Source organism: Klebsiella quasivariicola (assembly GCF_002269255.1).
Taxonomy (GTDB): domain Bacteria; phylum Pseudomonadota; class Gammaproteobacteria; order Enterobacterales; family Enterobacteriaceae; genus Klebsiella; species Klebsiella quasivariicola.
In genome coordinates, this window is record NZ_CP022823.1 from 2741070 (window position 1) to 2854027 (window position 112958).

Here is a 112958-nt window from a genome sequence, read left to right on the forward strand (position 1 = left end):
GAATGCCACGCCAGACCATTGAACGACCGCTGTATGCCCGCTAACACCCAGTTCTTCGACATACAAAGGCAGAAAGGGCAGCATCAGGGTCATTGCAAAGACGGTTGAGAACGAGCCAATGAAGCAAACAATCAGGTTTCGCCGCCAGAAGCTGTTATAGAATTGGGTCATAGAACACTCTTTCTTGGTATACCAAATTGGGATACCATATAGATTGCGCATCTTACTGTCAATTTGCGGGAGAACATTGTCGTTATGAGCCAGGCATCAGAAGTTGAAAACCAATTAAGAAAACTGATACTTAACATGGAGCTGGGGCCGGGAGAACGGTTAACGGAGCGCTGGGCCGAAGCAACGTTTAACGCGTCACGTACGCCTGTGCGTGCCGCATTACAAAAGCTGGAGTCAGAAGGGCTGGTCTGTCGTGATGGGCTACGCTGGTTAGTGGCACCGATCGATGTCAGTGAAGTTGAACAGCTGTGTATTTACCGGGAAGTACTGGAAGTGGCGGCATTAAAACTCTCTGCCAGCCAGATGACAGAAGAACAACTTAACGGTCTGGAAAACCTGCTAAAAACGAATACTGTGGATGCGTCAGAAGATGTGATGGACGATGTTGGCACACAATTCCATCTCCAGTTGGCCGGTCTTTGTCAGAATGCGTTTATTTTCCAGGGGATAAGCGATGCCCTGCGCCGGCTTTCACGGGCACGATGGCTCGACAAAGCACCGTCAAATCCCGCGTGGGATGATCATCGAGAAATAATTGCTGCGCTTCGGTCGCGGGATACTGATAAGGCAGCAGAATTACTCGCCATTCATCTGTGCGAAAGCCGCCTCCGCCTTCTTGAGGCAATCAATTCAAGCAGACGTAGCCTGAGGGCGAGGGGGATTGCGATATCCTGATATAAGTCGCCAGTTTTGATGACAGAACGACAAAAATCCGCTTTTCGCTCACAGCGGATCTTCACCTTCGTTAGCTCGTCCGCTCCTCGCTGCCCTTTACGGCAGACTAGTGCCAGAAGCGGATGTTGCTTGCCCACAGGAGCGCGATGGAAATATAGCAGTACAACTTATCCCTACCGTCAAAAAATGGCACTAACTGAAAGATGTCAATCTGCTTCCTCATATATATCTACATTCTCCCCTAATCATTAATAAAGGATGGATGAAGATGCTGAGAGGTAAAAGAGCTGTAATTACCGGTGGTGGCACGGGATTTGGTCAGGCGCTGAGCGTATGGTTAGCGCGAGAAGGCGTCGAGGTGGATTTTTGCGCGAGGCGCGCTGATGATATTCAAAAAACCTGCAGTATCATCACGGCTGAAGGCGGAATGGCGAAAGGGCATCTCTGTGATTTAACCCTACCTGAATCCCTTTCTCAGTTTTCTTCACAGTTGTTAACTTTTGACAAGCATTGTATTCGTTATCAATTCTGGTGAGGTACATGCCAAGCGCCTGGAGGCGAGTCGAAGGAGGTCATTGGAATCAGCATTTAAGTGTCATGCGTGACGTATTGGACATATTAGAGAGGATTCTCCGACATTTTACCTCTTCCATTCCGAATGACTATTGTTACCAAATATTGATTTCACCGGTAACGTCCATGCTTCTGATCCAGATTATCGTTAACTCGCAGGTCAGCCAGTACAATATCAATGAATACCTTATCACAAGCGGAGTCTTCTGCTGACCAGGAAGCGATGTATCGGTAACAGGTGGAAGATATTTTTGGTCCTTCAATAAGACGGAGTCTTGGTTCATGCTGAAGATCATTTATAACACTAAAAATCTGGTCACGTATTTTCTTATAATCCGCGTCGAAGGCGAAAATCACGAGGTAGAGACTGGGCGGGAAAAGAAATTCTTGATTTAGAAACGACGAATACTTGATAAAAACCTGATGAAAACCATTTTGGATGCTTTGTTTTATGTTGTTCTTATCACTCTGGCTACGTATCAATTTTGATTCAATGATGGCAACCCGGGATGACTTATAAAATATTGAGATATCAGTTCGTCCATTGCCAATACTCTCTTCGCTTCTTGCTTCCAGGTCATGCCCTGTAAAACGAGCATTTAACCAATTCTTCAGAGCCGCGCTAAGGTTATTTTCTTGAAAAAGTGTTTTTGCATCGATACGGTAAAGATTAGCGTCTTCTCGGATACATCGGATGCCTGTTAAAATGGTTGAGGGCAGTTCATAAATCATATTTGATTGATCAAAATAAAAACACAGTGCATCTCCAAGATCATTTAGCTCTTTTTCTATAAGTTCTGAATCTCGATAAAAATAATATGAGGTTGTGTTCGCCACCTTATGCGAAAGGATTTTCATAGCGCTGTTTATAGCTATGAAGTCACGCTTCTTTACGCTCAGCGTATAATAGTTATGAAAATAACCTTCAACTTTATTTTGTGTATGGTAGAGCCATGAATTCAACTCAGTGATAAGTTTTTTAAATTCGGGCTCAATATTTTTTTTTGATTTGAGTATTCTTTCGCACTTATATATGATCTGTTGGAAGCTTGACCTGAAACCGCAGCGACTATCCATCCATTTTTTCCACTTCCCATCTTTTACAGTGACTATTTTAACAGGAAGGTACCGGATAAATAAATTAGATAGTACGTCGCTGTTTACGTCATCATTAATAATGATGACACATCTACGAATTGCTGTGCTCGCTTCTTTTATTTCCTCATAGAGTTTACCTAAGTTATCACATACATAAAAATTTATCCTTCTATCTAAAAATGCATAACCAAAGCTGCGTTTATGAGCATTGCAGAACATTGAGCTGTGTGAAGCATCCGAAAGATCCCCATTGGATGCATCGATTTCTGCAGTGATGTTATCGATTACAACATCCACTACATTTATGTATGGTGATTTAATATTCAGTTTTTTTCGTAATATTTCAATAAAATCCATCAACCGCATAACGTATTCTGAGTATTGTGATTTATAAAAAATATGATTTAGATGTCTAATATCATTATTTCTCAGAAATATCAGCAATTTTACCCGTTCGTATTTTGTATCGTTATAAATAGAAATGAGATGATTTAAGCGCTGACAGTAGAATGCAAATGAGAAACACACATTAGCATCTTGGGTGATCAAAGCGTTATCCAGTTTTTCTTCTTCACTATAATCGCGTATGAAAAGTTCCAACTTTTCATCTGGCGCCTCACTAGCGTTACAAAAATCAAAATAGTATGCCATATATTCCTTAAATGCCATTTATTTTTTTGTGACAATAATAGTATCATAACAGACTACATACAAACACCCCATTAAATAATAAAAAACACCCCCATAAAAATACTTTGACAACACACGTCTCAATTTAAGTTACAGAGGTTGACTACGTACTTGGCATTTTACTGAGTTGCAACCGCGCCTTTGCTATGATTATACACTCACTGCCCGTTCGGGAACGGGATTCATGACCATCCAAAGTTCGACGGTGTCTGAGGCAAGCCACTCTTCGACTTCTTCGTCAGAGCCACCAGCAGTATGACGTCGATACACCGATGCAGACGCTTAACGTCGCGCAGCAGGCCGGGCAACAAAGTGGACGTCACGGAGGAGAAACTGGCCAGGCGAATGCGTCCGCGAGTTACGTTCCGGCCCTGGTTAGTCAGTTCGTGAATGGCATTCAACTGTGAAAGCATGTTTCTGATATGTTTAACTATCTGGTCACCCAGAGCGATAATACCGTTGAGTCGATGCTCACGGGTAAATACCCGAAATCCCAGGAAGGACTCCAACTGGGCAATGGCCTGTCTGGTGGCGCCGGGCGTGGTCTTTCATATCTCCTCGGTAGCGCACAAGATTTTACCATCATCCGCCACGACCATCAGCAGGCGCCAGTGTAAAAAGTCCCCCGCCGACCAGTGCCCGCGGGGGTGCGAATGATTATTCCCAACGTTTCAGCAGCAGGCTGGCGTTAACGCCGCCAAAGCCAAAACCGTTCGACAGCGCATAGCGCATCTTCTGTGGACGAGCTTCCAGCGCCACCAGGTTCATGCCTGCCGCCTCTTCATCGGGGTGGTGCAGGTTCAGCGTCGGCGGCACTACCTGGTCACGCAGCGCCTGAATGGTGAAGATGGCCTCGATCCCGCCGGCTGCGCCTAACAGATGGCCGGTGGCGGATTTCGTCGAGGTAATGGCGACGGGATGGGCGCCAAACAGATTTTTAATCGCCGCCAGCTCACCCTTGTCACCGACCTGCGTTGAGGTGGCGTGGGCGTTGATATGGTCAATCTCTGCGGCGGTCACCCCGGCCTGGCGAAGGGCGGTTTCCATGGCCCGACGCGCGCCGTTACCATCTTCCGGGCCCGCGGTCAGGTGATAAGCATCTGCGCTGGTGCCGTAGCCGACCAGCTCGGCCAGCGGCGTGGCACCGCGCGCCAGCGCGTGCTCCAGCGACTCAATTACGATAAGCCCCGCGCCTTCTCCCATCACAAAACCATCGCGGTCACGGTCAAAGGGGCGGGATGCGCTTTCCGGCTGGTCGCTGTAGGCGCTGGACAGCGCCCTTGCGGCGGCAAACCCGGCAAGGCTAACGCGATGAATCGCCGCTTCCGCGCCACCGCAGAGGGCGATATTCGCCTCGCCGCTGCGGATCATCCGCGCTGCATCGCCAATGGCCTGGGCGCCTGCCGCACAGGCGGTGACCGGCGCGCCGATGGGGCCCCGGAAGCCGTGGGCGATAGAGACATGCCCGGCGGCCAGGTTGGCCAGAAAAGAGGGGATGGTGAACGGCGAGAGGCGACGCGGCCCGCGTCGGTGGTATGTACCGCATTGGCGATCTCGCTGAACCCGCCGATCCCGGTGGCGATCACCGTGGCGGTGCGTTCCTGTTCGGCCGCGGATGCCGGCGCCCAACCGGCCTGGGTCAGCGCTTCGCGGGCGGCGACCAGCGCAAACTCAATAAAGCGATCCATCTTTTTGCGCTCTTTCGCCGGGATGGTCGCCAGCGGGTCGAAGCCGTGCAGCGGATCGCTGTCAATGGACGGCACCTGGCCGGCCACTTTGCAGGGAATATCCGCGACCAGCTGCTCGCTGAGTCGGGTGATCCCTGACTTTCCTGCCAGCAGCGACTGCCAGACGTGCTGTACGCCGCAGCCCAGCGGGCTGACAATCCCCATCCCGGTGACGACAATGCGTTTAACGGAAACGCCCATAGTTAACTCTCCTGTAGTATCAGTGTGCCGGCGGCTTTTTCATCAAGGGAACCAGCAGCGCGGCAAGTAAAAAACCCATCATGATGAGGTAGAACGCATCGGAAAATGCCTGGGTTCGCGCCTCCCGTAGCGCCAGCGCGGAAAGATTTTTCAGCGCCGCCGTCTGCGCGGCATCCGGCGAGATCCCCTGGACGGTGAAGTTTGCCGCGCTGCGCTGAACAAAATCGCTCATTGCCAGGTTGGCGTTATTCAGATGGTCCGCCAGGCGGCTATAGTGCAGATTGGTTCTGTCGTTAAGCACCGTGCCGCACAGGGCGATGCCGATGGCGCCCCCGAGGTTGCGCATCAGATTAAACAGCCCGGAGGCCAGCTTCAGGCGCGCGGGCGGCAGGCTGCCCAGCGTCAGGGTCACCGTTGGCGCGACGGCAAACTGCTGCGCCAGTCCGCGAAAGGCCTGCGGGAGCAGCAACTGGTCCGCCCCCCAGTCGTGAGTGATCGGAACAAAGCTGTACATTGACACCGCAAAGCCGATCAGCCCGGCCATCAGCAGCCAGCGCAGATCGACGCGGTTGGCGAGCCACGAATAAAACGGAATAGACATGACCTGGAACAGACCGGTGGAAAATACCGCCAGGCCGATCTCCAGCGCACTGAAACCGCGCACACTCCCCAGATACAGCGGGGTTAAATAGATGGTGGCGAAGATGCCGACGCCGGCCATAAACGAGAAATAGCAGCCGAGGCTGAAGGTTCGATCCTGCAGGGCGCGGAGATCCATCACCGGCTGCGGATGGCGCAGGGTGCGGATAACAAAGGCCACGCCGCAGAGCAGGGCGACCCAGGCGGTGGTCGTCAGGGTCGCGTCATCAAACCAGCCCCAGCGCGGACCTTCTTCGAGGGTATATTCCAGGCAGCCGAGGGACAAGGCCAGCAGCAGAATACTGAGATAGTCGGCGCCGCGCAGCAGAGTGGGGTCGGCGCTGTCTACTTTTACCAGCAGCGGCACTGCCACCGCGATGTAAATCCCCGGAACAACGTTGATAAAGAACAGCCAGTGCCAGTTGTAGTTTTCGGTGATCCAGCCGCCCACCGTTGGACCCAGCGTAGGGGCGAGGGAGGCCAGGCCGCCGATCGTCGCCGCGGCGATGACCCGCTGTTTGCCCTGAAAAAAGGCGAAAGCGGTGGTGAACACCAGGGGGATCATCGACCCGCCCGCCAGTCCCTGCAGGGCGCGGAAGGCGATCATACTCTGGATGTTCCACGCCCAGCCGCACAGCAGGCTCATCAGCGTGAAGCCCGCCGCGGAAGCGGCAAACAGCCAGCGGGTCGACATGACCCGGGCCAGCCAGCCGGAAAGCGGGATAATAATGATCTCGGCGATCAGGTAGCTGGTTTGTACCCAGACGGTTTCATCGTCGCCCGCCGACAGGCCGCCGCCAATATCCCGCAGCGAGGCGGAGACGATCTGGATGTCGATAAGGGCAATAAACATCCCCACGCACATGCTGGCGAAGGCGAAGATCTTCTTCGCCGTCGGCATCGACAGACCCTGCGGGACGGACAGCGCCTGAACGGTGCTCATCGAGGGCTCTTTTCGTTCACGGTGACGATCACCGACAGTCCCGGGCGCAGGACGTCAAGCTTTGCCCCGTCACCTTCCAGCGCGATGCGGACCGGCACGCGCTGCACGATTTTAGTGAAATTACCCGTCGCGTTCTCCGCCGGCAGAATGCTGAAGCGTGAGCCGGTCGCCGGCGCCAGGCTGGCGACATGGCCCTTAAAGGTATGGTTCGGCAGCACATCGGCGACGATGGTCACCGGCTGGCCGGCACGCATATGCGCCAGCTGGTTTTCCTTGAAATTAGCGTCAATCCACAGGCCGTGCGCAGGCACCAGGGAGAGCAGCTGCGTACCGCTGCTGACAAACGAGCCGGACCACGCGCGGCGGTTGCCAATCACCCCATCGAACGGCGCGCGAATGTCGGTATAGCTGAGGTTCAGCCTGGCCATCTCGAGGTTAGCCTGAGCCTGCGCCAGGGCGGCCAGGGTTTGTTGCTGGCGAGCATCCAGTATCGCCAGCTGACGTTCGGCCACGGTTTTATCCGCTTTGGCTTTCTCCTGCTCGGCGTGTGCCCGGCGGTAATCGGCGGAGGCGTTATCACGGATCTGTGCGGAAATCGCGCTCGATGCGGCGAGAGCGTTATAGCGTCGGTTGTCGTTCGCCAGTTTTTCGGTTGCCGCCGTGGCGGCCAGTAACGAGGCCGCAGACCCGGCAATGGTCGCCTGCTGCAGCTGGCGGGTGGCCTGGATATCGGCCAGCGCGGCCTGCTGCGCCGCCACTTCTCCGGCGGCTTTCGCGAGGGCGGCGCGATAATCGCGGTCGTCAATACGGATCAACAGATCGCCTTTTTTCACTGCCATATTGTCCTGCACCGCCAGCTGCTGGATATAGCCAGAGACTTTGCTGGAGATGGCGCTAATGTCGCCGCCGACATAGGCGTCATCGGTGGTCTGCATAAAGCGCCCGCTATGCCACCAGTATGCGCCGTAGCTCGCTGCCGCGAGGGCGGCGACGCCAAGCGCCGTCAGGGTGAGGAGGCTTTTCTTACTGGTCGGATTCATTGCTGGCATCTCTGTAAGGTTCCGGCTGGAATTTTTGCCCGCTGTCGCCTTCGCGTTTGCGCAGCAGATATTCATGACGATATTTCATCAGCGGCGAGGCGGCGGGTCCCGGCACCATGGCGTATTTACCCGGGATAATCTCTTCCCCGGTCGCTTTATCCACCATGACTGGATCCACACGGCGCTGGGTGGCGGTTTCCACCAGCTGCATCTGACGCCCTTCGGGGGCGAAGTGGCGATTACCCCATTCCGCCAGCGCCAGCAGCACCATGCGGAAATCGCGGCCGCGTTCCGTGAGGTGGTATTCGTAGCGCGGCGGGGTGCTGCTGTAGCACACCTTCTCCAGCAGTCCGTCATCCACCAGCTCCTTCAGACGGCGTGACAGAATATTAGGCGCGACGTTGCTGCTTTTCTGAAACTCGTCAAAGCGGGTAAAGCCCGCGAAGGCGTCGCGCAGGATCATGATGCTCCAGCTGTCGCCGATGCGGCCAAGGCTGCGGGCGATGGGGCAGGGAGCGTGGCAAAGCGGTTCGTTTTTCATGAGTAGACCTGGATGAGTCGGTGGCGTCGTGAGCAAATTGACATAGTCACTATCAAAATGCAAGTTACTCTTCGCCGCGCTCTGGACGTGAGCCGATCCCATTTCTCAAGGCCGTTTCTTTCTGCGAATGAGTATCCGCCGTCTTTAACCGCCAATGACGTTTTTTTACCGGGATAAGAGATAAAAATCGCTGATGGTGGATGAAACATTTTAATAATGACAGAAATCGATGTGGTGGCTGATGACCTTTATTGGGGGATGCGATATAAAGTATTGCGAAATGCAAATTAACATTCTCATAACTTATAAAGGTTAAATAAATGAAGCAGGTGGGTATTGTCGGCTGGCGAGGAATGGTAGGCTCTGTATTACTGCAAAGAATGATTGAAGAAAATGATTTTGACGATATTACGGCGCATTTTTTTAGTACCTCCAGTGCGGGTGGCGCGGGTCCTGTTATTAAGGGTAAAAGCGACATTCTTAAAGATGCCAGTTCCCTCAGTGCCCTCGCCGAAATGGATATCATCATTACCTGTCAGGGCGGAGATTATACCAAAGCCATTTATCCTGCTTTAATTAACCATGGCTGGCAAGGTTACTGGATTGACGCGGCGTCGGCGCTGCGGATGGATGAAAAAGCGTGCATTATTCTCGACCCGGTCAACCGCGATAATATTGATCGTGCTGTGCAAGCAGGAATTAAACTGTTTGTCGGTGGCAACTGCTCCATTACGCTGAGCCTGATGGGTCTGGCAGGATTAATAAAAGCCGAGCTGATCGAATGGATGAGCGTGATGACCTATCAGTCTGCCTCCGGGGCGGGCGCCAAACAGGTGCGGGAATTAATCGCGCAAAGCGCTTATATCAGTCAGCATTTATCTGCGGATGAACTGACGTCATCAGGTTCCGTGCTGCCATTGGTGAATAAAGTGAGTGCGCTGATTAACAGCGCGGGCATGCCGGTAGAGCATTTTGGCGTGCCATTAATGGGCAGTATCATTCCGTGGATCGACAGCGATTTAGGCGATGGAAATAGCCGCGAAGAGTGGAAGGGCGAGGCGGAAACCAATAAAATCCTTGGCCTTGCGCCGGGTACCATCCCGGTCAATGGTTTATGCATTCGCGTCGGGGTGATCCGCTGCCACAGCGCGGCGATTACACTGAAACTGAAACGTGAGGTCAGCGAAGCAGAATTTGCTGAGTTAGTCACCCATTCCCATCCGTGGGTAAACTATGTCCGCAATAATAAGCAGGAGAGTGTCAGTCAATTGACCCCGGCGGCTATTAGCGGTTCGCTGCAGGTTGGAATTGGCCGCTATAAGAAAATGGCGCTAAATAATGAACCCGTCTACTCGGTGTTAACGGTGGGCGATCAGCTATTGTGGGGCGCGGCGGAACCCCTGCGCCGCATGTTAAATATCCTGCTGGGCAAAATATAATTACAGTTATCCGGGGTAAGCCCTCGCGCGCTGGCGGTTAAGACAACGGTTTAACGAAGCGCTTGCGGACCTCCTTGTAGCCGTTACTTTCATAAAATTGATGCGCTCTGATTCTTTTTTCACTGCTTGAAAGCTCGATCTGAGCGCATTGTTTATCGCGGGCGAGACGCTCAGCGGCATGGAGAAGCTGGCGGCCTATTCCTGAACCACGTGACGCTTCCTCAATGACCAGCGCGGAAATTAATGCCCATAACCTGTTTTCATGTACTGGTAAAATAAAATTGATAACGATGACGCCACACACGGCGTTTTCTGCTTCAGCCACCAGCACACTTAGCGTACTTTGCGGTGCAGAGATGCGTTGTTCTAAGATCGCCGTCTCCGTCTGATAGCCCAGCTGCAGAAATAGCGTTTGCAGCGAGGGGATATCTTTTGATTCCGCTGTTCTGATTAACACCATGATCATCGACTCCAAACAGAGTATTACCGGACCGGAGACTTTATTCCCCCGGTCCGCTCCAGTGTACGCCACTCAGTCCATCAGACTGACCTGGGCGGCAACAATCCGCCAGCCGTAGGGGAAGCGCACCCACGTTTGTTGCTGGCGGCCCAGGCGGGCGCTGCCCTCGCGGGTGAACTCGGTGCTGCACACGGCCATATCCGCGCCAAAGGTGGTGATGGTGGTCTGGTGCAGGTCGCGGGCCAGACCGGCGGCGGGGCGGGCGGCGCGAAAAGCGCGGATCGCCTCGATACCATACAGATTCTCGCCGGCCCCCAGCCGCACGGTGCGCGGGTCATGCCAGAACAGCGCATCCAGCGCCTCGATGTTATTACTGACCAGCGCCTCTTCATACTGATAAAACGCCGCCGTTACCTCGGCGAGGATCGCCGGGCGGTCTACATTGTCCAGGTTGATCATGCTGCACTCTCCGCCACTCGGGCATCGGTAATGCCCATCGCTTCCAGCGCCCGCGCGGCGCGAAGACAGGCTTGTTCGTTGAACGGCGCGGCAATCAGCTGCAGGCCAATCGGCGTGCCGCTGGCGGTACGCAGGGGCACGGTCACTACCGGCAGCCCGAGGAAGGAGATCGGCTGCGTCAGCATTCCCATGCTGGCGCGCACCGGCAGCGGCTGGCCGTTAATCACCATCTCCTCCGCGCCTATCGGCGTGGCGCTGCATGGGGTGGCCGGGGCGATCAGCACGTCGGCTTGGCTGAACAGGGATTTCATCGCCTGGCGGGCATGACGGCGAAAACGCTGGGCCTGCAGGTACCATGCGGAGGGGATCATCGCCCCGGCCAGCAGCCGCTCGCGGGAGTGAGGTTCAAAACGCTCGGGCGAGTGGCGCAGATCCGCCAGGTACTGATTGCCGCCTTCGCTGGCGCTGATGATAAAAGCTGCCGAGCGGGCCAGCGCGGCATCCGCGAACTGCAGTTCGCTGTCGGCACCCAGCGCGTGGGCGACCCGATCCACGGCCGCCCGGGCGTCGTCATCGCACCAGGTGGTGAAATAGCCGCCCAGCCGCGCGCAGCGCAGCCCCTCCAGCCCCCGCTCCAGCAGATTGCCGGTGCGCTCGCTGGCTTTATCAGCCTGAAAGTCATCGGCCGGGTCGCGCCCCTGCAGGGCGTCATACACCGCGGCGAGGTCGGCCACCCGGCGGGCAAAAGGACCAATATGATCCAGACTGGCGACAAACGGATGGCTGCCGGAACGGGAGAGGCGGCCGAAAGTGGGTTTCAGGCCAAAGATCCCGCACAGCGACGCGGGGACGCGGATCGAGCCGTTGGTGTCGCTGCCGAGGCTGAAATGGACCAGCCCGGCCGCCACCGCCGCGGCCGAACCGCCGGAAGACCCGCCGGCGATCCGCGACAGATCGTGCGGGTTGCGCGTCGCGCCATAGTGGCTGTTTTCGGTGGTAAAGCCGTAGGCGTAGGCGTCCATGTTGAGCATCCCGCTGAGCAGGGCGCCGGCGCTGTGCAGCTGGCGCACCGCCCAGCTGTCGCTGGCCGCTGGCGGCCGATCGCTCAGCAGTTCCGCCCCGGCGAGGGTGGTATGTCCGGCGACGTCAAACAGATTTTTCACCGCATAGGGAATGCCAGCCAGCGGCGGCAGGGGACGCTTTTCCCGGCGCAGGGCGTCAATGCTGTCGGCCTCCGCCAGCATGCGCTGGGCGGTGACCTCGGTCCAGGCGTTGATCTGCGGATTCACGCGGGCGATAGCGTCCAGCGTCTGGCGGGCGATCTCCCGGGCGCTCAGTTCGCCCTCGTGCAGCGCCCGCTGAAGCTCGGCGATGGTGAAGTGATGAAGTGTCATGCTTTATACACCCCCGCAATCTCCTCGCGCGGCCCGAGGGGATAGTCCATCAGCGGCTGCGCCATGGCGGCGATACGGGCAAACTGGCGCGCCAGCTCCTCACGGCGCGGCGCATCCAGCTCCATATCCAACAGGTGAGTCATCTGCGTCAGATACTCGCTCCAGTCTGGCTGTGTGGTCATAGTCTGCTCCTTAGTATCCGGCGGCGGCGCCGTTGCTGCGTGGATCGGTCGCCCCTTCAAGCAGGCCGTTGGCATGGCGGACAATGGCGCCGGCGTGTCCCATCGCTTCGCTGAAATCGGCCAGCACGTCGACTTCGTGCCCCAGCTCGCGCAGGCGCGCGATACAGGCGGGGGCAAAGCGTCCCTCCAGCTTCAGGGAGTCGGAGGACTGGCCCCAGGTGCGCCCCAGCAGCCAGCGCGGGCGGGAGATGCTCTCCTGCAGCGGCACCCCCTGCAGGATATAGCGGGTAAATAGCGCCGCCTGAGTTTGCGGCTGACCGTCGCCGCCCATTGAGCCATAGACCATCACCCGGCCATCGTTCAGGCGCGCGGCGGCAGGGTTGAGGGTATGGAACGGCTGTTTGCCAGGGGCCAGCGCCAGGAGATGCTGCGGGTCGAGGCTGAAGGCCGCCCCGCGGTTTTGCCAGACGATCCCGGTGTCCGGGATCACCACGCCGCTGCCGAACTCGTGATAGATACTCTGAATAAACGACACCGCCAGCCCGCTGTTATCCACGACGCCCATCCAGACGGTATCGCCCGGGCCTTTGCCGCCGCCCCAGGGCGAAGCGCAGGCGTCGTCGATGCTGTCGGCCAGCGGCTGCAGGGCTTCCGGAGTGAGCAACTGCTGAACATCGACATCCAGATGGCGTGGATCGGTGATATGCGCATCGCGCAGGGCAAATGCCCGCTTGGTGGCTTCAACGATACGGTGCACCGTTTGCGCGTCATCGGCATCGGCCATGTTCAGGCGGTCGGTGATGCCAAGGATCGCCAGCGACACCAGCCCCTGTGTCGGCGGCGCAAGATTCCACAGCGTGCCCTGCTGGTGCTGGAGCGTCAGCGGCGTCGGACGCCGGGCGCGGTGGGCCTGCAGGTCGCCGAGGGTGACCGGCATCCCCAGCGCGGCCATGCCCTGCGCGAGACGCTCGGCCAGCGGCCCGCGATAAAAGCTGTCGAGGCCGTCGCTGGCCAGCAGGCGCAGGGTACCGGCGAGGGCGGGCTGGCGAAAGCGGCTGCCGGGCCGCGGGGCCTCGCCCGCTACCAGCCAGGTTTCGCTGAATCCCGGCTGATGGCGCAGCTCTTCCAGTTTGCTGGCGGTGGCGTGGGCCTGCGAGGCGGTGACCGGAATGCCGTCTTCGGCATAGCCGATCGCATCGGCCAGCAGGCGTGCCACCGGCAGCGCGCGGCCGGTTAAGTCCCGTGAAATACGCAGCGCCTCGTCCCAGCCGCTGACGGTGCCGGCGACGGTCAGCGCGGCCTGCGCTCCCCGGTGGGGAATATGCCGCTGTCCGGCGTAGGCCTCGAGGGTGGCCATTGACCCGGCGGCCCCGCTGGCGTCAATGGCGATGGGCTCTCCCTCCGGCGGTACAATCAGCCAGAAGCCATCCCCGCCGAGACCGTTCATATGGGGATAGACGACGGCGATGGCGGCGGCGGCAGCCACCATCGCTTCAATGGCGCTGCCGCCCTCGCGCAGGATCGCCAGCGCGCTCTGGCTGGCGAGGTGGTGGGGAGCGACCGCCATGCCGTGGGTCGAAACGTTGCTACTGTGCATAAATTATCCTTTCTGAACGAATCACCCGCAGAACATTGCAAAAGCTGTTCCACCTCTGAACGTTTCGTTTCATTGATAAAAACAATGACCGTCATTTTCCCACTGGCACGCTATGTGTAAGGCATAGCAGATACAGTATGATGAGGGATAGCTGATGAAACAAAAGTTACAGGGGCGCTATGCAACAACTCGATGAACGACTGAAAGGGCAATACGCCTCGCTGTCGCCGCAGGAGCAGCGGGTGGCGGATTTCATCTTCGACCATTTTGATGACCTGATAAGTTACAACAGCGCCGAGCTGGCGCAGCTGAGCGGCGTGTCGAAAGCCACCGTCAGCCGCCTGTTTAAGCGCCTCGGTTATGACAAATATAAGGACATGCGCGATGAACTGCGCACCCTGCGCCAGAGCGGGATGCCGCTCACTGACCAGCGCGACGCGGTGCAGGGTAACACGCTGCTGGCGCGCCATTATAAGCAGGAGATGGCGAACCTTACCCAATGGGTCAACGCCCTCGACGCGGGGCAGTTCGCCGAGGCGCTGACGGCGATGGTGGCCGCGCGCCGCATTGTGGTGATAGGCATGCGTAACGCCTATCCGGCGGCGCTGCACCTGCGCCAGCAGCTGCTGCAGGCCCGCGGCCAGGTGCTGGTGCTGCCCCAGCCGGGCCAGAGCCTTAGCGAAGAGCTGGTCGATCTGACCGCTGATGATCTGGTGGTGATGATGGCGTTTCGCCGCCGGCCGCGAATAGTCCGCCCGCTGCTGCAGCAGCTGCAGCGCGATGGGGTACCGGTCCTGTTACTGTGCGAGCCGCAGGCCCACAGCCTGTTTCCGCTCTCCCGCTGGCAGCTTTGCGCGCCACTGGACAGCGTCTCGGCTTACGACAGCTATGCCTCGGTCAACAGCCTGATCAATCTGCTGGCTAATGCCTTTCTCCATGAAACGCTCGACAGCGGGCGTCCGCGGATCCACGACATCGCCACGCTTTATCAGCAGATGGATGAGCTGGAACAACGCTGATGGGGCGCCAGCGTGGTGCTATGCATTATTTTGGTGCGTAAAATTCCACGTTTGGCGCTCTCTTTATCGATCCTCTGCGCGCTGAATGCCCGTCTTATCTCGCTTTTAACCTTATCCCCCTCTAAAACCACGCATCGTCCGTGTCTGGCACATTAGTTGCAGAAACAGGTTCAAAGAATCTTTTGTTTCATGCTAACGTAACGGGTAAACACCATGAAAAAACTGTTGATCGCGCTGGCCGGGGCCGCTTGTCTCCTTTCGTCTGTTTCTGCCGCGCGGGCGGACCAGCTCCAGGATATTGAAAAACGCGGCGTCATTCGCATTGCCGTACCGCAGGATTTTCCGCCGTTCGGCTCGGTGGGCACCGACCTGCAGCCGCAGGGGTATGACATCGATATGGCGCGCTACCTGGCGAAATCGATGAAGCTCAAGCTGCAGCTGGTCCCGGTGACCAGCGCCAACCGCGTGCCGTATCTGCAGACCGATAAGGTGGACCTGGTGATCTCCAGCCTCGGCAAGAACGCCGAGCGCGAGAAAGTGATCGACTTCAGCCGCGCCTATGCGCCGTTCTTCCTCGGCGTGTTTGGCCCGAAAGGGGCGGAGCTGAAGGACGCGGCCGCGCTGAGTGGTAAAAGCATCGGTGTAACCCGCGGGGCGGTGGAAGATATGGTGCTGACCAGCGTGGCGCCGCAGGCAGCGCAGATTAAGCGCTACGAGGATAATAACACCACGCTGTCGGCTTACCTGTCCGGTCAGGTGCAGTATGTCGCGACCGGCAATCTGGTGGTGGCGGCCATCTCCCGGCAGAACGCCGACAAAGCGCCGGTGCCGAGCTTTATGCTGAAGGACTCGCCATGCTTTATCGGTCTGAAAAAGAACGAACCGGCGCTGAAGGCGAAAGTGGATACCCTGATCGAGGAGGGCATTAAGGACGGCACCCTCAACGGTCTGTCCGAGAAGTGGCTGAAAGCGCCGCTGCCTGCCAGCCTCGGCGCGTAAGGTCTGTTAATGACGGAGCAACTTCATTTCTCTGAGCTCTGGCCGCACTGGCCGGAGCTGCTGGCCGGCCTGTGGGTGACGGTGCAGTTGACGGTGCTGGCGACGATCGGCGGCCTGGCGATCGGCATCCTCGGGGCGGCGATCCGCAGCGGGCGCCCGGGCGTCCTCAGCCGGGTATGGGGCGGATATGTGGAAATTATCCGTAACACGCCGTTTGTGGTGCAGCTCTTCTTTATCGTCTTTGGTTTACCGAACCTGGGACTGAAGATGACCGCCGGTGAAGCGGCGCTGCTGGCGATGGTTGTTAACCTCGGCGCCTACAGCACCGAGATCGTCCGCGCCGGCATTCAGGTGACGCCGAAGGGCCAGTGGGAAGCCGGTCGCGTGCTCGGGCTTAGCCGGACGCAAACCTTCGTTCGCGTCGTATTGCCCCCGGCGCTGCAGCGGATTTACCCGGCGCTGGTCAGCCAGTGCATCATCGTGATGCTCGGCTCGTCAGTGGTGTCGCAGGTCTCCTATGAGGAGCTGACCTTCGCCGCCAACCTGATTCAGTCGCGGACTTTTTTGAGCTTTGAGGTCTATCTGGTGACCACCGGGATCTACTTAGCGTTATCGATAGCGATGCGCCAGCTGCTGATGGCGGCGGGGCGTAAATGGCTGGGGGTGCAGGCCTGATGACCACTTTTACTGACTGGGACATTATCCGCAACCTGCTGCTGGCCGGTCGCTGGACGGTGCTGCTGTCGCTGGTCGCGTTCACCGGCGGGGCGCTGGTGACCTTACCGTTACTGCTGCTGCGCCTCACCGGCGGACGCCAGGTGAAACGGCTGATCCGCGGCTACATCGAGCTGTTTCAGGGGACGCCGCTGCTGATGCAGCTGTTTCTGGCATTCTTTGGCGTGGCGCTGTTCGGCGTCGACGTCTCGGCGTGGACCGCCGCCTCGGTCGCTCTGACGCTCTATACCAGCGCCTTTCTGCTGGATATCTGGTTCGGCAGCATTCGCGCGCTGCCGAAAGGCCAGTGGGAGGCCTCGCGCTGTCTCGGGCTGAGCTTCGGCCAGACCCTGTACCGGGTGGTGGCGCCGCAGGCGCTGCGCATTGCCATCGCGCCGACCGTCGGGTTTGCTGTACAGGTGATCAAAGGGACGGCGCTGGCATCGATTATTGGCTTTGTGGAGCTGACCAAGGCGGGGACGATGCTGACCAACGTCACCTACCAGCCGTTTAAAGTGTTTGCCCTGGTGGCGCTGGGCTATTTCATTCTGTGCTATCCGCTGTCCCGCTACAGCCGCTATCTGGAGAACAAATTCAATGCCTCTCATCACCATTAATCAGATGCAGAAGTACTACGGCGACAACCATGTGCTGAAGGGCGTCGATCTGGATATCGACATGGGGGAAGTGATCTCGATCATCGGCCGCAGCGGCTCGGGTAAAAGCACGCTGTTGCGCTGCATCAATGGTCTGGAGGGCTACCAGGAGGGGAGCATCAAGCTCGGGGGCATGACCATCACCGACCGCGATTCCCAGGCCCGGGAGATCAGCCGCTCCATCGGCATGGTGTTCCAGAACTTTAACCTGTTCCCGCACATGACGGCGCTGGAGAACGTCATGCTGGCCCCGCGGCGGGTGCTGAAGAAGTCTCAGGCCGAATGCCGGGAGCTGGCGCAGCGGATGCTGGAGAAGGTCGGTCTTGGCGATCGTCTGGATTACTATCCGGCCAACCTCTCCGGCGGCCAGCAGCAGCGCGTGGCCATTGCCCGGGCGCTGGCCATGTCGCCGAAAGTTTTACTCTGTGACGAAATCACCTCGGCACTCGACCCGGAGCTGGTGGGGGAAGTGCTGAAGGTGCTGGAGCAACTGGCGGCGGAAGGTATGACGCTGATCCTCGTCACCCATGAAATGAATTTTGCCCGCGAAGTGGGCGACCGCGTGGTGTTTATGCATCAGGGGCGCGTCTGGGAGCAGGGCGACAGCAAAACGCTGTTCGCCAGCCCGCAGACCAGCGAACTGAAACAGTTTATCTCCTCGGTGCGCGGTCTTAACTAACGTAAGGAATGGCAGATGGATATCACTCAGTTTTCGCAAATTAACCCGCCGCAGCGCCTGCTGATGGGGCCGGGGCCGATCAATGCCGACCCGCGCGTGCTGCGCGCCATGGCGAGCCAGCTGGTTGGCCAGTACGATCCGGCGATGACCCACTATATGAATGAAGTCATGGCGCTTTACCGCGGCGTGTTTCGCACCGAAAACCGCTGGACGATGCTGGTCGACGGCACTTCGCGCGCCGGGATCGAAGCGATTCTGGTGTCGGCTATCCGTCCGGGTGACAAAGTACTGGTGCCGGTGTTCGGCCGGTTTGGTCATCTGCTGTGCGAGATCGCGCGTCGCTGCCGGGCAGAGGTGCACACCATCGAGGTGCCGTGGGGCGAGGTCTTTACGCCGGATCAGGTTGAGGACGCGATCAAGCGCGTGCGCCCGCGCCTGCTGCTCACCGTGCAGGGCGATACTTCCACCACCATGCTGCAGCCGCTGGCAGAGCTGGGGGAGATTTGCCGTCGTCACGATGTGCTGTTCTATACCGACGCCACCGCGTCGCTCGGCGGCAACCCGCTGGAAACCGATGCCTGGCAGCTGGATGCCGTGTCCGCCGGGATGCAGAAGTGCCTGGGCGGTCCTTCCGGCACCTCGCCCATCACCCTCAGCCCGCGGATGGAAGAGGTCATCCGCCGCCGCCGCTGCATTGAGCAGGGGATCCGCACCGATGCGCATCACGACGGGGTCGACGAGATGATCTACTCCAACTATTTCGATCTCGGCATGGTGATGGATTACTGGGGGCCGGAGCGCCTCAACCACCATACCGAAGCGACCTCGGCGCTGTTCGCCGCCCGGGAATGTGCGCGACTGATCCTCCAGGAGGGACTCGACAACGGCATCGCCCGCCACAAACTGCACGGCGATGCGCTGCTGAAGGGCGTCCAGGCGATGGGGCTCGAGACCTTTGGCGACCTGCGGCACAAAATGAATAACGTGCTGGGGGTGGTGATCCCCAACGGGGTCAACGGCGATCAGGTACGCAAGCTGATGCTGGACGATTTCGGCATTGAAATTGGCACCTCGTTTGGCCCGCTGCACGGTAAAGTCTGGCGCATTGGCACCATGGGCTATAACGCGCGTAAAGACTGCGTGATGCAAACGCTCAGCGCGCTGGAAGCGGTCCTGAACTACCTCAGGTTCTCTACCACTCAGGGCGCGGCGATGCAGGCGGCCTGGGATCACTACCGCACCGAGGCCACCCTATGAGTGACACAGTCCGCCAGCAGGCGGAGAGAGAAGCGGCGGCCAGCCGGGTGATGGCCCGCGCCGATCGGCTGGCCACCCTCAGCGAAACCGCTGATGCCCTGACCCGGGTCTATCTGTCACCCGAGCATCTGCAGGCCAACCAGCTGGTGGGCCAGTGGATGCAGGCTGCCGGCATGATGGTGTGGCAGGACAGCGTCGGCAATATCTGCGGACGCTATGAAGGGCAACAGGAGGGGGCGCCGGCGGTGCTGCTGGGTTCTCATCTTGATACCGTGCGCAACGCCGGACGCTACGACGGCATGCTCGGCGTGCTGGCGGCGATTGAGGTGGTCCAGCGTCTGCACCAGCAGGGGCGACGGCTGGCAAAGGCAATCGAGATCGTCGGCTTTGGCGATGAAGAGGGTACCCGCTTTGGCATCACCCTGCTCGGCAGCCGCGGCGTCACCGGCACCTGGCCTGAAAGCTGGCTGTCACAGTGCGATGCTGATGGAGTGAGCGTCGCCCAGGCGCTGGTGAATGCCGGACTCGATCCGGCGCGGATCGGCCACGCCGCCCGTCACCCGCGGGATATCGCCGCCTATCTGGAGCTGCATATCGAGCAGGGGCCGTGCCTGGAGCAGGCGGGGCTGGCGCTCGGTGTGGTGGAGGCAATTAACGGCGCCCGACGGCTGAACTGCCGCTTTACCGGCGAAGCTGGCCATGCCGGCACGGTGCCGATGCTCCATCGCAAGGACGCCCTCGCCGCGGCGGCGGAATGGATGGTGCAGGTGGAGAACCTGACCCGGCAGCGCGGCGGTAACCTGGTGGCGACGGTCGGCACCCTGCGCTGTGCGCCGGGCGCGGTAAACGTGATACCGGGCGAGGTGCAGCTGACGCTGGATATTCGCGGCCCGCAGGATGCGCCGCTGACGGCGCTGCTGGATGAGCTACTGGCGCAGGCGCAGGCCATTGCCGGGCGTCGCCAGCTGCGTTTCGCCGCCGAGGAGTATTATCGCATCGCCGCCACCGCCTGCGACAGTCACCTGCAGGCGGTGCTGGGCGAGGCGGTAGCGGCGGTGCAGGGGCGTTCGCTGACGCTGCCGAGCGGCGCAGGGCATGACGCCATCGCCATCGCCGAGCGCTGGCCATCGGCCATGCTGTTTGTGCGCTGCCTGGGGGGCGTCAGCCATCACCCGGCGGAGTCGGTCACCGCCGCCGACGTCGGGCTGGCTATCGACGCGTTCTCCCGGGCGGTAGAGAAGGTGGCCGACGCCTGATCGCGCCGGCTGGCGGCTTCACACCGCCAGCTGGTTGACCACTTCGGCGACGGAGGCGATGGTACGGATGTTGCCGATCCCCGCGCCCACCGAGATATACCCCTCATCGGTATTTCCCTCCAGCATGCCCAGCCGCATCCCGCGCAGGCCGCCCATCGCCTGGGCCAGCTCGGCGTTTGAGGCGCCGGCACGATCCATGGCCACCAGTTTGTCGCTCAGTTTGCCGGGCAGGGCGCGATAGTAGTCCGGCAGGGTGCGGAACAGGCGCAGATCCAGACCGTTGGCGGCCACAATTTTCGCTTTCACCGAGTCGGGAACCCGGCTTTCGATGGTGCTGATAAATACCGAGCCGGCGAAGACCCCTTCCGCACCGAGGGCGTGGACGGCGCGCGCGCCCCGGGCGTCGGTGATCCCTCCGGCGGCCATCACCGGAACCCGCTGTACCGCGTCAACGATCAGCGGGACGATGGTGAAGGTTCCGAGGGCAGTGGCCGGCAGCGTACCACCTTCGTCAAAGCCGGTGGCGACGATAATGTCCGCTCCGGCCTGCTCCGCACGGCGGCTGTTCTCCGGCGTTGGGTTGATATCGCGATAGATGATGGTGATCCCGGCGGCTTTCAGCTCATCAAACAGCGCCGGTTTTAATGAACCATCGCCGTAGCCGGTGTAGACCACCACCTTAACCCCTTCCTCTTTGATCACCGGCAGGATCGCCGGCGTCCAGATGTCGTTTTCCGCCGTCGGGATCAGGTTGACGCCAAAGGGTTTCTCGGTCAGCTGTTTGGTTTTGCGGATCTCTTCGCGCATTTTCTCTGCGGTGGCCTCCGGAGTGGAAACGGCGGTTGCCGCCGTCAGCCCGGCGTTTGGACCCAGCACGCCAAGCCCACCGGCGTTGCCGACAGCCGCCACCAGACGCGCATCGGTCAGCCAGGAGAGCGGCCCCTGGACCACCGGTTTTTCAATACCCAGAATGCGGGCGACGCGGTTAGATTGCATGATATTTTTCCTTGTATGTTAATAAGTTATAAATTTCTTCGCCCCAGCGATGCGGCAATGAGGGCAGTGTAGGCGTCTTTATTGTTTTAAAAAATGAGCAAAAACTTTCATCACTATTATTAAATTAGTAATAATGTGCACTGATGAAGAGGTGGGAGGCGGGCCATCATGCAAATGAATCTGTTTGAAAATATTAAAATTTTTATTGAAATCGTCGATGCCGGCAGCTTTGCCCAGGCGGCGGAAAATTTGCAGATCCACCGACCGGCGGTGACCAAAGCGCTGCAGCAACTGGAGCAGGAGAGCGGGGTCCGGCTGCTGCAGCGCACCACCCGGCGTCTGTATCTCACGCCGGAGGGGGAAGAGTTTTATCGCCGCAGCAAACCATTGCTCTCCCAGGCCGACGATCTGCTGGAGTCGTTCGCGCCGGACCGGCCGATCCGCGGTCAGCTGCGCGTTGATATGCCGATCGCCTTTGCCCGGCTGCTGGTGATCCCGCATCTGCCGGAGTTTTATCAGACCCATCCGGAGGTGGAGATTGTCCTCAGCAGCTCCGACGTACGCCGGGATATGCTGCGCGATGGTCTGGATTGCCTGCTGCGGGTGGGGGATCTTGAGGATGGCGACTATGTGGCGCGTTCGCTGGGGGAGGTGGCGTTAACCACCTGCGCCAGTCCGGGCTATCTGGCGCGCTATGGAGCGCCCGCGACGCTGGAGGACCTGCAGTCGCATCTGGCGGTGAACTGGGTGAACAGCAGCAGCCGGCAGATTATGCCCTGGCGATTCCAGACCGCGGAGGGCATCAGGCAGATCGCCATCCCCGGTAAACTGGTGCTGGACAACTCTGAAGTCTTTACTGCCGCCGGGCTGGCGGGGCTGGGGATGCTGCAGGGGATGCGTTTCTTTTTGCAACCTTATATCGACAGTGGACAGCTGGTGGAAATTCTGCCCGATTTCCCGGCGCCGCGGCGACCGTTGTCGCTGCTCTATCCGCACCGGCATCTGTCGCATAAGGTGCGGGTCTTTGCCGACTGGCTGCAGGGGCTGGTAGCGACGCTGGATCGATCGGTGTCGGCTTGACTCTGCCGACTGAGCGATTATATATAAAATGTGAATGCTATTAAGGCAATGAATCACAAAGCTGGATAACGACTTAACCTGTAAGGGAATGCTGATGAAACTCTGGAATAAAACACTGCTTGCTTCCGCCCTGTGTCTGACCCTGTTTGGCTGCGACGATGCGTCGAAAGTGGATAACAAACTGGATAAGGCCAAAGATAATGCGGAGCAGATGAAGGATGCCGCGGCGGACAAAGCGCAGGCGATTAAACAGGATGCGGATAAGCAAATCGATACGCTGAAAAGCCAGGCTGACGCCGAGGCCGACCGCCTGAAGGATCAGGCCAGCGCCATCAAGGCGGAGGCGGACAAGAAAGCGGATGCCATCGCCCAGCAGGCGAAAGCCCAGGCCGATGCCGTGAAGCAGAACGCAAAGCAGGAAAGTGACCGCATAGTCAAAGAGGCGGGTCAGATCAAAGACAACGCCATCGGCGACGCCAATCAGCTCTCGGCGGAGGCGGCGAGTAAAACCAAGGCTATCCAGGACAGTATCGCGGCGGACAAACAGAACACCACGCCACCGCCCGCCCAGCAGTAACTCGCGGTGTTTTCCGGGCTGCCGCCCGGAAATATAGGGGGCGGAGCCGGATAGATTGCCCGGCGGCGCTGCGCTTGCACAGGCCTACGCAGGGGGCCGATTGGCTGCGCAATGACCGGGTATCATCCTTTTGTAGGCCGGGCAAGGCGCCGCCGCCCGGCACATGGACCGCAATAACATCCTGCTCAGGGGTATCTTACGATACCCCTTTTTTATGCTCGCCGGGGATCAGCGGTTCGGGACCAGGGTGCCTTTCAGGCCGTGCGGCTCCGATCGCAGGTACTGCGACGGCACGCGCACCTGGGCGCCAAGGCTGGCCGCAGCGTGCCACGGCCAGTGCGGATCGTAGAGTACCGCGCGGGCGAGGGCGATCAGGTCGGCATCGCCTTCTTCCAGCGCCATTTCCGCCTGCTGCGCGTCGGTGATCAGCCCCACGCCAATCACCGGGATAGCTACCTGCTCGCGAATATCGCGGGCGAAAGGCAACTGATACCCCGGTCCGACGGCGATCGCCTGCTGGGGCGACAAACCGCCGCTGGAGACGTGAATATAGTCGCTGCCCAGCGCTTCCAGCTGCTGGCTAAACTGAATGGACTGTTCGCAGTCCCAGCCGTCTTCGACCCAGTCGGTCGCCGACAACCTGACCCCCACCGCCATGGCGCTGCCTACCGCGTCGCGGATCGCTTTAAAGACTTCCAGCGGATAGCGCATCCGGTTTTCCAGCGAACCGCCGTACTCGTCGCGGCGCTGATTACTGAGCGGGGAGAGAAACTGGTGCAGCAGATAGCCGTGGGCGGCGTGCAGTTCAATCAGCTCAAAGCCCAGCCGCTGGGCGCGCAGCGCGCTGGCAACGAAAGCCGCTTTGATGCGCGCCAGGTCGGCATGGCTCAGTTCAGCGGGGGCGCGATCGCCATCGTGAAACGCCACGGCGGACGGGGCGACGGTTTGCCAGCCACCTGCGTTGAGCGCCAGCTGATGCCCTCCCTGCCACGGGGCCGCGCAGGAGGCTTTGCGTCCGGCGTGCCCCAGCTGGATCCCGAGGCGGACAGGCGACCAGGCCCGGATATCCTCTACCACCGCGCGCAGAGCGTTTTCGGTTTCATCATCCCACAGCCCCAGATCCCCCGGGGAAATACGCCCCGCAGGCTCTACCGCCGTGGCTTCCAGAATTAACAGGCCTGCGCCGGAGAAGGCCAGCTGTCCGAGATGGATCCGATGCCAGGAGGTGGCTTTTCCCTCATCGGCAGAGTACTGACACATCGGGGCAATAACGATGCGATTATCCAGCGTCAGCTGACCAATACGCGTCGCGCTAAAAAGATGACTCATGTGTACCTCGTAAATGTTAGGCGTGGTCTTGCAGAGGGGCAGACAGTCACTGTTTATAGCATGCCTGCCTGCGACCCCCGTATTCGGTTATTGCGCTTAAGCGCTCCGTCATTCAATAAACCAGAGGCGACGCCGACGGCCGGTTGCCTGTTGCGACACGGCGCGGGCCATTGCGCTGCCAATCTCGGCGCTGGCCGTCAGCCCCTGCACAAACGGGCGATCGTGCATCAGCCAGGGAAGAGCGCCGAAGGCGACCCGACTGCGCAGCGTCTCAGGGGCCTGCAGGGTGTAGTCATCACCGACATCCGGTATGTCGTCGCCGCAGGCCAGCAGCTGCTGGCGCAGTGAAGGGAAGGGCAGATCCCGGGTTTTTAGCGCTTTTTGTCCGCGGGCATCGATAAAGACATCAAATTCGCTGCGCTGTTGGTGATGAACAATGACGGTTCGGCTGGCCTCACGCTGCAAATCATAATCCTCGCCGAGCGCCACAATACGCAGAATACCCGCCTGATGCAGGGCCAGCAGCCGGCGAATGGATTCCGGCGGAATGGCGGCGTAGTTATCGATAAACACCCGGGCGAGGCCCTGGCGGAAGCGACGGCTGTCCTCGTCGTTGAGCTGCGGCACCACGGTTTCGATCGCTTCATGCAGACGAAGTATGGTGTAGCGCCAGGGCACAGTATGGTGGTCGCGTTTATTACGCTCCACCTCCTGCAGATTGCGCTGCGCCCACTGGAATGGATCGTGGCTGTGCCGGTCGGCAAACCAGACGTCGGCGATGGTGTCAGGCGTTAGCTGACGGAGCCCCGTCGCCGCGCACCAGTCCGGCGCGGTATATTCCAGCTCCTTGACGATCAGCCCGAACACGCGATCCAGCAGACCGTCGCTGCCCTGAGCAACGGCCGCTTCGAGGGCGGCGGGAGTGGCAATCTCCAGCGGCTCCCACGGGATCGGGCAGTAAAAATCGGCTTCCGGGAGCACGCCGTTGCGCGACATCAGGGTTATCTCCAGCGCCTCGCTGCCGGGATGGAGGACAAAATGGGTCGTTTTGTCGTTTTCGGTATGGAAAACACCGTGGCGGGCTACCACCGCAACGGCGGCATCAATCGCGCTTAATGACGTCCCGAGGATCCCCACCCGGCAGGGGGCGATCCGGGCCTCCATCAGGCCGGTCCACGGGCTGGGGAAGTACTGTCGGCTGGCGCGCTCTTCTTCTGGCCACAGATGGCCGGTGGCAATCGCCACCAGGTCGACCATCACCGGCTCTGCGGCGCTATCGGTATAGATAGCGATCCCGGCGGGCTGGACGGCAATATCCGTGACTTCACAGGATTCACAGACCCGAATCACAAAGCCGGCGTCCCGGGCCCGCTCAACGAGATACAGAAAGCGGTCGCGATAGTACTCGCCGAGGATCACCCGCGGCAGAAACTGGCGCTCATGCAGCGTGTGCCGCTCCAGGCCGCGCGCCGTCAGCCAGCCGTCGCTGTGCTGCTGCAGCCATTGCAGATAGGTCAGGTCGATGGGGGGGATCTCAATGCTGGCAATGTTGGCCAGCATCTGTGCCGCGGTATTATCGTCACTGTAGGGCATACCCACCCCGGCCTGCGCCTCTTTTTCAAACAGCGTGATGGCCAGCAGCTCACCACGCTTCACCAGTTCATACAAGGTGTAAATCCCCGTCGGCCCGGCGCCGACGATGGCAATACTCTTCATGATTCTCTCCCTTCCTGTGGGCGGATACGGCATGTACGGCGATTCACTTAACTCTGCCTGTCCTTAATTCTGGTCGAAAATTGCCGAACCGGTGGAGCGTTGCACGCAATTTGAAACAAATTAGCAGGCTAATAAACTTGCCGACTGCCGATAAAGAGGTGTAATTAACAAAAGAGCAACTTTCTATACAAACAATTTACAAAGCGGTGACACCAGCGTGCTCTGCCGGACGCCGCGCAAGCTCCCGGCAATGCCGTCGGGATAGGGATGACAAGATGCATGGCTGGACTTCACGACAGCGCAACGCGGCGATTGCCAGTTTTTTAAGCTGGACGCTCGATGCTTTCGATTTCTTTCTGTTGGTCTTTTTACTGAGCGATATCGCCCACTCGTTTCACGTCGACCTTGAAGAGGTCACCCTGGCGATTCTCCTGACCCTGGCCGTTCGGCCGGTGGGCGCGCTGATTTTCGGCAGGGCGGCGGAAAAATATGGCCGCAAACCGATCCTGATGCTGAATATCGTCTTCTTCTCAGCCTTTGAGTTGCTCTCTGCCGCCGCGCCATCATTAATGCTGTTTTTCCTGCTGCGGGTGCTGTATGGCGTGGCGATGGGCGGGATCTGGGGCGTGGCCTCGTCGCTGGCGATGGAGACGATCCCCGATCGCTCGCGCGGGCTGATGTCCGGCCTGTTTCAGGCGGGATACCCCTTCGGCTATCTGCTGGCGGCAGTGGCTTATGGGCTGCTGTTTGAGCAGCTCGGCTGGCGCGGGATGTTTGTGATTGGAGCAGCTCCGGTTCTGCTGCTGCCATTTATCTATTTCTGCGTCGAGGAGTCACCGGTTTGGCTGGCGGCCCGGCAGAATAAAGCGAGTACGGCCCTGCTGCCGGTGCTGCGCAGTCACTGGAAGCTGTGCCTGTATCTGGTGGTGCTGATGGCGGCCTTTAACTTTTTCTCTCACGGGACGCAGGATCTGTACCCGGTCTTTTTGAAAGTTCAGCATGGTTTTGAGCCTAAAACGGTCAGCATCATCGCGGTCTGCTACAACATCGCCTCGATCATCGGCGGGGTGTTTTTCGGTTCGCTGTCGGAGAAGATTGGCCGGCGCAAAGCGATTATGATTGCCGCTCTGCTGGCGCTGCCGGTTATCCCGCTGTGGGCCTTCGCCAGCGGCTCGCTGGCGCTGGGGGCTGGGGCATTTCTGATGCAATTTATGGTGCAAGGCGCCTGGGGGGTGATCCCGACCTGGCTCAACGAACTGGTGCCGGCCAACACCCGGGCGGTACTGCCTGGCTTCGTCTATCAACTGGGCAATCTGCTGGCTTCGGTGAACGCCACGCTGCAGGCCTCCATTGCTCAACATCACGGGCATAACTATGGTCTGGCAATGGCCCTGGTGGCCGGGACGGTGGCGATCGTCATTACCGTACTGACCTTCTTCGGCCGTGAGGGACGGGTGATCCACCCTGCAGGGGAGGTGCATCCCCAGCCGCTCTCCACCAGTCGTTAACCTCTGTGACCGGGTGTCGACAGGCGCCCGGCCGCTGCCAGGCGTTTTTCCAGGGAGCAAATGACGATCCCCAGCATGATAAACAGGGCGCTGAACAGATGCCAGGCATGCGGCTGGGTATGCAGGAAGAGGATGCTAAACACCCCGCCGGAGAGCGGGATGATATGGGTGTAAATTTCTCCCCGGGTGGCGCCAATCGCGGCGATACCTTTGTTCCAGAACAGATAGGCCAGCCACGACGGGAAAATCACCAGATACGCCAGGCCGCTGAGGAAAAACGGCTCGCGCCAGGCGGCCCAGTCCTGCGCCGGGTGGCGCATCAGCCAGAAGATGACGATGGGCAGCAGGATCAGCGCGCCGAGCAGCGAGCTGACGGCGACAAAGCCATTCGCCGGGATCCGGCGGTCCTTCAGACGTAATAGCGAGCAGTAGAGCGCCCAGCTCAGCGCCGATCCCATCGCCCACAGATCGCCGATGGCAAAGCTATGCAGCGAGGCGGCGTGCAGTGGGTTTCCCTGGAATAACAGGATCATTACGCCGAGGGTGCTGAAGATGACCCCCAGCCAGTTACGCACCGATACCGGGTCGCGGAAAATCAGCCGGTTAATCAACAGCACCATGCTCGGCGTGGCAGACATATAGATGGCGGCGTTAAGGGCAGAGGTGGTTTGCAGGCCAATATAGAGCGTAAGCGGGAAGCTGACCTGGCCACAGAGGGTGAGCACCAGCACCGCCGGGGCGTTTTCCCGCAGCAGGTGGCGGCTGGCGGCGATCTGCCGGTGATAGAGCAGGCCCAGCAGCAGCGCCGTTAACGCCCATCGCGCTTCGGTCATCAGGATCGGATCCACGCCCTGCACCAGCACGTGCCCGACAACATAATTCCCGCCCCAAAACAGAGCTGCCAGCGTCAGTAACAGATAGGGCATGCTTATTCCTTGCGTCGCTTATCACTATACCGGATGGTAACTTTATCAATTTTATAATATCAATATTTTTTTAGTGGTTTTTGTGTAATATGTTATAAGTCTTTTATTTACAATAACATATAAGATGTTATTGAATTTTCATTGCCGCTTTTTAAACGGTACTATACCGTATAGTCGCCATGTATTTCACAGGGATAAATCATGCGTAATACTGATAATGGGGTGATTGGAAGCGACCAGACCGCGGTGATGGCCAGGCTGGCGCTGGATGAATTAATCGACCAGCTTGTTCACAGCAACGCGCTGTCGCTGAAGCTGACGGCTAACCCACTGGTGTCCGACAGGGCCTGGCATCTAACCGAGAATACCTGTATTCGCGCCTTCTCCGCTGACGACCCGCAGGCTAAAAAGCGGGCGCACCACGCGCTGTTCATTCTCTACCAGTCCTGGCTTGCCGACCCGCTCTCGCCAGCGGCAGCCAATCAGTTTCATCCGCTGCTTTCCGGGATCAGAAATTACATTGAGTCTGAGTGGCTGCGCGCGGAAAGCAAACGTTTCCACTGCCAGAGACCGATGCTGAACGCCGGCAATATCGTCGACGAACTGCGCGCCTTATGCCAGCAACACCCGGCGTCTCATCATCCGCTGTTCGATTTCCTTGCCACCAAGGCCTCTGTGGCGCAAATCGACTATTTCTTCAAAAGCGACAGCGCGCTGAATCTGCTGTTCTTCGATCTCGTGGCGATGGGGCTGGTCGGTTCGCTGCCGGAAACTCGCGCCGAGATTGCGCAAAATCTGTGGGATGAGATAGGCCAGGGCAGCACTGAGATCACCCACGTCAATTTGTACAAGGATTTACTGAAGCGGCGGAATATCGCTTTGCCGGACAATCATTTTGCCCATTTGTACGAGTGGCAGGGGCTGGCCGGGTATAACGCCTTTATGCTGGGCGGCGTTAACCGTCAGCATTATTACAAATCACTGGGCGTGATGGCCATGACCGAGCTGCTCGACCCGCCGCAGTATGAAAAACTGGTAACGGGCTGTCGGCGGATTGGGCTTTCCGATCGCGACGTGCATTACTATGCCGAACATATCACCGTCGATATCGGCCATGCGGACGGCTGGCTGAACAATGTGATTGTGCCGATTGGCAAAAAACATCCGGCGGCGATGGAGGAGGTCTACTTTGGCGCCGCGCTGCGCCTGCAAACCTGTAACGATTACTATGATGGTCTGCTGGCGGCGCTGCAATCACTGGACGGCAGCGTTGCGGCTCAGAGCGTGCCGCCTTCTGAGTAGATAAGCGCTTTGGCCGCGCTCCAGGCGGCCATCCCCGGCGGGATCTCCCGACATTCCACGGACTCGGCCTGCTGGGCGGCGATAGCGCCATCGATGAGCATCACCATCATCATGGCGACCCGCTCGGCAGGCTCTGGTTTTAACACCAGCAGGAGAATATCGCGGAAGAACTGCCAGAGGAGCGACTTGAAGCGGGAACACTGCTCCCGGATCGCCGGCGATGACGCGCCATATTCAAACAGCGCGCGGGTAAACATGCAGCCGTGGAACGTTTCGCAGGTAAACCAGCGATGGTAATAGTCGAACACGGCAAACAGCTTCTCCCGCGCGCTGGCTTTATCCGCCGTGATCTGCGCCAGATCCTGCATAAATTTGCTCTCTTTCTGCCTGAGAATAGCCAGAATGAGCGCCTCTTTATCGGCGTAATAGCGGTAGAAAGTCATTTTGGAGATGCCGGCATGTTCAGCAATCCGCTCGATGCTGGGCGACTGATATCCTTCGCGATTAAACAGCGCGCTGGCGTGGCGGAGAATGTCCGCTTGTTTTGGCTTCATGCGTTTTCCTGTCGAATGGTTCGCTGTCACGACCGTTGGTAACACGGCTGTCATGTGACAGCGGTGCATTATGCCGGATCTTGCCGCCAGACGGGTAAAAAGTAAATCAGCCGCGGTTTATGCGGTGTCGGTTCCCTCAATAAAACAAGATTGCGTAGACATGCACAAGTCATGTCCTTATGTCTCCGAACCAGCGTATTATTTGGACCTTTATACACATAAGCTTTGAATGATGTGCTTTCTGATAGCCATTATTTCTGAAGTCTGAAACGTTTACAGCACGACAGGCATCGAATGAGGGTATTACAGACATCATTACCAGGATGATCCGATAACTATGATGAATCTTATTAAAAGGTTGCTGCGAAGAATATTCAGATCGTTAATTTCATATTATGGCCCTGCTGTATTGACAATCCTCTTCGCCATGGCACAAGGGCTCTTTTTTCCAGAGATGCCTCTCTGGCTTGTTCCCCTGTTTTTCGTATTTGTAATTATAATGTTTTATCGATTTGTAAAATTTTGACATTGAAAACTTAACTTTATATTAAATTTATAAGGGAATAATATGTCTACACCCGCACATTTATGGCTGGAAGATGAAAATGGTTCCCCAATTCTCGGCAGTTGTTTGATGCCACTGCGCCTGGGTTCTATCGAGTTAAAATCCTTTTCTCATGGGGTAACTATTCCGGTAGATCCAAACTGGGGAAAACTAACCGGTACGCGGATCCATCAACCTGTAACGATCGTAAAGGAGTTCGACCAAACAACACCGCTCTTGTACAGAGCCGTCTGCGAAGGCCGAACCATGAAGAAGGCGACAATCAAGATGTACCGCATTCTGGAAACAGGTATCGAAGCCGAATATTTCAATATCATTCTGGAAAACGTCAAATTTACCACGGTTGCACCATTTCTTTCTCCGGGTGGGATGAGTAGTACCCATCTCGAAACACTCGAATTGCGTTATGAGGCGATCACCTGGAAGTATACCGAAGGGAATATTATCTATCGTGACTCATGGAATGACCGGTGTTGCGCCTGAACTCCCAGCTAACCGATTACGAGGAGATCTTCGCCTACGGCGATACGCCGGAAGATTTCGCCATGCTGGCGCTGGCCGCCACTAAAATCTATCGCTGGGATGAGGCTCCGCCATGAGCCTGGCAGCGTCAGGCTGCGCAGGTTAAGATGGCCCCGCCATTGCCCGTCTCATTGAGAAGAAGAGAAGAGATGAAATTACCCCTGACCACGCCCCGGCTGCTGCTGCGCCGGTTCAGAACGGAAGATCTGCCGTCTTTCAGCCATTATCGCAACTTACCGGAAGTAGCCCGCTATCAGAGCTGGACCCACTACGATATGGCACAGGCGACAGCCTTCTATGAACAACAGCGTTCGCTGGCCTTTGCTGAGGATGAGAGCTGGTTCCAGCTTGCCGTAGAGATCCAGGCCAACGGTGCGCTGGCGGGAGATGTGGGGATCCACTTTTTCGATCAAGGCAGACAGGCTGAGCTGGGGATGACCTTTTCCCCGGCGTATCAGCATCAGGGGTATGCCCGGGAAGCCGTGCGGGCGGTGATGGCCTTACTCTTTGAGCAATTAGCCCATCACCGGCTGATGGCGGTGGTTGATACCCGCAACACCGGCGCGATCAAACTCCTGGAAGGGCTGGGCTTTCGTCGCGAGGCGCATTACCGGCAGAATATCTTTTTTAAAGGTGAGTGGGGCGATGAGTACCTGTACGCGCTGCTGCGCAGCGAATATCAGTGAAGTGACGGGCGAGCCGTCACTTCTGTCAGGACTGCAGTTAGCTGTGCTGGCGGATAAAGCGCGCGCGCCACGGTTTTAGCACCCACAGCGCGAGGACGGCGGTGACAAAATCAAGGCCAATCGCGCAGCTGAAGACCACATGCCAGCCGTGGGTGTACTGATAGAGCAGTGCTGCCAGCGGGCCGCCGAAGATTGACCCGATGCCCTGCGAAATATACAACCAGCCATAGTTGGTGGCGGCATGCTCGCTGCCGAACGTATCGGTGAGCGTCGACGGGAAGAGAGAGAAAATCTCCCCCCAGCCAAAGAACACCACCCCGGAGAGCAGGACAAACAGCAGCGGATCTTCCCGGCACGCCAGCCAGAGCATCATCGCCACGCCCTCCAGCGCAAAGGCGATAAACATGGTTTGCTCGCGGCCGAAGCGGTCGGAAATAAAACCAAACAGCGGCCGGGTTAAGCCGTTGGTAAAGCGGTCTATCGTTAACGCCAGCGGCAGCGCCGCCATGCCAAACACCACCGCCTGGCTAATGCCGAAATCCTCGGCGAACACCGCCATCTGCGAAGTGACCATCAGCCCGGAAGTCGACATCATCGCCATCATGGCGAACATCAGCCAGAACAGCGGCTGGCGCAGCATTTCCCGGGAAGTAAACGATCTGCTGCTTTGCGCCACCGTCTGACTGACGGGCTGGGAGACCGCGGGTGGCGGCAGCTTCAGCCCCTGGCTGGCGAGGAAGCCGACGAGGGCGAAAAGGATGCCGAAAGTCGTCATGGTATGTTCAAGGCCGTTGGTGGTCAGCGACAGGGAGATAGGAAAGGTGGTTATAATCGCCCCCATCCCATAGCCCGCCGCCACTGCGCCGGCGGCAAATCCCCGCTGCTGCGGGAACCATTTGACCATCAGGCCGACAACGCCGATATAAACGATGCCGGTCCCGAGGCCGCCCATGCAGCCATATACCAGCCAGAGCGTCGCCAGACCGTTTACCTGCGCGGAAAGCACCCAGCTCATTCCCGCCATCACCGTGCCGATAGCGATCAGCCGTCGTGGGCCAAATTTTTCCACTAACCGCCCCTGAAAAGGCGAAAAGAAGGTCTGCAGGATGATCAGCAGCGAGAAGGTGACCTGCAGTTCTGGCAGACCCACGCCAAGCCTGGCGGCCAGGGGTTTTGTCAGCAGCGTCCAGACATATTGCGGGCTGGAAATGGCGGCCATACAGATCAAGCCCAGCACCAGCTGGCGCCATTTGCCATATCTCGGGGTAACCAACGGTTCGCTGAGTGTCGTCATGTTGTTCTCCGTTTTCAGTTAGCAGGCTTCCGTGAAGCGCATCAGAACGAGAAGTACTGCGACCGCAGACTGGCGAGCTGTTGTGGCCATACGGCATACGTTCTTGTCCACATCGCGGTATACAAGCGAAATAGCATTAAACGTGCCATATGAAATAGTCTTTTGTATTCAACACGTTAATGTACCAGGGGCATGTCTGACGAGGTTCGGCATGGTGAATGTGCGGCACCAGGGCGGTGCACATGGGTTATCGCGGTGCGCTTCGTGTACTAACTGGCGTAAGACATAGCGTGTATCCTGGACTGGCGCGAGACAGACTTCTGCGCAAAACCGTCCAGGCGGGTCGAGGCTATGGAAATCACCGCCTGGGGCGGCTGGCAAGGTAAACGGCAAATAAGGATGGCGGTTTACCCGCTTAGTACCGAATAAACGCTCTGTCCCGACTGTTTTTGTGCTTTGTGACCAGGGTATTTATCGTATGGACTCTGGTAGGGAGAAATGCTTCCTGTAGAAATACTAACTATCACATTAGATATGGGAAGCCGCCCGCTGGCACCTTATCGCTCCTCAGCACGCTACAGACTGCAGTTACGTCGCGGTACTGGCCCGAACTTTGAGTACTGACGGGATTTCAATGTACTTTTCACACGGCTTATCGTTAAGCAGGTCGAGCAGGGCTTTACCCGCCTTCACCCCAATGTCATGCCAGGGAAACTCAACGGTTGTCAGGGCAGGGGAACAGACTGTCGATAACACCCCGCCGCCTAAACTCGCAATGGATACGGTATTGGGCACTTTTATGCCGGCACTGTGGCAGGCCATCATGCATCCGCAGGCCATTTCATCCGAGGTGCAAATTAACGCATCGAGATCGCCCCAGGTAATCATCATATCCTTAAATATATTGACGCCTGTGGCGATGGTGGAAGGCAAATGCGTGGTCACCACCCGATGCGGAGAACGGTTCAGGGAGAGCATCGCCGTATTCCAGCCGCTGAGCAGCTGGCGAAACATCGTGTTGTTGGCCGGTGTACAGAGCAATGCGATGTTTTTTAATGAGGCGTCGGCCAGGTGGGTCACGATCTGTTTTACGGCTTTACCGTAATCCACGCCGATGCACATGCCCACGGGGTGGGTATTTAACGCGCCAATTTCCAGAATAGGGACATCCACATTGGCCAGCAGCTGGGTGCAGCTCTCAATGGTGTCGATATTGAACTGAATAATGGCTGCCGGGTTATAAGCGAGCATTTTTTCAAACGTCTTTTGTTCACTTTGCCCGTCATGGCCGGATTCCATAAACATCATGGTATACCCGCGTTCGGTCAGTATCTTTTGCAGCGCTTCAGAGACCGGCAAAAAACCCGGCGAAGAGAAGGTGGGGACGACGGCGAGAATGAGATCGGAATGGACCGACGCCAGATTGCGAGCCTGAAGATTGGGAACATAGCCGAGTTGACTGACGGCCGCGTCAATGCGATCGCGAAGCTCAGGGTTCACTTTTTCAGGCATTCTCAGCGCACGCGAGACGGTCATGGCGCTCACGCCGACAAACTCAGCCACTTCGGTCAGGGTTATCTTACCAGTACCCTTACGACGTTTTTCTTTCGGGCTACCGTCCGCGTCTAAACTCTTCACCAAAATCACCAACCGTTTGAAAAATAAAATATATCGAAAGTATATCTGCGAGTTGCATTATAACTTACCACAGCGAAGGGGAAAGCACATTATAACCAGTGTTAGCGGTAACGCACTTTTTAACATTTTTGCTTGTTAGCGCTAACTTTGGGAGGTGCATCACAGTTGCATTTTATTTAGCTGTTTATAGTGCAGCACATGGACCCCCTCGGGAGAGCATATGATCAGCGACTGGTTAACACCGGATAAAATTAATGTCATTAACACTATTGATACCTGGGAAAATGCCATTCGACTTGCAGCCGAACCCTTGCTGGCGCAAGAGTATGTGACGCAAGAATATATTACGGCGATTTTAAAAAGCCATGAAGAAATAGGGCCTTATTATGTCCTGGCCCCAGGTTTAGCGATGCCACATGCTCGCCCTGAAGAGGGTGTGTTAAGAAATGGACTATCGCTTCTTCATATTACAGAAGGGGTGGCATTCGGCTCGACAGAGAACGATCCGGTGTACGTGGTTATCATACTTTGTGCACGCTCCGGGGATGAACATATCACGATGATCGGCGAGCTGGCAGAAATCTTTAGCGATCAGCAAAAGTTAACCCGATTATTAAATGCCGCTAACATCAAAGCCATTCAGGCTGTCATTGACTGAGAGGAAGAGGGAATGAAAAAAGTACTCATTGTGTGCGGCAATGGTTTAGGCAGTAGTTTTATCGTTGAAATGAATGTCAAAAAAATCCTTGCCGAACTGAATAAAGAAGCGGAAGTCGCCCATACCGACCTGACGTCGGCGAAAAGCGAAACTGCCGATCTTATTCTCAGTGCCAAAGACATTGCAGAACATCTTAGCAATCACTCTGCCCGGGTGATTGGGTTAAGTAATCTACTTGATAACAATAAAATTAAAGAAATTTTAGCAGAACATATTTAAGCAACGGCTATCTGATTCGTGGAGTTTAACATGCTTCATTTCATTATTTATGATGTGCTAGGGACACCGGCGATTCTGGTTGGTTTATTTTCACTGATCGGTCTGCTGTTGCAAAAAAAAGGAATTTCAGACGTTATTTCAGGCACGCTGAAAACCATTATGGGGTTTGTCATTTTAACCGCGGGCGCTGGTATTATTGCCTATACGTTAACGATTTTTAGTCAGTTATTTGAGCATTCTTTCCATATCCAGGGCGTGGTACCCAACACTGATGCCATGGCGGCTCTGGCACAGAAGAATTATGGCACGGAAACCGCCACCATAATGGTGCTGGGTATGCTGATCAATATCGCGCTGGCACGCCTCACGCCATTAAAGTACATCTTTCTGACCGGGCACCATACGCTGTATATGGCAGCGATGCTGGCGGTCATTTTGTCAGTCGGGGGGTTATCAGGAATTTGGGTTGTGACTATTGGCGCGATTATTCTCGGCGCCATGATGGTGATCTCCCCGGCCATCCTGCAGCCGTTTACCCGCAAAATCACCAATACCGACGATTTGGCCCTCGGCCATTTTGGCTCTACTGGTTATTTGCTTTCCGCGCTGGTGGGCAAAGTCGTCGGTAAGGGAAGCCCCTCGATTGAAGAGATTAAAGTGCCTAAGTCACTCAATTTCCTTCGCGACTCGTCGGTGGCCATCTCTCTTACCATGATGATTCTGTTCATCGTGCTGGTGGTCGTTGCGGGCAAATCTTATGTCGAGGAGACGCTGAGCGCAGGCCAGAACTTTATTATTTTCGCCATTATTCAGTCCCTTACATTTGCTGCGGGGGTCTATATCATCCTCGCCGGGGTGCGGATGGTGATTGCCGAGATCGTCCCGGCGTTTAAAGGGATTGCGGACAAACTGGTCAAAGATGCGAAGCCGGCGCTGGACTGTCCGACGGTCTTTCCCTTTGCTCCGAATGCCGTCATCGTCGGCTTTCTCTCAAGCTTTATGGCTGGGCTGGTCAGTATGTTCCTCTGCCCGCTGTTCGGCTTAAGTGTCATCGTCCCGGGCCTGGTTCCCCACTTTTTCTGCGGGGCCACGGCAGGGGTTTACGGCAACATTACCGGCGGACGTCGCGGGGCGGTGGTAGGGGCATTTGCCCACGGTCTGCTGATTTCGTTCCTGCCAGCCATTCTTTTGCCCATGATGGGGAATATGGGCCTTGGCTCCACGACGTTTGGGGACGCCGACTTTGGCGTTGTCGGGATCGTGCTGGGTCATATCATCGCAATTTTTAACTAACTATTGACTCCCGGAGGTGGTTTATGAGCGCCAAATTTTCACCCTCATTAATGTGCATGGATTTAACACAGTTCAAAGAACAGATCACGGCAATGAATAAAAAAGCGGATTTTTACCATGTTGATATAATGGATGGCAATTACGTCCGCAATATCACTTTATCGCCTTTTTTTATTGAGAATCTGAAAAAAATCACTACTGTCCCCATCGATGTTCATCTGATGGTGAATCACCCGGAAGATATCATTCCCATGTGTCTCGATGCCGGCGCCGATATCATCAGTTTTCATCCCGAGACGGCGAATAACAAAATTTTCCGCCTGCTGAATCAGATTAAGGATGCGGGTAAAAAGTGCGGGGTGGTACTGAACCCGGCGACACCGGCAGAAAGTATTGCCGAATATGCGCATCTGCTGGATAAAGTGACGGTCATGTCGGTTGACCCTGGCTATGCCGGACAAAAGTTTATCCCTGAGTCGCTAAACAAGATAAGAAAGCTCATCACTATGCGCAAAAATAATGGCTATCATTATCTGACCGAAATTGATGGCTCTTGCAATGAAAAAACCTTTGGCCAGATTGCTGCATCCGGGGTGGATGTCTTTATCGTCGGCACATCAGGTCTGTTTTCTCTCCATGAGGATGTCACTCAGGCGTGGGACAGAATGATCGAGATCTTCCAGCGGGAAACCGTCGCAGCCTAACGGGTTATTACTGTATTAATTTTCTTTGAACCACAGCATCTATTTAAATCAGACTTAAAAGATCTGCATCATACCAGCGATGCCTGCTCTGTCATTCAACGACCACTCTATATTAATGCGGGTGAATTATGGATATTTCGACAGTACTTAATGTTAATAACATCAAGTTAAATATGACCGCCAGAACGAAGGAAGAGGTAATAGAAGAACTCACCGACTTACTGATCCAGGACGGCGCCGTCACCAATAAGGAAGACTTTATTCGCGATGTCTGGTTACGTGAGGAGCAAGGCTCCACGGGCTTTGAAAACCATATCGCTATTCCACACGGCAAGTCTTCCGGTGTTTCCCGTACCGCATTAGCCATCGGACGCACGCAACATGCCATTCCCTGGGAGACCATGGATGGCAGCGATGTGCGTTGTGTTATTTTATTTGCGGTTTGCCTGGTGGACCAAAATGCCACTCATATTCGCCTGTTAGCACAAGTGTCCGGGTCTCTGGCAGACGAAGACATTATCGCTAAATTACTGGTTGAATCTGATCCACATAAAATCATTGCGCTTTTCAATTCAGCAACTGAAAGCGCCGATGCTTAATACTAACTTATTAATATCCTTTTATGCTTTATTAGATTAATTAACGGAGAAACGTGATGAATATTGTCGGCGTTACCGCCTGCACGGTGGGGATTGCACATACCTATATTGCGCAAAAGAAAATTGAAACTGCGGCTAAAAAAGCCGGACATAACGTTAAAATAGAGACGCAAGGAACTATCGGCATTGAGAACCCGTTAACCGCTGATGAAATTGCCAGGGCAGATATTGTTCTGCTTGCTGCCGACGTCAAAGTGACGGGCGAAGAAAGATTTGCCGGCAAGAAAGTCGTCAAAGTCGCGACGGAAACGGCAGTGAAATCCCCCAATAAGCTGATTGAAAAACTCAGTGAAATAGTAAATTCATAACTTTTCACGCCGCGCAGCCACTATATATAAAAGAGTGTGACTTATGACGATAAAAGGAATATGGAAAGCAGCAAACCCGAAAGGGCATCTGCTGACCGCTATCTCGTTTCTGATCCCCATTGTCTGTGGTTCTGGGTTTATTATTGCCATCGGGATGGGGCTTGGCGGGACGGTGCAGGATACGTTAGTGCTGGGACATTTCGATGTGTGGCAGGCTATGGCCACTCTGGGCGCTAAAGCGCTTGGACTGTTGCCGGTGGTGATTGCCGTAGGGATTTCTGGCTCGATAGCCGGCAAGCCAGGCATCGCGCCAGGATTTGTCGTCGGGCTGGCGGCGAATACCATTAGCGCAGGCTTTATCGGTGGGATGATTGGTGGCTATATTGCCGGGTATATTGCGCTGGCGATCATTAAAAACGTCAAGGTCCCTGACTGGGCCCGCGGGTTGATGCCGACGCTGATCGTTCCGTTTTTTGCCTCCATTATCAGCTGCCTGATTATGGTCTATATCATCGGTACGCCTATCGGTATCTTCACGGATGCGCTCACATCGTTCCTGAGAAGCATGGGCACGTCGTCGAATTTGGTGTTAGGTGCAGTCATTGGCGCATTGTGTATCGTTGACTTTGGCGGCCCGCTGAATAAGACATGCTTTGCTTTCGTGCTGACCCTGCAGGCGCAGGGGATAAATGAACCCATTACCGCACTTCAGTTAGTTAACACCGCTACGCCTATCGGATTTGGCCTGGCTTTCTTTATTGCCAAACTGCTGCGTAAAAATATCTATAACCGTGAAGAAGTGGAAACCTTAAAATCAGCGGTCCCGATGGGGATTGTGAATATCGTTGAAGGTTCTATCCCGATCGTCATGAATGATATTGTGCGTGGTATTGCCGCAGCGGCTATCGGCGGCGCCTGCGGCGGGGCGGTCACCATGGTCTATGGTGCGGATGCGACGGTGCCTTTTGGTGGAGTACTGATGATCCCCACAATGTCACATCCGATGGCAGGTATCATGGCCTTGCTGGTGAATATCGTTGTTACCGCGACGGTCTATGCCGTCATCAAAAAAGATATCCCTCGCGACGTGATTATTGAGAATGATTACGAAGAAGAGGATATCGCCCTGGATGATATTAAAGTGAGCTAACGTATCCCCGGGTTATTTTAAATTAACATTAAGCGCTTCCTGTAAGCACATCAGCCCATGACTACGCGTTCCTTAGTCGTGGGCTACTCTTTGCATCTGTCATCCCGGAAGAAAAGTGGAGCAGGGAAAATAATCCTGTTGCAAAAATGTGAACATTTCAGTAGCTTTATCTCTTTCGGAGACTGGAAATGCTTGTCGCTGATTCACTTCTTGCTTACACCCTCGCTGCCACACTGTTAACCCTGACCCCAGGTCTCGATACCGCGCTCATCCTCCGTACTGCCGTCGCTGAAGGTGGACGCAAAGCCCTGCATACCGCGTTAGGCATTGATCTCGGATGCTTTATTTGGGGCGCCCTGGTGGCCTTTGGGTTAGGGGCGCTACTGGCGGTTTCTGAGTTTGCTTATACCGTGTTGAAATGGTGTGGAGCAGGGTACCTGTGCTGGCTGGGCATCCAGTTGCTTCTGCGCCCGCGCCAGCAATTTAACATCCATCCGACAGAATCCACTACCACGAGTAACGGGTTCCTGCGCGGGATGCAGGGGAATGTGCTTAACCCCAAAATGGGCGTCTTCTACGTTTCATTTTTGCCCCAGTTTATCCCCGCCGGGCATTCCCCCATCAGCTGGACCTTTCTTCTGGTCGCCATCCATGTATTGATTGGTACGCTGTGGTCATTAACGCTGATTACCGCCACTCGCTATGCCGCGGGTATCCTGAAAAAACCAGCCGTGGTGAAATGGATGGATCGGACTACCGGCTGCCTGTTTCTGATATTTGCCGCAAAGCTGGCCATGAGCCGCCGGTAATCATGCAGGGGCTTTTGCCCCTGTGTCAGTTGAATTCATATTGCTTCGTACCAATGACTGATTTTTATAAAGCCATCTCGCCAGTCGTTATTATTCGCCGGGGCCCATTGCCGGCACAATGATCTCCGCTGCCCTCCGGTTTTCGCCTTCACGAGGACTTTAATCTCGTGCCGCCTTGCCGGAATACAGACTTTCCTGCCGTACAGGGGCAAATAACCTGCACTTTGACGCTTATTGATTATACTTTGATGGTAGCTTGTGCTGCTTCAGGCAGTTGTCGCGATAGTGGGTATCAAAACCAATACCGGCGACATTGGGTCAACGGGGCCGATGAATATCTGTTCATGTAACAGTTGTGGAGGTATGGAAACACCACCATGCTGTTTGGTGATGCAAAAGCGAGCGTAGAGGCGATACTTGCGCAGCTCTGATTAATTGATTAGATGCACTGGATGCATTGCAGAGGGTGATGGAAAAGTACGTCACCCCCTGAAATTTTGCCGCCGCAGAATCAGAGAATTACATTAAGTATCAATACTGTTCGCTCAGCGCAGGAACGTTTTGACACATTGTTAAAAAATATGAAGCTCACCGCTGTATGACAGAATAATGGCCAGGGCAGATGATAATTTTTACTTGTATTTCAGCGACGTGTGCTATTGACCAAAACGTCATCGTTGATTTCTGAACAGAGAAAGGGATACGTGAGTAAAAAACATGATCAATAACCAACTGAAATATAACAATAAATTTCTATTTTTTTGATTTACATTAAAGCAAAACGATAAAAAATTATCGTTTTATTTTAATTTTGTGTATTCTTTGAACTGTACCCTAATGCAGACTTACTGAGGTTTTATGTCCACTGATGCACTGGCGCAACTCAGCCAAAGAATGGTCTCATTCACCATGATGCTGTTGATTGCTGTTGTTTTATTGAATTCGCTTGTTCTGTTTTTCCCTACATTATCCTTTGCGGATGAGTTGTACGGGATAAGACTGTCGCTTGATGATCTGCGGCTTTCTGCTCTCGATGTCAATCTGCGCGCGTTGCCATGGTGGCAGGCCGCAGGCGTCGGCGTGATAAGTCTGCTGGTTATGGCTCCTCTCTGTTACAGCCTGTATCAGCTACGCTCTTTGTTTAAAGCTTATGCTCGCCGGAACTATTTTTCTGCCCGTTCGGTACAGCATATGAGCAGAGTTGGAGCCTCACTGGGTCTCTGGACGGTAATGGATCTGCTTGCCGGTCCTGTTCTCAGTTACTGGTTGTCTCTGCTTAACCCCACTGGCGAGCGTGAAATAATATTTGGATTTGAGCTACATCATATCGTCTGGATTTTTATTTCGCTGTGCGTGATGGCAGTGGCGAAAATACTGGAAAAGGCAAGCGTTCTGTACGAAGAAAATAAACTCTTCCTGTAAGGCGGATCATTTATGGCAATCATTGTAAAACTGGATGTATTACTCGCCGCAAGGAAAGTGAAGTCAAAGGAGCTTGCTGATGCTATTGGTATTACCGAGCAGAATCTTTCGCTAATAAAACAAGGTAAAATTAAAGGTTTTCGATTTTCAACCCTTGATGCACTGTGCAAATATCTTGATTGTCAGCCTGGCGATCTCTTTAGTTATATTCCATCGAAAGAGGATGAGTGAGATAAACAGGTTGTATTAACCCAGCCGCCATAGCTCTTTTCTTTCCTGAACACACCGCTGTTTGCAGCGGTGTTGCCTGGAGTCATGCTCCTTATGACGTTATACGTAAAAGGTAAATATTTATGAAAAGAAAAGTACTGAGTATATTGTTTTTTATTTTTTTCCTCAACGGCGTTGGCATAGCAGCACCACGAGAAGACCGTTCGGGAAAAGTTAATCAACATTCTGACATTCAGAAAGAGCGTAAAGGCTCTTCCCGACCGGGACATAAGAACGACAAAAATAAATCGACTCACAGACCGACGGCTGTCAAACGGAAGCCCGGCGAACGCTCTCCTGTTTACTATTCTGTATCAGAACCGCCTGGAGGCAAACGCATTTACATGTTACCTGGTGGCACCAAAAAAATGAAATCAGGAGAGGAGGGCGTGTATATTGTCGATGATACTTACATTCGCCGCTATAACGACGGATATGACCAGATCATATCTCCTTTTGATGGCATTGAGATACTGGACTATAAGGGACGATGAAGTTTAGTCCGGGCTGGTGTCAGTCTTGATAATAAATATATTGAGATCCCATAATCTTTTTTCTGATAACACTTAAAAAAGCTTCTTTGTTCTCATCTACAGTGTGACTAGATTTTTCCGAAGGGAGTTTCAACCATGTTTAAAAGGCTATTGGCGTTATCATTTGTTTTCTCTTTCATTCCTTTAATCACCGTTGCTGCTGAGAAGGGTACCAATACGGAACTGACTGCAAGCACCTCGATGAAAAGTCACGATGAGAGGCTAGATCGTGGTGAGTATTTAAATCGTATCGCTTTAAAGGAGAGACGTCTTTCCGCGGATCCTTCTAATAAGACCCTGCTCTGGGATCTTATGCAAGATGAACTAATAGCAGGCAATTTAGATAAAGCAGAAAAATATCTCAAACCATTATTAAGCGACCCGCATTATGCGAACAATGCACTTTATACGCAGGGAGTGGTTCATTATTTAAAGGGGGATTACGTCCAGGCTGAGGCTCTTTTTCGAAAGGGTGCCAGGGACCTGAAAAGTCGCATCAAGTTGCTCTATATCTATTATCAGACCGGTCAGTATTCAAAGGCGAGAGAATTGTTCGATGATGATCAACTGAAATCTCTCAGTAAAAATGACATAGCCCTGTTGACTTTAATGAGTTCCTTCGGCAGTGCCCAGCCTTACAGACTGGACTGGAAAGCTGATAAGGCTGTTCTTCCGTTCATCTCGATGAATAATCTCCCCGTAGTCTCCGTCATGGTGAACGGACAACCTGTCAATGTCTTCATAGATACTGGAGCCGATTTGTTTGTTATCAAATCTGAAATGGCGAAGACGCTGGGACTTACATCACAGGCAAGTTTCACGGGGACATATGCCGGCGGAAAGACAGCAGAAATCAATCATTCCAGACTACAGACATTGGGTCTGGGAGACGTCACATTACATGATGTTCCTGTTGATATTGCAGATTTTCCTGAGTCATGGGTTTTCACCGATGAAAGAACGGGTAAAAAAATTGATATCGACGGTATTTTATCCACGGGTGTATTTCACCAGTTTCTCACCACGATGGATTATCCAGAGCGGCAGTTGGTGCTGATGCCGAGAAGGAAAATCAGTCAGCGTGAGGTTTCCGAACGGGATGGCTCGCATATACCCTTCATTCTTGAAGGAACGCATTTTATGATAGTCAAAGGTGCAGTCAACGGTAAGGAGGGTATGACGTTCTTCCTTGATTCTGGCCTTGACGATCCGGACGCTTCAATTTTGTTGCAGAAAGAAGCACTGAATTATGCTGGGTTGAAACTGCAGGACGGGGAGCGCTATGCGCCGGATGACAACAAAGGAGGGCTTGGCGGAGGCGGTTTTGCAGTAACCCGGCTGCCCATCGACAGTGTTTCTGTCGGCGCTTTACATCAGAAGGGGTTAACCGGCCTTTATGGCGTGTTACCGGAACAACTCTATTTCACTGAATCCGGTATGATTCTGGATGGTTTTCTCAGTCACCAGTTTTTAAGGCACTACAAATGGACCATTGATTTTGACGCAATGATGATGACATTTCAGTAACCGAATACGTGACGTTTCGTGCCTGCGTTTGTGCAGCAACTTTGTCGCCTGTAACACGTTTCAGATAAAAAAAGCCCGCTTGTCGCGGGCTGTTGCACGGTATGCCAATTTCAGAAATCACGATACAAAGCAAACACGTTCAGGGGAGGGGGTCCGCCTTCAGCAAAGATAAAGAAGAAACGGCTTACTCGTCTGCTTTATGTGCCCAGGCGGGCATTGCTGTCAGATAGCGTATTGCCCGCTTGCGCGATTCTTCTTTGCCAACTTTTTGCCATGAATCGAGAAACCCCGCCAGGCTGGATACCGCCTCTTCCCAGGACTTCAGATTACCGTCGCTGTCGCTGCAGTAGGCGCAATATTTTTCGCTGGCACCCTGCGCATCAGGTGCGGACATCGGTATTCCGCAGGCCTGACAAAACTGTTCGTGCTGTGTCATAAAGCGCTCCTTCTTTCAATTGATTATTAGCTAAACATACCGTGTTTCAGCTCAGCATATAGCGTTCCCGATCAAAACATTCTGCAGCACAAGTTCGTCGCACAACGCTGCAGGGCCGGCATGTTTATCGCAGATTTGTTAGGCGGGAGTGGCTGACAATAAATGCTATTTCCAAAAACAGTCCAGAATTTGCAATGAAATTCACGGAAGCAAATCACAATCTGTGAAACAACGCTTAAGTGTACACTTTTCTTTACGATAATAGTGATTTCAGTCACAAAAATAAGCCCACAGAGTGATCATTCTCGGACAAACTGTATGGGTACTCATTCGCCAGGACATGAGTTACTTAGGCTGGAAAGTAAAGTTTTCAGAGCGGAAGCACATCAATTGTGGAGAACCTCAAACTCTAAATAAAAGTGAAAAAAATAACTCATTGAATATGAATGGTTAACAAGAAACCATGTGATTTATATCACTCACTTTTACAGCTTATTAAATTAAGACCGTCATTGAATGTCGCTCTAAGTATTCCCTTCATCAATAAATTCTTGCATAGTGCCCTTAAATTACATCCGCCCCCGGCTACCGGAGGCGGTAAATAATATTTCATCAGCGTTCACTGATGAAACGGGCATGTTTTACCTCACATTAATACGAACATGAACACTGTTAACTGGAGAAATAACATGAATTATCCGGCAGAACCCTTCCGTATTAAAAGCGTTGAAACTGTATCGATGATTTCTCGTGATGCACGCATTCAGAAAATGCAGGAAGCGGGTTACAATACTTTCCTGTTAAATTCCAAAGATATTTATATTGATCTGCTGACAGATAGCGGCACCAATGCGATGAGCGATAAGCAGTGGGCCGGGATGATGATCGGTGACGAGGCTTATGCTGGCAGCGAAAACTTTTATCATCTGGAAAAAACCGTTCAGGAGCTTTTTGGCTTTAAGCATATTGTTCCTACTCACCAGGGACGTGGTGCAGAAAACTTGTTGTCTCAGTTGGCTATTAAGCCAGGGCAATATGTTGCTGGTAATATGTACTTTACTACGACGCGTTATCATCAGGAAAAGAATGGTGCGACGTTTGTGGATATCGTTCGTGACGAAGCGCACGATGCAGATTTAAATATCCCTTTTAAAGGTGATATTGATCTTAAAAAATTACAGAAGTTGATTGACGAAAAGGGTGCTGAAAATATTGCCTATATCTGTCTGGCCGTCACCGTGAACCTGGCAGGGGGACAGCCCGTTTCCATGGCCAACATGCGTGCAGTCCGTGAACTAACTCACGCACACGGTATTAAAATTTTCTATGATGCGACCCGCTGCGTTGAAAACGCGTACTTCATTAAAGAGCAGGAAGAAGGGTACGAAAACAAGAGCATCAAAGATATCGTTCATGAGATGTTTAGCTATGCTGATGGTTGCACCATGAGCGGCAAAAAAGATTGCCTGGTTAACATCGGCGGATTCCTGTGCATGAACGATGATGAGATGTTCTCTGCGGCAAAAGAACTGGTGGTCGTTTACGAAGGGATGCCGTCTTATGGCGGTCTGGCTGGGCGTGATATGGAAGCTATGGCGATCGGTTTGCGCGAAGCGATGCAGTTTGAGTACATTGAGCATCGTGTGAAGCAGGTTCGCTACCTGGGCGATAAATTGAAAGCGGCTGGCGTGCCGATCGTTGAACCAATTGGCGGCCATGCTGTATTCCTGGATGCCCGACGCTTCTGCGCACATCTGACACAGGACCAGTTCCCGGCGCAGAGTCTTGCGGCAAGTATCTACATGGAAACCGGCGTTCGTAGCATGGAGCGCGGCATTATCTCTGCGGGTCGAAACAAAGAGACGGGCGATCACCACCGTCCGAAACTGGAAACGGTCCGGCTGACCATCCCGCGTCGTGTCTATACTTATGCGCATATGGATATAGTGGCGGACGGTATTATTAAACTCTACCAGCACAAAGAAGATATCCGTGGACTGAAGTTTATTTATGAACCTAAGCAGCTTCGTTTCTTTACTGCTCGTTTTGATTATATCTAAACGTTCTGACTGGCCCCATCAATAGATGGGGCTTTTTGGTCTTTATTCTCCGCTACAGAAGGTTATTTCACTTTCTGTAATCGTGGTATATATAACAAATACAAACCTGACTTCAATATCTTATTATCCGAAGATGTATACATGACAGCCGTAATTATAAATATTAGTCAACAGGAACATTTATTATGGATATTAATACCATTGAACGACAGAGTGGTACTCCCGGCCTAACCAGCGGTACGATGCTCGTCATTGCTACCGTGGTTGGTGGTGGGATGTTCTCTCTACCTATTGCCATGTCTGGGGTATACTTCGCCGTGGCCAGCTCTCTACTGGCGGCAACGCTTGGCCTGTTTGATTACATTGCTGATTTATTCCACTTCCAGGATAACGGCATGGGGCGCCTGAAAACCGCGCTAGTGACTTACTTTCCACCGGCCGCCGTCTGTGTCTTTTTCCCGAATGGCTTTGTCCATGCGATTGGCTACGCTGGACTGGCGTTTACTATCTGGAGCGTGATCCTGCCGCCGTTCCTGGTGAAGGCCGCGCGTCGACGTTTCGCCACTGCGATATATACCGCGCCATGCAGTAATGTCGTTCTCAATCTGATTATCGTCTGTGGAGGCATTGTTTACTTGACGGTGGTGCTGGATGTTTTTGGTTTACTGCCAACGTTTCGTTAGCATTGGCCTGAGAGATACAAAACGGGAGGCCCTATGTTTCTGACCTTACTCCGCTGGCAATATCCTCTGGTTCACCGGTTTACCTTGCTGCGCATGTGGGGGGAAATATTACATATATGCAGGTTGCGCCGAAAAAGATCCTGCCAACGTTAAGCTGGTATCTGTGCCCGATAGCGCCGTACTTATCGGGCTCATTAGGTTTACACCCGGAAGTAGCGTGGTGCGAGCAACGCAGCAAAAACGTCGATTCTTTGCACCATCTTTTTCCAGAACAACATACTATTTTTCCTCTGTTAAGACCGTAGCGCTATTGTAAAACGTTGAGTTTTTCCTTAAAAGGGCCAGCGCGTTTTTCACCTTTCTTCTGCGGTGTAAATCTTTTTGGTCATCTGACAGCTTACCGGTATACAGCATTTATAAAGCAGATTTCATTCTATGGCGCTTATGCTCTTTGGTCGACTTCCGACAGCGATCATAAGTGGAGTAGGGAAGAGCAACGCCGTTAAGCCTGAGTTAGTTCTTTTCGTGCATCCGGATAGTGCCAGACCTCTATGTATTTCCCGATGGCCTTGCCACTCTCAAATAGGTGAATGATGATTCTGATTTTACAGATCGAAGCTGCATCACGCAGCTCATCGCATCGTCGACATAGACCAGTGCGGTACAGGCGGGCGCAAGGTTCTCGAACCAGTGATGATCGCAGCCACCAATCTGGATCAGTTCGCCGCAGCAGGCCCGGCGATAACGTGGCTGCTGAATTTTCGGCGCACGTTGTTTGCGAGGGAGCCAGCGACCGGCTTTGACCATGAGTGAACGGACAATCTCTTTGGACAGGTGAACATCGTGCAGTTCTGCGAGATTCTCACACGCCAGCGTCGGCCCAAAGTCGGTATAGCGCTCACGGATAATATTGAGCGCATATTGTGCAAGGCCATCAGGCCAGTGGTTATTGCTGAGTTTTCCTCGACGGCGGTTAGCCATACCAGGCGGGCCAGATTCACGGTAACGCAACAGAAGGCGTCGGCACTGGCGGTCGGAAATACCCAGACGCTGCGCGGCCATCTGAGTAGTCAGCCGCCGGTCAACAACGTCTTGAATGATTTTGAGTCGGTTGACTTCATCTAAAGTAAAAATGTCGCTGCATGATCCGTCATCAGAATCCTTTGATGGGGAACTTAGGTCAGGCCAGATGTTACAACTTAACTGCTACGACATTTGTCAAAGCTAAGTTCAGATGTCCGGGGCAGGGCAAAGTTAAAATGTCCGTGATATTTAAAATGATATCCTCAGCATTGTTTAACATTATGCAGTATTTGATTTTAATCCACATTTTCAGGGGCCTGATTAATATACAGGCAAACCTTGAATATGAGCTTTGTTTAGTTCCTCTGTTGATAAATTTAAGTTATTCATATTACCCAGACGTTCTATTGTGAGGTCAATGAATCGACGAACCCTCAGTGGTTGCGCGATACGGCTTCCGTAATATAAAAATAAACTGTGAATATCAGCGATGTTATCTGTCAACAATGGAATAAGCTGACCAGACCGTATGTATTGCGCCGCCGTCGGCCCGGCCACCTGCGCAATGACCTCGCCCATCAATACAGCATGTAACTCCAGCATCTCATCATTGGTCGACATGGCAGGGTTAACATGATGATCCTGCACATTGTCCCCGGACTTCACTGTCCAGGGGATCAGGCGCCCGGTTGCGGCATGGCGAAACACGCTACACCGATGGGCACTGAGATCGTGCAGCGTTTTCGGTACGCCATATTTACGCAAATAGGCTGGCGAAGCACAAATGATCAACTGTAGGGGGAACAAGCGACGGGCAATCAGCCCTTCCTGTGGTGAAACGCTGATACGAAAACCGACATCCACTCGCTTCTCAACCCAGTTAGTTATCCCGTCATCAAGTTGCACATCGGGCTGAACTTCCGGGTAGAGGCGGCTGTATTCAATCAGCACGGGCTTAATAATCTGCTGAACAACTGAACGGGGACCGACGATACGTAACGGTCCGGCAAACTCCTCGCGGGTCTGTTGCACCGTCGCCAGCGCCTGTTGCAGCCCCATTAATGCAGGCTTTGCCGCTTCAAAGAAACGTTGTCCCTCCTCCGTTAATGACATATTTCGAGTGGTGCGGTGGAACAACCTCACCCCCAGATGCGTTTCCAGTTGTTTTAAGGCCTTGCTCGCCGCCTGGGGTGATATCTGCTGAGCATCTGCGGCTTTACTCAGGCTTCCCAGCTCAACTGTCCGGACAAATGTCGTCATAGAGCGCAATTCATTAATCATGGTCGCATCCACTTATTTACATCATTTAGTTGTAACTGATTCACCCATTTGCTGTCTAGTTGGTTGCAAATCATTTTCTTATAGTAGTGGCACTTCGCAAATATCGGGACTTAATTTCAGAGAGGCAGTGAGATGGATAACTTCAGTTTTTATAATCCGACCCGTATTGAGTTTGGCTCAGACAAAGAAAAGCTTATTGGCCAGATTCTGGCTGAACATAACGTCAAAAATGTCCTGCTGGCTTACGGCAGCGAGCGCATCAAACGCGATGGCTTGTTTGCGACGATTAGCCAGAACCTGACTCAGCATGGGATCCGCTATGTTGAGTTTGGCGGCATCGTCAGTAACCCGTTACTCTCAAAGGTCCGGGAAGGTATTCAGGTAGCGCGGGAGCATCAGGTTGATGCGGTGTTGAGCGTGGGCGGCGGTTCGGTGCTTGATAGCGCCAAATCCATTGCGGCAGGTACCTTGTATGATGGGGATGTCTGGGATCTATTTATTGGCAAAGGGCAGATCAATGCGGCATTACCGGTGTTTTCGATTATGACGCTTGCGGCAACCGGGAGCGAAATGAACAGCGGCGCTGTCATCACCAATGACGTCACCCGGGAGAAGTTTGCTCTTCACTCTGTACATACCTTTCCGAAGGTCTCTGTCGTCAATCCGGCGCTAATGCAGTCCGTTTCCCGTGATTATCTGGTCTATTCCGCCGCCGACATTATCGCCCATTCGATTGAAGGCTATTTCACCGCAGCGGTACAACCAAAAATCCAGTCGCGTCTCGTTGAGACAGTGATTGCCACGGTGCTGGAGACAACAGAAATGTTGTTAAAAGATCCGGGAGATTACAACGCCCGTGCCGAATTTGCCTGGGCGTCCACGCTGGCGCTAAATGGGCTAACTTATGCCGGGACCTCGGGCTTCAGCTACCCTAACCACATGATTGAACACTCACTTTCGGCGTTGTTTAACGTCCCGCACGGGGCGGGATTGTCGGTGATCATGCCTGCGTGGATGAAGTGGTATCACAGCCAAAACCCGACACAGTTTGCGCGCTTTGCCCGGACGCTATTTGGTAAAGGAACCGCAGAAGAAGGCATTGCCGCGCTCGAAGCGTGGTTCGATAAAATTGGCACACCGACCCGTCTGTCACAGTTAGGCATTACAGAGGTCGATATGCCAGCCATACTGGAAAATCTGAAAGGAAATACCCGCTGGTTTGGCCTGGCGGAGACCTATACTCAGGAAACACTGACCACCATTCTTAAGCTGGCGTTATAACACTAAACCGCAAAGGTGTGCGCTGGCGAAAGAGAAAGGCGCACATTCGCCCATGACATTGAGGTATTTTGTATGAAAGAAGTCATTGTTGTTATTGGCAGTGGGGCCATTGCCCAAGCAATTGCGCGAAGAGTGGGTGTGGGTAAGCATATTTTGCTGGCAGATATCAAATCTGAAAATACCCAGGAAGCTGAAAACATCCTGTCCCGCGCCGGTTTCACGGTCAGTACAGCGATTGTCGATATTGCTTCCCGAAAATCCGTACAGGATCTAGTCGAGATAGCGACCCGGCATGGCGAAATTAAAGGAGTCATCAACACGGCAGGCTTATCACCTTCGCAGGCCAAAGCTCAGGATATTCTGCGTGTGGATTTGTATGGGACAGCGGTGGTGTTTGAAGAGTTCGGTAAAGTCATTGCACCGGGGGGCTCCGCCGTGGTGATTGGCTCTCAGTCCAGCCATCGCCTGAAAATAGATGCGCTTTCACAAACACAGGCTGATGAGTTAGCGACCCTGTCACCAGAGGCATTGTTGGAGCTTCCGCTGGTTAAAGGAATTGATGACAGCCTGTACGCCTATCAGATCTCTAAACGTGGGAATGCGCTGCGGGTAATGGCTGAGGCAGTAAAATGGGGGAAAAGAGGGGCCCGTATCAACTGTATCAGCGCAGGGATCGTTTTCACTCCTCTGGCATATGATGAACTCACTAGTATTGAGCGTGGCGATTTTTACCGAAATATGCTTGAGAAATCACCCGCAGGGCGTGGCGGCACGCCGGATGAAATTGCGGCGTTAGCCGAATTTCTGTTCGGGCCTGCGGGGACATATATCAGCGGCAGCGATATTCTGATGGATGGTGGTGTTACGGCCTCTTATAAATATGGGGAGCTCAGACCTTAATTTGGAGCTCGTTGTTTGCGGGGGATCCAGAGACCGGCTTTGACCATGAGTGAACGGACAATCTCTTTGGACAGGTGAACATCGTGCAGTTCTGCGAGTTTCTCACACGCCAGCGTCGGCCGAAAGTCGGTATAGCGCTCGCGGATAATATTGAGCGCATACTGTGCAAGGCCATCAGGCCAGTGGTTATTGCTGGGTTTTCCTCGACGGCGGTTAGCCATACCAGGCGGGCCAGATTCACGGTAACGCAACAGAAGGCGTCGGCACAGGCGGTCGGAAATACCCAGACGCTGCGCGGCCATCTGATTAGTCAGCCGCCGGTCAACAACGTCTTGAATGATTTTGAGTCGGTTGACTTCATCTAAAGTAAAAAAGCCGCTGCATGATCCGTCATCAGAATCCTTTGATGGGGAACTTAGTCCAGGCCAGATGTTACAACTTAACTGCTACGACATTAGTGCGCATAATGTATATTATGTTAAATGCAATGTCGTACTCAATAACGTCATCTTTGATAGCTGCCTCTTCCCACATCAACACTATGACCGTCATTCCTTTCATGCACGTGAATGCTGCGCTATAAGGCAAAATGTTCGAGGTGATAAATCAAGCATGGCTTTTAACAATCACTTCGCCCACTACAGCCTGTTCTCGTACAGTAAAAGCCAGGGAAATTCATTCAGCCACACCTGCTGCTTGTACTGTCCGGCATATCTTACTGCTGTTGCATTTTCTGACCGAACGCGTCACGGGATGCCAGATGAAATGCTCATTTGATAGCGCGCCGCCTGCAGTGTGTATCAACCGGGCTTGATCAGCCACAGACGTGATTCTCAAAAAGACGCCAGCTTCGTTTCCGCACTCAAATGACGAGTGCCATCGCGACCATAAACAGAACCGCCAGCTGAAGTTGAATGGTGTACTGAAGCCCAACGCAGCCGGCTTCCATGTTGACAGGCTCTGCCTCACCTCCCCCTTCCCTTGTATCTGGTGATTAGCTACCACCAGGGAGCACCTGACTACAACATATCGCAATTCCGTTCATCGCCGAAAAAGCATAAATGCTCTCTCGGGCATTTATGCTTTTATATCGCGGTCAGAAAGATTTGTTATGTTTCATCTATGAATCATACTCGAGCCACTATTCATCCAGCTGAACTGCTTATACTTTTACAGATGAATACAACACACAGTGGATTAGCTTTCACGCTTTGCCATCATCAATGCCAGATCAACGAGACGATTAGAGAATCCCCATTCATTGTCGTACCACGCCAGAATTTTGACCATATTACCGCCAATCACCAGCGTTGATAGACCGTCGATAATCGACGAGCGTGGGTCTCCCTGGTAATCGCTGGAGACGAGCGGTTCATCGCTATAACCCAGGATCCCTTTCAGAGGTCCCGCTGCGGCGGCTTCGCGAAAAGCATTGTTCACCTCTTCGACCGTCACATCTCGCTCAAGCGTGACGGTGAGGTCAACAATGGACACCACTGGCACAGGGACGCGTAGCGAGTATCCCGTTAAACGCCCATCCAGCTCAGGAATAACTTTACCCAGAGCCTTCGCTGCGCCGCTGGAGTAAGGCACAATCGACAATGCGGCGGCGCGAGCCCCGCGCAGATCTTTTTCCGGCTGATCGTGCAGCGCCTGGCTGTTGGTGTAGGCATGGGTGGTGTTCATCAGACCATGCTTAATACCGAAATGCTGGTGCAGGACCTGTGCAGCAGGTGCAAGACCATTGGTGGTGCAGCTTCCGTTGCTGATCACGTAGTGTTTATCCGGGGAGTAAAGGCTCTCATTAACGCCCATCACAATGGTTAAATCATCGTTTTTACCCGGGGCAGAGATAATCACGCGCTTGGCGCCACCGCTGTGGATATGTACAGCAGCCTTTTCACGGTCCGTGAATAATCCTGTAGCCTCAATAACGATGTCGACTTCACACTGACGCCACGGAATACTGGCCGGGTTGCGTTCACTGAATACGGTAATGGGTTTACCATCAACAACAAGCCCCCCTTCACCCGCGGTGACCTCTGCATCCAGCTTACCGAGAAGCGAGTCGTATTTCAGCAGATGCGCCAGCGTTTTGCTGTCCGTCAAATCGTTGATTGCCACAATTTGAATATCCGGATTATTCAGTGCTGCGCGCAGTACATTGCGTCCGATCCGGCCAAAACCGTTAATACCGACCTTTACCATAATTAACTCCTTATCGATTATCGCTGGAGTCAGAGTAGGACGGACGGGTTATGGCGTAAATGACAAAAAAGGATCACTTTACGCCATTTTGCGACAGTGAAATCGTTGACGATATTCACCTGGAGTGAGGTTAAGCTGTTTCTCAAACAAGCGTCGCAGGTTAATACTGCTGCCAAATCCCGTTTGCTCGGCGATACGATCCAGCGTCTCGTGAGTCTGCTCCAAACGCTGCCGCGCGGCGGCCAGGCGGGCTTCCGCGACGTACCGCGCTGGCGAAGCGCCGGTTTCCCGGGTAAAGACGCGGGTGAAATTTCGCGGACTCATGGCGACTTTTTCCGCCAGCTTATCTACGCTGAGGTCGGCGGTGAGGTTTTCGAGCAACCACGCCAGCAGATCGTTAATCGGGCCCTGGGTGGCGGTCTGCTGAAGGTTATAGCGGCTAAACTGCAGCTGGCCTCCCGGGCGACGCAGATACATGACGAAGTCCTGGGCGATATCGCGCGCCAGGCTGAAGCCATAGTCTTCTTCAACCAGCGCCAGCGTAAGATCAAAGCCGGAACTGACCCCGCCAGAGGTCCAGATATGTTCGTCCTGAATATAGAGCGGCCCGCCCTCGATGCGGATCTGCGGGAATTCCGCCTGCATGGTTTCCAGCAGCTTCCAGTGGGTAGTGGCCCGTCTGCCGTCCAGCAGTCCGGTTTGCGCCAGCAGCATCGCACCGCCGCAAATGGAGACTATGCGGCGGGCATGGGGAGCGGCAAGGCGCAACCAGTCAACCACCGCCATCCCCTCCTGCGGGTTTTGACCTCTGCCGGTAATCATGATGGTATCGAGGGGCTCGCGAGGGTCAATCTCATGCAGACGATGGTCGGCCAGCAGATTTAAACCTGACTGACCATGGATAACCTGATGCGGTTGAGTTGTCGCTAGCTTGACCTGGTAGCAGATTTCCCGGGCACCTTCCGGGTGCAGGCGGTTGGCCTGCATCAGAATGTCAGCAATACCGGCGGATTCAAACAGCATGCCGCCATCGGGTACAATAATAAGTATCTTTTTCATGTCCTGAAAAGTAATCTTTTTACAGAATAAGTCAACACGACAAACTCAAAGAATAAATTTTACAGTCGAAAGCACTGGATTCTGATGGATGTAAAAATCTGAAGGCTCGGAAAGAGTGGACACGAGGACCGCACCAGGTCTTCCGGCGCCGTTAACATCATGTCTCGTTTCTGGTTCCGTATCTGCCAAACAATGCCGACTCACTCAATGCTAACCCGACAAACCGCACGCCGCGCTTTCTCCGCCCTAAAATGTCCAGATGACAGCTGCTGTCAGTGCCGCCTCGTTACGTCGTAACACGATCGGGCTCTCATTTGCATGCTCCTCAAGCCAGGTATAGTCAGCACTGATAACCGTGCCCCAGTGGGCATCAAACTGGTGACTCCAGGTCAGACTGTTGTCTATGCCATAAAATCCCCCCGGTGCTGAATAGCGGCTATAACCTGAGCGCTGGCTCTGCTGCGGATCCACCCCATACCAGGTATTCAGGTAACGGTTGTCGCCAAACAGGGGCGCCGTCTGAAAGGCGACCGTGTCATGGTCAGTTTGTACAGGGAGCAACGTCAAGGATGCCTGATAGCTTACCCCTTGGCTGTCCGTTAAAGGCAGCGTCGCTTTACCTTCAACACTGAGCCACGAAAGCGCCTGCCAGCCGACGGCAAGGGCCGTGTTCAGGGAGGCGTCAATGTCTCCCATCCCTTTCAGATTATTTGCCCCTGCCCGCCAGCTGGCATTTTTATCCGCCCTTCCCAGATCGTATCCCAGCGTATGTTCGAAGTACCAGCCGCTGGCGTTCTGCAGGTCATATCCCCCCCCTTTCTGCGTATCAATAAAAAATGCGCCGTTACGCCCCTGAAGTACAGGAACCACCTGCCATACCTGCTTGTCTGAACCTGAATATCGCGGAGTGTAGTGGCCTCCCAGCCCAATGGTGAAGGTGCCGGAGGAAGTGTCATCATTTGCTTGTACGCAGGATGTCATGGCCGTCAAAAGCGGTACGGTCATATACAGGGCTTTTTTTATCGCTATCATACTGTTCTCCTCACAGACGCCGGCTTCTCCTGAGGCAGGTGCCGCCACAAAATGTTGGCGCAGTATGATTTGGCAAAATCAATGAATCGTCGGGATAGTGTTAAGAAACGGTCAAGGTGAATGGATGTTGTCCAGAAGAGTGCTGATTATTGAAGATGACGCCGATGCGGCTGGCGTGCTCGAAGCCTATTTACGCCGTGAAAATTACGATGTCGTCATTACCGGAGATGGTCTTTCCGGGCTGGATATGGCGCACCGGTGGAAACCCGATCTGATCCTGCTGGATGTGATGCTTCCGGGGCTTAACGGCACCGAAGTCCTGGCTGGCCTGCGCCGTAAAAATGATGTTCCGGTGATCATGGTCACCGCCATGGGAGATACTCCCGATCGTATTGGCGCCTTGCGCTATGGCGCTGATGATTATGTTGTTAAGCCTTACCATCCGGGAGAAGTTGTGGCTCGGGTGCAGGCGGTACTGCGCCGCAGCAATCAAACAGAAACAAAGGAAGAGATCCTTCGCTGGCAATCGCTCGAAGTGGATGTTACGGCCATCGTGGCGAGCATTGTCGACGGGACCACACCGCGGACGTTGGATCTGACCCCAACCGAATTTTCACTACTGACCACGCTTATGCGCTCTCCTTCACGCCCTTTTTCCCGCCAGCATTTACTTGAGCACTGCTTGCCGGAAAGTGAAGCCCTGGAGCGCGTGGTGGATACCCATATTTATAACCTGCGTAAAAAACTCGAGGCGGCGGGTATTTCCGGCGTGCTGGTTAACGTTCGCGGCGTAGGCTACAGGTTCAGACAACCATGACAAAAACCCGCTATTCCTCCCTGTGGCGCTGGATTTGCGCACGTATATTAGCGCTGGCCATCGGAAGCGTAATTGTCATTGCGACCTGTATGTGGCTACGTTATGCGGTGCAGAATTACTGGAACATAGGCAGAATGCCGGCATCGGTCCGACAAGAGTTTCTTGCGCTCAGCCAGAACCCGCAGGCGAACCCGGTGCGCTTCCATCAAATCGTCGATACCTGGTGGGGGTTGAGTTATTCAACCCCATCCATCGCCTCGGCGGACTGGGTCACCGTGGCGTTACTGGTCCTGGTCATGATCCCTTTTATTGTGGTGATGGGATTGAGATATGCCAGGCCACTGGCGCTGCAGTTCAGCCGGCTGCGTGATGCGGCAAAGGAGGTCGCCGAAGGACAATTTGGCCGCCAGGCAGAACTCATCAGGAATGCGCCGGCTGAAATGGTCAGCTTTGCCAGTGACTTTAATACCATGACGGGGAAACTGGCTCGCTATGAAAAAGAGTTACGTACCTCTCATGTGGCCATGGCGCATGAGCTTCGCTCCCCCCTGACTGCCGCTATCGGACGTTTGCAGGGCATGCTGGATGGTGTGTTTGATGCCAGCCCGGAACAACTGGCAATGGTAATGAAACAGCTTCAGCACCTGAATCGCCTGACCGATGAACTTCATCTGCTCTCGCTGTCTGATGCCGGGAATTTGGTGCTGGAAAACGAACCCTTTCGTCTGGATGAGCTGCTTAAAGAACGGGCGACATGGATCATGCCCCAGGCTGATGCACATCGTTTTACAATCAGGCTTCATCATTCTCAGGCGTGTCCCTTCAAAGGCGATACGTTCCGTATGGGCCAGGTTTTCACCATTCTTATGGAAAATGCCCTCCGTTACGGGCGTGATGGCGGCCATCTTGATGTCACGCTGCACTACGCCAGCGGGCAATATTGCCTCGAATTTCGCGATGACGGCCCGGGGGTATCCTCCCAGTTCCTGCCGGAAATGTTCAACCGTTTTAGCCGGGAGGAGCAGTCTCGTGCCCGCCACTCCGGCGGCAGCGGTCTCGGTTTGTCGATTGCTCGCGCGATTTGTCAGGCCCATGGTGGCAGTATCAGCGCGTCGTTACCTGAAACCGGCGGACTCGCAGTCACCCTTTTGTTACCCTGGACGTCGTCTGAGATGGAAAATAGCCGCTCTTGATAATACCTTGACGAAACGTCGAATCTTTCTCGACTAAGCGCGCATTTAATAACGCCATCACCTTTATGGAGCGGCGTTATGTCAGATGAATTTTTACTCTCCCTCCGCCACAGTCTGCACCATTTGTACGACGTGGCGCGCCCCCTTTCCTGGCTGCACTTTCTCCCCCTGACCATTCTTTCGGTAGTGATTTTTCTGCTGCCCGGATGCGGGGACAACCAGGGTAATACGACTGATCCTGTGCGAACGGTACGCTACGTTGTTGTTGGCTCAGCGCAAACCCTTCCCGCGCTGGAAAGAACCGGAGAGATCCATGCGCACGATGAAACGATTCTGAGCTTTCGTACCGGCGGCCGGATAGTGACGCGTAGCGTCGATATTGGCGATCGGGTCAATGCAGGGCAACTGCTGGCCACGCTTGAAAATACAACCAGTCAGAATCAGCTCGATGGCGCACAGGCTGATTATGAAGGAGCCAAAGCCTCTGCTCAGGTTGCTGCACTTAACGTCAACCGAATGCAAAAGCTAATGCCAACAGGCGCGATTGCCCGCACGCAGCTCGATACCGCCCGCGCAGACTGGCTTGTCGCCCGCGCGCGTTTAAAAAACAGCGAGTCCGCGTTGCGTAATGCCCGGGAAAGCCTTGGCTGGACGCGTCTGATTGCGCCGCGAAGCGGCGTGATCACCGAAGTAAGCGCCTCTGCGGGTCAGGTGGTCAATGGTGGTCAGTCGGTATTGACGCTGGCGACCGGTGAAGCCCGCGATGTGGTGTTTGATATCGCTAAACCCGAGGCGATCCCGCCACAGGAACAGGCTGGCTTGCGAGTTTCCCTCCTCAGCGACCCGTCGGTGCAAGCTTCCGCCGCGGTAAGAGATATTAGCCCGCAGGCCGATCCTCAGACCCGCACATGGCGCGTCAGGGCTACCCTGCAAAACCCACCGCTGGCAATGGCGCTGGGCGCCAGCGTCACCGTCACGTTACCCGCAACGGGTCCGCATGGATACGCCCTTCCCGCTTCAGCGCTGAGCCGCGTCGACGACAAACCGGCGGTTTATGTGATTAACCCACAGTCGCAGGCGCAGCTTCGCGTGGTGGTACCAGCATACTATACCGCCACCACGGTCATTATCTCCGGCGGCCTTGAACCAGGCGACCGGGTGATTACCGCCGGCGTGAGTAAATTACGCTCCGGCGAGCCGGTGATTGCCGGGGAGTGCGAATCATGAAACCCGTATTGAATGAGAAATTTAACCTGTCCTCCTGGGCGCTAAATCATCAGCAGATGGTCAGTTTCTTCATGCTGCTGATCATTGCTATGGGCGCGTTCTGTTATGAGAACCTGCCACGTAACGAAGATCCGGCGTTTACGATTAAAACGGCCGTTGTTTCTGCGCAATGGCCCGGGGCATCCGTAACGGATACCACCCGACTGCTGACCGATACGCTGGAAAAAAAGCTGCAGGAAACCCCTTGGCTTGATTATCTCGAAAGTGAGACCCGCGCCGGGAGCTCCGTTATTCATGTCAATCTTCGTGACGATACCCCGCCGCAAAAGGTGCCGGATATCTGGTATCAGGTACGTAAGAAAATGCAGGATATTGCCCCCTCTTTGCCAGAAGGCGTTCAGGGCCCCGCCGTCGACGACGAGTTCGATGACACGTACGGTACGATCTATGGCTTTATACCTGAGGGCTATACCCTGCGGGAGGTCCGGGACCGTGTTGAGACAATCCGCCGGGAACTCATGTCGTTACCGGATATCGGAAAAACCAGCCTGCTGGGTGAGCAGCAGGAACAGATAGTTCTCTCTTTTTCTCCTGCGCGTCTGGCAGGTATGGGGTTGAACATCCAGCAGGTAGCAGATGCCCTCAAAGCACAAAATGCGGTTGTCCCGGCAGGTATCATCCGCACCGGACAGGAAAATATGGCGATAAAGGTCAGCGGGGAGCTGACTTCTGAAGCGAGCTTACGTGCCGTCACGCTGCATATTAACGATCGTTACCTTCCTCTGACGGATATTGCCACCGTTAGTCGGGAAAACGCCGAGCCTCCCCAGCCGGTTTACCGGGTCAACGGCAAACCCGCCATCGGGCTGGCTATCTCGATGGCGCCGACGGGTAATATGCTGCGTTTCGGCGCCGCGCTGAATGCAAAAATGCATGCCATCAGCGTCACGCTGCCGCACGGTATTGAGATGGTCAAGGTTGCCGATCAATCAGCGGTGGTCAGCGACGCCGTAAGCGGGTTTATCCGGGTGCTTATCGAAGCCGTGGCGATCGTCCTGGCCGTTTCGTTTGTCTCACTGGGTTTACGAGCCGGACTGGTAGTGGCTGCGGCCATCCCACTGGTTCTGGCCATGACCTTTACGGGAATGATGCTGGCAGGAATAGGTCTGCAGCGTATTTCTCTCGGCGCATTGATTATCGCGCTGGGCCTGCTGGTCGATGACGCCATGATCACTGTGGAAACCATGGTCTCTGGTCTGGAAGCCGGGGATTCCCGCCGGCAGGCGGCGACCCGGGCTTTTAAAACGACCGCATTTCCGATGCTGACGGGCACCCTTGTGATGATTGCCGGGTTTATTCCCGTGGGATTTGCTGCGTCCAGCGCCGGTGAATATTGCTTTTCCCTGTTTGCCGTGGTGCTCATCGCCCTGCTGTGCTCATGGGTTGTCGCGATCCTGTTTTCACCATTAACCGGGACGTGGCTGTTATCTGACAACATCAGACAGAAGGCGAAAGGTCCTGGACGGATGGCCCGCGGATACCAGTGGCTATTGCGCAAGGCGTTGCGTCACCGCTTCGCCACCGTGTGTATTGCTCTCATTGCGCTTGGTCTGTCCGTTTACGGAACAACCTTTATGCAGGGGGAGTTTTTCCCCGCCTCCGACAGGCCAGAATTGCTGGTAAGCCTGACGCTGCCGGCAAATGCCTCGCAGTCGGAAACGCAAAATACGGCTGAAAAGCTGGAGAAGGCCCTGGCAGGCAACCGCAACGTTGATCGCTTTTCGACATACGTTGGGTCGGGAGCGATCCGTTTTTACCTGCCTATGGATGTGCTTCTGGCAAATGAAAATATCGCCCAGATAGTGGTGGTAGCTAAAGATCTTAAAGCGCGGGATCGTCTTCATCGACAGTTAAACAGGATACTGGCTACGCGCTTTAGCGACATCATCACGCGCGTATCGCCCCTGGAACTTGGGCCCCCCGTCGGCTGGCCAGTGAAATACAGGGTGAGTGGACCAGATTATCTGAAGGTCAGGTCGATCGCGAACCGCCTGAGCGATGTCATTGGCCGGTCACCCTCCTCTCGCGAGGTTAATCAGACGGCGGGAGAACCGGAGAGAGTCATTACCCTCAAGGTCAATCAGACCGCAGCCCGGGCTGCGGGCGTGTCGTCAGAAAGTCTGGCCCGGATGCTCAATACCGTCTGGTCCGGCAGTGTGGTCACGTCGGTTCGCGATAATGACCGCCTTGTCGATGTGGTGCTCCGGGCCAGGGACAATGAGCGTCTTAACCTCGCCACCTTTTCTTCGCTGACTGTTCAGGGGAATGACGGGAAACAAATCCCGCTCAGCGCCTTTGCCACGCCAGTCTGGGGCGTGGATGATCCGGTTATCTGGCGTCGACAGCGTTTGCCTTTCATCACCGTGCAAACTGACCTCGCCCCGGGACTTCGCGCCGAAGCGGTATCCGCAGCGTTGCGACCTGCGGTAGACAGGTTGCGCGCGGAACTGCCTGAAGGCTACAGCATTGAAGAAGGGGGCGCGGTTGCTGAATCTGAAAAAGGTAATAGTTCGGTCTATGCGGTTCTGCCGGTGACACTGGTCATCATGCTCTTGCTGTTGATGCTCCAGTTGCGCAACTATTCCCGTATGGCGTTGGCTATACTGATGGCCCCGTTTGGTTTACCGGGGATCGTGCTGGCTATGTTACCTGGCGGAACACCGATGGGATTTGTCGCTCTGCTTGGCGTGATTGCGCTCGCTGGCATGATCATTCGTAACGCCGTCATACTGATTAGCGAGGTTGACAGCAATCTTGCTCAGGGAATGGCAAGCGATGCCGCCATTATTGCGGCCGCAGAGCATCGTGCGCGCCCCATCTGCCTGACGGCCTGTGCCGCCATTCTGGGAATGATCCCCATCTCTCATCAGGTATTCTGGGGACCGATGGCCTATGCGATTATCGGGGGACTACTGGTTGCCACGCTGGTTACACTGACCGTTTTACCGGCATCGTTTAGCCTGTTGTTACACCTGAGAATAACGTCCTCAGGCGAGACTCGAGAAAAATGAGTAGCGTGCCGTCGTATCCTCGCCTCAGGGGTCTGCCAGGTTATTCGCTGCAAGACAAAGAACTTGCTCCATCGTGTCATCCACCTGCTGCCGCAACGTGTGGATAACAGGAAACCTAATAAAAAGTAAATCTCCCTGACCATGTTTATTTATACTCAGAAAACATGTCATTAAGAAAGGAAGCTACGCGTTGAAATGGGTAACCTGGTTAAAACGTATCGTGTTGTCCCTGCTGCTGTTGATCGTTGGCGCTCTGGGACTACGCCTTTATGACATTCAGCGCGGACCCGAGCTGCAGCTCTGGCATACCTGGGTTCCGCATGAGATGGACGCGGAGGAAATCGACAATGCTGACTGGAACGATTACATCAACAAAGAGAATGCGCTCTTCAGTGAGGTAAAACGCCAGGTTACCGATAAGCTGGACGCTGAGCAGCAAACCGAACTGAATCGTTACTATAGTCACAGCCCCATCTATCCGGACTCGTTTCCAACCAACTGGAATCGGTCATATATCATGATGCCGGATGGCAAACCGAAAGGCGCCGTGGTGTTGCTGCATGGTCTGACAGATACCCCCTACAGCCTGCGGCATATCGCTGAAAATTACCGGCAACAGGGGTATGTCGCCATCGGTATCAGATTACCGGACCATGGGACGGTTCCCGCCGGGCTGACCGATGTGGACTGGCAGGACTGGCTTGCCGCCACGCGCCTTGCGGTGAGAGAAGCGAAACGACTGACGGGTAATGATGTGCCCCTGCATATCGTCGGATTTTCCAACGGCGGCGCGCTGGCAATGAAATATTCGCTGGACGCGCTGGATAATGCCGAACTGGCAAAACCCCAGCGGGTGATCCTGATTTCTCCGATGATCGGTATTACCAGCTTCGCGCGTTTTTCCGGCCTCGCTGGCTGGCCCGCGTTTCTTCCCGCCTTCTCGAAAGCCGCATGGTTAAACATCATGCCCGAGTTTAATCCGTTCAAATATAACTCCTTCCCGACGAACGCCGCCCGGCAGTCCTTCCTGCTGACCAAAGCGCTGCAAAAGCAGATAGTGACTGACTCGAGAAATCACAGACTTAACAGCTTACCGCCGGTATTGACCTTTCAGTCCGTTGTGGATTCAACGGTCAGTACGCGGGCGATCGTGACGGCGCTGTATAACCGTTTGCCGGAAAATGGCAGTGAAATTGTCCTCTTCGATTTGAATCATGCCGTCAGGTTTAATTCATTATTACGCCGGACGTCTTACACCGCGCTGGCGCGGTTGCTGCCCGCGCCGCCACGCGCTTATCAGACCACGATCATCACTAACGCGAATTCAGCCAGTACCGATATGGAAATCCGCACAACATCTGCCGGGAAAACAGACACCACAGTGGAAAAGCTGCAGGGAATGCGCTATCTGCCGGACGTATACTCCCTTTCTCATGTCGCGCTCCCTTTCCCGTTAAGCGATTCGCTGTACGGGCGCTATCCCCATCCGCTGAATCAATATGGGATCAGCCTCGGCACGTTTGCTGCTCGCGGCGAGCGTTCGGTGCTGGTTGTGGGTCTGGACTCGCTGATGCGTCAGTCTTCCAATCCGTTCTTTCCCTATATGATCAAGCGCATTGACGAAGGGATCGACACTCGCCCGGCTCTCTCCGGGAAATAGCTCTTCTCTGGATAAGTGGCCACCACGGCCACTTTTTCCTGAGGATGCGGTACTACGCTTTCGCCGACGTCGACAGCCACTGATATACCGCTGACAAATCCTGGCCGGCATATCCCGCGTCCGCCGCCTGCTGCCACAGTTCGGCAATGTTATCCAGCCCCGGCATGGTGTGCGGCTCGGCCAGGGAGAGCGCCAGCCGGGCATCTTTCAGCGCATGCGCCAGTTGCATCTGCGGCGCGAATTGCTCGCTGGCGATGGCATCCAGTTTCACTTTGACATACGGTGCGGCCAGCGGGCCGCCTTCCAGAGCGCTCCAGAGCTGGTCGGGGGTAAAGCCCAGCGTCTTCGCCAGCTGGGCGCTTTCCGCGATGCCCTGCATCATCGAAATCAGCCAGGCATTGAGAACCAGCTTCATTTTCTGGCTGTTGCCCGCGTCGCCAAACCACTGCGTCCCGCGGGAGATGGCCGCGAACACCGGCTCGACGGCGGCGCCCTTTTCACGATCTCCGCTGGCGAGCACCAGGATCTGCGCGTTCTCCGCCGGGGCTTTGGTCCCCGACACCGGGGCATCGATATAGGTCATCGCCGGCTGACGTTCCCGCAACAACGCGATGGCCTGCTGCGTCTCCGGCAGGCCGATGGTGCCCATCTGGCAGTAAATCGCCTGCGGCTGGCAGGCGGGTGCGATTTGCGCCAGTACGTCGAGGGTAGCCTGACCGTCGGCGAGCATACTGATGATCACCTCGGCATCGGCGACCGCCTGCTGCGGCGTGGCGTGCAGAGATAACCCCTGCGCCTGTAAATCCTCGCCGCGGGCTGGCGAACGGTTCCAGCCGGCTACGGTAAAGCCGTTTTTCAGCAGGTTACTGGCAAAAGCATGTCCCATGGCGCCGAGTCCCAGCACCGCGACCTTTGGTAATGTACTCATCTTGTCTGTCCTGATTCGCGTGTTAATAAATGTCGGACGTCTACTATCGCATCTCTGACACGGATGTCAGTAGCAATAACCGCCATAAAAAGTGACGCCGTCACTCATGGTCTCACGGCTGTCGGAGCCACGCCAGCAAACGGCGCATCGCTGGCGTCAGCCGGGCATCATCCTGATAACACAGACACAGGCGGCGCTGTGCCCAGCGATCCTGCAGCGCGATGACGGCAAACCGGTAGCGCTGCTGGTAGCGTTCGGCAATGACGCGGGGCAGGATCGCCCCGCCGGCGCCGTGAGCCACCATCTCGCAAAGCCCTTCAAAATGGCTCATCCGGACCCGGACGTTTAGCGCCTGGCCGAGCCCGGCGGCATGTTGTTCAATATGCTGCTGCAGTGCGCTGGTCTGGTAGAGGGCGACCAGCGACTCGTTGATGACCGCCGCAAACGCCACTTCATTCGCGCCGGCCAGAGGGTGAGTCGGCGGCACAATCAGCACCAGGGGATCATCGGCGACAGGATCCAGATGCAGCGGCCCGGGGTCGACCGCATCGGACACCACCCCGGCCTGCGCCACGCCCGCCAGAATGCTGCTGACGATATCCGCGCTGGTGCGTTCTTCGGTTTCGATCTGCACTGCCGGGTGCGCTGCCATCCAGGCGGCAAGCTTCCCCGGCAAAAATGCCGACAGCGCTGAGGTGTTGGCGAACAGGCGCAGCGTCCCCTGCTGACCGCGGGCGAAGGCGTGCATCGCCTGGCGCAGACGCTGGTGCTGTTCAAGAAGCGGGCGGGCATGGCGCGCCAGTACCTCCCCGGCCTCCGTCATCGTCACCCCGCGGGCATGACGCTGCAACAGGGGAACACCGACCTCTGCTTCCAGCTTGCGCACTCTTTCGCTGGCGGAGGCCAGGGCCAGATGGGCCATGGCTGCCCCACCGGTAATACTGCCGGTATCCACGATGGCGATAAACAACCGCAGATCCGCCAGATCCAGTCGCATCACGCTCTCCTTACCCTTCGGTTTTTCCGTAGTCTTTGGCCAACATACCGCATTGTTGCCCCTGCGACCAGCTGTTTCAATGCCCCTTTCTACCCTGAAAAGTCAGCCATAATGTTCGATTTACACACGATCTCTTTCCTGTTGATCTTTATTGCCGCCGGGCTGGTCAAAGGGGTGACCGGCATGGGATTGCCCACGGTGGCGATGGGCCTGCTTGGCCTGCTGATGCCGCCGCAGGCCGCCGCAGCGCTGCTGGTGCTCCCCTCGCTGCTCACTAATCTCTGGCAGTTACTGGCCGGCCCGGCGCTGGCGCAGATTGTGCGCCGCCTCTGGCTTATGATGACCGGGATTCTTATTGGCACGCTGGCGGGGTCCTCACTGCTGATCGACCTCAATCCCCGGTGGTCAGCGCTGGCGCTTGGCGCCGCATTGATAGTCTATGCCGCTTATGCGCTCTGCGGTCCGGTGTTTCAGGTTTCCGCCCGCGTGGAGAAGTGGCTGTCGCCGATCGTCGGTGGGCTGACCGGCGTGATCACCGGCGCGACCGGGGTATTCGTCATTCCGGCCGTTCCCTGGCTGCAGGCGCTGGGCTTTCGCCGCGACGAGCTGGTGCAGGCCCTGGGGTTGTCGTTCACCCTCTCCACCCTGGCGATGGCGGCTGGCCTCGCCCTGCACGATGGCTGGCATGATGATGCAGGGCTATTGTCGGCACTGGCGCTGTTACCGGCGCTGCTCGGCATGTGGCTGGGACAACGGATCCGCACCCGTCTCAGCCCGCAACGCTTTCGTCAGGGCTTTCTGCTGTTCCTGCTGGCGCTGGGAGTGGAGCTGATCTGTCGGGGATGGCTGGCCTGAATCCACTAGCGGCGGGTAATGTGTTTCACATTGTATTTACTGGTGTTCTGGTAAATGTCGGAGAAATCGACGATCGCCCGGTTCTGGGCGTAACTGATCGACTGCACCCGCAGCAGGAGGCTGTTTGGCGCCACCTGCAGCAGCTCCGCCTGCTCGCGGGTCGCCAACACCGGGGTATAGCTGCGGTGGCTCTCGATAATGGTGATATGGCACTCTTTTTTGAAATAGTTGAACTTAGACTGCTCGAGGTTACCCACGCTGAGCCAGGGAAAGGTGGCGAATGGGATATAGCTGTTTTCCACCAGGATCGGCACCTCATCGATTAGCCGCAGCCGTCGGACGTAATACACTTTCTCCCCCGGCTGGATCTTTAACTGCTGGGCAATGGCCGGAGGGGCATCAAGCAGCGTAAATTCAATGACTTTGTTACGGTAGTTGGTGACGCCGACCACCTGCATCTGGTAGTTAAACCCCTCCAGTTCTCCGCCATGATAGTTGCTTTTACGCACAATGCAGGTTCCGCTACCGTGACGCCGCGCAATCAGTTTTTCCTCCTCCAGTAGCGCCAGCGCTTTGCGCAGCGTCATCACCGAGACCTGCAGCTCCGCAGCGAGCGCTTTTTCGCTGGGCAGCATATCGCCCACGGCATAGTCATCGCTGTTGATGCGGGCCTTCAGTTCAGTGGCAATCTTTTTATAAATCACTTTTAGATGTCTCGATGGCGTAGTTTCTGGCAAATGGAATTCTGATCAACCAAATGTAAATAAAGGATTATTTTTATTTTACGGCGAAAAATCCAACCCTAACTCATCTATAAATCACGCCATATTTATATATCTGTCCAGTAACAATATATATGACTTTCGTCACAGTTGGCCCTTTTCCTGCTCGGGATACCGATGGTCAGCTCCTAGTCTGATAAGCCTATTCAGCAGGTCTGCGAGGACAAGAGGACAACCATGATTGGGGTGAAAAAGCTTCAGGACTTTTCCAAGGCGATGATCGGGCCGGTGCTGTATCTGCCAGCTATCGGCCTGTTGATCGCCCTGTTCAGCATGACAACCAACCGACTGTGGGTGGATGAAAGCAGCGGGATCTACCTGGTGGGGAAATTCGTCTCCAGCATGCTCTGGGCGCTGATGAACCATCTCGGGTTTCTGTTCTGCCTGGGGCTGGCCAGCGGCCTCGCGAAAACCCGCAAGGCTGAAGCGACCTTCGTGGCGGCGATGACCTGGCTTATCTACCTGGCGGCGAACAACAGCTGGCTGACCCTGACCCATCGCCTGGCGACCGGGGCCACTAACGCGCAACTGTACGGCAGCGGACAAACCTTTATCTTCGGTTTTCAGGTTATCGATATGGGCGTGTTCCTCGGTATCATCCTCGGCTGCGCCGTCGCCTTTGTCCACAATCGTGTGGTCGGTATTGAGTTTCGCGGCGCGCTGTCGATCTACGGCAACAGCAAGCTGGTGCTGATCGTGATGCTGCCGCTGGTTGGCCTGTTTGCTATCGCCACCGTCTATCTCTGGCCGATGGTGGAGCTGGGCATCTCAGCGTTGACCGGCTTTATGAAATCCTTTGGCGCCATCGGGGTCTTCCTGTACGGCTTTCTCAACCGGTTCCTGATCCCGACCGGGCTGCATCATCTGATCTGGTCGCCGTTTGTGTTTACTTCTATCGGCGGTCAGTTGCTGGTTGATGGTCAGACGGTAATGGGTGCCAAGCCCATTTTTCTTGCCGAAATCGCCCGCCATCCCATTGGCGCGCTGAGTGATTCCGCCCGTTTTCTCACCTATGGCATGGTGAAGATTTTCGGCACCGCCGGTATGGCGCTCGCCTTCTACCGCACAGCGAAACCGGAGAATAAGCAGCGGCTGAAAGTCACGCTGATCCCCTTGATTGTTACCTCCGTCCTGGTGGGGATCACCGAACCTTTTGAATTTCTCTTTATCTTCACCGCCCCGCTGCTGTGGCTTATCTACTCCCTGCTGGACGGTTTTTTCCAGATGCTGGCCTGGCTGCTTCATGTCAGGGTCTGCGCCACCAACGGCCTTATCGATTTCGTCGTATATAACCTCCCGGCAGGCGCCAGCGTGACGCGCTGGCCGCTGTTTGTCGCCCTCGGCCTGCTGGAAACCGCGACCATGTACCTGGTCGGCACCTTCTGTATTACCCGTCTGCGGCTGCTCACCCCGGGGCGCGAAACCGCAGCCGACGATGAACATTCGCAACAGGCTAATCGCGAGCATCGGGATAAAGGCGCGCTGGTGATTGCCGGGCTGGGCGGTAAAGAGAATGTCTGTGCGGTGGAAAACTGTTTTACCCGTCTGCGGGTTGATGTGCGGGACCCCGCCCTTATCCAGCAGACGCTGTTGAAAGAGAGCGGCGGGAGCAACGTGCTGATCAAAGGAAACCATGTCCAGGTGATCTATGGCCTGGGGGTCAACAAAATTCGAACGGCGGTCAACGCCAGTCTGGGTGTTACTGAATAACGAGGTGGTAAATGAAAGATAATTTTGTGGTCACGATTGCCGGCGGCGGCAGTACTTATACCCCAGGGATTGTGATGATGTTACTGGAAAATATGTCACGCTTTCCCCTGCGGGAGATCCGTCTGTACGACAACCATCACCAGCGTCAGAAGACCATCGGCGACGCCTGCGCCATTCTGGTGGCAGAACGCTTCCCGCAGGTGAAGTTCAGCTATACCACCGATCCGCAGGCGGCCTTTACCGGCGTGGATTTCGTGATGGCGCATATTCGCGTTGGCCTGTATGAGATGCGGGAAAAGGATGAAAAGATCCCACTGAAATATGGCGTGCCGGGTCAGGAGACCTGTGGCCCGGGTGGGATTGCCTACGGTATGCGCTCCATTGCCGGGGTGCTGGAGCTGGTCGATTATATGCAGCAGTACGCGCCAGGGGCCTGGATGCTCAACTACTCCAACCCGGCGGCTATCGTCGCGGAAGCGACCCGTCGTCTGCGGCCCGACGCGCGCATCATCAACATCTGCGATATGCCGGTGGCCATCGAGGGGCTGTTTGCCGACATCCTCGGCCTGCCATCGCGTAAGGCGCTGAACGTCCGATACTACGGCCTGAACCACTTCGGCTGGTGGACCAGCATCACCGATAAAGCCGGTAACGATTTGATGCCGGCGCTGAAACGTCACGTGGCGGAGCAGGGATACAGCAGCCCAAAGGAAGACTTTCAGCATAAGGCGCCGAGCTGGATCGAGACGTTTAAAAAGGTGAAGGATGTGTTTGCCCTCGATCCGTCGACGCTGCCTAACACCTATCTGAAATACTATCTCTACCCGGACTATGAGGTGGCGCACGCCGATCCAGACTTTACCCGGGCCAACGAGGTCATGGCCGGGCGTGAAAAAGAGGTGTTTGATATGGCCCGGGAGATCACCCGTCGCGGTACTGCGGAAGGCGCGCATTTCCATGCCGGGGCCCATGCCACTTTTATTGTCGACCTCGCCTGCGCCATCGCCTTTAACACCCAGGAGCGGATGCTGCTGATCGTCGAGAACAACGGAGCCATCGCCAACTTTGATGAGACGGCGATGGTGGAAGTTCCCTGTCTGGTGGGCGTCAACGGCCCGGAACCGCTGGCGATGGGGAAAATCCCGTCGTTCCAGAAAGGATTGATGGAGCAGCAGGTGGCGGTCGAGAAGCTGGTGGTTGATGCCTGGATTGAGGGCAGTTACCAGAAACTGTGGCAGGCCATCACCCTGTCAAAAACGGTGCCCAGCGCCGCGGTGGCGAAAGCCATCCTCGATGAACTGATCGTCGCCAACGAAGGCTACTGGCCCGCACTGCACTGATCTTTTTCGTGATGGGTAAGATGTAGAGAATCCCCCTTCTCTGCATTTTTACCCAGCGTTCCCGCCGGCCACACATTCATCCTATAACCTCCCCCATGGGCTTTCTTCCCCTCCAGACCGTTGCCAGAAGGCCGCCATCCTCGTTTTACCCTGATCACAGTAATGAAATATAAATTCTATTCTTCGGTATTATGGCGTAAAAATGTGATCTGCGTTGTATTCTTTGATTTACATTAACCCACTGAAAACAACATCATTATTACCAGGATGTAAATTTAACCTGGTTTTCATGGGGATATGCTCCCTCCATCCTTTGTGATTGGCTTCATGCATTTACCATTCTGCAACACCAATTTGAAATTAAATTTTCATAATGTGATCTTGTAGCATGCTCATTCCATTTCTTTGTGCCATATTCTTACCACGGTAAATCGCCGGAGCGACAGCAACGTACTACACCAGAGCGCTGTTCATCGGCAAATGTCGGCGCGACCGACGCACTGAAGATCGCTAACCCAAAAGGAGAACGGATATCGACTACATCTATGTCAACACCAAGCCGTAAACCTCTTTGACCGCCATTGCTTAGCGTACCCTGCCTTGTGCCGAGCAATCACACAAAGAATAAAATCATTTAATTCAGTTAGTTACGACAACACAGGCGTGATAAATCCTGACTGGGGAGATGTATTTTTATCTTGTGTCGTTCAACAAAATAAAGGGACTACCATGTCATTTATAACAAACCTGAACCAGCAACAGAGAAAACGACTTCATCAGATTACCTTAGTGGCCACCTTCGGCGGCCTGCTTTTCGGTTACGACACCGGCGTGATTAACGGCGCCTTTTCCTCACTGAAGCAATACATGGCGCTGACCCCGACCACCGAGGGGCTGGTCATGAGCGTTCTGCTGGTCGGCGCCGCGCTGGGCAGCGTCTTTGGCGGCAAGTTTGCCGACTTCTTCGGCCGGCGAAAATACTTACTGTTTCTCTCCTTTATTTTTCTCATCGGTGCGTTGCTCTCCGCCGCTGCCCCCGATATCACGACTTTGCTGATTGCCCGCGCCCTGCTGGGCTACGCCGTCGGCGGCGCCTCGGTTACCGCTCCGACCTTCATTTCTGAAGTGGCGCCCACCGAGATGCGTGGCAAACTCACCGGCCTGAATGAAGTCGCCATCGTCATTGGCCAGCTGGCGGCGTTTGCCATCAACGCGATCATCGGCATCATCTGGGGCCATCTGCCGGACGTCTGGCGCTATATGCTGCTGGTCCAGGCCATCCCGGCCATCTGTCTTTTCGTGGGCATGTGGCGCGCGCCGGAAAGCCCGCGCTGGCTGATTAGCAAAAATCGTCATGATGAAGCGCTGTATATTCTCAAACAGATCCGCCCGGCGGAACGCGCGCAGAAAGAGTACGACGACATCTCTACCTTAATCAAAATTGAAGCTGGCAATAAGAACAGCGCCCAGGGCACCTTTGCCACGATCGTCAAAACGCCCTGGATCCTCAAAATTTTGCTGGTCGGTATTACCTGGGCCGCCCTGCAGCAAACCACCGGCGTTAACGTCATTATGTATTACGGTACGGAAATTCTGAGTGCCGCCGGTTTCTCCGAACGAACCTCGCTGATCTGCAACGTGCTGAACGGTGTTTTCTCTGTGGGCGGTATGCTGATTGGCGTGCTGTTCCTTGTCGACCGTTTCAAACGTAAGACGATCATTATCTACGGCTTTGCCATTATGGCCACGCTGCACCTGATTATCGCCACTGTCGACTACACCCTGGTGGGCGATCTGAAAGCCACCGTCATCTGGCTGCTGGGCGCGCTGTTCGTCGGTGTGATGCAGGGCTCGATGGGCTTTATTACCTGGGTGGTCTTAGCCGAGCTGTTCCCGCTAAAATTCCGCGGTCTGTCGATGGGTATCTCGGTATTTTTCATGTGGATCATGAACGCGGTGGTCAGCTATCTGTTCCCGCTGCTGCAGGCGAAACTGGGCCTTGGGCCGGTCTTCTTCATCTTCGCGGCCATCAACTATTTAGCCATTCTTTTCGTGGTCTTCGCCCTGCCCGAGACGTCCAATAAGTCGCTTGAGCAGTTAGAAGCGGAGCTGTCAGCGAATCATGAGGGTAAAAAATCCACTCGTCTCACCAGGGAGGTTGGTTATGATCGATAACATCACGCTCGATAATCTGCACATCGGCTGCAAGGCCAGTAACAAAGCGGAAGTCATCGCCATGATTGGCGCGGAGTTTAAAGCCAAAGGCTATGTCAATCAGGAGTGCGTTCACTTTCTGCTGGAGCGCGAACATCAGGTCTCGACCTTTTTGGGCAATGGCATCACCCTGCCACATTTGCCGAAATCCGCGACGGATATCATCCTCAAAACCGGGATTGAGATCTATCAGTTTCCTGATGGGGTTATCTGGGATCGCAGCAATGTGATGTTTATTGCCATCGGCGTGATCGCGAAAGAGAAAGAGCATATTGATGTGCTCAAAGAAATTGCCTCGATATTTAGCGATGAGCTAATCGCTAACGCGCTGTCATTAATTTCAGACAAAAATGACTTCCTGAAAATTCTGCAGCATAACGCCCTGCCCCATTAAGTGCCTTTCCGCCCGGGGCCGTTGTCCCGGGTGGCTTCTTTACTTACCCCTGGCAGGAAGACGATCTTACGAATCACCTAATTTTCCCCGTTATAACGTCAATCCCAATAATAACAATGGAAATTAACGTATCTTAAATGACTTATAAATATAACGAGTGTAGCAACTATCGCAGTAACACCTCTACTTTACACATATAAAACAATGATATAGATATTATCCCTACATTTTCGCCGTTCTCTGCTTTAGGCGTTTATTGACGCGCCTCGCCAGGAATAATCTCGCCATCCCATTAATTTTGATTTACATCAATACCCTTTCGGCATTTAAACTGCATTTTACAGCGCGATTATTTTGGCAAGGTGTATACGACATTGGTTTTACGACTTGGATATTTTTTTCGCCGTCCTGCCAGTTTGTGGGGATGGTTGATGTGCAACGCACTTAATGGTATCGCGATTGTACTCTGCTTTCGTGGGATAAGCCGCATCACTGGCTACAGCGAAGCGGTCTGGCAGGCCATCATCACGCTGGCTATTATTATATCAACCTGGTATAGCGCGAATTATTTCGCTGCGCTGGAATCACGTCATGACAAACGACGCTTTTTGCTGCTGGCCTGGGTGGTGATGACTATTTTGTTGAATTTCATTCACCTCAGTGACGGCTAACGCGGACATACAAGGAATCTGCTAATGACGCTGGCGATGCTGTGGGTGCTTATCAGCCACCATAAAGGGCTGACGCTTTTGCTGGTCGTGATTATTGCGCTGCTCTTTATCGCGATCGCCCCGCTGATAAAGAGGCTGTTGCGTAACCTCCACCGCGACCCCTGACCGTTCTGAGCAGGTCGCCGACAGGCGGCCTGCTCTCTTATCTGTACCATTTGCGCCCCCCGACCGCAGCCATTCAGCCTCAATGTTCGCGCACAAAAAGAAATGAGAACCATTATCAATCAAGCTGTGCTAACGTGTCGGCCCGACAAAATGTCAGAAGATAAAAAACAGGGGGAACAGACGACGTGAAGCAGAGTTCAGGGAGCATCACCACAGGCCGGGCTAGCGGGCTGCTGACGCTGGCGGTTGGAGCACTCTTCTACAGTAGCGGCAGCTGCGCCCGGCCAGATCTTCAGCCGCTGGGGCCAAACATCGCGGCCAAAGGATCGGCTTTCTACCACTTTACCCAACGCCAGTATGATTCTGTCGATGGTGCACGCCACTACCGGGTGTGGACCGCCGTACCCAATAAAGCGCCCCCTGCCGCCGGTTACCCGGTGCTGTATATGCTGGACGGTAACGCGGTGATGGATAAGCTCAGCGACGCATTTTTGCAGCAGCTTTCCGCTGGCTCCCCGCCGGTGATCGTCGCGATCGGCTATCAGACGGCGCTGCCTTTCGACACCGCCGCCCGGGCCTGGGATTACACCCCACCGCTAAAGACGTTCACACCTCGCACGGGTAAACCCGCGCCACCGCCGCGGAAAACCGGTGGCAATTATATTTTTCGCCAGCTCCTGACCGAAACGATGGTGCCCCAGGCGGAAGCTAACCTGAAAATAGATCCGCGCCAGCGGGCTCTCTGGGGCCACTCCTACGGCGGACTGTTTGTACTCGACGCGTGGCGAAACCACTCCCTGTTCAGGATCTACTATTCTGCCAGCCCGTCGCTTGGCCAGGCGCAGACCTATCCCCTGAAGGACACCGCGACCCTTGATGGCACCGCGTTTACCGGGACGTCACTGTATCTGCTGGAAGGCGATGGAAAAGCCGCCGCCGAGCCCTCCGGGCATGAAGCCTCCCTGGGCGTACTGCGTCAGACCCAGCGGCAGCTGGCCGGTAACGGTCTGACGGTGCAGTTCTGGCGCTACCCTGGACTGACGCATGGGCAGATGTTCGATGTCTCGTTGCGCTCCGCGCTGCTTCATCTCTCCGGGCAGCCTCCGTTGGCGCATCAGTAACGATCCCGCGCCCACCAGCCAACGGCGGGCGCGTTAATTCTGCTGCGGCAGATGGTTAATATCGACCGGCTCGCCGAACAGAAAGCCCTGCATTTCGTCGCATCCCTCTTCTTCGAGGATCTGCCGTTGCCCCTCGGTTTCCACCCCTTCGGCGATAAGCGGGGTATTGATTGAGTTACCCAGCGAAATTATCGCCCGCACAAAAGAACGAACCTGAGGATTGCTCTCCACATCCTGCATAAAGCTACGGTCGAGTTTAATCACGTCGAAATGAAAATCGCGCAGCATGCTCAGGGAGGAGTAGCCGGTGCCGAAATCATCCAGCGCGATACTGATGCCCATTTTTTGCAGATGATGCAGCACGCTGAACGCCAGCTGTTTATTGATGATGAACGCCGTCTCCGTCACTTCAAATTCCAGCAGGCTAACCGGATAAGCGGTTCGCATCAGGATCTCGCGGACTTTTTCGATAAAGCTACGGTGACGCAACTGTACCGGTGAGATATTAACTGAGATTTTTTTGTTCAGCCGGTTATCCAGTGACTCGCTACAGACCTGCTCCAGTACCCAGTAGCCTAATGGCACAATGGCGCCACTCTCCTCGGCGACCGGAATAAACACCTCCGGAGGGATCGCTCCCAGCTGCGGATGCTGCCAGCGCAACAGCGCTTCGTAACCGGTTATCCGCCGATCTTTAATATTGCGGATCGCCTGATAGTGCAGCGAGAACTCTCCGGTGTGAATTCCACGGCGAATGTCGGCGGCCATCATATTTCGCTGCCGCGTTTTGTCATCCATTTCACGTTCGTACCAGCATATTTTGGTATCGAGACTGCTTTTCGCCCGGTACATGGCCAGATCGGAATTACTCAGTACGGTGTTAATGTCCGTTCCGTCCAGCGGATAGACCGAAATGCCAATGCTGGCGGAAAGGATCACTTCCGTTGCGGCAAAGGTCTGTTTGCCGCTAAAACAGTGCCACAGGCGGGCGGCAAAGGCGTCCACTTCGCTCTCATCCTAGAAAGGCTTGAGCGCAACAAACTCATCGCCGCCAAAGCGCGCCACCACCTCCTCTTTCTGCAGCGTTTTCAGCACCGCGCCCGCCACGCGCTGCAGCAGCTGATCGCCAATAAGATGGCCTTCCAGATCGTTAATCTCTTTAAACTTATCCAGGTCGACTGTGAAAACAGCAAACCGGCGGGCATCATTACTGGTGATCAGCTTTTCCGCCCGCTCGAAGAATTCCACGCGGTTAGTTAACCCGGTCAGCGCATCGTATCGCGCCATCCAGGCAATACGATCGTTAATCGCCTTTTGTTCACTAATATCCCGGGTAATTTTGGCAAAACCCAGCAGGGTATTTTGCTCATCGTGGATAGTATCGATCATCACATGCGCCCAGAAGCGGGAGCCGTCTTTGCGATAGCGCCAGCCTTCGCCCTCAAACTGTCCGGTACGGACCGCAACCTCCAGATTTTTCGCTGGCACGCCGGAGCGCTGCTCGGCCTCGCTATAGAAGAGACCAAAATAGCGACCGATAATCTCTTCGCTCAGATAGCCCTTTGCCCGGCGGGCACCTTCGTTCCAGCTGATGACCGCGCCGTCGGTGCTCAGGATATATATGGCATAATCTTTAACACTTTCAATAAAGTGGCGATAGGCAATGTCTGTCAGGTGATCGTGACTCATGTTACAGCGCTCTCTGTGGCTCGGTCGTGGCAAAACGCACTAGATATAGCAGAACAACACCCATGATGAATACAAGGTTAACGCGTTATGTTGCCCTCTTTGCGGCCCCGGCAGTCGCAGGCAGTGCAGCGAATACATGATAAAGCGTAGTGGAATCTCCTGTCCGCTGAGGTGATCGCCTCGGCCTTTTTGCCACTTCAATCGTCCACTAATAGTCACTTTTATTGATTAAAAAGTTTGATTGAAAGAATAAATAAAAGGAGTAATGTTAATAATACTTTCTATGGAGGTTAAATATGTTGCGTGATTATTTAAAAGTGGAAAAAGAAGACCAGCTTGTTGAACAACAGAGTCGTCATGACAATAACCAGCATTATTCGGCAGTCACTGAATGGGTTATTCTGAGTAAAGACGGTCAGCGTAAAGGCCGGGTGTCACTTTTCGACCGCTTTACGACCCGCCGCTCCTGGAGCGACTGCTTTCGCATAACGCAGTTCGATAACAGTGGTAAAGTCGTGGTGGATAAACTCACCGACGCGCTGTAAACCCCCTGGATTCCCGGCCTGACGGGAGAATATTAATACGCAAAATTAACACCTGCATAAAATATACTGATGCGTTGCCATCATGTTATTTTCTTTCTGCATACCGATAATTTAATGGGTAATTTTCGCCATGGTGAACAGCGCGAATGTTTAACCCGAAAAAATGCTGAATATAAGCCCGCTGGTCGGGCTTTTTTACATGGTGCTCACCATCCACGCCACAAAATGCCAAGGACATACCGCACTGGATTGTATACGATGTATATACGAATCATTACGGTATATATCTATGGGAATCGTCAAAATCTCCGATCTGCTGCACGATGATATTCGTGATGCCAGCAAAGCCATGTCCCGCTCCGTCAATGCCCAGGCGGAATACTGGATCCGTCTGGGTATGATGAGTGAACTCTACCCCGAGCTTAACCACCAGCAAATCAAACTGCTGATGCTGAAATCCGGCTCTGACCGTCTGCTGGAGGTGATCAATGCCATCAATAATCATTAAAACTGCCGATGAACTCGCGCGGCAGCGCCATGCCGGCCAGCTGCTGGCATCGGTGTTTGATATGCTGGATACCTTTATCGTGCCCGGCGTCACCACGATGGCAATTAACGATCGAGTGGAAGATTTTATCGTCAACCAGCTGCACGCCCGCCCGGCCAGCAAGGGACAATATGATTTTCCCTATGTGTTAAACACCTCTGTTAACGATGTGGTGTGCCACGGGATCCCCAAAGCGACCGAACATCTGCGCTCGGGGATGATTGTCAATGTCGACATTACGCTGGAAAAAGCAGGCATGATCGCTGACTCCAGTAAGATGTACCTCATCGGCGACGTCTCCCCGCTGGCCCGCCGGCTGGTAAAGACCACCTATGAAGCGATGTGGAAAGGCATTGAGGTGGTGAAACCTGGCGCGACGCTGGGCGACATTGGCCATGCTATCCAGCGCTGGGTCGAGGACCATGGCTACAGCGTGGTCAGAGAATACTGCGGTCACGGCGTTGGTCAGGAAATGCATGAGGAGCCGCAGGTGCTGCATTACGGCAGGCCCGGGGAAGGCGCCGTGTTGCGCGAAGGCATGGTGTTCACTATCGAGCCGATGGTCAACCAGGGCGACAGCCGCATCAAGACCAAAAAAGATGGCTGGACGGTGGTTACCCGCGATAAAAAACTGTCGGCACAGTGGGAACATACCGTAGCCGTCACCGCGAACGGTTTTGAGGTGCTGACGCTACGCGACGATGAGCAAGCGCGGATACACAGCGTGTCTTCCCTTTCTGTATGACGGTGGGCCGCTTGCCGATCCCGCTGTTCGCCCGGGAGCCCGGCTAACGTCTGATTCTGCTGCCGGGCGGCGGCAATAATTGTTTTCATGAATGATTTTCTGCGCGCGCGTCGCCCCGGTGCTTACGACTGGCGCGCGCATAAACCCCACCACAGCTTACCTTTTACCTTCTGCATCCGCTTACCCTTCATCGCCTCTATCCCGCCTTAGCGATAGCGAATAATCACATCCGCTTCACTATGCTGTGCATTTCGCCAGTGGATACTGACCTCGCCGCGATTATCCGGCATCGCATAGCGTGGGCGGTGGCCTGTCACAGCGACCTGTTGCGGTGAACGGTGCTGGCACGAAACCGCGATACGATCGCGCTGCGGGGTGATAAGACAGGCCGGATTGATGACATGCCCTGAAAAATGAACCTGACCAGAGAGGGCCGCAGACGACGCCAGCGGCGCCAGACACAGACATAACAGAGCGAGACGGGACGGAGACATAGCAATCTTCCTTGAGAACGGGTGACACTGCGCGGCACAGAATCGTTTCTGTGTCATACAACCTGCGGCTTCCTGCCGTTACTCCACGCTACTGCAAAATAATGGCAGCGTAAATGATTATTCCGGGCTGTCCGTTCAACTGCCGGGAATAACAGCAACTTTTTATCAAAAATATGTCGGAATAGTTATCTACTGGAAATAATGCATTATATGTATGGAACCATTTTTAATATCAAATGAGATTATACTTACACTAAAAAATAAATAATGTTACAGCTTAACACACCTTATCAATGGGCCTTTACGATGTTCTCCGTATAATCCCGCCCCCGACGGCAGTATACATTAGCGATGCTTACCGTTCTTTTGTGAACAGAAATAAAAAACATGCTTTAAAAATGTTAAACGCTTTTATTAACTTGTGATTATTTAATAAGGTTTGAGTATGAAAGAAAAAGGCACCCTGCTGGTTGTTGGTTCACTGCTGGCCTTAAGTCTGGCTACTGTGACCACCGCCCGCGCGGCGGGAACACTGAATTTCACCGGTAAAATTATTAACGAGTCCTGCCAGATCGCTAACAATGGTGGCGATGTGAATGTCGATTTTGGCAACGTCGATATGTCGGCGCTGAAATCACATGAAGCGAAAACCGCAGAAACGCCGTTCACCATCAACCTGACCGGCTGCCCGCTGGCACAGAACATCAGTATCAGCCTGGAGGGTACCCCAGACACCAATGCTAACGGCACCAGCGCCGCCGTGCTGGCGCTCTCCGACGCCGCGGATACCGCCAAAGGTGTGGGCATTGAAGTCTTCTCTTCTCCTGATGGCTCAACGGAAGGCACTCAGCTGACCTTTGACAAGCAGAGCAAAACGGCGGTTTCGCAAGCCGACGAAAACGGTGATATTGCATTTAACTTTATTGCCGATCTGAAAAGCGATTCCTCACAGGATGTGACTGCCGGCAATATTAATGCCACAGCCAATATTGATATTGTTTATGAATAGAATGTTCTGATTTCCGTCGTTATCAAGGGCAGATCCCCCTGCCCTTATTTTCATTCCTCGTGACCGGATCCTCAACTATGCAGTGTTATAAAGTGGCTTTTATCCTGAGTCTTCTCTTTTGCCCGTTCCTGGCGTCTGCCGCCGGGGTTGCCATTGCCGGCACACGTGTTATTTATAATGAACAAAGTCATGAGGCCGACATTACCGTCAAAAATACGAATCCTCACGATCCGGTGCTTATTCAGAGCTGGGTGGACGATCTGGCTGATAATAATAAATCACCCTTTATCGTCACCCCGCCATTGTTCCGTCTGGACGCCGGAGACAGCAACGATCTGCGCGTGCTGTTAACCTCGCCGCAGCTACCGCATGACCGGGAGAGTTTGTTCACCCTGAACATCAAAGTGATTCCCGCCAATACCGCACCGGCTGGCGAGAACATTCTGCAATTTGCCATTAAGAATCAACTTAAGTTAATTTATCGCCCGGCAGGGCTCCCCGGCTCGGCGCTCGACGCGGCGCAGCACCTGCGCTGGCACGTCAGTGGCAACCACCTGCAGGCGGAAAACGCCTCTCCCTATTATGTGACTATCACCACGCTCAGCTGCGCGGGCCAGAACCAGAAAACGCCGCTTGAGCACAGCGTGATTGCCCCTCACAGCCGTGAAGAGTACGCCCTGGCCGGCGAGTCCTGCGCCCACGAGGTGAGCTGGCGCATACTGGATGACTTTGGCGCTGTACAGACGTTTAGCGCCCCCGTCCCGGCGCATTAACCGCCTGAAATCGCGATGCGCCACGGCCCGGCTCATACCGTTACCGTCGTCAGCCTCTCCATCCTGCTTGCCGGACAGAGCGCGCCTTTGCACGCCCAGGCGACCTTTAATATGGATCTGCTGGAAAAAAACGACCATTTGCCGACGGTGGATCTGCAGCGCTTCAATCAGCAAACGAGCCAGCCGCCTGGCGACTATCCGGTGAACTGGCAGGTCAACGGCGTCACCCTGGACGCCCGTAAGATCATCACGTTTCGCCAGAACGATCGCGGACAATTGACGCCCTGCCTTCAACGGGAAGACCTGGTGCAGGCGGGGGTTAATCCGGCCGTGCTGGCACAGGCACCCGGCGCAACGCCCCGCTCATGCCCCGAACTCACCACGCTGCTGCCGGGCAGTACGGTCAATTTCGATTTTGCCCATCAACGGCTGTTAATGACCATTCCCCAGGCGCTGATGACGCACCAGGCGAGGGATAATGTCCCTTCTGCGCTGTGGGATGAAGGTATCAGCGCCTTTCAGAGCAATTACCGCTTTTCAGGCGCCAGCCAGCGTACCCGCGAGGGCAACACCGAGCGCGATAACTATCTGATGTTGAAAAGTGGCGTGAACGCCGGCGCCTGGCGCCTGCGCGCCAGCAACAGCCTGACCGCCAACAGCGACGATAAGCCCCACTGGACCACCAGCGGCGCCTGGCTTGAGCGCGATCTGACGCGCTGGCGGAGTGAACTGACGCTCGGGGATACCTTCACGTCGGGCGATGTGTTCGACGCGGTCCAGTTTCAGGGAATTGCCCTCGCCTCCAGTGATGCGATGCTCCCGGACTCGCAGAAAGGTTTTGCCCCGACCATCCGCGGGATAGCCAGAACCAACGCCCAGGTCACGGTTCGGCAAAATGGCTACGTGCTGTATCAAACCTACGTCACCCCTGGCGCGTTCGTGATTGACGATCTTTATCCTACCGCCAGTAGCGGCAATCTTGAGGTTGCCGTCAAAGAGTCGGATGGCGAAATTCGCCGCTTCACCCAGCCGTATGCTTCGGTGACCAGCATGCAGCGCGAAGGCAACCTGAAATACAACCTCGTCGCCGGGCGCTATCATAGCGACGATGCCAGCGAGCAGCCGTCGATGATGCAGCTGTCGCTGATGCGCGGATTTGCCCACAACCTGACGCTGTTTGGCGGGCTGCAAAGCACGGCGCAATACCACAATCTCTCGGTCGGTGCGGGACAAGGGCTGGGCGATGCCGGGGCGCTCTCGCTGCAGTTGTTAAACGCCCGTGACGGGCAGCAGCAGGATCCGATCGATGGCCGGGCCTGGCAGCTCCAGTACAGCAAAGGTTTTGACCGTCTTGGCACGCAGTTCACCTTCACGGGCTGGCGTTATTCACATCAGCGCTATGCCACGCTGAGCGAGGCGTATTCCAGCCCGGATCCCGACGCCGACTCGCAGGATAACGACAACAAAAAATCGACCCTGCAAATCACCGCCAGCCAGAGTCTGCCGTACGATATCACCCTCTATCTGAGTCTCGACCAGGACAGCTACTGGTCAGGGGGCGCCACACAGCGTACCGCCAATATGGGGATCAGCAGCCAGTTTCACGGTATCGCGTGGTCGCTCAGCTACAGCGACTCTCACAGCAGTGACAGTGATGAGGAGGACGACGAGCCACAGTCCGACAAAGTGGTGACGTTGTCACTTTCAGTGCCGCTGAGCCATCTGCTGCCGGGCAGCTATGCCGGCTATACCCTGACCTCCTCCCGCCACAGTGCCGACAGTCAGATGGTCAGTCTCAACGGCACCTTGCTGGATAATCATGCACTTAGCTACGCCGTCAGCCAAACGCTCGATCGGCAAAACGGGCACAGCGGCAGCCTGACGGCCGGCTACAGCAGTGGAATGGGCGACCTCAATATCGGCTACAGCCGCGATTCGCAGGCCACTCGCCTGAACTACGGCGCCAGCGGAGGTATCCTGATTCACCGCCACGGGGTGGTCTTTACGCCCGAAATGAATGGTTCGGTTGTACTGATTGACGCCGGTGGTGCCAGCGGTGTGACCCTCGCCAACCAGAAAACCATCACCACCAATGGAGACGGGTACGCCGTGTTGCCCTTCGCCACCGCCTATCACCGCAACGACGTCTCCCTCGACAGCCACTCGCTGCCGGAGAATGTGGATCTGGCCAACAGCACCGTGACGCTGGTGCCCACCAAAGACGCGGTGGTGCTGGCGCGTTTTCACACCCACGTTGGTTATAAAGCGCTGTTTACACTGCAGTCGCAGGGACAACCGCTGCCCTTTGGCAGCGAGGTGCGCGCCAAAGATACCAGCAGCATCGTTGCCAGCGAGGGTCAGGTGTACCTCGCCGGCCTGGCGCCGAAAGGCACCCTGTATGCACAATGGGGGCCAGGCCCTCAGCAGCACTGTACTGCCCGCTACGATCTCACCCCGACGCTGGCGCAGACACCCCATCCACTCATTTTACAGCAGACGTTAACATGTCCTTTTTAACTCTCCTGCGTCGGGCCGCTCTGACGCTGTTACTTGCCCTGTTACCGGCCGTCAGCGGATGGGCCTGTACGCCAGTGTTTGTCCGCGGCCAGGCCAGCACCCTTCGGCTGAACGTAGGGCAACTCACCGTGCCGGCTGACGCCAGACCGGGCACCCCGCTGTATCACAAAAGTTTTGCCTGGAATCGCCTTAGCGACGGCGGCGAACAGTGGATCCGCTGCGCGGACGACCCGCACGGACTGTCGCCGCTGCTGCTGGACAGTCTGCTGTCCGGCGGGGCGACGCGACCGACGGTTTATCAAACCAACCTCGCCGGCATTGGCGTTCGCGTATCGCTGCGCGCTATCGGCGGCTATGGCGGCTTTCCTGACCGGCCGACGCCCTCGCCGTTTAGCGAACGGGTGAACAATCCGGCCATATTGCCTGATGCGGTGTGGAAACTGGGCTATTTCCGCCTGACGATTGAGCTTATTAAAACCGGTCCCGCGGCGACACCGGGCGAGCTTGAGTATCACAGCGAGCATTTTTTAATGGCAGAGCATACCCCGCTGGCCGCGTTAGACTTAACCGGCAGGGTCAACACCGCGGGATGTTCCGTGAATGACGCCACGCCAGCGCTGATTAAGCTGCCCGCCGCGATGCTTGACCACTTCGGCGGCGTCGGCAAAACCACCGGCGATACCCCTTTCGCGCTGCAGCTGGATTGCAACAGCGCGGTCACGGTTTCCCTGCGTGTTGACGGCGCAGAGCCCCTCACCGCCCGGGATCATGGCGTTTTGCGCAATGACGCCACGGACGATCGGGCGCAGGGTATCGGGGTGCAACTGCTTTACCATCGTCAGCCGGTCGCCCTGAATCATGAGATGACGCTGGGCAGCGCCAGCCCGGGACGGTTTACGCTGCCGCTCACTGCCCGCTACTACCAGACCCGCCCCCGGGTCACCGCCGGTCAGGTGTCGGCCGTTGCGACCTATACCTTACATTATGACTAAGCGATGGCGAACCGACGGATGAAGGAATTGCTCTGACCCACGAATCGTAAGAGAATAGCCGCTACACGCGACGATCTGATTACACGGGAGTTTATCATCAGCCATTCTCGTCGATTCCCCTTAGCCAGCAAAGTGGCGCTGGCAGGTGCGGTTCTCATTGCCGCCGGCATGCTGTTCAGCTGCACCAGTAAGGCCCCTAAATCCCTCGTCACGCCGCCGAAAAGCGCAGCCGTTAAAGCCGGCCAGACGCACCGGGAGCCGGTACGCGGCGTGTGGCTCACCACCGTTTCGCGCCTTGACTGGCCGCCGGTCGGGTCGATTATTGCCAGTACGCCGGAGAGCCGCATCACCCAGCAAAAGCTGGCGCTGATCGCCAAACTCGATAACCTGCAGCGCCTGGGCATTAACACCGTCTTTTTCCAGGTGAAGCCGGACGGTACGGCGCTCTGGCGGTCAGATATTCTGCCGTGGTCCGATATGCTGACCGGTAAAATCGGCGAATACCCCGGCTACGATCCGCTGCAGTTTATGCTGGATGAAGCGCACAAGCGCGGTATGAAGGTTCACGCATGGTTTAACCCCTATCGTGTCTCGGTCAACACCAAACCGTCGACCGTTGCCGAGCTGAATAACACCCTCACGCAGGTGCCGGCCAGCGTGTTCGTCCTGCACCGTAACTGGATCCGCACCGCCAGCGATCGCTTTGTTCTCGACCCGGGCATCCCCGAAGCGCGGGACTGGATCACCAGCATCGTCGCAGAAGTGGTGCAAAACTACCCGATTGACGGTGTGCAGTTCGACGACTATTTCTACACCGAAACCGCCGCTTCACCGCTTAACGATAATGAAACCTTCCGCCGTTACGGGCAGGGCTACGCCTCGAAAGGCGACTGGCGCCGGCATAACACCCAGCAGCTCATTGCCCAGGTTTCCAGCACCATCAAAAAGCTCAATCCGAACGTTGAGTTTGGCGTGAGCCCGGCCGGGGTGTGGCGCAACCGCTCCCACGATCCGGCGGGGTCGGATACCCGGGGCGCGGCCGCGTATGATGAGTCCTATGCCGATACCCGCAGCTGGGTGCAGCAGGGACTGCTCGACTACATCGCCCCGCAGATCTACTGGCCGTTTGCCCGCGATGCGGCGCGCTATGATGTGCTGGCCAACTGGTGGGCCGAGGTGGTTAAGCCAACGCATACCCGGCTGTATATCGGCGTGGCGCTGTACAAAGTGGGTGAGCCGTCTAAAAATGAGCCTGACTGGACGGTGGACGGCGGTGTGCCGGAGCTGAAAAAGCAGCTCGACCTCAATGAGACTCTGCCGCAGATCCAGGGCACGATCCTGTTCCGCGAAAATAATCTCAATCAGCCGCAAACCCGACAGGCGGTCAACTATCTGCGCAGCCGCTGGGGGCAGCCGCAGAGCTAGCCGCCCGCCGGCTTCGCTATAACGCCTGCAACCCTTGCTGCAGGCGGGCGTGCAGCTTCAGCATATTCTCCGTAATGGCCTGCCAGACGTGGGCGGAAAAGTCCGCTGGCAGCGTCCGGCGGGCGCTGTCGATAGCCTGCGGCACCCGCCCGGCAAACTCATTGAGGATCGCCAGCATCTGCTCCCGGGGAAAGTTCACCGCTTTGGCGGTCGCCAGAAAATGACGCGGATAGATCGCGTTAATCTCCGTTTTCCGCCCTTTTGTGGCATTGAGCCCCATCGACAGCTTCAGATCGCGCAGATGCAGACCCGTGCCGCCCAGTACCGGAAACGCCGAAATAATGTCGTAGAACGGCGTTAAGCGGTAACTACCGCCGGGCAGCAGGTAAATTGAGAAGTTTTTCGCGTGACCGTCCGTCGCCCCGGCCAGCCACTGAAAGACCATGAATTTCATAAAGTCAGCGCGGTCTTTCAGGGCTTCACTGGACCCCAGCAGAAAAGACATTATCGCGGCGATCCCCGGTCCGCCGTCGGACTCGTATTTCATCGCTGAAGGAAGACCAAACGCCTGACACAGATCCTCCTGCGGCAGACGCAGCAGCACCCGTCCCTCCTGCGCCCAGCGCCGGTCGAAGCGGGTCACCGCCAGCGCGCGGATCCGCGGGGTGGTGATGATCTCTGCCTCCGGCACCGCCAGGCCCAGCGCTCTGGCCAGCGCCAGGCACAGATACTCGTTATCCACGCTTTCACGCAGATCCAGCGTTGCATTAGGCTGCTTAATCTCGCCGATCGGCAGTTTAATGATATGCGTGGTCGGCGTGGTGCCCTGCGGAATACACCAGTGTCCGCCCATCCGCAGCAGCGCCGTTTTCTCCTGGGCGCCGGCCACCGAGATACGGAAATCATCCTGGCCGTTCACCATTCCGAGAGGTATATCCGACTGGTAGGCGGTCAGCAGAGAGGTGAGTTGCGCCTCGTCCAGCGTCTGCCAGCGCAATGCCTCCAGATACGCCTCTTCCCCCGGCGGCAGCAGGGTCACCGCCCCTACGCTATCGCGCCCGACTTCGGCCAGCAGATCGAACGGCTGCGTTGAGCGCGCCTGATAGCGCCTGACGATCCGGTCGCGGACCTGTGGGCTGTCGGGCAGCAGGTTATCAAAATAGTGATACACCGCGTCGGCGGTGATATTGCCATACTGCAGCGGCAGCGAGAGGGAGAGCGGTCTGGCGCGCGGGCTGCGCAGCCACTCTTCGTCGTAGCGAAAACTGTGCGCCCCGTTGGCCTGGCGGGTTAAGGTGCCCACGCGCACATTGTTCATCCAGGTGATAAGCGTTGCCATTACCAGTCAAGGTCCGTGTTGTTATCGGGAGCCGGCGCCGTCTCTGTGGCTTTGGCGTTCAGGGTCATCACCACCCCCAGCGACTGGAGGATCTTAAACAGCGTGGTTAAGGTGGTTTTGTCGGGGTGATTTTCAAAATTGGACAGCGTCGCCTGCTTAATACCGATCCGCCTGGCCAGCGCATCCTGTGTCCAGTGGTTCTGCTGGCGCAGCAGCTTCAGATAATTGGCCAGCTGCACGGGACTGTATATCTGCGGGGAATTCATCGTCTGGTTCCTCACCATCATTTATCCCTTTATCGGGATAAATTTGGTTTTATACCCTGCAGGGGATAATGTCAAGATTATCCCCTGATGGGGATAGAAAGAGGATTATCCTCATGTGGGGATAAAGCAGGAAAGAGGGTAGCCTGAGATGCCTGTACATGCCCGGTGGCGGCTGCACCTTACCGGGCCTGGGGGCTGTCTCTGCCCGCTCCGTAACGATCCAGGCCGGACAGCCGGGCTTAACTGCCGCGATAGGTCGACCACCCGCCCGGGGCGATGAGAAACGGCAGATGGAAATGGTCATCTGCCGCCTCGCCGATGACAAAATCAATCTGCGCCCGGGTAAAGACGCTCTCGCGCCCGGCGCGGGTAAACCACGCCCCGGTTTCCGCCGTTAAGCAATAGCGCCCCGCCGGCAGCGGCGCGTCGCTGAAGGTGGCGATACGCCCCTGCGCATTGGTCACCAGGGTCGCCAGCGTCTCGCCCTCCCGGCTCAGGCTGACCGTTACGCCTTCTGCCGGCGTACCGGTGGAAATATCCAGAATATGGGTGCTCAGGGTGCTCATTCGCCAATCACTCCTTCCAGTCTTAACATCGTAATCTCCCGCAGCTGGGCAAGCGCCTCGGCCACTTCTTCGTCGGCGGTATGCTGCAGCCGGCGCGTCAGCGCCTGCAACATCTCATCGCCGCTGCGCCCTTTGGCACGGATTAAAAACACCCGGCCAAAACGGGCCTCGTAGCGGGCATTGCCCTCCCGCAGGGCCTGCGCGAGCCGCTCATTCTCGCTGTCCACCGCCGACTGCTCCTGGCGCGACAGCGCCGCGTGCGCCTGGCTGCCGGTCGGCTTTTCACCGATCCGCGGATGGGCGCTGAGCGCCGCGTTCAGCTCGTCCTCTCCCCAGTTAGCCATCGCCTCCCGGGCGGTCTGCAGCAGCGCATGGCGGCTGGCGAAAGGTCGCAAGCTCACCAGCGTCTCGCCCCAGGCCGGGATCGCCACGCAGGGGGCCAGCAGCCCCACTGCCTCATCTTTACTCAGGCCGTTAAACTGACTCAGCGCGATCATCCTGACTCCTTATCGTTTTCGTCGCCGCCTGCTCCTGCGGCAGAATAAGGTTCAGCGCTATCGCTACCAGCCCACCGCTGGTGGCCGCCGAACCGAACAGATCGCCGACCATCGGCGGAAAATGGCTGAGAAACGCCGGCACCGACTCGACGCCAAGGCCAGCACCAAACGCCAGACCCACAATCAGCACATCGCGACGGCTCAGCGGGGTCTGAGTAATAATCCGGATCCCGGCCGCCACCACACAGCCAAACATCACCATCGTGGCGCCCCCCAGTACCGGCGCCGGGATCTGCCGCAGCAGTTCGCCTACCGGGGGAAACAGTCCAAGCAGGATCAGGATCACGCCAATGTAGCGCCCGACGTAGCGGCTGGCCACCCCGGTCATCTGGATCACGCCGTTGTTCTGCGCGAAGGTGGTGTTGGGAAAAGCACAGAGCATGGCGGCCACCATACAGCTAACGCCGTCCGCCAGGATACCGCCCTTCAGCCGGTTACGAAAAGCATGGTCATCAATAGACTGTTGCGAAATCAGCGAGTTGGCCGTCAGATCGCCCACCGCCTCCAGAATACAGACCAGCGACACCAGGGCGACCGGCAGAAATATCGCGCTGTTAAACTGAAAACCGAACGGAAACAGCGTCGGCAGACGAAACAGGGTGTCGCCCAGACTGTGAAGATGGAACTGACCGCTCAGCCCCGCCGCCACACAGCCCACGACAATGCCCACCACCACCGAGGAGAGCCGCAGCCAGCGGTTTTTGGCGCAGCTCAGCAGGACGATAACCCCGAGGGTACCCGCCCCGAGCGCGATGTTGCTCATGCTGGCGAAATCCTCGGCCTTTTCCCCACCGCACCAGTTGATGACGCTAACCTTGATCAGGCTGATGCCGATCAGCGCAATCACGCTGCCGGTAATAATCGGGGTAAAGATTTTCTTCAGCGGCTCAATAAAACGGCTGACAATCACCGGCACCAGCGCGGCGACAAAGTTAACGCCGAACAGCATCGCCATAATATCCTGCGGCCCGCCGCCCTGCGCTTTCACCCACATCCCCCCGGCCACCGCCACGCCAAGAAAGGCGAAGCTGGTGCCCTGCATGCAGATCATCCCGGCCCCCATGCCCCAGACCCGGTTGGACTGCAGAAAGGTGCCAATGCCCGAGGCCAGCAGCGACATACTGATGAGATACGGCAGCCACTCGCCAAGCCCGAGGGTCGCGCCGATGATCAGCGGCGGCGTGATAATCCCCACCAGGCCCGCCAGCACATGCTGGAGGGCGCTGAAAAAAGCCGGAAGCGGTGGGATCCGCTGTTCAAGGCCGTAAAGCAGGCCGCTGTGATGTTCGTCAGACATGGTGTTATCCCGTAGCAAAGAGAAGTGCATGGGCTAGTGCACAAAGCAGGCCAGAGGCGACAAAAACGATCGGAAAATTTTATTAACACTTCAAAATCATCAACTTAAATCACTCTCTTTACCTATGTCTTCCCGCCGCTGCTGAACCAGACCGTTGAAACAATAGATTCTTAATGCAACATTGAGAAACTTTTGATTCATAAAAAGGCAACCAATTCGTCACATTGCACCGATGCGGTGCGTCATGAGCCATCGCTGTGCCTGTGGCAGGCGGTTTTCCTCCCTCCGGCGAACTGGTACGCAAATTGCTGGAGTCAGTCACGACATCTGGATAAGGAGAATAAAATGAAAGCAATCGTGATTGGCGCCGGCATCGGCGGCTTAAGTGCGGCCGTGGCGCTCAAACAGTCGGGGATCGACTGCGACGTCTATGAAGCGGTGAAAGAGATCAAACCGGTCGGCGCGGCGATTTCCGTGTGGCCCAACGGCGTGAAGTGCATGGCCCACCTCGGCATGGGCGACATCATGGAGACCTTCGGCGGGCCGCTGCGCCGGATGGCGTATCGCGATTTCCGCAGCGGCGAGAACATGACCCAGTTCAGTCTCGCCCCGCTGATCGAACGCACCGGCAGCCGGCCCTGCCCGGTCTCCCGGGCAGAGCTGCAGCGGGAAATGCTGGATTTCTGGGGACGGGAAAGCGTGCAGTTCGGCAAACGCGTCACCCGCTGTGAGGAAGACGCCGACGGCGTGACGGTGTGGTTTACCGATGGCAGCCGCGCCAGCGGCGATCTGCTGATTGCCGCCGACGGCAGCCATTCCGCACTGCGTCCGTGGGTGCTGGGCTTTACCCCGCCGCGCCGCTACGCCGGCTACGTCAACTGGAACGGTCTGGTGGAGATAGATGAAGCGCTGGCACCCGGCGATCAGTGGACCACCTTTGTCGGCGAAGGCAAGCGCGTCTCATTGATGCCGGTCTCCGGCGGCCGGTTCTACTTTTTCTTTGATGTGCCGCTGCCGGCGGGTCTGGCGGAGGATCGCGACACCCTGCGCGCCGACCTCAGCCGCTACTTTGCCGGCTGGGCGCCGCCGGTGCAGAAGCTTATCGCCGCCCTCGATCCGCAGACCACTAACCGCATTGAAATCCATGATATCGAACCGTTCAGCCGCCTGGTACGCGGCCGCGTCGCGCTGCTCGGCGACGCCGGACACAGTACCACCCCGGATATTGGCCAGGGGGGCTGCGCGGCGATGGAAGATGCAGTGGTGCTGGGCGCTGTGTTCCGCCAGACCCACGATATTGCGGCCGCCCTGGGCGAGTATGAAGCCCAGCGCTGCGACCGGGTTCGTGACCTGGTGCTGAAGGCGCGCAAGCGCTGCGATATCACCCACGGGAAGGATATGCAGCTCACCGAAGCCTGGTACCAGGAGCTGCGCGAGGAGACCGGGGAGCGCATTATCAACGGCATGTGCGACACCATCCTCAGCGGGCCGCTGGGCTGACCGTCGCCATGGATTCGATCACCGCACTCAGCGTCTGAATGGCCATTTGCGCGGGCCGCGAAAGCTGACGCGAGGGCGCAGTGCACAGCGCCAGGGTCAGCGGTCGCAGCAGCGTACTGCGCAGCGGGATAAAGGCCAGCTGCCCGCGCTGGACCTCGTCCAGCACGTCGAGCAGGCTAAGGAGCGTCACGCCGCTGCCGCGCAGCACCAGCGATTTGATGAGCCGGATATCATTGCAGCTGATGGTATTCTCCGGCGCAAAGTCATGGTGGCGATAGAGGAGCGCCACCCGCTCATGGACGATCAGCGGCGCGCCGGGCACAATGTGCCGCTCCAGGCTGAGCTCGCCCAAAGACAGCGCTTTCGCCCCCGCCAGGGGATGGTCCGGGCGCATCACAATCCCCACCTCCAGTTCGGCAAAGGCCAGCACGCTGAGCCCGGCCTGCCCCTGCGGATCGAGGATCAGGCCGACGTCCAGGTCCGCCTGACGCACTTTCTGGCTGACGGTGTGGCTGTCAGCCACCTGCAGATCCAGCTCCAGCCACGGCCAGCTGGCGATGATCTCCGCCAGCGCGGCGGCGAAGCCCCCTTCCGCCAGCGCCTGCACCATCCCAACGCTGACGCTCCCGCGCTTCATCCCCTGCAGCTCATCAAATTTCTGTCGGGTCTGACGAAACTCCTTCTGCCAGCGCAGCAGATTGTCATACAGCAGTTCACCGGCGGTAGTCATCCGCAGTCCTTCCGGCAGGCGCTCGAACAACGGGGTGCCGAAGGCCTCCTCGGCCTGCAGGATCTGGCGGTTAATCGCCGAGGCCGAGATATGCAGCTGCTCGGCGGCCCGGCGCAGGCTGCCGCAGCGGGCCACGGCGATGAAATAGTGCGCGAAACGGGAAAATGGACTCATGGCGCCCCTGTACTCTTTTTTGCAACAGCTGAGTGAATTAATGGTGATGGATGTGAACACCCTAATATGACAACAATAATCTCACAACAATAAAACAATCACCGATGTGAGCAGGAAGAGAAATCATGAAGACAATCACCCCCACGCCCCCCGCCCATTGCACCTTTGATCCCGAGGACTGGCTGCGGCTGGCCCGCTGCTGGCACCCGGTGGCCCGCGCCTGCGATATTACCGGCGCCCCGGTGAAAGCCACCCTGCTGGACGAACAGCTGGTCATCTACCGTATTAAAGGCCAGGTGGTGGTCGCCCGCGACGTCTGCCCGCACCGCGGGGTGCCGCTGACCCTGGGGTTTCATGAAGAGGAAGGCATCGTCTGCCCCTATCATGGCCTGCGCTTTGGCGAGGATGGCCGCTGCAACCGTATCCCCTCCAGCCCGGGGCAACCTATTCCGGCCAAACTGCATCTCACCAGCTTCGCCGTAGAGGAACGCTACGGGCTGATCTGGACCTGCCTGGCCTGCGATCCGGACAATCCGCCGCCGTTACCGACCATGCCGCACTGGGACGACGCGGAATTTCAGCAGATCAACTGCCCGGCCTTCGAGGTGAAGGGGTTTGCCGGCCGCCAGGTCGAAGGCTTTCTCGATGTCGCCCACTTCGCGTGGATCCACACCGACACCTTCGCCGATCCGGACAACCAGCAGGTGCCGGACTACACCCCGCAGGAGACGCCGTTCGGCTTTGTTGCCGACTACTGGAGCTCGGTGGGCAATTACCCGGCCAGCGCCGATTTCCGCGCGCCGGAAGGGTTCCAGTGGCTGCGTCACTTTGAAATGCATCTGCCGTTCACCGCTACGCTGACCATCCATTTTCCCGCCGACGCCAGGCTGGTGATCATGAACGCCGCCTCGCCGGTGTCGTCCCGGGTGACGCGAATGTTTGCCCCTATTGCCCGCAATTTCGACCTGCACGTGCCGGTGGAAGACGTACATGCGTTCAACCTGCGGGTGTTCGAAGAGGACCGCCTGATGGTAGAGACCCAGCGTCCGGAGCGGCTGCCGCTGGATCTTACCCTTGAGGCGCATATTCCGGCAGACCGCAGCTCCATCGCCTACCGGCGCGGGCTGAAGAAGATGGGTTTTGGTGATTTCTTTCTGGTATGAGTGGAGGTCATATGCGCGACATATTCCCCGTGGTGGTCGATGGCCTGTGGCGTCAGGGCGCGAAAAATCTGGCCGTTCGTCTGGTGAGCGCCGAGGGGCAACCGCTGCCGGCGTGGACGCCCGGCGCCCATATCGACCTCCATCTTCCCTGCGGGCTGATCCGCCAGTACTCCCTGACCGGTAGCCCGGCCGAACGGGATCACTATCTGCTCTGCGTCGCCCGCGAGGCGCAGTCCCGCGGTGGCTCAGGCTATGTCCACGACACCCTGCGCCCGGGACAACCGCTGATGATCTCTGCCCCGCGCAACCACTTTCCGCTGCACGAGGGCGGCCATGTGGTGCTTCTCGCCGCCGGGATCGGCATTACGCCACTGCTGGCGATGGCCCACGCCCGGGCGGCGTCCGGCGCCAGCTTTACGCTGCACTATTACGTTAGCCGTGCGCAGGAGGCCGCCTTCGCCACCGAGATCGCCCGCCAGCTAACCGGTGGAATCTGCCAGATCCACTGCTCAGACGAGGGGCAGAGTCCGCGCCAGCGGCTGGCGCAGGATCTGGGGGCGCCGGACGCCGACACCCGGGTCTACTTCTGCGGTCCGCCCGGATTTATGGCCCGGGTTCGCGATACCGCGCGGGCGGCCGGATGGGAGGAGGCGCAATTGCACAGCGAAGCGTTCCAGCCGCCCGCCCCGACGGCAGCGTCGGCGGCGGACGGAACCTTCACCATCACCCTCGCCTCCACCGGGGAACGCTGGCCGGTCCCGGGGAACAAAACCATCGCCCAGGTGCTACAGGAGCATGGCGTCGCGGTGCCGCTCTCCTGCGAGATGGGGATCTGCGGCGCCTGCCTGACGCCGGTGCGGGAGGGAACCGTCGACCACCGGGATACCGTGCAGTCGGCGGCGGAAAAACAGGCCGCGGAGCAGCATATTGCGCTGTGCTGCTCCCGCAGCCTGTCGGCCAATTTAGTTATCGATCTCGCGGGATAAGCGGCCCGTCTCCGGCTGGTCAGGGCTGGCGACCGGTTTCACCCGCACGGCGGCGAAGACAATCACCATCGCGCTCACCAGCAGCAGACCGCTGCCGGTGAAGACGCCGCTGGCGCCGTGGAGATCAAACACCGCCCCGCCGCCGGCGGCCCCGGCGCTGATGGCCAGCTGAATAGAGGCGACCAGCAGACCGCCCGCGCTTTCTGCCTCATCCGGCACGGTGGTGGCAAGCCAGGTGGACCAGGCCACCGGCACCAGACCGAAGGCAAATCCCCACAGGGCGACCAGCAGCCCGTCCAGCACGGTCAGATGGCCAAACGTCACCATCAGCAGCGCCAGAACGCTCATCATCAACGGCACCAGCGCCAGGGTCAGGCGCAGGCTACGGCTCAGCAGATAGCTCGCCACCGAGGTGCCGATAAAGTTAGCGATACCGAAGCCGAGCAATATCAGCGAGACCCCTTCGACACTGGCCTGCGCCACGGTCTCAAGGAACGGTCGCAGGTAGGTAAAGAAGGCGAAATGGCCGCTGAAAATCAGGATCGTCGCCAGCATGCCGCCCAGCATACCGGGACGGCGCAGCACCCTGAACAGCGTGGAGAAGGTCCCGACGCTCTCCGGGCGCATGGAGGGCAGCACCCACAGCTGCCAGAGCAGCGCCAGCAGGCTCGGTATCGCACAGAGAATAAACACGTTGCGCCAGCCGATCAGCTCGCCAAGATAGCTGCCGAGCGGCGCGGCCACCACCGTGGCAATTGACACCGCGGAAAAGATGATCGCCAGCGCCTTCGGCACATGGGCCGCCGGTACCAGACGCATCGCCGTGGCGGTGGACATCGCCCAGAAGCCGCCGATGGCGACCCCGAGCAGCAGACGGCCCAGCAGGAGAAACGCCAGCGAATCGGCAAAAGCGACCATCAGGCTGGAGACTATCTGCAGCACGGAAAAGAACATCAGCACCCAGCGGCGATCGATATTGCGGGTGGCGGTGGCGATCAGCAGGCCGGTGACTAACGCCACCAGCGCCGTGGCGGTGACCGCCTGTCCGGCCATCCCTTCACTGACGCCGAGGCTGCTGGCCATCGGCGTTAACAGGCTGGCGGGCAGAAACTCGGCCACGATCAGGCCGAACACCCCGAGGGCCAGGGCATAGACGGCGCGCCAGGCAGGTCTGGCGGGAGACAGGCTCGCGTCAGCAGCTATGCAGGAACTCATATACATCTCTCCAGTTTTATTAACATCCTGGCCATCTTAGGGACTTACCTTCGGACGATATATGATGCATACTCTCCAGTTATTGATTATTCGTCCGGGATTACCATGACCCAGCCCACCATCGACCTGACCAGCGAACTGCTGCGCGGGATGCGCCTCTCCGGCGTCAACTACCGGCGCATCGAAACCGCACGCCCGTTTGGCGTCGGCTTTAGCGCCGTGGCGGGCAAAGCCCAGTTCCATTTCATCAGCCGCGGGCCGGTGCTGCTGCGCATGGCCAGCGGAGAACAGTTCACCCTCGAGAGCGGCGATGCGCTGTTTATTCCCAACGGCGACGGGCACGCCCTGCTCTCGGATCCGCAGGCTACAGCGGTCAATGTGGCCCAGCTGCCCAGCGAAACGGTGTGCAGCACGGTGAGCTGCATCAACGCCGCGGATCGCCCTGACTGCCCGGAGCGCGTCGTTATTTTTAGCGGATGTATGGACTTTGAGCTCGGCGGCATGCAGCCGCTGGTGAAGGCCATGCCCGAGGTGATGCGGGTCAGCAGCCTGCTTAACACCTGGCCGGAGATCCAGCCGTTGCTCTCGGCGATGGAACGGGAATCCCTCACCCGTCAGGCAGGCTATGCCGGGATCCTCGCCCGGCTGGCGGACGTGGTGGCCGCGCTGATTGTTCGCGGCTGGGTCGCGTGCGGATGTGGCAACGCCACCGGCTGGGTGCAGGTCCTGCGCGATCCCCGGCTGGCGAAAGCGATCTATGCCATGCATCAGCGCCCGGGGGTCAACTGGAAAGTGGAAGATCTGGCGCGGGAGGCGGGGCTTTCCCGCTCGCTGTTCGCGGAACGTTTTCTCGCCGCCACCGGCACCACCCCCGCCCGCTATCTGACCGAGCTGCGTATGCGGCTGGCGGTGCAGTACATCACCCACGAAGGCCAGGCGCTGGAAACGGTCGCCTTCAGCCTCGGGTATCAATCGCTGGCGGCCTTCAGCCGGGCCTTCAAACGCATCACCGGCCAGCCGCCGGGTGCCCTGCGCGCCACGGCACGCTAGATTCAGCTTTTATGTAAAGCGATACACGCCGTTGCCGACGCGAAATCGCTGTCCCTTTAGCGCCGGGTCGGCGACGCGGAACACCAGTTCGGTCAGCTGGTTGCCAGCCCCTTCACGGAAGATAAATTGCTGGCTGCCCACGTCGAGCCCCTGCTCACCCAGTGGCTGAAAGCCCAGCAGCGCCTGCCAGCGATCGCGCACCGCCTGCGGATTGACCACCTCGAACACCGCCTGCTCAAGCACGATATCTCCCAGCGGATGCGGCACGTCCAGCTCCTGGGAACGCAGCCGCGCCAGCCGGGTGGCATCGTCTTCACCCCACTGCAGCACAAAGGGATAGACCAGCCCGTCAAAGTCGCCATCGATGGTGAAGATCCGCCAGCGGATGATATTGCCCTGCGGATCGTTGCGCTGACCATCGACAATCGGTGACACTGTCACGCCTTTGCGACGCAACTGGTCATGGGTGGCGTCGATGTCGTCGCTGCGCAGCGCTACCCGAAACAGCGCCTCGTTCTCCGGCAGCAACCGTGCGGCGTCGCGGGAGAGCAGGAACCGGTCCGTCGCGGCGCGCAGTTCATCCGGGTCGGAAATGGCGAGAAATTCGATATAGGTCAGGCCAAAATAGCTCAGCGCATTGCGGGTTCCCCACCCCGGATGGCGCCCGCCGGCCACCGCCCGCAGCTGCTGGTCGGCAAAGGTCTGAATGGCCGCTTCCGGCTGATTCACAAACTGTACTGCGTGGTCCCACTGCAAGGTTGCCATGATCTCTCCCGCGATTGTGCCTGGTCAGGCGTCTGCGGCAAAAGATAGTGCCGGGATGATGGGATTGGCAAACAAGAATTAAATATATCGAAAGCTGGATAAGTTATTTATATCAACGCGGTATATGGCATCTGCCAGGCGATGAAACGGCGGACTAACGAACCACCCGCCGGCGGGATCAGACCGACCCTTCTTTCTCGATCACCAGAATACGCGCCGCCCCCTGCGGATGGGCGACATGCTCGCATCCCACCTCAGCGTAGAAGATATCGCCGGCGTTCAGCATGATCACCTGCTCCTCGCCGTCGACCTTCACATGCATCGCCACCTGACCATCCATCACTGCAAACACCTCCTGACCGTCGTTGATGTGCCAGATATAGGGTTGGTCGGTCCAGTGCAGACGCACGGTGGTGCCGGAAAAATTGGCGATATCCAGCGCGCCCCACGCGCGGTCGGCGGTGAAATCTTTACTGCTCCAGCTCTGCATGATGGTGTCCTGTGGTAAGGGTTATTTTTTCTGCCAGTTTGCCCAGGGATCCGCTTTTTCGACCGGCGCATCATCATCAAGCGAGGCGAGATACATCGCCTCCACCTCTTTACGCGCCCACGGTGTTCGGCGGAGAAATTTCAGGCTGGACTTAATGCTGGGATCGCTTTTAAAGCAGTTAATGTTGACCTGGCGGGCCATTTCCGCCCAGCCATAGCGCGCCACCAGGGCATTGAGCAGCGCTTCCAGCGTCACGCCGTGCAGGGGATCTTTTGAGCTGTGCATTAAGGATACGTCCGTTGCGCATTAAAAAAGTGCGCCTACCTTACTGGCTCTGACCGACCGGCGCAACCGGCTTCATTACGCGCTTCGCGCCTATATCTATTTAACGCAAAAGCACTGAACCCCGCGCGGTCATAAATTAGAAAATAACGTTATTGGTTGCTTATTTGGCCTTGAGGCAAGCTGTGTTCAGCCCCGGACAGAGGAAATCACCATGCGCTGCTGTTGTGCCCGAACCCTGAACCTGAATCAACCCATAACTTATTACCCCGTTTTCGGAGAACACAATGAACGCGACCACCCTGCCGATTCTCGACCTGGCCCGCTACGCGGACCCCGCGGATAAAGCGGCCTTCCTGGCCGACCTGCGTCACGCCGCTCGCGACATCGGCTTCTTCTATCTGATCAACCACGGCGTCGACGACGCGCTTCAATATGAAGTTCAGCGCCAGTCCCAACGCTTTTTTGCCCTCGATGAGGCGCAAAAACAGCAGGTGGCGATGATCCACTCCCCCCATTTTCGCGGCTATAACCGCGCGGCCTCTGAGCTGACGCGCGGCCAGCCTGACTGGCGGGAACAGTTTGATATCGGCGCCGAACGTCCGGCGCTGACCCTCAGCGACGACGCCCTGCGCTGGCAGCGCCTTCAGGGCCCCAATCTGTGGCCTGCCGCCCTGCCGTCGCTTAAACCGGTATTACTTCACTGGCAACAGCAAATGACCCAGGTGGGCATCCGCTTGCTGCGCGCCTTTGCCGAAGCGCTGCAGCTCCCGGAGAATGCTTTCGACCAGCTCTATGGCGACAAACCCAACGAGCATATCAAACTGATCCGCTATCCCGGCCAGCAGGAGACGCAAAGCAGCCAGGGCGTCGGCGCCCATAAAGATTCGGGTTTTCTCAGCTTCCTGCTGCAGGACGAGCAGAAAGGGCTGCAGGTAGAGGTCGCGCCTGGACAGTGGATCGACGCCGTGCCGCTGGCCGGCAGCTTTGTGGTCAATATTGGCGAACTGCTGGAGCTGGCGACCAACGGCTATCTGCGCGCCACCGTCCATCGGGTCGTGTCGCCGCCGGCGCAGCAACAGCGCCTCTCTATCGCCTTCTTCCTCGGCGCCCAGCTTGACGCGGTGGTGCCGGTTTACACCCTGCCGCCCGAACTGGCGCGTGAAGCGCTGGGTCCGGACAGCGATCCGCACAATCCGCTGCTGCGCGATGTCGGCTGGAATTATCTCAAGGGCCGTCTGCGCTCCCATCCGGACGTGGCGGAACGCTACTATCAGGACGTGTTTCGCGAACGCGCCGAGCAATTGATCGTTTAACCATAACTAAAAAGGAACACACCATGAAATATGCCGCTTTTAAACTGGCAGGGGTCGCACTGTCTCTTTCTCTGGCATGGACGTCTGCCCAGGCCGCCGCGCTGCGCGTCGCCGCGGACCCGGTTCCCCATGCGGAGATCCTCAACTACATCAAAAAAATCGATCCCAGCCTCGATCTGAAGGTGGTGGAGCTGACCAGCGGGGTCAACGCCAATGAACTCTTGGCCAGTGGCGATGTGGATGCCAACTACTTCCAGCATGTCCCCTATCTGAAGGATCAGGAGAAAGCGCTGGGTAAAACCTTTGCCGTCGCGGCCACCGTGCATATTGAGCCGCTGGGGATCTACTCGCACAAGCATAAAGATTTCTCATCACTGCCGGAAAACGCCACCGTGGCGGTGCCGAATAACACCACCAACCTGAGCCGGGCGCTGTTCCTGCTGCAGGCGCAGAAGCTTATCAAGCTGGATCCCAAATTTACCGACCCGGCCACCACCCTGGCGACGCCGAAGGATATTGTCGAGAACCCGAAACACCTGAAGATTCTGGAGATTGAATCACCGCAGATCCCGCGTTCCCTCGACGATGTCGACCTGGCGGTGATTAACGGTAACTATGCGCTGGAAGCCGGCCTGGTGCCAGCGAAAGATGCCCTGGGGCTGGAAAGCGCCGAGCATAACCCGTACGCCAATATTCTGGTGACCACCCCAGCCCTGGCGAATGACCCGCGCATTAAGGCGCTGGCGAAAGATCTGACGTCGCCGCAGGTGGCGGAGTTTATCCGCAAAACCTACAACGGCTCGGTGATCCCGGTGGCCCCTCAGTCATGATCACCATCGAAGGGCTGAGCAAAACCTACGCCGGAACCGGCCGACCGGCGCTGAACGATATCGCGTTGCAGATCCCAAAAGGAGCGATATACGGCATTCTCGGGCGCAGTGGCGCCGGCAAAAGTACGCTCATCCGCTGTCTCAATTTACTGGAGCGGCCCACCTCGGGCCGCATTCTGGTGAACGGACAGGATATTACCCAGTTGAACAAGGCGGCGCTGCGGGATTATCGCCTGCGCACCGGGATGATTTTCCAGCACTTCAATCTGCTGCATGCCCGTACCGTCGCCGACAACATCGCGGTGCCGCTGGAGATTGCCGGGGTGCCGAAGGCCGCTCGCGAGGCCCGGGTGCGCGAACTGCTGGAGCTGGTGGATCTCAGCGAAAAGGCCGCCGCTTTCCCGTCGCAACTTTCCGGCGGGCAAAAGCAGCGCGTCGGTATCGCCCGGGCGCTGGCCGCCCGGCCGGAAGTGCTGCTCTGCGATGAGGCGACCAGTGCGCTGGATCCCGAGACCACCGCCTCGGTGCTGGCCCTGCTGGCGGATATTAACCAGCGCCTTAATCTGACCATTGTGCTGATTACGCACCAGCTTGAGGTGGTGAAAACCATTTGTGACCACGCGGCGCTGCTGGAACAGGGCGAGATTGTCGAGAGCGGTAAACTCGCCGACCTGCTGGTGACCCCATGGTCGCGGCTGCGCCAGTCGCTGCTGCACGACCCGCAGGCTGAACAGGATTTTCTTACCCGTCACGGCGTTCAGGGGAGGCCATTATGCGGAGTAGCATGAGCTGGGAAGATTTGTGGCCGTTATTACTCGACGGCACGCTGGATACGCTTTATATGGTGGGCCTCGCGGCCCTGTTTACCGTACTGATCGGGCTGCCCACCGGCGTACTGTTATTTATTTCCCGCGCCAACGGGCTGGCCCCGATGCCGAAACTGAACGCGCTGTTAGGCGCGGTGATCAACATCGGCAGGTCGCTGCCGTTTATCGTGCTGCTGATCGCCCTGATCCCCTTTACCCGCCTGATCGTCGGCACCACGCTGGGCAGCACCGCCGCCATCGTGCCGGTGACCATCGGCGCCTTTCCGTTCTTTGCCCGCCTGACGGAAAACGCGCTCGACGAGGTGGACTACGGGAGAATCGAAGCCATTCTGTCGATGGGTGGCAACGTCTGGCACGTGATTTTTAAATCTCTGCTGCCGGAAGCCCTGCCAACGCTGCTGGCCGGGATCACGCTGACCATCGTGATGCTGATTGGTTTCTCCTCCATGGCCGGCGTGATCGGCGGTGGCGGACTCGGCGACCTCGCCATCCGCTACGGCTATCAGCGGTTTAATAATGAAGTGATGTTTGGCACGGTGCTGATCCTGGTGGCGATGGTCCAGGGCGTGCAAATGGCCGGCGATCGGCTGGTGCGCAGCCTCGCCCACCGTCGCTAACCGTCAGACATTAGTTCCAGCCGCACTCTGCCGCCAGCTGGCGCACCAGACTGGCGGCGTCACACTCGCGGATCAATCCCACCCCCTGCCCGGCCCAGTGGGCGCCATACTCATGGACGCCCTGGGCTTTCGCGGCGGCGGCCAGCGCTTTGCCGATATCGTACGCCAGCGGATAGTCCGGCACGGCGCTCGCCGGACAGGCTTCCCCCAGCGCACAGAAGGCATTCGCCAGACAGCGTGCCGGACGCCCGGATATCGCGGAGGTCAGCACCGTACGTCCGTCAATGCTGTTGTTGATCGCCGCGCGATAACCGGCGTCGGCGGCCGATTCCGGACACAGTAAAAACGCCGTACCGAGCTGAACGCCCTGCGCCCCCAACTGCATTACGCTGGTGATCCCCGCCCCGTCCATGATGCCCCCGGCGGCTACCACCGGGATGGTTAGCCGACGCCGCAGAAGTTGCACCAGGGTGAAGGTGCTCAGTTGGGCATCAGGCTCCTGCGGAGCAAAGATCCCCCGGTGCCCGCCCGCCTCATAGCCCTGAGCGACCACCACGTCAATTCCCTCGCGCTCGATGACCAGCGCCTCCTGCAGCGAGGTTGCTGTTGCCAGGGTGACGATCCCCTGCTGTTGCAGGCGCTGGATCGTCTCGCGCGCAGGCAGGCCAAAATGAAAGCTCACCACCGCCGGCGACAGGTCGAGAAGCAGCTCCAGCATCGGCGTATGACCGATGAATGTCTGATAGATTTCTTTTAACGAATCCGGGGGCGTACTGCCATAGCGGGCAAAATGGGAGCGTAATGTTGTTGCCCAGTCGGCTTCCCGCCGGGCGTCGCGCCGGGGCGGCGCATGACAGAACAGATTGACATTGAACGGACGGTCCGTCAGCTGGCGGGTAGCCGCTATCATCGTTTCCGCCTGGGCAACGGTTGACGCGCCCAGCCCCAGCGAGCCCAGCGCGCCGGCATTACTTACCGCGGCGGCCAGCGCGGGGGTGGAGACGCCCGCCATCGGGGCCTGAATCAGGGGATAATCAATATCAAGAAGCGAAAGCAGCGGGTTGCTCATGGTTTCCTCATGCATTAGCGATGCCGGAGGCTTACCATCTCTTTTAAAGATGATAAGATCAATATCATTTTTATATTGAGAATAAAAATATGAACCACAGCACACTGCAGATCTTTATCCAGGTGGCAGAGACGCAAAGTGTCACCCAGGCGGCGAAACGGCTCGGCCGCGTGCAGTCCAATATCACGACCCGTATTCAGCAACTGGAAGAGGAGCTTGGCGTGGCGCTCTTCGTCCGCAGCAATAAGAAGATGGTGCCATCCCCGGCAGGCGCGCAGTTTCTCAGCTATGCCCGGCGGATCCTGAGTCTTGCGGAGGAAGCAAAGCAGGCCCTGAATCCGGTGACCCCCAGCGGTACCCTGCGGCTGGGCGCGATGGAGGCGACCGCCGCCAGCCGGCTGCCGCCGCTGCTGACCTGCTTTCAACAGCGGTGCCCGCAGGTAGAGATCGTGCTCTCCACCCAGCCAACCCGCCAGTTAACCGAGGGAGTGGTCAACGCCGCTCTTGATGCCGCGCTGGTCTGCCTGCCGCCGGGGGCCGATGGTCAACCGGCCTGTCCTGCCGAGCTGGCATTCACCCCGGTGTTTCATGAAACCCTGATGCTGGTCCGTCCGCGGAATCCGGGCCCGCTGCGGTTCGCGGCATTTGCCAGCGGGTGCAGTTATCGGGCGCTGGGCGAACGCTGGCTGGCAGCGCAGCAAATAACTGCCGAGGTGCATGAGGTCAACTCCTACCACAGCATGCTCGCCTGCGCGGCCTCCGGGCGCTACGCCTGCCTGCTGCCGCAGAGCGTGCTGGCGCAGATGACGCTTCCCGAAAACTGCCTTAGCGAACCGCTGTGCGCGGCGACCACCCAGCTTATCTGGCGCAACGGGGACAGCGCTCCCGCCCTGAGCGAATGGCGCAAGCTGTTGCAAAGTGTGGCGAACGACTAAGCTGAAAAAGGAAACCGCGATGCACTGGCAGGAGGCGCACCAGAGCTCTTCCCGATAAACGCAGCGGCGTTTTACCGCTACAGTATCAACGCTGGCGACAAAATCGCTTGTCGCCAGGTCACGGCTATGATGCCGCTTTTTTGCCGGGTGGCGGCTGCGCCTGACCCGGCCTACAGGGCTGCGCTTTCAGGCTAATGGGATCCTGTGGTCCGCAGGCCAGCGCAAGCGCAGCGCCGCCAGGGGCCAGGTCGCGGCTATGATGCCACTTTTTTGCCGGGTGGCGGCTGCGCCTGACCCGGCCTACAGGGCTGCGTTTTCAGGCTAATGGGATCCTGCGGTCCGTAGGCCCGCGCAAGCGCAGCGCCGCCGGGCGCCAGGTCACGGCTATGATGCCGCTTTTTTGCCGGGTGGCGGCTACGCCTGACCCGGCCTACGCCTTACGGGAGTCATTATGTCGTTCAGCCATATGCGTATTGCCAGACCGGTCAGTGAACTGGACGCCGCCGCCAGCATGTATTGCGCCGGGCTGGGGCTTCAGCAGCTCGGCAGTTTTACCGATCACGAAGGATTCAGCGGGATAATGCTCGGCGCGCCCGACGCGGAGTGGCATCTGGAATTCACCCACTGTCGCCACCACCCCGTCACTCCCTCGCCAGGAGATGAAGATTTACTGGTGCTGTATTACCCGCAGCAGGCGGCATGGGAAGCACAGTGCGCCGCCATGGACGCCGCCGGGTTTCTGCGCGTTACGGCGTTTAACCCTTACTGGGAGGTCAATGGCGTCACTTTCGTCGACCGCGATGGCTATCGCACCGTATTGCAAAACCGCGCCTGGGGCATCACGCACGATTCGTCGGGCCTGGCGGCGAGCTGACGTTGATCGGGGCGGGCGTCAGCCGCGGTAAAAGCAATTATTTACATTCGGACAGACATCGTTCCCGTCGGTTACCGATAAAACGCGGTCGCGACTCGCCAGCGTCCTCCCGGCGCGCTATGCTAACTACCTCTTTGTATTAACATCTTATCCCTATGAGCACTTCCGTCAGCACTACGCAACTCAATTTGCGCATTATTTCGATCGTTGTTTTTACGTGTATCTGCTATCTCTCCATTGGCCTGCCGCTGGCCGTTCTGCCGGGTTACATTCACTATCAGCTGGGCTACAGCACCTTTGTGGCCGGAATTGTGATCAGTCTGCAGTACATCTCGACGCTGATTAGTCGGCCGCACGCCGGGCGCTATACCGATATCTGGGGCCCGAAAAAAGTGGTCAGCCTCGGGATCATCTGCTGTCTGCTCAGTGGCGCCTTCACGCTGCTGGCCGTCGTCCTGCAGGCAACGCCGATGCTCGCCATCACCGCGCTGCTGGCGGGCCGGGTGTTTCTCGGCGTCGGCGAGAGCTTTACCGCCACCGGCGCCACCCTGTGGGGGATCAAAACCGTCGGCGCGATCCACACGTCGCGGGTGATCTCCTGGAACGGCGTGGCGACCTATGTCGCCATGGCGGTCGGGGCGCCGCTGGGGGTCACCCTTAACCAGTATTTCGGCATCAGCGGCTTTGCTTCGCTGGTGGTGCTGGTCGCGGCCATCGGCCTGCTGTTCGCCCGTACCCGCCAGGACGTCAGGGTGACCGCCGGCGTCAGAGCGCCCTTTCACGCGGTGGTGCGAAAAATCTGGCCTTATGGCCTGGGTCTGGCCTTTGGCACCGTGGGTTTCGGCGTGATCGCCACCTTTATCACCCTTTATTTTGCGGCGCACAGCTGGCAGGGCGCCGCGTTTACCCTTTCGCTGTTTAGCATCGGCTTTATCTGTGTTCGCCTGGTGCTGGGAAATACCATTACCCGCTACGGCGGCGTCCCGGTCTCCCTGGCCTGCTTTGTGATCGAATGTCTCGGCCTGCTGTTGATCTGGCTGGCGCCATCAGCCTGGGTGGCCGGTGTCGGCGCTTTTCTCACCGGTTCCGGTTTCTCGCTGGTCTTCCCTGCATTAGGCGTGGAGGCGGTCAAACAGGTGGAAGAGCAAAACCAGGGCACCGCCCTCGGCACCTACTCGGCATTCCTTGACCTGGCGCTGGGGCTCACCGGGCCACTGGCCGGATGGGTCGCCGGCTTTTACGATCTTGCGACGCTCTATTTACTGGCGGCGATCGTGGTGGTGTTCGCTTTCCTGCTGATTTTACGCGTACACCGGCAACAGCGGGTGAGGTCGCAGGCATAATCTGACCAGGCTCCCGGGCCTGGTCAAAAAACGAATCGGTAATTGACGACGATTCGGCTTCCATGCCAACATTCCCTCAGCGTCTGGCAGCAGAGGCAAGGACGGTAGCGGAGAACAACAGAGATCGCGCAACGATCCAGCCCGGTACCGTAGTCCAATCCGAATCACTGACCCACACGGTGAATTCCTGATTCTGGCGGGAAACACAAACATGCACCAAAGTTTTAATCAGCGCGTTCATTTCTACTACTGCGTCCTGGTCGCGCTGAAAATGCACGGAAAGTCGAAAAAATCGGGCGGTATCAGAGGAAAGAATAACTTTCTGCTGAAATGGCTGCGTCGGGCGCAGGATAACAACATTTTTCATCCCGATATCACCAGCGAAATTGAGTGGCTGCGAGGAAAAATTATTCAGGCCGGCTACGACACCGATCTCGAGCCAATGCTGGATTTTGTTTACGCCACCGCCAGCCGTGCCGAAGCGCTGAAGAACGCCGAATAAGCCCCTGCGTCCCTTGCGGGCGCAGATGCGGTCCCTGCCACTTATCACTCACAGGATCTGCCGACAGCCCGGGTTCTATCCGGTTATGTTATATTTTGTGACACTGTCACGAAACAGTGGCCACGGAGGATGATTAACCGCTGACAGGTCGCCTGAGGCGATCTATGCTTTGCCCTGTCTCCCTCACACAGGACTGCACCCGATGGCCGACTGGAATCCTTCGCTCTATCTGCAATTCGACGCTGAACGTACCCGCCCCGCGGCCGACCTGCTCTCCCGTATTGCCCATCTGCCGGTGAAGCACGCCGTCGACCTTGGCTGCGGACCGGGAAACAGTACCCGGCTGCTGCGCGCCGCCTGGCCGCTGGCGACGATCGTCGGCATCGATAACTCCCCGGCCATGTTGACCCAGGCGGCGCAGGCGTTGCCCGACTGTGAATTTATCGACGCCGATATTGCCCGCTGGCAGCCTGCGCAACCTGTTGACGTGATCTATGCCAACGCCTCGCTGCAGTGGCTCCGGGACCACGAGACGCTTTTTCCGCATCTGGTGAAACAGCTGGCCGCTAACGGGACGCTGGCGGTGCAGATGCCGGATAACTGGCAGGAGCCCTCCCACACCCTGATGCGGCAGGTTGCCAGCGAGATGGGGTTGCCGGACCGCGGGCGCCAGCCGTTACTCCCGCCCGCCGCCTGGTACGATCTGCTGAGCCGCCATGGTTGTGAGGTTGATCTCTGGCGCACTACCTATTTTCATCCCCTCGCGTCTCATCAGGCGATAGTCGACTGGCTGCAGAGCACCGGATTACGCCCCTATCTTGCAGGCCTGGGCGAGCAGGCCGGAAGCGCGTTTCTTACACGCTATCTCGCATTGCTGGCCGATCACTATCCGTTACAGTGTAACGGCAAAGTGCTTCTGCGGTTCCCGCGGTTGTTTATGGTGGCGCGAAGGATCGCCGCCTGACCGTTGGTATAGGGGCCAGGAAAGCGTAGTGATGAACGGGGTAAAGGATCTGCTATACCATCCTGATTTTCAGGATTGATAATCCTGAACGTTGCGATATTCAATATCTTAGTCAGCGTGCGACAGTGATTACGCCTTCAACCTGCAAAGAGAATCACTACTATGAGTACTCCTCCTGTCGACCGCCGAACGCTGGCGGCTATCGCGCCAAAGCTAGCCGAGCTAACCGAAACGGTGCTGTTTGGCGATATCTGGGCGCGCAGCGAGCTGTCGCCCCGCGAACGCAGCCTGATCACGCTTTCCGCCCTGACGGCGCAGGGCAAAACTGAACAGCTGCCGTGGCACATCGCGCTCGGCTATCAGAATGGCCTGAGCCGGGAAGAAATTGTCGAATTGTTTACCCATCTGGCGTTCTATGCCGGCTGGCCGGCGGCGGCCAGCGCCCTGACCTGCCTGAACGCGCAGGAGGCGTCATGCCCCTGACCCGAATTTCGCTTGGCACCGCCTGGCGTCCCGCGGAGTTTGCTCAGCTGTCAACGTTATTCCATGAATGCCTGGTGGCAGAGTTTGACGTGCCGACAGCAGATAAATTTCAGTTTATCGAACAGGCCGCCGACGAGCAGCGCATTTACGACCCGCACTACCTCAGCGGAGGACGCAGCGCCCGCTTCGTGCTGTTTCATATTTTCGCCGGAAAACAGCGCAGCCGGGCGCAGAAACAGCGGCTTTATCGTCGGCTCTGCGCGCGGTTAGACGATGAGATGGCGGTCAGCCCACAGGACGTGATGGTGGTTATCCAGTTTAACCAACGGGAGGACTGGAGTTTTAGCGGAGGGAAGATGGCGGGCGAATAAGGCAGGCGGCGCCGCATGAGGCGCCGCGGTTCAGCACTATATCATTTGCTACCAGGCACAACAGCGATCGTTCCATGAATCACGATACATGATGTTTCCTTCTGTGTATCTCCAGGTGATCGTCTCATAACGGAAATCAATGTCTTCAAGGTGAGTACTTGTCATTCCGGCCGGATGTAAATTTTGTGTGATTGCCGTAATCTTAATATTCGTCATCGCTATGTTAAAATATTCAATTTCCAGTCCCGCCTCATTTATTCTGTACATTTTTAGTGTTGCCAATTTTAATGTTCGACCTTCACAAAGAGCCCTAAATAACAAAGGTGTTGTTCTGTCAAACTCTTTTTGAATTTTAATCGGTGTATGAAGACGGGTTCCCGTCAGCTTTCCTGTATTATTATCGGCAGGTAACCAAACATGATGATTCACTGCGCGCAATTCGATAGAACCCGTGCGCGTGGGCATCAGGCAAGAACCTATAATAGGCGAATCATTCTCATCAGTTAACCATAAATATGCTGGATTTGACATTACCCATCCTCTTTCATATCAGTTTTTAACTTTAAACCAAACAACAACGTGAAACCCAATGATTAATAAAACAAAAAGTCCTATTAAGTTAATGGCAATGTCAGGGAAAAGAGAGACTGCAATCATGCTAAATACAATGATTAATAATACAATGCCCCATCCCCATAAAAAAAGAATGAACTCTTCCTTTAACCATCTTTTCAAGAAATCCATCCATTCACCTCATTAATTTAATAAGTAATTCAGCAAGTTCATCATCGGAAATAATCATCGGATTTAAATAAGGAACTCCTGTGATGACAGGTTCGATGAGGAAGTACATCATCTCCAGATGGTTGGAATATAATGCATTGTAATAAAATGAATTATGCCTTTTCAAATTGTCAGCGCTATTTGCGGCATCCTGAATCAATCCATATACGTTCAATACCACTGCGGTAGCAGTTACACTCCCTTTAAGGACTAATGACCTTGCCCTGTTGATACGCCCATATACAACTGTATTAAATCTGGAAGTCTGGCAAATCATGGTTGCTACTGCCATGATTAAAATCCGATTAGTTAATCCTGATGATGATATGTAAACTCCCGCGCTGACAAGCTTCTTGAGAATATATTGAGCTTTTTCTTCTTTTTTATTTTGAAAATAGGTTTCTATATATATTTTAATCATTTGAAAAATGATATCACGGTTTGTAAATAATTGCGCCAGCCCTGCAATAAATCTTGTGTCCTCTTGCTTTAACTTAGAACAAACATCCTGATAATTATCCATTAAGCAGGAAGTATAATACGAAGCACGGGTTATACCACTTCCCATTTGATTCAGTGTATCTATAACATTCTTTTTCACTCCAGCAAATGCTTCATCAAGTTTCAGCGCCAGGATATGCTCTGCCTCGATAGAGGTAATAATGAAATCCCTATAATACATAATCAGCCTCTTCCTTTATTAGACTATTCATTTTCCCAGCGCATATTTCTTACGGTGATCTGGCCTTTCAATATACGTATAAAACGATGATCTTGATAGTGATATAAATTTTTCTCTCTTGTTTATATTCACTCAAACCCTGTCCGGTAAAAATACCTCTGATAGCTTTTGTTGCGTGCTGTTTCATATTTTCGCCGGTAAACCGCGCAGCCGGGCGCAGAAACAGGGGCTTTATCGTCGGCTCTGTGCGCGGTTAGACGATGAGATGGCGGTCAGCCCGCAGGACGTGATGGTGGTTATCCAGTTTAACCAACTGGAGGACTGGAGTTTTAGCGGAGGGAAGATGGCAGGCGAATAAGGCAGGCGGCGCCGCATGAGGCGCCGCGGTTCAGGCGATATGTTTGCTACCAGGCAAGATGATGCACCAGCGAGAGATCCCAGGCCGTAGCCAATAGCGAAAGAAACATAATCAGATTGACCACTGTTTCCAGACGTTTTTCCATCGTTATTTCTCCTGAGCCTGTTCCCCCTGTTATAGCGGGAAAAGCTTAACAACTTCTTATCGCTTCAGGACGTCAGCGTGATCCTGTAGCGCACGTAATCGTCCGCCGGGGTAAATTCATCATACAGATGGCGAGCAGGATTATCGCGGCGGGTATGCCAGTACAGACGCGACCAGCCTTTGTCCGCCCCTTCGCTTTGTAATGCCTTAATCATGGTTCTGGCAATGCCTTGTCCCCTGAATGCAGGGTCGACGAACAGATCCTCAAGATAACAGATCGGTGTAGTGACCCAGGTTCCCTCATGCAGAACGCAAATCGCGAAGCCCAACACTGCGTCATCTACCACGGCCACCCTGCCCAGCAGCGGGGAGTTCATGTCCAACATCCGCTGCCATGTGGCTTCGGTCACCTCTTCCGGCTGCGGGCTGCCGTAAAAGCGGGTATAGCCTTCCCACAGCTGAAGCCATTCGGCTTTGTCGTGCGGCCGTATTTCCCGGATATCGATGACCATGCCAGTTTCCTTACAGATGAATGAATTAGCCTGCGAACATTGGCAGGAAATATGTGTTAAGGCCATTATTTTCCTGCGCAGATATTTGTTCAAGCGACTTCGCGGCAATTCTTGGTTTAGGGAGCGCGATTTGGCACTAAAAAGCCTTTTGCAGCGGGGCCGACAACCGGCTTAGTGAGAGCTATATAAAAGTATGTTGTAACTAATTAAAAGGCGATTCAACCCGGCCGTAGCCGGGTGAACGTGGTGCGCAATTAGCACAAAGGCTTGACGGCGTCGCGCATACCGCGGGTCAGGATAGCGTCAAGGTCAGTGGTGACCTGCTCCACCAGTCCGGGGATCTGGCTCAGGTCCTGCTCCCAGTGAGCCTCCACGCTGAGCACGGCGGTAACCAGCTCGCGGGTACTCATCTGGCCATCGCGATGGCGGGCCCACAGCGTTTGATAGCGGGTCATCCAGTCGGCATCATCCTGTACCGGATAGCTTTCACCCTGCCGCTCTCCCCGATAGAAGGCGATCAGCGCCGCGAGGGCAAAGGTCAGGCGCGGCGGTAATACCCCCTGCGCTTTCTGCCCTGCCAGCAGCTGCGGCAGAATACGAGTGCGGTACTTGGTCATGCCGTTAAGGGCGATAGAGAGCAACTGATGTTTAATATAGGGATTACGGAAGCGCCCGGTCACCGCGCTGGCGAAGGATGCCAGCTCATCGCGCGGCAGATCCAGCACCGGAATAATCTCGTCATAAATGGCCTTTTCGACAAACGCACAAATCTCCGCGTCGTTCATCGCCTCACCGACGGTGTCGATCCCGGCCTGGAAGGCCACCGGCACCAGCGCGGTATGCGCGCCGTTGAGGATAGCCACTTTGCGCTCTTTATACGGCTTGATATCGTCCACAATGCGCACATTGAGCGCCAGCTTATCGAGACGCAGCTCGGTCGCCAGCGAGGCAGGCCCCTGGATTACGAACAGGTAGAAATGCTCGGCGGTATCAAGGAAGGCGTCTTTATAGCCGGTCTGAGCCTCAAGGGCCGCTACTTCATCGCGCGGATAACCGGTCACGATGCGATCCACCAGCGTCGAACAGAAGGTGTTCGCTGAGGTCAGCCAGGCGATAAACGCCTGCGGCAGTTCCCATTCGGCGGCATAGCGTAGCACCAGCGCCTGCAGCGCCTCGCCGTTATAATCAATCAGTTCGCAGGGAATAATCACCCATCCCTTGTCGGCCGCGCCAGCGAAATGCTGATAGCGTTCAAACAGCAGACGCGTCAGTTTCGCCGGATAGCTGACCGGCGGCGCGTCGTCAAAACGATCCCCGGCATGATAGCTGATGCCCGCCTCGGTGGTGTTG

The 112958-nt window shown here is 56.1% G+C and carries 112 protein-coding genes and 9 pseudogenes (2 of these 121 cut by a window edge); 74 read left to right on the forward strand and 47 right to left on the reverse strand.

Annotated features, from left to right (window positions below; genetic code table 11):
* Window positions 1–171, reverse strand: partial view of an MFS transporter gene (locus B8P98_RS13670; protein ID WP_025712430.1) — the 5' end (the start) only. Its footprint begins 1032 nt before the window's first position; the window shows 171 of its 1203 coding nt (coding positions 1–171); it begins with the start codon at window positions 169–171; the stop codon falls past the left edge of the window.
* Between the two features lie 84 nt (window positions 172–255).
* On the opposite strand from B8P98_RS13670, the gene B8P98_RS13675 reads away from it, so the two are divergent.
* Window positions 256–906, forward strand: coding sequence for a GntR family transcriptional regulator (locus tag B8P98_RS13675; RefSeq protein WP_025712431.1), 651 nt, complete (start codon window positions 256–258; stop codon window positions 904–906).
* Between the two features lie 268 nt (window positions 907–1174).
* Window positions 1175–1414: pseudogene (locus B8P98_RS13680) on the forward strand (SDR family NAD(P)-dependent oxidoreductase); the annotation flags it as partial.
* Between the two features lie 176 nt (window positions 1415–1590).
* Here B8P98_RS13680 and B8P98_RS30470 read toward each other — a convergent pair.
* Entirely contained in the window at window positions 1591–3228 is a 1638-nt protein-coding gene (locus B8P98_RS30470) for a hypothetical protein (protein ID WP_025712433.1), read from the reverse strand.
* A gap of 201 nt (window positions 3229–3429) precedes the next feature.
* Window positions 3430–3776 (reverse strand): annotated as a pseudogene (locus B8P98_RS31660) (LysR substrate-binding domain-containing protein); the annotation flags it as partial.
* Here B8P98_RS31660 and B8P98_RS30475 point away from each other — a divergent pair.
* The gene (locus B8P98_RS30475) at window positions 3690–3884 is read left to right on the forward strand and encodes a hypothetical protein (protein WP_025712434.1); all 195 of its coding nucleotides are present in this window, start codon (window positions 3690–3692) and stop codon (window positions 3882–3884) included. The pseudogene B8P98_RS31660 and the gene B8P98_RS30475 overlap by 87 nt on opposite strands.
* Before the next feature lie 40 nt (window positions 3885–3924).
* Here the strand turns inward: B8P98_RS30475 and fabF are convergent.
* The 4 genes and pseudogenes from fabF to B8P98_RS13710 all read right to left on the reverse strand — a co-directional run bounded on the left by fabF (window position 3925) and on the right by B8P98_RS13710 (window position 8358).
* A pseudogene (fabF, locus tag B8P98_RS13695) lies at window positions 3925–5195 on the reverse strand (beta-ketoacyl-ACP synthase II).
* Between the two features lie 19 nt (window positions 5196–5214).
* Complete coding sequence (locus tag B8P98_RS13700) at window positions 5215–6777, reverse strand: DHA2 family efflux MFS transporter permease subunit (protein WP_009307828.1); 1563 nt, start codon at window positions 6775–6777, stop codon at window positions 5215–5217.
* Window positions 6774–7817, reverse strand: coding sequence for an HlyD family secretion protein (locus B8P98_RS13705; RefSeq protein WP_025712435.1), 1044 nt, complete (start codon window positions 7815–7817; stop codon window positions 6774–6776). The genes B8P98_RS13700 and B8P98_RS13705 overlap by 4 nt, the downstream gene beginning before the upstream one ends.
* On the reverse strand, window positions 7801–8358 hold the full coding sequence (locus B8P98_RS13710; RefSeq protein ID WP_025712436.1) for a winged helix-turn-helix transcriptional regulator: 558 nt from the start codon (window positions 8356–8358) through the stop codon (window positions 7801–7803). The genes B8P98_RS13705 and B8P98_RS13710 overlap by 17 nt, the downstream gene beginning before the upstream one ends.
* Before the next feature lie 320 nt (window positions 8359–8678).
* Here B8P98_RS13710 and asd point away from each other — a divergent pair, with 320 nt between their 5' ends.
* Window positions 8679–9797: an aspartate-semialdehyde dehydrogenase gene (asd, locus tag B8P98_RS13715; RefSeq protein WP_080897807.1), complete on the forward strand. Its 1119-nt coding sequence runs from the start codon at window positions 8679–8681 to the stop codon at window positions 9795–9797.
* 37 nt (window positions 9798–9834) lie between these two features.
* On the opposite strand, the gene B8P98_RS13720 is transcribed toward asd, so the two are convergent.
* The 5 genes from B8P98_RS13720 to hpxW all read right to left on the reverse strand — a co-directional run bounded on the left by B8P98_RS13720 (window position 9835) and on the right by hpxW (window position 13889).
* Window positions 9835–10257, reverse strand: coding sequence for a GNAT family N-acetyltransferase (locus tag B8P98_RS13720; RefSeq protein ID WP_025712438.1), 423 nt, complete (start codon window positions 10255–10257; stop codon window positions 9835–9837).
* A 72-nt stretch (window positions 10258–10329) separates the two neighbouring features.
* Window positions 10330–10716: an oxalurate catabolism protein HpxZ gene (gene hpxZ, locus B8P98_RS13725; RefSeq protein WP_025712439.1), complete on the reverse strand. Its 387-nt coding sequence runs from the start codon at window positions 10714–10716 to the stop codon at window positions 10330–10332.
* Window positions 10713–12110: an AtzE family amidohydrolase gene (locus tag B8P98_RS13730; protein WP_025712440.1), complete on the reverse strand. Its 1398-nt coding sequence runs from the start codon at window positions 12108–12110 to the stop codon at window positions 10713–10715. Before B8P98_RS13730 ends, hpxZ begins: the two co-directional genes overlap by 4 nt.
* Window positions 12107–12292, reverse strand: a complete 186-nt coding sequence (gene hpxX, locus B8P98_RS13735) for an oxalurate catabolism protein HpxX (protein ID WP_025712441.1) — start codon at window positions 12290–12292, stop codon at window positions 12107–12109. The genes B8P98_RS13730 and hpxX overlap by 4 nt, the downstream gene beginning before the upstream one ends.
* Window positions 12293–12302: 10 nt before the next feature.
* The gene (gene hpxW / locus B8P98_RS13740; RefSeq protein ID WP_025712442.1) at window positions 12303–13889 is read right to left on the reverse strand and encodes an oxamate amidohydrolase; all 1587 of its coding nucleotides are present in this window, start codon (window positions 13887–13889) and stop codon (window positions 12303–12305) included.
* Between the two features lie 179 nt (window positions 13890–14068).
* Here hpxW and hpxU point away from each other — a divergent pair, with 179 nt between their 5' ends.
* The 7 genes from hpxU (at window position 14069) to hpxK (ending at window position 20469) form a co-directional block, all read left to right on the forward strand.
* Window positions 14069–14908 carry a MurR/RpiR family transcriptional regulator HpxU gene (gene hpxU / locus B8P98_RS13745; protein WP_025712443.1) on the forward strand — a complete coding sequence of 280 codons (840 nt, stop codon included), beginning with the start codon at window positions 14069–14071 and terminating at the stop codon, window positions 14906–14908.
* A gap of 213 nt (window positions 14909–15121) precedes the next feature.
* Entirely contained in the window at window positions 15122–15907 is a 786-nt protein-coding gene (locus B8P98_RS13750) for a transporter substrate-binding domain-containing protein (protein ID WP_080897809.1), read from the forward strand.
* A 9-nt stretch (window positions 15908–15916) separates the two neighbouring features.
* Window positions 15917–16582 carry an amino acid ABC transporter permease gene (locus B8P98_RS13755; protein ID WP_025712445.1) on the forward strand — a complete coding sequence of 222 codons (666 nt, stop codon included), beginning with the start codon at window positions 15917–15919 and terminating at the stop codon, window positions 16580–16582.
* A complete protein-coding gene (locus tag B8P98_RS13760; RefSeq protein WP_004176118.1) occupies window positions 16582–17238 on the forward strand; it encodes an amino acid ABC transporter permease in 657 nt (218 codons plus the stop codon). Before B8P98_RS13755 ends, B8P98_RS13760 begins: the two co-directional genes overlap by 1 nt.
* Window positions 17219–17956, forward strand: a complete 738-nt coding sequence (locus B8P98_RS13765; protein ID WP_004179947.1) for an amino acid ABC transporter ATP-binding protein — start codon at window positions 17219–17221, stop codon at window positions 17954–17956. Before B8P98_RS13760 ends, B8P98_RS13765 begins: the two co-directional genes overlap by 20 nt.
* Before the next feature lie 15 nt (window positions 17957–17971).
* Window positions 17972–19213 carry a pyridoxal-phosphate-dependent aminotransferase family protein gene (locus B8P98_RS13770; protein WP_025712446.1) on the forward strand — a complete coding sequence of 414 codons (1242 nt, stop codon included), beginning with the start codon at window positions 17972–17974 and terminating at the stop codon, window positions 19211–19213.
* The gene (gene hpxK, locus B8P98_RS13775) at window positions 19210–20469 is read left to right on the forward strand and encodes an allantoate amidohydrolase (protein WP_025712447.1); all 1260 of its coding nucleotides are present in this window, start codon (window positions 19210–19212) and stop codon (window positions 20467–20469) included. The genes B8P98_RS13770 and hpxK overlap by 4 nt, the downstream gene beginning before the upstream one ends.
* Before the next feature lie 18 nt (window positions 20470–20487).
* Here the strand turns inward: hpxK and B8P98_RS13780 are convergent, their stop codons facing one another.
* Entirely contained in the window at window positions 20488–21465 is a 978-nt protein-coding gene (locus B8P98_RS13780) for an NAD(P)H-dependent flavin oxidoreductase (RefSeq protein WP_080897811.1), read from the reverse strand.
* A 174-nt stretch (window positions 21466–21639) separates the two neighbouring features.
* Here B8P98_RS13780 and B8P98_RS13785 point away from each other — a divergent pair, with 174 nt between their 5' ends.
* Both B8P98_RS13785 and B8P98_RS13790 read left to right on the forward strand, forming a co-directional pair.
* Window positions 21640–22545 (forward strand): LysR family transcriptional regulator, encoded by a 906-nt coding sequence (locus B8P98_RS13785; protein WP_025712449.1) that lies wholly within the window; start codon window positions 21640–21642, stop codon window positions 22543–22545.
* 88 nt (window positions 22546–22633) lie between these two features.
* Window positions 22634–23122, forward strand: a complete 489-nt coding sequence (locus B8P98_RS13790; RefSeq protein WP_025712450.1) for a hypothetical protein — start codon at window positions 22634–22636, stop codon at window positions 23120–23122.
* 228 nt (window positions 23123–23350) lie between these two features.
* Here B8P98_RS13790 and B8P98_RS13795 read toward each other — a convergent pair whose 3' ends face one another.
* Together B8P98_RS13795 and B8P98_RS13800 are read right to left on the reverse strand one after the other, a co-directional pair.
* Complete coding sequence (locus B8P98_RS13795; RefSeq protein ID WP_095033131.1) at window positions 23351–24451, reverse strand: NADH:flavin oxidoreductase/NADH oxidase; 1101 nt, start codon at window positions 24449–24451, stop codon at window positions 23351–23353.
* A 108-nt stretch (window positions 24452–24559) separates the two neighbouring features.
* Entirely contained in the window at window positions 24560–26167 is a 1608-nt protein-coding gene (locus B8P98_RS13800; RefSeq protein ID WP_080924060.1) for an FAD-NAD(P)-binding protein, read from the reverse strand.
* Between the two features lie 275 nt (window positions 26168–26442).
* Between B8P98_RS13800 and B8P98_RS13805 the strand changes: the two genes are divergently transcribed.
* Entirely contained in the window at window positions 26443–27675 is a 1233-nt protein-coding gene (locus B8P98_RS13805; RefSeq protein ID WP_025712453.1) for an MFS transporter, read from the forward strand.
* Here the strand turns inward: B8P98_RS13805 and B8P98_RS13810 are convergent.
* A complete protein-coding gene (locus B8P98_RS13810; protein ID WP_095033132.1) occupies window positions 27672–28601 on the reverse strand; it encodes a DMT family transporter in 930 nt (309 codons plus the stop codon). The genes B8P98_RS13805 and B8P98_RS13810 overlap by 4 nt on opposite strands.
* A 201-nt stretch (window positions 28602–28802) precedes the next feature.
* Here B8P98_RS13810 and B8P98_RS13815 point away from each other — a divergent pair, with 201 nt between their 5' ends.
* Complete coding sequence (locus B8P98_RS13815; protein WP_080897816.1) at window positions 28803–29903, forward strand: iron-containing redox enzyme family protein; 1101 nt, start codon at window positions 28803–28805, stop codon at window positions 29901–29903.
* Here B8P98_RS13815 and B8P98_RS13820 read toward each other — a convergent pair.
* Complete coding sequence (locus B8P98_RS13820) at window positions 29879–30457, reverse strand: TetR/AcrR family transcriptional regulator (RefSeq protein WP_080897817.1); 579 nt, start codon at window positions 30455–30457, stop codon at window positions 29879–29881. The two genes, B8P98_RS13815 and B8P98_RS13820, sit on opposite strands and share 25 nt — an antisense overlap.
* A 337-nt stretch (window positions 30458–30794) precedes the next feature.
* On the opposite strand from B8P98_RS13820, the gene B8P98_RS13825 reads away from it, so the two are divergent.
* From B8P98_RS13825 to B8P98_RS13840, 4 genes are read left to right on the forward strand one after another with little or no spacing between them, the layout of a single operon-like run.
* Window positions 30795–30983, forward strand: a complete 189-nt coding sequence (locus B8P98_RS13825) for a hypothetical protein (protein WP_095033133.1) — start codon at window positions 30795–30797, stop codon at window positions 30981–30983.
* A gap of 42 nt (window positions 30984–31025) precedes the next feature.
* A complete protein-coding gene (locus tag B8P98_RS13830; protein ID WP_032418948.1) occupies window positions 31026–31505 on the forward strand; it encodes an Hcp family type VI secretion system effector in 480 nt (159 codons plus the stop codon).
* Window positions 31493–31621, forward strand: a complete 129-nt coding sequence (locus B8P98_RS13835) for a phosphoserine phosphatase (RefSeq protein ID WP_095033134.1) — start codon at window positions 31493–31495, stop codon at window positions 31619–31621. Before B8P98_RS13830 ends, B8P98_RS13835 begins: the two co-directional genes overlap by 13 nt.
* 30 nt (window positions 31622–31651) lie before the next feature.
* Window positions 31652–32230, forward strand: coding sequence for a GNAT family N-acetyltransferase (locus tag B8P98_RS13840; RefSeq protein ID WP_167382666.1), 579 nt, complete (start codon window positions 31652–31654; stop codon window positions 32228–32230).
* 37 nt (window positions 32231–32267) lie between these two features.
* Here B8P98_RS13840 and oxlT read toward each other — a convergent pair whose 3' ends face one another.
* Window positions 32268–33524 (reverse strand): oxalate/formate MFS antiporter, encoded by a 1257-nt coding sequence (oxlT, locus tag B8P98_RS13845; RefSeq protein WP_095033136.1) that lies wholly within the window; start codon window positions 33522–33524, stop codon window positions 32268–32270.
* Between the two features lie 218 nt (window positions 33525–33742).
* Between oxlT and B8P98_RS31890 the strand changes: the two are divergent.
* Window positions 33743–33953: pseudogene (locus B8P98_RS31890) on the forward strand (hypothetical protein).
* 159 nt (window positions 33954–34112) lie between these two features.
* Here B8P98_RS31890 and B8P98_RS13855 read toward each other — a convergent pair.
* Complete coding sequence (locus B8P98_RS13855; protein WP_080897820.1) at window positions 34113–35165, reverse strand: LacI family DNA-binding transcriptional regulator; 1053 nt, start codon at window positions 35163–35165, stop codon at window positions 34113–34115.
* 217 nt (window positions 35166–35382) lie between these two features.
* Here B8P98_RS13855 and B8P98_RS13860 point away from each other — a divergent pair, with 217 nt between their 5' ends.
* From B8P98_RS13860 to B8P98_RS13910, 12 genes are all read left to right on the forward strand, one after another.
* Complete coding sequence (locus tag B8P98_RS13860; RefSeq protein ID WP_095033137.1) at window positions 35383–35820, forward strand: PTS sugar transporter subunit IIA; 438 nt, start codon at window positions 35383–35385, stop codon at window positions 35818–35820.
* Window positions 35821–35832: 12 nt separating this feature from the next.
* Window positions 35833–36099, forward strand: a complete 267-nt coding sequence (locus B8P98_RS13865) for a PTS sugar transporter subunit IIB (protein WP_025712461.1) — start codon at window positions 35833–35835, stop codon at window positions 36097–36099.
* 30 nt (window positions 36100–36129) lie between these two features.
* Window positions 36130–37392, forward strand: a complete 1263-nt coding sequence (locus B8P98_RS13870) for a PTS ascorbate transporter subunit IIC (protein WP_095033138.1) — start codon at window positions 36130–36132, stop codon at window positions 37390–37392.
* A 23-nt stretch (window positions 37393–37415) separates the two neighbouring features.
* Window positions 37416–38096: a D-allulose 6-phosphate 3-epimerase gene (alsE, locus tag B8P98_RS13875; protein WP_080898084.1), complete on the forward strand. Its 681-nt coding sequence runs from the start codon at window positions 37416–37418 to the stop codon at window positions 38094–38096.
* 128 nt (window positions 38097–38224) lie between these two features.
* Window positions 38225–38695, forward strand: a complete 471-nt coding sequence (locus B8P98_RS13880; protein ID WP_080898086.1) for a PTS sugar transporter subunit IIA — start codon at window positions 38225–38227, stop codon at window positions 38693–38695.
* 56 nt (window positions 38696–38751) lie between these two features.
* Window positions 38752–39063 (forward strand): PTS fructose transporter subunit IIB, encoded by a 312-nt coding sequence (locus B8P98_RS13885; RefSeq protein ID WP_080898088.1) that lies wholly within the window; start codon window positions 38752–38754, stop codon window positions 39061–39063.
* 43 nt (window positions 39064–39106) lie between these two features.
* Complete coding sequence (locus B8P98_RS13890) at window positions 39107–40213, forward strand: PTS fructose transporter subunit IIC (RefSeq protein WP_095033139.1); 1107 nt, start codon at window positions 39107–39109, stop codon at window positions 40211–40213.
* 188 nt (window positions 40214–40401) lie between these two features.
* Entirely contained in the window at window positions 40402–41022 is a 621-nt protein-coding gene (locus B8P98_RS13895) for a LysE family translocator (protein ID WP_095033140.1), read from the forward strand.
* An 858-nt stretch (window positions 41023–41880) separates the two neighbouring features.
* A complete protein-coding gene (locus B8P98_RS13900; protein ID WP_080924057.1) occupies window positions 41881–42444 on the forward strand; it encodes a DUF2975 domain-containing protein in 564 nt (187 codons plus the stop codon).
* A 12-nt stretch (window positions 42445–42456) separates the two neighbouring features.
* Entirely contained in the window at window positions 42457–42675 is a 219-nt protein-coding gene (locus tag B8P98_RS13905; RefSeq protein ID WP_025712469.1) for a helix-turn-helix domain-containing protein, read from the forward strand.
* 122 nt (window positions 42676–42797) lie between these two features.
* Window positions 42798–43208 carry a hypothetical protein gene (locus tag B8P98_RS30480; RefSeq protein WP_136025953.1) on the forward strand — a complete coding sequence of 137 codons (411 nt, stop codon included), beginning with the start codon at window positions 42798–42800 and terminating at the stop codon, window positions 43206–43208.
* A gap of 135 nt (window positions 43209–43343) precedes the next feature.
* A complete protein-coding gene (locus B8P98_RS13910) occupies window positions 43344–44774 on the forward strand; it encodes an aspartyl protease family protein (RefSeq protein WP_080924056.1) in 1431 nt (476 codons plus the stop codon).
* A 184-nt stretch (window positions 44775–44958) separates the two neighbouring features.
* Here B8P98_RS13910 and B8P98_RS13915 read toward each other — a convergent pair whose 3' ends face one another.
* Complete coding sequence (locus B8P98_RS13915; protein WP_230362612.1) at window positions 44959–45168, reverse strand: zinc ribbon domain-containing protein; 210 nt, start codon at window positions 45166–45168, stop codon at window positions 44959–44961.
* A gap of 731 nt (window positions 45169–45899) precedes the next feature.
* Between B8P98_RS13915 and B8P98_RS13920 the strand changes: the two genes are divergently transcribed.
* Window positions 45900–47270: a tyrosine phenol-lyase gene (locus tag B8P98_RS13920; RefSeq protein ID WP_025712472.1), complete on the forward strand. Its 1371-nt coding sequence runs from the start codon at window positions 45900–45902 to the stop codon at window positions 47268–47270.
* A gap of 251 nt (window positions 47271–47521) precedes the next feature.
* Window positions 47522–47953, forward strand: a pseudogene (locus tag B8P98_RS13925) (aromatic amino acid transport family protein); the annotation flags it as partial.
* 567 nt (window positions 47954–48520) lie between these two features.
* Here B8P98_RS13925 and B8P98_RS13930 read toward each other — a convergent pair.
* Together B8P98_RS13930 and B8P98_RS13935 are read right to left on the reverse strand one after the other, a co-directional pair.
* A pseudogene (locus B8P98_RS13930) lies at window positions 48521–49144 on the reverse strand (helix-turn-helix domain-containing protein); the annotation flags it as partial.
* Window positions 49145–49297: 153 nt separating this feature from the next.
* The gene (locus B8P98_RS13935) at window positions 49298–50257 is read right to left on the reverse strand and encodes a LysR family transcriptional regulator (protein WP_025714724.1); all 960 of its coding nucleotides are present in this window, start codon (window positions 50255–50257) and stop codon (window positions 49298–49300) included.
* Window positions 50258–50389: 132 nt separating this feature from the next.
* Here B8P98_RS13935 and B8P98_RS13940 point away from each other — a divergent pair, with 132 nt between their 5' ends.
* Entirely contained in the window at window positions 50390–51538 is a 1149-nt protein-coding gene (locus tag B8P98_RS13940) for an iron-containing alcohol dehydrogenase (RefSeq protein WP_025714725.1), read from the forward strand.
* A gap of 72 nt (window positions 51539–51610) precedes the next feature.
* A complete protein-coding gene (locus B8P98_RS13945) occupies window positions 51611–52438 on the forward strand; it encodes an SDR family oxidoreductase (protein ID WP_080897370.1) in 828 nt (275 codons plus the stop codon).
* 5 nt (window positions 52439–52443) lie between these two features.
* Here B8P98_RS13945 and B8P98_RS13950 read toward each other — a convergent pair.
* A pseudogene (locus tag B8P98_RS13950) lies at window positions 52444–52869 on the reverse strand (helix-turn-helix domain-containing protein); the annotation flags it as partial.
* Between the two features lie 181 nt (window positions 52870–53050).
* Between B8P98_RS13950 and B8P98_RS30950 the strand changes: the two are divergent.
* Window positions 53051–53215, forward strand: coding sequence for a hypothetical protein (locus B8P98_RS30950; RefSeq protein ID WP_004221585.1), 165 nt, complete (start codon window positions 53051–53053; stop codon window positions 53213–53215).
* 420 nt (window positions 53216–53635) lie between these two features.
* Here the strand turns inward: B8P98_RS30950 and gap are convergent, their stop codons facing one another.
* From gap to B8P98_RS13965, 3 genes are all read right to left on the reverse strand, one after another.
* On the reverse strand, window positions 53636–54646 hold the full coding sequence (gene gap, locus B8P98_RS13955; RefSeq protein WP_002904873.1) for a type I glyceraldehyde-3-phosphate dehydrogenase: 1011 nt from the start codon (window positions 54644–54646) through the stop codon (window positions 53636–53638).
* A gap of 78 nt (window positions 54647–54724) precedes the next feature.
* Complete coding sequence (locus tag B8P98_RS13960) at window positions 54725–55705, reverse strand: GlxA family transcriptional regulator (protein WP_021462549.1); 981 nt, start codon at window positions 55703–55705, stop codon at window positions 54725–54727.
* A 246-nt stretch (window positions 55706–55951) separates the two neighbouring features.
* Entirely contained in the window at window positions 55952–56737 is a 786-nt protein-coding gene (locus tag B8P98_RS13965) for a MipA/OmpV family protein (protein WP_095033141.1), read from the reverse strand.
* A 124-nt stretch (window positions 56738–56861) separates the two neighbouring features.
* On the opposite strand from B8P98_RS13965, the gene B8P98_RS13970 reads away from it, so the two are divergent.
* From B8P98_RS13970 to B8P98_RS13990, 5 genes are all read left to right on the forward strand, one after another.
* Entirely contained in the window at window positions 56862–57554 is a 693-nt protein-coding gene (locus tag B8P98_RS13970; protein ID WP_087805653.1) for a response regulator, read from the forward strand.
* The gene (locus tag B8P98_RS13975) at window positions 57551–58747 is read left to right on the forward strand and encodes a sensor histidine kinase (RefSeq protein ID WP_095033142.1); all 1197 of its coding nucleotides are present in this window, start codon (window positions 57551–57553) and stop codon (window positions 58745–58747) included. Before B8P98_RS13970 ends, B8P98_RS13975 begins: the two co-directional genes overlap by 4 nt.
* Before the next feature lie 78 nt (window positions 58748–58825).
* Window positions 58826–59974 carry an efflux RND transporter periplasmic adaptor subunit gene (locus B8P98_RS13980; protein WP_087805649.1) on the forward strand — a complete coding sequence of 383 codons (1149 nt, stop codon included), beginning with the start codon at window positions 58826–58828 and terminating at the stop codon, window positions 59972–59974.
* A complete protein-coding gene (locus B8P98_RS13985) occupies window positions 59971–63045 on the forward strand; it encodes an efflux RND transporter permease subunit (protein ID WP_095033143.1) in 3075 nt (1024 codons plus the stop codon). The genes B8P98_RS13980 and B8P98_RS13985 overlap by 4 nt, the downstream gene beginning before the upstream one ends.
* Before the next feature lie 190 nt (window positions 63046–63235).
* Window positions 63236–64705 carry an alpha/beta hydrolase gene (locus B8P98_RS13990; protein WP_095033144.1) on the forward strand — a complete coding sequence of 490 codons (1470 nt, stop codon included), beginning with the start codon at window positions 63236–63238 and terminating at the stop codon, window positions 64703–64705.
* A gap of 52 nt (window positions 64706–64757) precedes the next feature.
* Here B8P98_RS13990 and B8P98_RS13995 read toward each other — a convergent pair whose 3' ends face one another.
* Together B8P98_RS13995 and B8P98_RS14000 are read right to left on the reverse strand one after the other, a co-directional pair.
* Complete coding sequence (locus B8P98_RS13995; protein ID WP_095033145.1) at window positions 64758–65633, reverse strand: NAD(P)-dependent oxidoreductase; 876 nt, start codon at window positions 65631–65633, stop codon at window positions 64758–64760.
* Between the two features lie 112 nt (window positions 65634–65745).
* Window positions 65746–66630 (reverse strand): LysR family transcriptional regulator, encoded by an 885-nt coding sequence (locus tag B8P98_RS14000; protein ID WP_025713238.1) that lies wholly within the window; start codon window positions 66628–66630, stop codon window positions 65746–65748.
* A gap of 111 nt (window positions 66631–66741) precedes the next feature.
* On the opposite strand from B8P98_RS14000, the gene B8P98_RS14005 reads away from it, so the two are divergent.
* Window positions 66742–67485 carry a sulfite exporter TauE/SafE family protein gene (locus B8P98_RS14005; protein ID WP_025713237.1) on the forward strand — a complete coding sequence of 248 codons (744 nt, stop codon included), beginning with the start codon at window positions 66742–66744 and terminating at the stop codon, window positions 67483–67485.
* A gap of 5 nt (window positions 67486–67490) precedes the next feature.
* On the opposite strand, the gene B8P98_RS14010 is transcribed toward B8P98_RS14005, so the two are convergent.
* Complete coding sequence (locus B8P98_RS14010; protein ID WP_025713236.1) at window positions 67491–68189, reverse strand: GntR family transcriptional regulator; 699 nt, start codon at window positions 68187–68189, stop codon at window positions 67491–67493.
* 255 nt (window positions 68190–68444) lie between these two features.
* On the opposite strand from B8P98_RS14010, the gene B8P98_RS14015 reads away from it, so the two are divergent.
* The 7 genes from B8P98_RS14015 (at window position 68445) to B8P98_RS14045 (ending at window position 75882) form a co-directional block, all read left to right on the forward strand.
* A complete protein-coding gene (locus B8P98_RS14015) occupies window positions 68445–69977 on the forward strand; it encodes a PTS transporter subunit EIIC (protein WP_025713235.1) in 1533 nt (510 codons plus the stop codon).
* An 11-nt stretch (window positions 69978–69988) separates the two neighbouring features.
* On the forward strand, window positions 69989–71317 hold the full coding sequence (locus B8P98_RS14020; protein WP_025713234.1) for a 6-phospho-alpha-glucosidase: 1329 nt from the start codon (window positions 69989–69991) through the stop codon (window positions 71315–71317).
* Window positions 71318–72046: 729 nt separating this feature from the next.
* A complete protein-coding gene (locus tag B8P98_RS14025; RefSeq protein WP_080924602.1) occupies window positions 72047–73492 on the forward strand; it encodes a sugar porter family MFS transporter in 1446 nt (481 codons plus the stop codon).
* Window positions 73482–73925, forward strand: coding sequence for a PTS sugar transporter subunit IIA (locus B8P98_RS14030; protein WP_080924601.1), 444 nt, complete (start codon window positions 73482–73484; stop codon window positions 73923–73925). Before B8P98_RS14025 ends, B8P98_RS14030 begins: the two co-directional genes overlap by 11 nt.
* A gap of 431 nt (window positions 73926–74356) precedes the next feature.
* Window positions 74357–74596, forward strand: a complete 240-nt coding sequence (locus B8P98_RS14040; protein WP_080924600.1) for a hypothetical protein — start codon at window positions 74357–74359, stop codon at window positions 74594–74596.
* A gap of 24 nt (window positions 74597–74620) precedes the next feature.
* Entirely contained in the window at window positions 74621–74761 is a 141-nt protein-coding gene (locus tag B8P98_RS30960) for a hypothetical protein (protein WP_042929501.1), read from the forward strand.
* A 185-nt stretch (window positions 74762–74946) separates the two neighbouring features.
* Window positions 74947–75882, forward strand: coding sequence for an alpha/beta hydrolase (locus B8P98_RS14045; RefSeq protein WP_095033146.1), 936 nt, complete (start codon window positions 74947–74949; stop codon window positions 75880–75882).
* 33 nt (window positions 75883–75915) lie between these two features.
* Here the strand turns inward: B8P98_RS14045 and B8P98_RS14050 are convergent.
* Window positions 75916–77571 (reverse strand): annotated as a pseudogene (locus B8P98_RS14050) (putative bifunctional diguanylate cyclase/phosphodiesterase).
* Between the two features lie 296 nt (window positions 77572–77867).
* On the opposite strand from B8P98_RS14050, the gene B8P98_RS14055 reads away from it, so the two are divergent.
* From B8P98_RS14055 to map, 3 genes are all read left to right on the forward strand, one after another.
* Window positions 77868–78116: a hypothetical protein gene (locus B8P98_RS14055; protein WP_025713152.1), complete on the forward strand. Its 249-nt coding sequence runs from the start codon at window positions 77868–77870 to the stop codon at window positions 78114–78116.
* Between the two features lie 289 nt (window positions 78117–78405).
* Window positions 78406–78624, forward strand: coding sequence for a ParD-like family protein (locus B8P98_RS14060; RefSeq protein ID WP_002904808.1), 219 nt, complete (start codon window positions 78406–78408; stop codon window positions 78622–78624).
* Window positions 78605–79408, forward strand: a complete 804-nt coding sequence (gene map / locus B8P98_RS14065; RefSeq protein ID WP_025713153.1) for a type I methionyl aminopeptidase — start codon at window positions 78605–78607, stop codon at window positions 79406–79408. The genes B8P98_RS14060 and map overlap by 20 nt, the downstream gene beginning before the upstream one ends.
* 206 nt (window positions 79409–79614) lie before the next feature.
* Here the strand turns inward: map and B8P98_RS14070 are convergent, their stop codons facing one another.
* A complete protein-coding gene (locus B8P98_RS14070; protein ID WP_025713154.1) occupies window positions 79615–79902 on the reverse strand; it encodes a hypothetical protein in 288 nt (95 codons plus the stop codon).
* A 445-nt stretch (window positions 79903–80347) separates the two neighbouring features.
* Here B8P98_RS14070 and B8P98_RS14075 point away from each other — a divergent pair, with 445 nt between their 5' ends.
* From B8P98_RS14075 to B8P98_RS14095, 5 genes are all read left to right on the forward strand, one after another.
* Window positions 80348–80911, forward strand: a complete 564-nt coding sequence (locus B8P98_RS14075) for a fimbrial protein (RefSeq protein ID WP_004143457.1) — start codon at window positions 80348–80350, stop codon at window positions 80909–80911.
* A 77-nt stretch (window positions 80912–80988) separates the two neighbouring features.
* On the forward strand, window positions 80989–81684 hold the full coding sequence (locus tag B8P98_RS14080; RefSeq protein ID WP_025713155.1) for a fimbrial biogenesis chaperone: 696 nt from the start codon (window positions 80989–80991) through the stop codon (window positions 81682–81684).
* A 15-nt stretch (window positions 81685–81699) separates the two neighbouring features.
* Window positions 81700–84201: a fimbria/pilus outer membrane usher protein gene (locus B8P98_RS14085; RefSeq protein WP_025713156.1), complete on the forward strand. Its 2502-nt coding sequence runs from the start codon at window positions 81700–81702 to the stop codon at window positions 84199–84201.
* Window positions 84189–85193 carry a fimbrial protein gene (locus B8P98_RS14090; protein ID WP_025713157.1) on the forward strand — a complete coding sequence of 335 codons (1005 nt, stop codon included), beginning with the start codon at window positions 84189–84191 and terminating at the stop codon, window positions 85191–85193. The genes B8P98_RS14085 and B8P98_RS14090 overlap by 13 nt, the downstream gene beginning before the upstream one ends.
* A gap of 132 nt (window positions 85194–85325) precedes the next feature.
* Entirely contained in the window at window positions 85326–86618 is a 1293-nt protein-coding gene (locus tag B8P98_RS14095; protein ID WP_025713158.1) for a glycoside hydrolase family 10 protein, read from the forward strand.
* A 16-nt stretch (window positions 86619–86634) separates the two neighbouring features.
* On the opposite strand, the gene B8P98_RS14100 is transcribed toward B8P98_RS14095, so the two are convergent.
* The 5 genes from B8P98_RS14100 to B8P98_RS14120 form a co-directional block, all read right to left on the reverse strand.
* Window positions 86635–87957, reverse strand: a complete 1323-nt coding sequence (locus B8P98_RS14100; protein WP_025713159.1) for a type II toxin-antitoxin system HipA family toxin — start codon at window positions 87955–87957, stop codon at window positions 86635–86637.
* On the reverse strand, window positions 87957–88223 hold the full coding sequence (hipB, locus tag B8P98_RS14105) for a type II toxin-antitoxin system antitoxin HipB (protein ID WP_008804920.1): 267 nt from the start codon (window positions 88221–88223) through the stop codon (window positions 87957–87959). The genes B8P98_RS14100 and hipB overlap by 1 nt, the downstream gene beginning before the upstream one ends.
* A 239-nt stretch (window positions 88224–88462) precedes the next feature.
* Window positions 88463–88789 (reverse strand): hydroxyisourate hydrolase, encoded by a 327-nt coding sequence (gene uraH, locus B8P98_RS14110; protein WP_095033147.1) that lies wholly within the window; start codon window positions 88787–88789, stop codon window positions 88463–88465.
* Entirely contained in the window at window positions 88786–89286 is a 501-nt protein-coding gene (gene uraD, locus B8P98_RS14115; RefSeq protein WP_095033148.1) for a 2-oxo-4-hydroxy-4-carboxy-5-ureidoimidazoline decarboxylase, read from the reverse strand. Before uraD ends, uraH begins: the two co-directional genes overlap by 4 nt.
* Window positions 89264–90643 carry a nucleobase:cation symporter-2 family protein gene (locus B8P98_RS14120; protein ID WP_095033149.1) on the reverse strand — a complete coding sequence of 460 codons (1380 nt, stop codon included), beginning with the start codon at window positions 90641–90643 and terminating at the stop codon, window positions 89264–89266. Before B8P98_RS14120 ends, uraD begins: the two co-directional genes overlap by 23 nt.
* Window positions 90644–90988: 345 nt before the next feature.
* Between B8P98_RS14120 and hpxO the strand changes: the two genes are divergently transcribed.
* Window positions 90989–92143, forward strand: coding sequence for an FAD-dependent urate hydroxylase HpxO (gene hpxO, locus B8P98_RS14125; RefSeq protein ID WP_025713163.1), 1155 nt, complete (start codon window positions 90989–90991; stop codon window positions 92141–92143).
* On the opposite strand, the gene hpxR is transcribed toward hpxO, so the two are convergent.
* On the reverse strand, window positions 92124–93047 hold the full coding sequence (hpxR, locus tag B8P98_RS14130) for a LysR family hpxDE operon transcriptional regulator HpxR (protein ID WP_008804925.1): 924 nt from the start codon (window positions 93045–93047) through the stop codon (window positions 92124–92126). The two genes, hpxO and hpxR, sit on opposite strands and share 20 nt — an antisense overlap.
* Window positions 93048–93172: 125 nt before the next feature.
* On the opposite strand from hpxR, the gene hpxD reads away from it, so the two are divergent.
* Both hpxD and hpxE read left to right on the forward strand, forming a co-directional pair.
* Window positions 93173–94210, forward strand: coding sequence for a molybdenum cofactor-independent xanthine hydroxylase subunit HpxD (hpxD, locus tag B8P98_RS14135; RefSeq protein WP_095033150.1), 1038 nt, complete (start codon window positions 93173–93175; stop codon window positions 94208–94210).
* Between the two features lie 11 nt (window positions 94211–94221).
* Window positions 94222–95196, forward strand: a complete 975-nt coding sequence (hpxE, locus tag B8P98_RS14140; RefSeq protein WP_025713165.1) for a molybdenum cofactor-independent xanthine hydroxylase subunit HpxE — start codon at window positions 94222–94224, stop codon at window positions 95194–95196.
* Here hpxE and B8P98_RS14145 read toward each other — a convergent pair.
* Window positions 95173–96411, reverse strand: a complete 1239-nt coding sequence (locus B8P98_RS14145) for an MFS transporter (RefSeq protein ID WP_025713166.1) — start codon at window positions 96409–96411, stop codon at window positions 95173–95175. The genes hpxE and B8P98_RS14145 overlap by 24 nt on opposite strands.
* Before the next feature lie 105 nt (window positions 96412–96516).
* Between B8P98_RS14145 and B8P98_RS14150 the strand changes: the two genes are divergently transcribed.
* Entirely contained in the window at window positions 96517–97461 is a 945-nt protein-coding gene (locus tag B8P98_RS14150; protein ID WP_080924593.1) for an AraC family transcriptional regulator, read from the forward strand.
* Between the two features lie 9 nt (window positions 97462–97470).
* Here B8P98_RS14150 and B8P98_RS14155 read toward each other — a convergent pair whose 3' ends face one another.
* The 3 genes from B8P98_RS14155 to B8P98_RS14165 form a co-directional block, all read right to left on the reverse strand.
* A complete protein-coding gene (locus tag B8P98_RS14155; protein WP_025713168.1) occupies window positions 97471–98226 on the reverse strand; it encodes a VOC family protein in 756 nt (251 codons plus the stop codon).
* 178 nt (window positions 98227–98404) lie between these two features.
* Entirely contained in the window at window positions 98405–98716 is a 312-nt protein-coding gene (locus tag B8P98_RS14160; RefSeq protein WP_004205936.1) for a cupin domain-containing protein, read from the reverse strand.
* Window positions 98717–98737: 21 nt separating this feature from the next.
* Window positions 98738–99001, reverse strand: a complete 264-nt coding sequence (locus B8P98_RS14165; RefSeq protein WP_002904643.1) for a VF530 family protein — start codon at window positions 98999–99001, stop codon at window positions 98738–98740.
* A gap of 284 nt (window positions 99002–99285) precedes the next feature.
* Here B8P98_RS14165 and B8P98_RS14170 point away from each other — a divergent pair, with 284 nt between their 5' ends.
* From B8P98_RS14170 to B8P98_RS14185, 4 genes are read left to right on the forward strand one after another with little or no spacing between them, the layout of a single operon-like run.
* Window positions 99286–100314, forward strand: a complete 1029-nt coding sequence (locus B8P98_RS14170; RefSeq protein ID WP_025713169.1) for an isopenicillin N synthase family dioxygenase — start codon at window positions 99286–99288, stop codon at window positions 100312–100314.
* 23 nt (window positions 100315–100337) lie between these two features.
* The gene (locus tag B8P98_RS14175) at window positions 100338–101144 is read left to right on the forward strand and encodes a MetQ/NlpA family ABC transporter substrate-binding protein (protein ID WP_002904638.1); all 807 of its coding nucleotides are present in this window, start codon (window positions 100338–100340) and stop codon (window positions 101142–101144) included.
* Window positions 101141–101932, forward strand: a complete 792-nt coding sequence (locus B8P98_RS14180) for a methionine ABC transporter ATP-binding protein (protein ID WP_025713170.1) — start codon at window positions 101141–101143, stop codon at window positions 101930–101932. Before B8P98_RS14175 ends, B8P98_RS14180 begins: the two co-directional genes overlap by 4 nt.
* The gene (locus B8P98_RS14185) at window positions 101929–102588 is read left to right on the forward strand and encodes a methionine ABC transporter permease (RefSeq protein WP_004217626.1); all 660 of its coding nucleotides are present in this window, start codon (window positions 101929–101931) and stop codon (window positions 102586–102588) included. Before B8P98_RS14180 ends, B8P98_RS14185 begins: the two co-directional genes overlap by 4 nt.
* 10 nt (window positions 102589–102598) lie before the next feature.
* Here B8P98_RS14185 and B8P98_RS14190 read toward each other — a convergent pair whose 3' ends face one another.
* Window positions 102599–103657 carry an NAD(P)H-dependent flavin oxidoreductase gene (locus tag B8P98_RS14190; RefSeq protein WP_042929508.1) on the reverse strand — a complete coding sequence of 353 codons (1059 nt, stop codon included), beginning with the start codon at window positions 103655–103657 and terminating at the stop codon, window positions 102599–102601.
* A gap of 89 nt (window positions 103658–103746) precedes the next feature.
* Here B8P98_RS14190 and B8P98_RS14195 point away from each other — a divergent pair, with 89 nt between their 5' ends.
* The 7 genes from B8P98_RS14195 (at window position 103747) to B8P98_RS14225 (ending at window position 109129) form a co-directional block, all read left to right on the forward strand.
* Complete coding sequence (locus B8P98_RS14195) at window positions 103747–104592, forward strand: LysR family transcriptional regulator (RefSeq protein WP_042929502.1); 846 nt, start codon at window positions 103747–103749, stop codon at window positions 104590–104592.
* A gap of 451 nt (window positions 104593–105043) precedes the next feature.
* A complete protein-coding gene (locus B8P98_RS14200) occupies window positions 105044–105466 on the forward strand; it encodes a VOC family protein (RefSeq protein WP_025713172.1) in 423 nt (140 codons plus the stop codon).
* A gap of 155 nt (window positions 105467–105621) precedes the next feature.
* A complete protein-coding gene (locus B8P98_RS14205) occupies window positions 105622–106809 on the forward strand; it encodes an MFS transporter (RefSeq protein WP_080897377.1) in 1188 nt (395 codons plus the stop codon).
* A gap of 211 nt (window positions 106810–107020) precedes the next feature.
* Window positions 107021–107311, forward strand: coding sequence for a hypothetical protein (locus B8P98_RS14210; RefSeq protein WP_004205945.1), 291 nt, complete (start codon window positions 107021–107023; stop codon window positions 107309–107311).
* Between the two features lie 202 nt (window positions 107312–107513).
* Window positions 107514–108275 carry a trans-aconitate 2-methyltransferase gene (gene tam, locus B8P98_RS14215; protein WP_025713174.1) on the forward strand — a complete coding sequence of 254 codons (762 nt, stop codon included), beginning with the start codon at window positions 107514–107516 and terminating at the stop codon, window positions 108273–108275.
* Window positions 108276–108437: 162 nt separating this feature from the next.
* The gene (locus B8P98_RS14220) at window positions 108438–108758 is read left to right on the forward strand and encodes a carboxymuconolactone decarboxylase family protein (RefSeq protein ID WP_004143517.1); all 321 of its coding nucleotides are present in this window, start codon (window positions 108438–108440) and stop codon (window positions 108756–108758) included.
* Entirely contained in the window at window positions 108749–109129 is a 381-nt protein-coding gene (locus B8P98_RS14225; RefSeq protein WP_025713175.1) for a tautomerase family protein, read from the forward strand. The genes B8P98_RS14220 and B8P98_RS14225 overlap by 10 nt, the downstream gene beginning before the upstream one ends.
* Before the next feature lie 48 nt (window positions 109130–109177).
* On the opposite strand, the gene B8P98_RS14230 is transcribed toward B8P98_RS14225, so the two are convergent.
* Genes B8P98_RS14230 through B8P98_RS14240 form a run of 3 tightly spaced genes read right to left on the reverse strand, consistent with a single transcriptional unit; the run spans window position 109178 to window position 110594 of the window.
* Window positions 109178–109660 carry an Hcp family type VI secretion system effector gene (locus B8P98_RS14230; protein WP_042929505.1) on the reverse strand — a complete coding sequence of 161 codons (483 nt, stop codon included), beginning with the start codon at window positions 109658–109660 and terminating at the stop codon, window positions 109178–109180.
* Window positions 109661–109678: 18 nt separating this feature from the next.
* Window positions 109679–109873, reverse strand: coding sequence for a hypothetical protein (locus B8P98_RS14235; protein ID WP_023328596.1), 195 nt, complete (start codon window positions 109871–109873; stop codon window positions 109679–109681).
* Between the two features lie 4 nt (window positions 109874–109877).
* Complete coding sequence (locus tag B8P98_RS14240) at window positions 109878–110594, reverse strand: hypothetical protein (protein ID WP_025713177.1); 717 nt, start codon at window positions 110592–110594, stop codon at window positions 109878–109880.
* Between the two features lie 175 nt (window positions 110595–110769).
* Between B8P98_RS14240 and B8P98_RS14245 the strand changes: the two are divergent.
* Window positions 110770–110952, forward strand: a pseudogene (locus B8P98_RS14245) (tautomerase family protein); the annotation flags it as partial.
* 209 nt (window positions 110953–111161) lie between these two features.
* Here B8P98_RS14245 and B8P98_RS14255 read toward each other — a convergent pair.
* Together B8P98_RS14255 and B8P98_RS14260 are read right to left on the reverse strand one after the other, a co-directional pair.
* Entirely contained in the window at window positions 111162–111608 is a 447-nt protein-coding gene (locus B8P98_RS14255; RefSeq protein ID WP_025713179.1) for a GNAT family N-acetyltransferase, read from the reverse strand.
* 254 nt (window positions 111609–111862) lie between these two features.
* Window positions 111863–112958 carry the 3' portion of a tagaturonate reductase gene (locus B8P98_RS14260; protein ID WP_025713180.1) on the reverse strand. It continues 356 nt past the right edge of the window, so only the last 1096 of its 1452 coding nucleotides appear in the window; the start codon falls outside the window, past its right edge — the gene reads right to left on this strand; it ends in the stop codon at window positions 111863–111865.

Coding starts and splice junctions, on each gene's coding strand:
- B8P98_RS13675 (WP_025712431.1), top strand. CDS start 256: ATGAGCCAGGCATCAGAAGTTGAAAACCAATTAAGAAAACTGATACTT.
- B8P98_RS30470 (WP_025712433.1), bottom strand. CDS start 3,228: ATGGCATACTATTTTGATTTTTGTAACGCTAGTGAGGCGCCAGATGAA.
- B8P98_RS30475 (WP_025712434.1), top strand. CDS start 3,690: ATGTTTAACTATCTGGTCACCCAGAGCGATAATACCGTTGAGTCGATG.
- B8P98_RS13700 (WP_009307828.1), bottom strand. CDS start 6,777: ATGAGCACCGTTCAGGCGCTGTCCGTCCCGCAGGGTCTGTCGATGCCG.
- B8P98_RS13705 (WP_025712435.1), bottom strand. CDS start 7,817: ATGAATCCGACCAGTAAGAAAAGCCTCCTCACCCTGACGGCGCTTGGC.
- B8P98_RS13710 (WP_025712436.1), bottom strand. CDS start 8,358: ATGAAAAACGAACCGCTTTGCCACGCTCCCTGCCCCATCGCCCGCAGC.
- asd (WP_080897807.1), top strand. CDS start 8,679: ATGAAGCAGGTGGGTATTGTCGGCTGGCGAGGAATGGTAGGCTCTGTA.
- B8P98_RS13720 (WP_025712438.1), bottom strand. CDS start 10,257: ATGGTGTTAATCAGAACAGCGGAATCAAAAGATATCCCCTCGCTGCAA.
- hpxZ (WP_025712439.1), bottom strand. CDS start 10,716: ATGATCAACCTGGACAATGTAGACCGCCCGGCGATCCTCGCCGAGGTA.
- B8P98_RS13730 (WP_025712440.1), bottom strand. CDS start 12,110: ATGACACTTCATCACTTCACCATCGCCGAGCTTCAGCGGGCGCTGCAC.
- hpxX (WP_025712441.1), bottom strand. CDS start 12,292: ATGACCACACAGCCAGACTGGAGCGAGTATCTGACGCAGATGACTCAC.
- hpxW (WP_025712442.1), bottom strand. CDS start 13,889: ATGCACAGTAGCAACGTTTCGACCCACGGCATGGCGGTCGCTCCCCAC.
- hpxU (WP_025712443.1), top strand. CDS start 14,069: ATGCAACAACTCGATGAACGACTGAAAGGGCAATACGCCTCGCTGTCG.
- B8P98_RS13750 (WP_080897809.1), top strand. CDS start 15,122: ATGAAAAAACTGTTGATCGCGCTGGCCGGGGCCGCTTGTCTCCTTTCG.
- B8P98_RS13755 (WP_025712445.1), top strand. CDS start 15,917: ATGACGGAGCAACTTCATTTCTCTGAGCTCTGGCCGCACTGGCCGGAG.
- B8P98_RS13760 (WP_004176118.1), top strand. CDS start 16,582: ATGACCACTTTTACTGACTGGGACATTATCCGCAACCTGCTGCTGGCC.
- B8P98_RS13765 (WP_004179947.1), top strand. CDS start 17,219: ATGCCTCTCATCACCATTAATCAGATGCAGAAGTACTACGGCGACAAC.
- B8P98_RS13770 (WP_025712446.1), top strand. CDS start 17,972: ATGGATATCACTCAGTTTTCGCAAATTAACCCGCCGCAGCGCCTGCTG.
- hpxK (WP_025712447.1), top strand. CDS start 19,210: ATGAGTGACACAGTCCGCCAGCAGGCGGAGAGAGAAGCGGCGGCCAGC.
- B8P98_RS13780 (WP_080897811.1), bottom strand. CDS start 21,465: ATGCAATCTAACCGCGTCGCCCGCATTCTGGGTATTGAAAAACCGGTG.
- B8P98_RS13785 (WP_025712449.1), top strand. CDS start 21,640: ATGAATCTGTTTGAAAATATTAAAATTTTTATTGAAATCGTCGATGCC.
- B8P98_RS13790 (WP_025712450.1), top strand. CDS start 22,634: ATGCTGATGAAACTCTGGAATAAAACACTGCTTGCTTCCGCCCTGTGT.
- B8P98_RS13795 (WP_095033131.1), bottom strand. CDS start 24,451: ATGAGTCATCTTTTTAGCGCGACGCGTATTGGTCAGCTGACGCTGGAT.
- B8P98_RS13800 (WP_080924060.1), bottom strand. CDS start 26,167: ATGAAGAGTATTGCCATCGTCGGCGCCGGGCCGACGGGGATTTACACC.
- B8P98_RS13805 (WP_025712453.1), top strand. CDS start 26,443: ATGCATGGCTGGACTTCACGACAGCGCAACGCGGCGATTGCCAGTTTT.
- B8P98_RS13810 (WP_095033132.1), bottom strand. CDS start 28,601: ATGCCCTATCTGTTACTGACGCTGGCAGCTCTGTTTTGGGGCGGGAAT.
- B8P98_RS13815 (WP_080897816.1), top strand. CDS start 28,803: ATGCGTAATACTGATAATGGGGTGATTGGAAGCGACCAGACCGCGGTG.
- B8P98_RS13820 (WP_080897817.1), bottom strand. CDS start 30,457: ATGAAGCCAAAACAAGCGGACATTCTCCGCCACGCCAGCGCGCTGTTT.
- B8P98_RS13825 (WP_095033133.1), top strand. CDS start 30,795: ATGATGAATCTTATTAAAAGGTTGCTGCGAAGAATATTCAGATCGTTA.
- B8P98_RS13830 (WP_032418948.1), top strand. CDS start 31,026: ATGTCTACACCCGCACATTTATGGCTGGAAGATGAAAATGGTTCCCCA.
- B8P98_RS13840 (WP_167382666.1), top strand. CDS start 31,652: ATGGCCCCGCCATTGCCCGTCTCATTGAGAAGAAGAGAAGAGATGAAA.
- oxlT (WP_095033136.1), bottom strand. CDS start 33,524: ATGACGACACTCAGCGAACCGTTGGTTACCCCGAGATATGGCAAATGG.
- B8P98_RS13860 (WP_095033137.1), top strand. CDS start 35,383: ATGATCAGCGACTGGTTAACACCGGATAAAATTAATGTCATTAACACT.
- B8P98_RS13865 (WP_025712461.1), top strand. CDS start 35,833: ATGAAAAAAGTACTCATTGTGTGCGGCAATGGTTTAGGCAGTAGTTTT.
- B8P98_RS13870 (WP_095033138.1), top strand. CDS start 36,130: ATGCTTCATTTCATTATTTATGATGTGCTAGGGACACCGGCGATTCTG.
- alsE (WP_080898084.1), top strand. CDS start 37,416: ATGAGCGCCAAATTTTCACCCTCATTAATGTGCATGGATTTAACACAG.
- B8P98_RS13880 (WP_080898086.1), top strand. CDS start 38,225: ATGGATATTTCGACAGTACTTAATGTTAATAACATCAAGTTAAATATG.
- B8P98_RS13885 (WP_080898088.1), top strand. CDS start 38,752: ATGAATATTGTCGGCGTTACCGCCTGCACGGTGGGGATTGCACATACC.
- B8P98_RS13890 (WP_095033139.1), top strand. CDS start 39,107: ATGACGATAAAAGGAATATGGAAAGCAGCAAACCCGAAAGGGCATCTG.
- B8P98_RS13895 (WP_095033140.1), top strand. CDS start 40,402: ATGCTTGTCGCTGATTCACTTCTTGCTTACACCCTCGCTGCCACACTG.
- B8P98_RS13900 (WP_080924057.1), top strand. CDS start 41,881: ATGTCCACTGATGCACTGGCGCAACTCAGCCAAAGAATGGTCTCATTC.
- B8P98_RS13905 (WP_025712469.1), top strand. CDS start 42,457: ATGGCAATCATTGTAAAACTGGATGTATTACTCGCCGCAAGGAAAGTG.
- B8P98_RS30480 (WP_136025953.1), top strand. CDS start 42,798: ATGAAAAGAAAAGTACTGAGTATATTGTTTTTTATTTTTTTCCTCAAC.
- B8P98_RS13910 (WP_080924056.1), top strand. CDS start 43,344: ATGTTTAAAAGGCTATTGGCGTTATCATTTGTTTTCTCTTTCATTCCT.
- B8P98_RS13915 (WP_230362612.1), bottom strand. CDS start 45,168: ATGTCCGCACCTGATGCGCAGGGTGCCAGCGAAAAATATTGCGCCTAC.
- B8P98_RS13920 (WP_025712472.1), top strand. CDS start 45,900: ATGAATTATCCGGCAGAACCCTTCCGTATTAAAAGCGTTGAAACTGTA.
- B8P98_RS13935 (WP_025714724.1), bottom strand. CDS start 50,257: ATGATTAATGAATTGCGCTCTATGACGACATTTGTCCGGACAGTTGAG.
- B8P98_RS13940 (WP_025714725.1), top strand. CDS start 50,390: ATGGATAACTTCAGTTTTTATAATCCGACCCGTATTGAGTTTGGCTCA.
- B8P98_RS13945 (WP_080897370.1), top strand. CDS start 51,611: ATGAAAGAAGTCATTGTTGTTATTGGCAGTGGGGCCATTGCCCAAGCA.
- B8P98_RS30950 (WP_004221585.1), top strand. CDS start 53,051: ATGGCTTTTAACAATCACTTCGCCCACTACAGCCTGTTCTCGTACAGT.
- gap (WP_002904873.1), bottom strand. CDS start 54,646: ATGGTAAAGGTCGGTATTAACGGTTTTGGCCGGATCGGACGCAATGTA.
- B8P98_RS13960 (WP_021462549.1), bottom strand. CDS start 55,705: ATGAAAAAGATACTTATTATTGTACCCGATGGCGGCATGCTGTTTGAA.
- B8P98_RS13965 (WP_095033141.1), bottom strand. CDS start 56,737: ATGATAGCGATAAAAAAAGCCCTGTATATGACCGTACCGCTTTTGACG.
- B8P98_RS13970 (WP_087805653.1), top strand. CDS start 56,862: ATGTTGTCCAGAAGAGTGCTGATTATTGAAGATGACGCCGATGCGGCT.
- B8P98_RS13975 (WP_095033142.1), top strand. CDS start 57,551: ATGACAAAAACCCGCTATTCCTCCCTGTGGCGCTGGATTTGCGCACGT.
- B8P98_RS13980 (WP_087805649.1), top strand. CDS start 58,826: ATGTCAGATGAATTTTTACTCTCCCTCCGCCACAGTCTGCACCATTTG.
- B8P98_RS13985 (WP_095033143.1), top strand. CDS start 59,971: ATGAAACCCGTATTGAATGAGAAATTTAACCTGTCCTCCTGGGCGCTA.
- B8P98_RS13995 (WP_095033145.1), bottom strand. CDS start 65,633: ATGAGTACATTACCAAAGGTCGCGGTGCTGGGACTCGGCGCCATGGGA.
- B8P98_RS14000 (WP_025713238.1), bottom strand. CDS start 66,630: ATGCGACTGGATCTGGCGGATCTGCGGTTGTTTATCGCCATCGTGGAT.
- B8P98_RS14005 (WP_025713237.1), top strand. CDS start 66,742: ATGTTCGATTTACACACGATCTCTTTCCTGTTGATCTTTATTGCCGCC.
- B8P98_RS14015 (WP_025713235.1), top strand. CDS start 68,445: ATGATTGGGGTGAAAAAGCTTCAGGACTTTTCCAAGGCGATGATCGGG.
- B8P98_RS14020 (WP_025713234.1), top strand. CDS start 69,989: ATGAAAGATAATTTTGTGGTCACGATTGCCGGCGGCGGCAGTACTTAT.
- B8P98_RS14025 (WP_080924602.1), top strand. CDS start 72,047: ATGTCATTTATAACAAACCTGAACCAGCAACAGAGAAAACGACTTCAT.
- B8P98_RS14030 (WP_080924601.1), top strand. CDS start 73,482: ATGATCGATAACATCACGCTCGATAATCTGCACATCGGCTGCAAGGCC.
- B8P98_RS14040 (WP_080924600.1), top strand. CDS start 74,357: ATGTGCAACGCACTTAATGGTATCGCGATTGTACTCTGCTTTCGTGGG.
- B8P98_RS30960 (WP_042929501.1), top strand. CDS start 74,621: ATGACGCTGGCGATGCTGTGGGTGCTTATCAGCCACCATAAAGGGCTG.
- B8P98_RS14055 (WP_025713152.1), top strand. CDS start 77,868: ATGTTGCGTGATTATTTAAAAGTGGAAAAAGAAGACCAGCTTGTTGAA.
- B8P98_RS14060 (WP_002904808.1), top strand. CDS start 78,406: ATGGGAATCGTCAAAATCTCCGATCTGCTGCACGATGATATTCGTGAT.
- map (WP_025713153.1), top strand. CDS start 78,605: ATGCCATCAATAATCATTAAAACTGCCGATGAACTCGCGCGGCAGCGC.
- B8P98_RS14070 (WP_025713154.1), bottom strand. CDS start 79,902: ATGTCTCCGTCCCGTCTCGCTCTGTTATGTCTGTGTCTGGCGCCGCTG.
- B8P98_RS14075 (WP_004143457.1), top strand. CDS start 80,348: ATGAAAGAAAAAGGCACCCTGCTGGTTGTTGGTTCACTGCTGGCCTTA.
- B8P98_RS14080 (WP_025713155.1), top strand. CDS start 80,989: ATGCAGTGTTATAAAGTGGCTTTTATCCTGAGTCTTCTCTTTTGCCCG.
- B8P98_RS14085 (WP_025713156.1), top strand. CDS start 81,700: ATGCGCCACGGCCCGGCTCATACCGTTACCGTCGTCAGCCTCTCCATC.
- B8P98_RS14090 (WP_025713157.1), top strand. CDS start 84,189: ATGTCCTTTTTAACTCTCCTGCGTCGGGCCGCTCTGACGCTGTTACTT.
- B8P98_RS14100 (WP_025713159.1), bottom strand. CDS start 87,957: ATGGCAACGCTTATCACCTGGATGAACAATGTGCGCGTGGGCACCTTA.
- hipB (WP_008804920.1), bottom strand. CDS start 88,223: ATGAATTCCCCGCAGATATACAGTCCCGTGCAGCTGGCCAATTATCTG.
- uraH (WP_095033147.1), bottom strand. CDS start 88,789: ATGAGCACCCTGAGCACCCATATTCTGGATATTTCCACCGGTACGCCG.
- uraD (WP_095033148.1), bottom strand. CDS start 89,286: ATGATCGCGCTGAGTCAGTTTAACGGCCTGAGTAAAGATGAGGCAGTG.
- B8P98_RS14120 (WP_095033149.1), bottom strand. CDS start 90,643: ATGTCTGACGAACATCACAGCGGCCTGCTTTACGGCCTTGAACAGCGG.
- hpxO (WP_025713163.1), top strand. CDS start 90,989: ATGAAAGCAATCGTGATTGGCGCCGGCATCGGCGGCTTAAGTGCGGCC.
- hpxR (WP_008804925.1), bottom strand. CDS start 93,047: ATGAGTCCATTTTCCCGTTTCGCGCACTATTTCATCGCCGTGGCCCGC.
- hpxD (WP_095033150.1), top strand. CDS start 93,173: ATGAAGACAATCACCCCCACGCCCCCCGCCCATTGCACCTTTGATCCC.
- hpxE (WP_025713165.1), top strand. CDS start 94,222: ATGCGCGACATATTCCCCGTGGTGGTCGATGGCCTGTGGCGTCAGGGC.
- B8P98_RS14145 (WP_025713166.1), bottom strand. CDS start 96,411: ATGAGTTCCTGCATAGCTGCTGACGCGAGCCTGTCTCCCGCCAGACCT.
- B8P98_RS14150 (WP_080924593.1), top strand. CDS start 96,517: ATGACCCAGCCCACCATCGACCTGACCAGCGAACTGCTGCGCGGGATG.
- B8P98_RS14155 (WP_025713168.1), bottom strand. CDS start 98,226: ATGGCAACCTTGCAGTGGGACCACGCAGTACAGTTTGTGAATCAGCCG.
- B8P98_RS14160 (WP_004205936.1), bottom strand. CDS start 98,716: ATGCAGAGCTGGAGCAGTAAAGATTTCACCGCCGACCGCGCGTGGGGC.
- B8P98_RS14165 (WP_002904643.1), bottom strand. CDS start 99,001: ATGCACAGCTCAAAAGATCCCCTGCACGGCGTGACGCTGGAAGCGCTG.
- B8P98_RS14170 (WP_025713169.1), top strand. CDS start 99,286: ATGAACGCGACCACCCTGCCGATTCTCGACCTGGCCCGCTACGCGGAC.
- B8P98_RS14175 (WP_002904638.1), top strand. CDS start 100,338: ATGAAATATGCCGCTTTTAAACTGGCAGGGGTCGCACTGTCTCTTTCT.
- B8P98_RS14180 (WP_025713170.1), top strand. CDS start 101,141: ATGATCACCATCGAAGGGCTGAGCAAAACCTACGCCGGAACCGGCCGA.
- B8P98_RS14185 (WP_004217626.1), top strand. CDS start 101,929: ATGAGCTGGGAAGATTTGTGGCCGTTATTACTCGACGGCACGCTGGAT.
- B8P98_RS14190 (WP_042929508.1), bottom strand. CDS start 103,657: ATGAGCAACCCGCTGCTTTCGCTTCTTGATATTGATTATCCCCTGATT.
- B8P98_RS14195 (WP_042929502.1), top strand. CDS start 103,747: ATGAACCACAGCACACTGCAGATCTTTATCCAGGTGGCAGAGACGCAA.
- B8P98_RS14200 (WP_025713172.1), top strand. CDS start 105,044: ATGTCGTTCAGCCATATGCGTATTGCCAGACCGGTCAGTGAACTGGAC.
- B8P98_RS14205 (WP_080897377.1), top strand. CDS start 105,622: ATGAGCACTTCCGTCAGCACTACGCAACTCAATTTGCGCATTATTTCG.
- B8P98_RS14210 (WP_004205945.1), top strand. CDS start 107,021: ATGCACCAAAGTTTTAATCAGCGCGTTCATTTCTACTACTGCGTCCTG.
- tam (WP_025713174.1), top strand. CDS start 107,514: ATGGCCGACTGGAATCCTTCGCTCTATCTGCAATTCGACGCTGAACGT.
- B8P98_RS14220 (WP_004143517.1), top strand. CDS start 108,438: ATGAGTACTCCTCCTGTCGACCGCCGAACGCTGGCGGCTATCGCGCCA.
- B8P98_RS14225 (WP_025713175.1), top strand. CDS start 108,749: ATGCCCCTGACCCGAATTTCGCTTGGCACCGCCTGGCGTCCCGCGGAG.
- B8P98_RS14230 (WP_042929505.1), bottom strand. CDS start 109,660: ATGTCAAATCCAGCATATTTATGGTTAACTGATGAGAATGATTCGCCT.
- B8P98_RS14235 (WP_023328596.1), bottom strand. CDS start 109,873: ATGGATTTCTTGAAAAGATGGTTAAAGGAAGAGTTCATTCTTTTTTTA.
- B8P98_RS14240 (WP_025713177.1), bottom strand. CDS start 110,594: ATGTATTATAGGGATTTCATTATTACCTCTATCGAGGCAGAGCATATC.
- B8P98_RS14255 (WP_025713179.1), bottom strand. CDS start 111,608: ATGGTCATCGATATCCGGGAAATACGGCCGCACGACAAAGCCGAATGG.